The sequence below is a fragment of the Teredinibacter haidensis genome (genome assembly GCF_014211975.1).
GTDB classification, from domain to species: Bacteria; Pseudomonadota; Gammaproteobacteria; order Pseudomonadales; family Cellvibrionaceae; genus Teredinibacter; species Teredinibacter haidensis.
The window spans coordinates 3,710,754-3,826,096 of record NZ_CP060084.1; the positions used below are offsets into that span (position 1 = coordinate 3,710,754).

Annotated in this window: 101 protein-coding genes (2 of these 101 cut by a window edge); 43 read left to right on the forward strand and 58 right to left on the reverse strand. The window is 48.9% G+C overall.

Annotated elements, in window-relative coordinates:
- Positions 1 to 144, forward strand: partial view of an argininosuccinate lyase gene (gene argH, locus H5715_RS14920; RefSeq protein ID WP_075187180.1) — the end only. It extends 1,257 nt beyond the left edge of the window; 144 of the gene's 1,401 nt are visible here — the last part of the coding sequence; its start codon lies off the left edge, out of view; the stop codon is at positions 142 to 144.
- Positions 145 to 175: 31 nt separating this feature from the next.
- On the opposite strand, the gene H5715_RS14925 is transcribed toward argH, so the two are convergent.
- Positions 176 to 949 carry an exodeoxyribonuclease III gene (locus tag H5715_RS14925; protein WP_075187179.1) on the reverse strand — a complete coding sequence of 258 codons (774 nt, stop codon included), beginning with the start codon at positions 947 to 949 and terminating at the stop codon, positions 176 to 178.
- A gap of 277 nt (positions 950 to 1,226) precedes the next feature.
- Between H5715_RS14925 and pyrE the strand changes: the two genes are divergently transcribed.
- Complete coding sequence (gene pyrE, locus H5715_RS14930) at positions 1,227 to 1,865, forward strand: orotate phosphoribosyltransferase (protein WP_075187178.1); 639 nt, start codon at positions 1,227 to 1,229, stop codon at positions 1,863 to 1,865.
- Between the two features lie 5 nt (positions 1,866 to 1,870).
- On the forward strand, positions 1,871 to 2,515 hold the full coding sequence (locus H5715_RS14935) for a hypothetical protein (protein ID WP_075187177.1): 645 nt from the start codon (positions 1,871 to 1,873) through the stop codon (positions 2,513 to 2,515).
- Between the two features lie 13 nt (positions 2,516 to 2,528).
- On the opposite strand, the gene slmA is transcribed toward H5715_RS14935, so the two are convergent.
- From slmA to coaBC, 4 genes are all read right to left on the reverse strand, one after another.
- The gene (gene slmA, locus H5715_RS14940) at positions 2,529 to 3,137 is read right to left on the reverse strand and encodes a nucleoid occlusion factor SlmA (protein WP_075187176.1); all 609 of its coding nucleotides are present in this window, start codon (positions 3,135 to 3,137) and stop codon (positions 2,529 to 2,531) included.
- Between the two features lie 311 nt (positions 3,138 to 3,448).
- Complete coding sequence (gene argB / locus H5715_RS14945; protein ID WP_075187175.1) at positions 3,449 to 4,390, reverse strand: acetylglutamate kinase; 942 nt, start codon at positions 4,388 to 4,390, stop codon at positions 3,449 to 3,451.
- Complete coding sequence (locus H5715_RS14950; protein ID WP_075187174.1) at positions 4,390 to 6,927, reverse strand: phosphomannomutase/phosphoglucomutase; 2,538 nt, start codon at positions 6,925 to 6,927, stop codon at positions 4,390 to 4,392. Before H5715_RS14950 ends, argB begins: the two co-directional genes overlap by 1 nt.
- A gap of 35 nt (positions 6,928 to 6,962) precedes the next feature.
- Positions 6,963 to 8,198, reverse strand: coding sequence for a bifunctional phosphopantothenoylcysteine decarboxylase/phosphopantothenate--cysteine ligase CoaBC (gene coaBC / locus H5715_RS14955; protein ID WP_075187173.1), 1,236 nt, complete (start codon positions 8,196 to 8,198; stop codon positions 6,963 to 6,965).
- A 113-nt stretch (positions 8,199 to 8,311) separates the two neighbouring features.
- On the opposite strand from coaBC, the gene radC reads away from it, so the two are divergent.
- The 5 genes from radC to mutM all read left to right on the forward strand — a co-directional run bounded on the left by radC (position 8,312) and on the right by mutM (position 11,817).
- Positions 8,312 to 8,986: a RadC family protein gene (gene radC, locus H5715_RS14960; RefSeq protein WP_075187172.1), complete on the forward strand. Its 675-nt coding sequence runs from the start codon at positions 8,312 to 8,314 to the stop codon at positions 8,984 to 8,986.
- 132 nt (positions 8,987 to 9,118) lie between these two features.
- On the forward strand, positions 9,119 to 10,222 hold the full coding sequence (locus H5715_RS14965; RefSeq protein WP_075187171.1) for a glycoside hydrolase family 5 protein: 1,104 nt from the start codon (positions 9,119 to 9,121) through the stop codon (positions 10,220 to 10,222).
- A gap of 265 nt (positions 10,223 to 10,487) precedes the next feature.
- Positions 10,488 to 10,724, forward strand: coding sequence for a 50S ribosomal protein L28 (rpmB, locus tag H5715_RS14970; RefSeq protein ID WP_075187170.1), 237 nt, complete (start codon positions 10,488 to 10,490; stop codon positions 10,722 to 10,724).
- 27 nt (positions 10,725 to 10,751) lie between these two features.
- A complete protein-coding gene (gene rpmG / locus H5715_RS14975) occupies positions 10,752 to 10,907 on the forward strand; it encodes a 50S ribosomal protein L33 (RefSeq protein ID WP_075187169.1) in 156 nt (51 codons plus the stop codon).
- A 91-nt stretch (positions 10,908 to 10,998) separates the two neighbouring features.
- Positions 10,999 to 11,817 carry a bifunctional DNA-formamidopyrimidine glycosylase/DNA-(apurinic or apyrimidinic site) lyase gene (gene mutM, locus H5715_RS14980; RefSeq protein WP_075187168.1) on the forward strand — a complete coding sequence of 273 codons (819 nt, stop codon included), beginning with the start codon at positions 10,999 to 11,001 and terminating at the stop codon, positions 11,815 to 11,817.
- Between the two features lie 3 nt (positions 11,818 to 11,820).
- Here the strand turns inward: mutM and H5715_RS14985 are convergent, their stop codons facing one another.
- Together H5715_RS14985 and rph are read right to left on the reverse strand one after the other, a co-directional pair.
- Positions 11,821 to 12,255: a hypothetical protein gene (locus H5715_RS14985; RefSeq protein WP_185906549.1), complete on the reverse strand. Its 435-nt coding sequence runs from the start codon at positions 12,253 to 12,255 to the stop codon at positions 11,821 to 11,823.
- 372 nt (positions 12,256 to 12,627) lie between these two features.
- Positions 12,628 to 13,347 carry a ribonuclease PH gene (gene rph, locus H5715_RS14990; protein ID WP_075187166.1) on the reverse strand — a complete coding sequence of 240 codons (720 nt, stop codon included), beginning with the start codon at positions 13,345 to 13,347 and terminating at the stop codon, positions 12,628 to 12,630.
- A gap of 138 nt (positions 13,348 to 13,485) precedes the next feature.
- Between rph and H5715_RS14995 the strand changes: the two genes are divergently transcribed.
- The 5 genes from H5715_RS14995 (at position 13,486) to H5715_RS15015 (ending at position 17,961) form a co-directional block, all read left to right on the forward strand.
- Positions 13,486 to 14,352, forward strand: a complete 867-nt coding sequence (locus H5715_RS14995) for a YicC/YloC family endoribonuclease (protein WP_075187165.1) — start codon at positions 13,486 to 13,488, stop codon at positions 14,350 to 14,352.
- 68 nt (positions 14,353 to 14,420) lie between these two features.
- Positions 14,421 to 15,038 carry a guanylate kinase gene (gmk, locus tag H5715_RS15000; RefSeq protein WP_075187164.1) on the forward strand — a complete coding sequence of 206 codons (618 nt, stop codon included), beginning with the start codon at positions 14,421 to 14,423 and terminating at the stop codon, positions 15,036 to 15,038.
- Between the two features lie 58 nt (positions 15,039 to 15,096).
- Entirely contained in the window at positions 15,097 to 15,378 is a 282-nt protein-coding gene (gene rpoZ / locus H5715_RS15005; protein WP_075187163.1) for a DNA-directed RNA polymerase subunit omega, read from the forward strand.
- Positions 15,379 to 15,412: 34 nt separating this feature from the next.
- On the forward strand, positions 15,413 to 17,524 hold the full coding sequence (locus tag H5715_RS15010) for a RelA/SpoT family protein (RefSeq protein ID WP_075187162.1): 2,112 nt from the start codon (positions 15,413 to 15,415) through the stop codon (positions 17,522 to 17,524).
- Between the two features lie 53 nt (positions 17,525 to 17,577).
- Positions 17,578 to 17,961 carry a RidA family protein gene (locus tag H5715_RS15015; protein WP_075187161.1) on the forward strand — a complete coding sequence of 128 codons (384 nt, stop codon included), beginning with the start codon at positions 17,578 to 17,580 and terminating at the stop codon, positions 17,959 to 17,961.
- Positions 17,962 to 18,239: 278 nt separating this feature from the next.
- Here the strand turns inward: H5715_RS15015 and H5715_RS15020 are convergent, their stop codons facing one another.
- Positions 18,240 to 18,926, reverse strand: a complete 687-nt coding sequence (locus tag H5715_RS15020; RefSeq protein ID WP_075187160.1) for a 2-phosphosulfolactate phosphatase — start codon at positions 18,924 to 18,926, stop codon at positions 18,240 to 18,242.
- 154 nt (positions 18,927 to 19,080) lie between these two features.
- Between H5715_RS15020 and H5715_RS15025 the strand changes: the two genes are divergently transcribed.
- The 3 genes from H5715_RS15025 to H5715_RS15035 all read left to right on the forward strand — a co-directional run bounded on the left by H5715_RS15025 (position 19,081) and on the right by H5715_RS15035 (position 21,854).
- Positions 19,081 to 20,019: a hydrogen peroxide-inducible genes activator gene (locus H5715_RS15025; protein WP_075187159.1), complete on the forward strand. Its 939-nt coding sequence runs from the start codon at positions 19,081 to 19,083 to the stop codon at positions 20,017 to 20,019.
- A 2-nt stretch (positions 20,020 to 20,021) separates the two neighbouring features.
- A complete protein-coding gene (locus H5715_RS15030; RefSeq protein ID WP_075187158.1) occupies positions 20,022 to 20,684 on the forward strand; it encodes a nitroreductase in 663 nt (220 codons plus the stop codon).
- Between the two features lie 63 nt (positions 20,685 to 20,747).
- Positions 20,748 to 21,854 (forward strand): serine hydrolase domain-containing protein, encoded by a 1,107-nt coding sequence (locus tag H5715_RS15035; protein WP_075187157.1) that lies wholly within the window; start codon positions 20,748 to 20,750, stop codon positions 21,852 to 21,854.
- Between the two features lie 167 nt (positions 21,855 to 22,021).
- Here the strand turns inward: H5715_RS15035 and H5715_RS15040 are convergent, their stop codons facing one another.
- Together H5715_RS15040 and H5715_RS15045 are read right to left on the reverse strand one after the other, a co-directional pair.
- Entirely contained in the window at positions 22,022 to 22,879 is an 858-nt protein-coding gene (locus H5715_RS15040; protein ID WP_075187156.1) for a pirin family protein, read from the reverse strand.
- Positions 22,876 to 23,478, reverse strand: a complete 603-nt coding sequence (locus H5715_RS15045) for an FMN-dependent NADH-azoreductase (protein WP_075187155.1) — start codon at positions 23,476 to 23,478, stop codon at positions 22,876 to 22,878. The genes H5715_RS15040 and H5715_RS15045 overlap by 4 nt, the downstream gene beginning before the upstream one ends.
- Before the next feature lie 99 nt (positions 23,479 to 23,577).
- Here H5715_RS15045 and H5715_RS15050 point away from each other — a divergent pair, with 99 nt between their 5' ends.
- From H5715_RS15050 to H5715_RS15070, 5 genes are all read left to right on the forward strand, one after another.
- On the forward strand, positions 23,578 to 24,462 hold the full coding sequence (locus H5715_RS15050) for a LysR family transcriptional regulator (protein ID WP_075187154.1): 885 nt from the start codon (positions 23,578 to 23,580) through the stop codon (positions 24,460 to 24,462).
- Position 24,463: 1 nt separating this feature from the next.
- Complete coding sequence (locus H5715_RS15055; protein ID WP_075187153.1) at positions 24,464 to 25,075, forward strand: DUF1287 domain-containing protein; 612 nt, start codon at positions 24,464 to 24,466, stop codon at positions 25,073 to 25,075.
- A 45-nt stretch (positions 25,076 to 25,120) separates the two neighbouring features.
- Positions 25,121 to 26,431, forward strand: coding sequence for a DUF2157 domain-containing protein (locus tag H5715_RS15060; RefSeq protein ID WP_075187152.1), 1,311 nt, complete (start codon positions 25,121 to 25,123; stop codon positions 26,429 to 26,431).
- Positions 26,421 to 27,419 (forward strand): GDYXXLXY domain-containing protein, encoded by a 999-nt coding sequence (locus H5715_RS15065; RefSeq protein ID WP_075187151.1) that lies wholly within the window; start codon positions 26,421 to 26,423, stop codon positions 27,417 to 27,419. Before H5715_RS15060 ends, H5715_RS15065 begins: the two co-directional genes overlap by 11 nt.
- 314 nt (positions 27,420 to 27,733) lie before the next feature.
- Positions 27,734 to 28,024 carry a hypothetical protein gene (locus tag H5715_RS15070; protein WP_139309873.1) on the forward strand — a complete coding sequence of 97 codons (291 nt, stop codon included), beginning with the start codon at positions 27,734 to 27,736 and terminating at the stop codon, positions 28,022 to 28,024.
- A gap of 32 nt (positions 28,025 to 28,056) precedes the next feature.
- On the opposite strand, the gene H5715_RS15075 is transcribed toward H5715_RS15070, so the two are convergent.
- The 5 genes from H5715_RS15075 to ubiA all read right to left on the reverse strand — a co-directional run bounded on the left by H5715_RS15075 (position 28,057) and on the right by ubiA (position 33,622).
- Positions 28,057 to 28,959 carry a DMT family transporter gene (locus tag H5715_RS15075; protein ID WP_083608168.1) on the reverse strand — a complete coding sequence of 301 codons (903 nt, stop codon included), beginning with the start codon at positions 28,957 to 28,959 and terminating at the stop codon, positions 28,057 to 28,059.
- Between the two features lie 305 nt (positions 28,960 to 29,264).
- Positions 29,265 to 30,455, reverse strand: a complete 1,191-nt coding sequence (locus tag H5715_RS15080) for a GNAT family N-acetyltransferase (RefSeq protein WP_075187149.1) — start codon at positions 30,453 to 30,455, stop codon at positions 29,265 to 29,267.
- A 22-nt stretch (positions 30,456 to 30,477) separates the two neighbouring features.
- Complete coding sequence (gene phoR, locus H5715_RS15085) at positions 30,478 to 31,788, reverse strand: phosphate regulon sensor histidine kinase PhoR (RefSeq protein ID WP_075187148.1); 1,311 nt, start codon at positions 31,786 to 31,788, stop codon at positions 30,478 to 30,480.
- An 18-nt stretch (positions 31,789 to 31,806) separates the two neighbouring features.
- Positions 31,807 to 32,514, reverse strand: coding sequence for a phosphate regulon transcriptional regulator PhoB (phoB, locus tag H5715_RS15090; protein ID WP_075187198.1), 708 nt, complete (start codon positions 32,512 to 32,514; stop codon positions 31,807 to 31,809).
- Between the two features lie 229 nt (positions 32,515 to 32,743).
- Positions 32,744 to 33,622, reverse strand: coding sequence for a 4-hydroxybenzoate octaprenyltransferase (gene ubiA, locus H5715_RS15095; RefSeq protein ID WP_221892400.1), 879 nt, complete (start codon positions 33,620 to 33,622; stop codon positions 32,744 to 32,746).
- Positions 33,623 to 33,684: 62 nt separating this feature from the next.
- On the opposite strand from ubiA, the gene H5715_RS15100 reads away from it, so the two are divergent.
- The 3 genes from H5715_RS15100 to H5715_RS15110 all read left to right on the forward strand — a co-directional run bounded on the left by H5715_RS15100 (position 33,685) and on the right by H5715_RS15110 (position 36,130).
- Positions 33,685 to 33,987 carry an HU family DNA-binding protein gene (locus tag H5715_RS15100; protein WP_281388163.1) on the forward strand — a complete coding sequence of 101 codons (303 nt, stop codon included), beginning with the start codon at positions 33,685 to 33,687 and terminating at the stop codon, positions 33,985 to 33,987.
- Between the two features lie 23 nt (positions 33,988 to 34,010).
- Positions 34,011 to 35,294 carry a dicarboxylate/amino acid:cation symporter gene (locus tag H5715_RS15105; RefSeq protein ID WP_075187145.1) on the forward strand — a complete coding sequence of 428 codons (1,284 nt, stop codon included), beginning with the start codon at positions 34,011 to 34,013 and terminating at the stop codon, positions 35,292 to 35,294.
- A gap of 170 nt (positions 35,295 to 35,464) precedes the next feature.
- Positions 35,465 to 36,130 (forward strand): DUF502 domain-containing protein, encoded by a 666-nt coding sequence (locus tag H5715_RS15110; RefSeq protein ID WP_075187144.1) that lies wholly within the window; start codon positions 35,465 to 35,467, stop codon positions 36,128 to 36,130.
- A gap of 8 nt (positions 36,131 to 36,138) precedes the next feature.
- On the opposite strand, the gene H5715_RS15115 is transcribed toward H5715_RS15110, so the two are convergent.
- The 8 genes from H5715_RS15115 to H5715_RS15150 all read right to left on the reverse strand — a co-directional run bounded on the left by H5715_RS15115 (position 36,139) and on the right by H5715_RS15150 (position 46,516).
- The gene (locus H5715_RS15115) at positions 36,139 to 37,311 is read right to left on the reverse strand and encodes a sugar efflux transporter (RefSeq protein ID WP_083608167.1); all 1,173 of its coding nucleotides are present in this window, start codon (positions 37,309 to 37,311) and stop codon (positions 36,139 to 36,141) included.
- Between the two features lie 122 nt (positions 37,312 to 37,433).
- Positions 37,434 to 38,819 carry an aminoacyl-tRNA deacylase and HDOD domain-containing protein gene (locus H5715_RS15120; RefSeq protein WP_075187143.1) on the reverse strand — a complete coding sequence of 462 codons (1,386 nt, stop codon included), beginning with the start codon at positions 38,817 to 38,819 and terminating at the stop codon, positions 37,434 to 37,436.
- A 188-nt stretch (positions 38,820 to 39,007) separates the two neighbouring features.
- Positions 39,008 to 41,113 carry an ATP-dependent DNA helicase RecG gene (gene recG / locus H5715_RS15125; RefSeq protein ID WP_083608166.1) on the reverse strand — a complete coding sequence of 702 codons (2,106 nt, stop codon included), beginning with the start codon at positions 41,111 to 41,113 and terminating at the stop codon, positions 39,008 to 39,010.
- Positions 41,114 to 41,205: 92 nt separating this feature from the next.
- Positions 41,206 to 42,306: a Gfo/Idh/MocA family protein gene (locus H5715_RS15130; protein ID WP_075187142.1), complete on the reverse strand. Its 1,101-nt coding sequence runs from the start codon at positions 42,304 to 42,306 to the stop codon at positions 41,206 to 41,208.
- Positions 42,307 to 42,463: 157 nt separating this feature from the next.
- The gene (locus H5715_RS15135; RefSeq protein ID WP_075187141.1) at positions 42,464 to 44,002 is read right to left on the reverse strand and encodes a sensor domain-containing diguanylate cyclase; all 1,539 of its coding nucleotides are present in this window, start codon (positions 44,000 to 44,002) and stop codon (positions 42,464 to 42,466) included.
- A gap of 190 nt (positions 44,003 to 44,192) precedes the next feature.
- On the reverse strand, positions 44,193 to 45,038 hold the full coding sequence (locus tag H5715_RS15140) for a response regulator (protein ID WP_075187140.1): 846 nt from the start codon (positions 45,036 to 45,038) through the stop codon (positions 44,193 to 44,195).
- A gap of 110 nt (positions 45,039 to 45,148) precedes the next feature.
- Positions 45,149 to 45,922, reverse strand: coding sequence for a peroxide stress protein YaaA (yaaA, locus tag H5715_RS15145; protein WP_075187139.1), 774 nt, complete (start codon positions 45,920 to 45,922; stop codon positions 45,149 to 45,151).
- A gap of 102 nt (positions 45,923 to 46,024) precedes the next feature.
- Complete coding sequence (locus H5715_RS15150) at positions 46,025 to 46,516, reverse strand: DUF4265 domain-containing protein (protein ID WP_075187138.1); 492 nt, start codon at positions 46,514 to 46,516, stop codon at positions 46,025 to 46,027.
- Between the two features lie 94 nt (positions 46,517 to 46,610).
- On the opposite strand from H5715_RS15150, the gene H5715_RS15155 reads away from it, so the two are divergent.
- Positions 46,611 to 47,894, forward strand: a complete 1,284-nt coding sequence (locus tag H5715_RS15155) for a M48 family metalloprotease (protein ID WP_075187137.1) — start codon at positions 46,611 to 46,613, stop codon at positions 47,892 to 47,894.
- Between the two features lie 50 nt (positions 47,895 to 47,944).
- On the opposite strand, the gene H5715_RS15160 is transcribed toward H5715_RS15155, so the two are convergent.
- Positions 47,945 to 48,148 (reverse strand): hypothetical protein, encoded by a 204-nt coding sequence (locus tag H5715_RS15160; protein WP_075187136.1) that lies wholly within the window; start codon positions 48,146 to 48,148, stop codon positions 47,945 to 47,947.
- A 177-nt stretch (positions 48,149 to 48,325) separates the two neighbouring features.
- Here H5715_RS15160 and H5715_RS15165 point away from each other — a divergent pair, with 177 nt between their 5' ends.
- The gene (locus H5715_RS15165; protein ID WP_185906550.1) at positions 48,326 to 48,559 is read left to right on the forward strand and encodes a hypothetical protein; all 234 of its coding nucleotides are present in this window, start codon (positions 48,326 to 48,328) and stop codon (positions 48,557 to 48,559) included.
- 54 nt (positions 48,560 to 48,613) lie between these two features.
- Here H5715_RS15165 and H5715_RS15170 read toward each other — a convergent pair whose 3' ends face one another.
- The 6 genes from H5715_RS15170 to H5715_RS15195 all read right to left on the reverse strand — a co-directional run bounded on the left by H5715_RS15170 (position 48,614) and on the right by H5715_RS15195 (position 55,408).
- Positions 48,614 to 49,534: a porin gene (locus H5715_RS15170; protein ID WP_075187135.1), complete on the reverse strand. Its 921-nt coding sequence runs from the start codon at positions 49,532 to 49,534 to the stop codon at positions 48,614 to 48,616.
- Positions 49,535 to 49,853: 319 nt separating this feature from the next.
- Positions 49,854 to 50,573, reverse strand: a complete 720-nt coding sequence (gene phoU, locus H5715_RS15175) for a phosphate signaling complex protein PhoU (protein ID WP_075187134.1) — start codon at positions 50,571 to 50,573, stop codon at positions 49,854 to 49,856.
- A gap of 17 nt (positions 50,574 to 50,590) precedes the next feature.
- Positions 50,591 to 51,424: a phosphate ABC transporter ATP-binding protein PstB gene (pstB, locus tag H5715_RS15180; RefSeq protein WP_246434577.1), complete on the reverse strand. Its 834-nt coding sequence runs from the start codon at positions 51,422 to 51,424 to the stop codon at positions 50,591 to 50,593.
- A 102-nt stretch (positions 51,425 to 51,526) separates the two neighbouring features.
- Complete coding sequence (pstA, locus tag H5715_RS15185; protein WP_075187132.1) at positions 51,527 to 52,816, reverse strand: phosphate ABC transporter permease PstA; 1,290 nt, start codon at positions 52,814 to 52,816, stop codon at positions 51,527 to 51,529.
- The gene (gene pstC / locus H5715_RS15190) at positions 52,800 to 54,200 is read right to left on the reverse strand and encodes a phosphate ABC transporter permease subunit PstC (RefSeq protein ID WP_075187131.1); all 1,401 of its coding nucleotides are present in this window, start codon (positions 54,198 to 54,200) and stop codon (positions 52,800 to 52,802) included. Before pstC ends, pstA begins: the two co-directional genes overlap by 17 nt.
- Before the next feature lie 164 nt (positions 54,201 to 54,364).
- Positions 54,365 to 55,408 carry a PstS family phosphate ABC transporter substrate-binding protein gene (locus H5715_RS15195; RefSeq protein WP_075187130.1) on the reverse strand — a complete coding sequence of 348 codons (1,044 nt, stop codon included), beginning with the start codon at positions 55,406 to 55,408 and terminating at the stop codon, positions 54,365 to 54,367.
- A gap of 276 nt (positions 55,409 to 55,684) precedes the next feature.
- Here H5715_RS15195 and H5715_RS15200 point away from each other — a divergent pair, with 276 nt between their 5' ends.
- The 4 genes from H5715_RS15200 (at position 55,685) to H5715_RS15215 (ending at position 58,584) form a co-directional block, all read left to right on the forward strand.
- Positions 55,685 to 56,257 carry a TRAP transporter small permease subunit gene (locus tag H5715_RS15200; RefSeq protein ID WP_246434578.1) on the forward strand — a complete coding sequence of 191 codons (573 nt, stop codon included), beginning with the start codon at positions 55,685 to 55,687 and terminating at the stop codon, positions 56,255 to 56,257.
- 60 nt (positions 56,258 to 56,317) lie between these two features.
- Positions 56,318 to 57,646, forward strand: coding sequence for a TRAP transporter large permease (locus H5715_RS15205; protein WP_246434789.1), 1,329 nt, complete (start codon positions 56,318 to 56,320; stop codon positions 57,644 to 57,646).
- Positions 57,647 to 57,675: 29 nt separating this feature from the next.
- Positions 57,676 to 58,071, forward strand: coding sequence for an acyl-CoA thioesterase (locus H5715_RS15210; protein WP_075187128.1), 396 nt, complete (start codon positions 57,676 to 57,678; stop codon positions 58,069 to 58,071).
- Positions 58,072 to 58,236: 165 nt separating this feature from the next.
- The gene (locus H5715_RS15215; protein ID WP_075187127.1) at positions 58,237 to 58,584 is read left to right on the forward strand and encodes a nucleotide pyrophosphohydrolase; all 348 of its coding nucleotides are present in this window, start codon (positions 58,237 to 58,239) and stop codon (positions 58,582 to 58,584) included.
- An 85-nt stretch (positions 58,585 to 58,669) separates the two neighbouring features.
- Here H5715_RS15215 and H5715_RS15220 read toward each other — a convergent pair whose 3' ends face one another.
- Both H5715_RS15220 and H5715_RS15225 read right to left on the reverse strand, forming a co-directional pair.
- Positions 58,670 to 59,524 (reverse strand): 23S rRNA (adenine(2030)-N(6))-methyltransferase RlmJ, encoded by an 855-nt coding sequence (locus tag H5715_RS15220; protein ID WP_075187126.1) that lies wholly within the window; start codon positions 59,522 to 59,524, stop codon positions 58,670 to 58,672.
- A gap of 229 nt (positions 59,525 to 59,753) precedes the next feature.
- A complete protein-coding gene (locus H5715_RS15225; RefSeq protein ID WP_139309871.1) occupies positions 59,754 to 60,887 on the reverse strand; it encodes a TRAP transporter substrate-binding protein in 1,134 nt (377 codons plus the stop codon).
- 792 nt (positions 60,888 to 61,679) lie between these two features.
- Here H5715_RS15225 and H5715_RS15230 point away from each other — a divergent pair.
- Positions 61,680 to 62,990, forward strand: a complete 1,311-nt coding sequence (locus H5715_RS15230) for an SGNH/GDSL hydrolase family protein (RefSeq protein WP_075187125.1) — start codon at positions 61,680 to 61,682, stop codon at positions 62,988 to 62,990.
- 264 nt (positions 62,991 to 63,254) lie between these two features.
- On the opposite strand, the gene H5715_RS15235 is transcribed toward H5715_RS15230, so the two are convergent.
- From H5715_RS15235 to H5715_RS15245, 3 genes are read right to left on the reverse strand one after another with little or no spacing between them, the layout of a single operon-like run.
- Positions 63,255 to 63,407 carry a DUF5989 family protein gene (locus H5715_RS15235; protein WP_175574313.1) on the reverse strand — a complete coding sequence of 51 codons (153 nt, stop codon included), beginning with the start codon at positions 63,405 to 63,407 and terminating at the stop codon, positions 63,255 to 63,257.
- Positions 63,407 to 63,820 (reverse strand): SxtJ family membrane protein, encoded by a 414-nt coding sequence (locus tag H5715_RS15240; protein ID WP_075187124.1) that lies wholly within the window; start codon positions 63,818 to 63,820, stop codon positions 63,407 to 63,409. Before H5715_RS15240 ends, H5715_RS15235 begins: the two co-directional genes overlap by 1 nt.
- 13 nt (positions 63,821 to 63,833) lie before the next feature.
- Positions 63,834 to 65,687 carry a carbamoyltransferase family protein gene (locus H5715_RS15245; RefSeq protein WP_075187123.1) on the reverse strand — a complete coding sequence of 618 codons (1,854 nt, stop codon included), beginning with the start codon at positions 65,685 to 65,687 and terminating at the stop codon, positions 63,834 to 63,836.
- 988 nt (positions 65,688 to 66,675) lie between these two features.
- On the opposite strand from H5715_RS15245, the gene H5715_RS15250 reads away from it, so the two are divergent.
- Positions 66,676 to 67,341, forward strand: coding sequence for a YceH family protein (locus H5715_RS15250; protein WP_075187121.1), 666 nt, complete (start codon positions 66,676 to 66,678; stop codon positions 67,339 to 67,341).
- 138 nt (positions 67,342 to 67,479) lie between these two features.
- Here the strand turns inward: H5715_RS15250 and uvrD are convergent, their stop codons facing one another.
- From uvrD to H5715_RS15285, 7 genes are all read right to left on the reverse strand, one after another.
- Positions 67,480 to 69,678, reverse strand: coding sequence for a DNA helicase II (gene uvrD / locus H5715_RS15255; protein ID WP_075187120.1), 2,199 nt, complete (start codon positions 69,676 to 69,678; stop codon positions 67,480 to 67,482).
- A 31-nt stretch (positions 69,679 to 69,709) separates the two neighbouring features.
- Positions 69,710 to 70,243, reverse strand: a complete 534-nt coding sequence (locus H5715_RS15260) for a hypothetical protein (RefSeq protein ID WP_139309870.1) — start codon at positions 70,241 to 70,243, stop codon at positions 69,710 to 69,712.
- 14 nt (positions 70,244 to 70,257) lie between these two features.
- Positions 70,258 to 71,973, reverse strand: a complete 1,716-nt coding sequence (locus H5715_RS15265; protein ID WP_139309869.1) for a hypothetical protein — start codon at positions 71,971 to 71,973, stop codon at positions 70,258 to 70,260.
- 64 nt (positions 71,974 to 72,037) lie between these two features.
- The gene (locus tag H5715_RS15270) at positions 72,038 to 72,832 is read right to left on the reverse strand and encodes a TlyA family RNA methyltransferase (RefSeq protein ID WP_075187118.1); all 795 of its coding nucleotides are present in this window, start codon (positions 72,830 to 72,832) and stop codon (positions 72,038 to 72,040) included.
- Positions 72,833 to 72,969: 137 nt separating this feature from the next.
- Positions 72,970 to 74,304 (reverse strand): xylose isomerase, encoded by a 1,335-nt coding sequence (gene xylA / locus H5715_RS15275; protein ID WP_075187117.1) that lies wholly within the window; start codon positions 74,302 to 74,304, stop codon positions 72,970 to 72,972.
- Positions 74,305 to 74,344: 40 nt separating this feature from the next.
- Positions 74,345 to 75,304: an aldose epimerase family protein gene (locus H5715_RS15280; RefSeq protein WP_075187116.1), complete on the reverse strand. Its 960-nt coding sequence runs from the start codon at positions 75,302 to 75,304 to the stop codon at positions 74,345 to 74,347.
- A gap of 19 nt (positions 75,305 to 75,323) precedes the next feature.
- The gene (locus H5715_RS15285) at positions 75,324 to 76,814 is read right to left on the reverse strand and encodes a xylulokinase (protein ID WP_075187115.1); all 1,491 of its coding nucleotides are present in this window, start codon (positions 76,812 to 76,814) and stop codon (positions 75,324 to 75,326) included.
- Positions 76,815 to 77,299: 485 nt separating this feature from the next.
- Between H5715_RS15285 and H5715_RS15290 the strand changes: the two genes are divergently transcribed.
- From H5715_RS15290 to H5715_RS15300, 3 genes are all read left to right on the forward strand, one after another.
- Entirely contained in the window at positions 77,300 to 77,965 is a 666-nt protein-coding gene (locus H5715_RS15290) for an NUDIX hydrolase (protein ID WP_246434790.1), read from the forward strand.
- Between the two features lie 76 nt (positions 77,966 to 78,041).
- Positions 78,042 to 79,457, forward strand: coding sequence for a sugar porter family MFS transporter (locus tag H5715_RS15295; RefSeq protein ID WP_075187113.1), 1,416 nt, complete (start codon positions 78,042 to 78,044; stop codon positions 79,455 to 79,457).
- A gap of 501 nt (positions 79,458 to 79,958) precedes the next feature.
- Entirely contained in the window at positions 79,959 to 80,636 is a 678-nt protein-coding gene (locus H5715_RS15300) for a PEP-CTERM sorting domain-containing protein (RefSeq protein WP_075187111.1), read from the forward strand.
- A 157-nt stretch (positions 80,637 to 80,793) separates the two neighbouring features.
- Here the strand turns inward: H5715_RS15300 and H5715_RS15305 are convergent, their stop codons facing one another.
- The 7 genes from H5715_RS15305 to H5715_RS15335 form a co-directional block, all read right to left on the reverse strand.
- On the reverse strand, positions 80,794 to 81,867 hold the full coding sequence (locus tag H5715_RS15305) for an efflux RND transporter periplasmic adaptor subunit (protein ID WP_075187110.1): 1,074 nt from the start codon (positions 81,865 to 81,867) through the stop codon (positions 80,794 to 80,796).
- 27 nt (positions 81,868 to 81,894) lie between these two features.
- On the reverse strand, positions 81,895 to 83,139 hold the full coding sequence (locus tag H5715_RS15310; protein ID WP_075187109.1) for an ABC transporter permease: 1,245 nt from the start codon (positions 83,137 to 83,139) through the stop codon (positions 81,895 to 81,897).
- Complete coding sequence (locus H5715_RS15315; RefSeq protein WP_075187192.1) at positions 83,139 to 84,395, reverse strand: ABC transporter permease; 1,257 nt, start codon at positions 84,393 to 84,395, stop codon at positions 83,139 to 83,141. Before H5715_RS15315 ends, H5715_RS15310 begins: the two co-directional genes overlap by 1 nt.
- Positions 84,396 to 84,406: 11 nt before the next feature.
- On the reverse strand, positions 84,407 to 85,084 hold the full coding sequence (locus H5715_RS15320; protein WP_075187108.1) for an ABC transporter ATP-binding protein: 678 nt from the start codon (positions 85,082 to 85,084) through the stop codon (positions 84,407 to 84,409).
- Between the two features lie 9 nt (positions 85,085 to 85,093).
- Positions 85,094 to 86,791: a glycoside hydrolase family 43 protein gene (locus H5715_RS15325; RefSeq protein ID WP_075187107.1), complete on the reverse strand. Its 1,698-nt coding sequence runs from the start codon at positions 86,789 to 86,791 to the stop codon at positions 85,094 to 85,096.
- Positions 86,792 to 86,869: 78 nt separating this feature from the next.
- Complete coding sequence (locus tag H5715_RS15330) at positions 86,870 to 88,633, reverse strand: carbohydrate binding domain-containing protein (protein ID WP_185906551.1); 1,764 nt, start codon at positions 88,631 to 88,633, stop codon at positions 86,870 to 86,872.
- A gap of 951 nt (positions 88,634 to 89,584) precedes the next feature.
- Positions 89,585 to 91,336, reverse strand: coding sequence for a hypothetical protein (locus H5715_RS15335; protein WP_139309866.1), 1,752 nt, complete (start codon positions 91,334 to 91,336; stop codon positions 89,585 to 89,587).
- A 396-nt stretch (positions 91,337 to 91,732) separates the two neighbouring features.
- Here H5715_RS15335 and H5715_RS15340 point away from each other — a divergent pair, with 396 nt between their 5' ends.
- Entirely contained in the window at positions 91,733 to 95,089 is a 3,357-nt protein-coding gene (locus tag H5715_RS15340) for a TonB-dependent receptor (RefSeq protein WP_075187103.1), read from the forward strand.
- Between the two features lie 311 nt (positions 95,090 to 95,400).
- A complete protein-coding gene (locus H5715_RS15345; protein WP_075187102.1) occupies positions 95,401 to 98,280 on the forward strand; it encodes a glycosyl hydrolase 115 family protein in 2,880 nt (959 codons plus the stop codon).
- Between the two features lie 135 nt (positions 98,281 to 98,415).
- On the opposite strand, the gene H5715_RS15350 is transcribed toward H5715_RS15345, so the two are convergent.
- A complete protein-coding gene (locus H5715_RS15350; RefSeq protein ID WP_075187101.1) occupies positions 98,416 to 98,913 on the reverse strand; it encodes a CBS domain-containing protein in 498 nt (165 codons plus the stop codon).
- A gap of 232 nt (positions 98,914 to 99,145) precedes the next feature.
- Between H5715_RS15350 and manD the strand changes: the two genes are divergently transcribed.
- From manD to H5715_RS15365, 3 genes are all read left to right on the forward strand, one after another.
- Entirely contained in the window at positions 99,146 to 100,354 is a 1,209-nt protein-coding gene (gene manD / locus H5715_RS15355) for a D-mannonate dehydratase ManD (RefSeq protein WP_075187100.1), read from the forward strand.
- A 436-nt stretch (positions 100,355 to 100,790) separates the two neighbouring features.
- Positions 100,791 to 102,200 (forward strand): glucuronate isomerase, encoded by a 1,410-nt coding sequence (gene uxaC, locus H5715_RS15360; protein WP_075187097.1) that lies wholly within the window; start codon positions 100,791 to 100,793, stop codon positions 102,198 to 102,200.
- A gap of 110 nt (positions 102,201 to 102,310) precedes the next feature.
- A complete protein-coding gene (locus H5715_RS15365) occupies positions 102,311 to 102,955 on the forward strand; it encodes a putative glycoside hydrolase (RefSeq protein WP_075187096.1) in 645 nt (214 codons plus the stop codon).
- 47 nt (positions 102,956 to 103,002) lie between these two features.
- Here H5715_RS15365 and H5715_RS15370 read toward each other — a convergent pair whose 3' ends face one another.
- Positions 103,003 to 103,686, reverse strand: a complete 684-nt coding sequence (locus H5715_RS15370) for an SDR family oxidoreductase (RefSeq protein ID WP_075187095.1) — start codon at positions 103,684 to 103,686, stop codon at positions 103,003 to 103,005.
- Positions 103,687 to 103,690: 4 nt separating this feature from the next.
- Positions 103,691 to 103,828 carry a hypothetical protein gene (locus H5715_RS15375; RefSeq protein ID WP_175574312.1) on the reverse strand — a complete coding sequence of 46 codons (138 nt, stop codon included), beginning with the start codon at positions 103,826 to 103,828 and terminating at the stop codon, positions 103,691 to 103,693.
- Here H5715_RS15375 and H5715_RS15380 point away from each other — a divergent pair.
- Both H5715_RS15380 and H5715_RS15385 read left to right on the forward strand, forming a co-directional pair.
- Positions 103,827 to 104,426, forward strand: a complete 600-nt coding sequence (locus tag H5715_RS15380) for a flavodoxin family protein (RefSeq protein ID WP_075187094.1) — start codon at positions 103,827 to 103,829, stop codon at positions 104,424 to 104,426. The two genes, H5715_RS15375 and H5715_RS15380, sit on opposite strands and share 2 nt — an antisense overlap.
- A 585-nt stretch (positions 104,427 to 105,011) precedes the next feature.
- A complete protein-coding gene (locus tag H5715_RS15385) occupies positions 105,012 to 105,731 on the forward strand; it encodes a YebC/PmpR family DNA-binding transcriptional regulator (RefSeq protein ID WP_075187093.1) in 720 nt (239 codons plus the stop codon).
- Positions 105,732 to 105,908: 177 nt separating this feature from the next.
- On the opposite strand, the gene H5715_RS15390 is transcribed toward H5715_RS15385, so the two are convergent.
- The 5 genes from H5715_RS15390 to H5715_RS15410 all read right to left on the reverse strand — a co-directional run bounded on the left by H5715_RS15390 (position 105,909) and on the right by H5715_RS15410 (position 111,125).
- Positions 105,909 to 106,523: a 3'-5' exonuclease gene (locus H5715_RS15390; RefSeq protein ID WP_075187092.1), complete on the reverse strand. Its 615-nt coding sequence runs from the start codon at positions 106,521 to 106,523 to the stop codon at positions 105,909 to 105,911.
- 55 nt (positions 106,524 to 106,578) lie between these two features.
- The gene (locus H5715_RS15395) at positions 106,579 to 108,453 is read right to left on the reverse strand and encodes a DUF294 nucleotidyltransferase-like domain-containing protein (protein WP_075187091.1); all 1,875 of its coding nucleotides are present in this window, start codon (positions 108,451 to 108,453) and stop codon (positions 106,579 to 106,581) included.
- Between the two features lie 20 nt (positions 108,454 to 108,473).
- Positions 108,474 to 108,986 carry a hypothetical protein gene (locus H5715_RS15400; RefSeq protein ID WP_075187090.1) on the reverse strand — a complete coding sequence of 171 codons (513 nt, stop codon included), beginning with the start codon at positions 108,984 to 108,986 and terminating at the stop codon, positions 108,474 to 108,476.
- A 134-nt stretch (positions 108,987 to 109,120) separates the two neighbouring features.
- Complete coding sequence (locus tag H5715_RS15405) at positions 109,121 to 110,851, reverse strand: sodium:solute symporter family protein (RefSeq protein WP_075187089.1); 1,731 nt, start codon at positions 110,849 to 110,851, stop codon at positions 109,121 to 109,123.
- A 10-nt stretch (positions 110,852 to 110,861) separates the two neighbouring features.
- A complete protein-coding gene (locus H5715_RS15410) occupies positions 110,862 to 111,125 on the reverse strand; it encodes a DUF4212 domain-containing protein (protein WP_075187088.1) in 264 nt (87 codons plus the stop codon).
- 138 nt (positions 111,126 to 111,263) lie between these two features.
- Here H5715_RS15410 and H5715_RS15415 point away from each other — a divergent pair, with 138 nt between their 5' ends.
- Positions 111,264 to 114,749, forward strand: coding sequence for a hybrid sensor histidine kinase/response regulator (locus H5715_RS15415; RefSeq protein WP_075187087.1), 3,486 nt, complete (start codon positions 111,264 to 111,266; stop codon positions 114,747 to 114,749).
- Between the two features lie 21 nt (positions 114,750 to 114,770).
- Here the strand turns inward: H5715_RS15415 and H5715_RS15420 are convergent, their stop codons facing one another.
- Positions 114,771 to 115,343: the 3' portion of a response regulator gene (locus H5715_RS15420; RefSeq protein ID WP_075187086.1), read on the reverse strand. 54 nt of this gene lie beyond the right edge of the window; 573 of the gene's 627 nt are visible here — the last part of the coding sequence; the start codon falls outside the window, past its right edge; the stop codon is at positions 114,771 to 114,773.

Consider the following 115,343-nt stretch of genomic DNA (forward strand, 5'->3'; position numbering starts at 1 on the left):
TCCAGCGAAATTGAGCAGGATGTATTCGATGTACTGACACTGGAAGGATCTGTCGCCGCGCGTAACCATATAGGAGGCACGGCACCGGAGCAGGTACTAAAGGCCGTTGCCGTAGCGAAGGACGAGCTGCAGAACCGGGCTTAACCCCGGAGGAATGGAGCGGCGCAAAGCCGCTCTATAAATCGTCGATATCGTAATCGACAATTAAGGGTAGATGGCTGGAAAAGTGGCGGGTTTTGTACAGCGCCGCATACTCCACCTTCTTCGACAGCGAGTTGGAAATCGCCTGATAATCGGTTCGCCAACCGTCTCCAAGACCAATTTCTCCGGTAGGCCACCAGGAGTACTCCCCCCCTTCGGGCACTGCCAAACGGAAAGCATCAGCATAACCCAACTGCTTGAACAGCTGATTCATCCACTGCTGCTCGTGAGCAAGAAAGCCAGATTGATTAATATTGTCCTGCCAATTCTCAACATCTTTCTTAGTGTGGGCCATACCCCAGTTACCGCAAAAGATAAAATGGCGACGCTTGCGCGTGATTTTATGCAGCAAGGCCTGAAAATCGTCGAAGAACTTAATTTTGACTTCCTGCGACTCCGCTTCGTAAAAAGCAGAAGGCGCGAGAAGAGAGCCAATGGAATAGCGCTCAAAGTCGACCTGCAGGTAGCGACCTTCCATATCTACGCCACTGGAAAACCCCAAACCGTAGATCAGCGCCTTTGGCTGGTGGCGGCTGTATATGGCCACGCCGTTGTAGTGTTTGATACCGGAGTCAAAGAAGTAGGCAAAATAACCCTCAGGATGAAAAATAGGATCATCCAACTCATATTCGAGTGCACGAATATCCTGCAAACAGATAATGTCTGCATCCTGCCCATCTATCCAGTCAAACAAACCTCGTTGCGCCGCCTGGTGAATACCATCAACGCATAGACTGATTACTCTCATACCGACCCCTTAATAACGCGCCGATATAATACAGATAGTTGTAATTCTTTGTCATTAATTATCACAAAATTCATTTGGGATTAAGCTTTCCCTATTTATCGTTAGGTTTCCTTTACTGTCTTTTCTTATAATAGACGGATATCAGTGTCTTGGAGGACATTTGCGACGCCTCGGTGGCTCAAACAGCCATATTTCGACATTGACCCTCTGCTCATCCGCATATAAACCGCCAACAAAAAGGCTTACGAAAAGCTATTCAAGCCAGGCCGGAGAAAGAATGAAGCCCTACCAACAAGATTTTATTGAAATGGCCATTGCCAGTAATGCCCTGAAATTTGGTGAATTTACGCTCAAATCAGGTAGAAAGAGCCCTTATTTTTTCAACGCAGGCTGTTTCCATGGAGGCGCCCATATCGCCCGCCTAGGAAGAGCCTATGCGCAAGCGATAGTGGATGCCGGTCTCGAGTTCGATATGCTTTTTGGGCCAGCCTACAAAGGTATTCCGCTTGCCGCCGCTACAGCTATAGCCCTCGCAGATAATCACCATCGCGACCTGCCCTGGTGCTACAACCGCAAAGAAGTGAAAGATCATGGTGAGGGCGGCACGATGGTCGGCGCGCCCTTACAGGGACGCGTTGCCGTAATTGATGATGTGATCACAGCAGGCACCGCCGTTAGGGAGGTATTGTCCATTATCGAACAGGCCAAGGCTCAGCCTGCAGCTATCGTTATTGGGCTTAACCGCGAAGAGCGGGGACAGGGCGAACTATCCGCCATTCAGGAACTCCAACAATCAACAGGCGTTCCGGTGATCAGTATCATCAGTCTAAGCGATATTATGAGTTACCTCGAAACCAGAGGTGACGCCACAACACTTGAGCACATCATCCACTATCGCAACCAATACGGTGTTTAACCACAATGTGCAAGCCTAGCAGTAAACGATCAACATCGCGTCAACTTCTCCCTGCTTTCCTCCTGGGTGTGGTCTTTTTTTGTCTTCCCCTCAGCAGCTACGCGCAGCACGTTTACTATCGCTACATTAACAAGGACGGGGTGAAAGTGCTCGATCACTACATACCTCCAGAGTACGCGCAAGACGGATACGAAGTGATTAACGCCTCCGGGCAGGTCGTCAAGGTGGTGCCGCCTGCGCCCTCGGAAGAGGATCTTGCACGCAATGCCGCAGAGCGCGAAATTCAAGAAGTCTACGCCCGCCTGAAGCGACGCTACTCCTCCGCTAAAGAAATAGAATCAGCGAAGCAGCGTCGGCTGAAGAATATCAACACCAATATTTCTATTCTTAACGGCAATATCAGCGGCCTGAATAATCAGATTGAAAAAATCATGAGTAAAGCTGCCAGCTTCGAACGCAAAGGAAGCACGGTACCGGAAAACCTTTTACAACAGCTGATAGACGTACGAGCGGAGTTAGCAATTGCAGACGAATTGATGCAGATTCGACAAGCCGAATACGAAGACGTAATAACAAAATACGACGAAGATATTTCAGCCTTTTCTAAAGGGGTCGCGCTGGATAAATTATCCAAAGCCAAAATTCAGTGATACCAGATTTTGCTTAGCTGTACTGCGGCTCTGCTGCCAAAATCCCATGCACCATATGGTGCCATTGCTGGGGCCAGTTAGCTGTCGGCAAACGTTTAAATTCACTGCGTACGTAAAGTGACATTTTGCCGTCCAGCAAGGCCATTAACAGCCCCACCGTTTCGATAACCGACATCCCGAAATGCAAACCTTCTTTTAATTCAGCCTCGCGGAATATTTGGCGTAATTGAGTTTCAAGCCGCTCGAATAACTGTATAACCCTAAGCCGCAAACGATCCGTTTCGCCAGCCAGGGCATCGCCTGTTAGTATGCGTGTAATACCGGGATTTCGTTCCGAAAACGCCAGCACAAGGTGCAGCATTTTTTCGCAACGAAGCAACGCATTTTCATTTTCAGAGTTGATAATAGAGATTCGAGAAAAAAGCGTTTCCTCGATAAACTCAATAAGCCCCTCGTACATTTTCGATTTGCTGGGAAAGTGGCGATAAAGGGCAGCCTCGGAAACACCGACCTCTTTCGCTAGCGCAGCAGTAGTGATACGCGCACCTGGGCTAACCTCTAACATATGGGCAAGAGCTTCGAGAATCTGCTGCCGACGCGGCTTTTTATTATTTGTATTCATTCAAACAGTTTCGTGGATAATGCTGGGACAACATCACCCAAAATGCAACTATTGTTGGGCGCATTCACTTTCACTACTACCATCGCCATTAAGCACGCTCTGACGATGACATAACTATACCACCTCGCAAAAAACAATCCTGATCAATCAAAACGAATGAAAACTGTCTTATAAATGTCACTATGACGCTTTATTATAGACAGGCAGACGTTTGCGCTCTCTTGCGATATTCTACTTAAAACAGTTAGGGACTTATCCTAGCGGCTAGCGTTAGCCGCTTCAACCGGATATTGATGCTATTAGTGAAATACCTATCGTGATTGGTCGGTTATTAGGGTACCCACACCCGCATCTGTAAAAATTTCCAACAGAACTGCGTGAGGAACACGCCCATCAACAATATGGGCGCTGGCAACACCGGATTTAACCGCATCCAGCGCACAGCGAATTTTCGGCAACATTCCGCCGTGGATAGTGCCATCATCGATCAATTCATCAACGCGCTCCGTACTGAGGCCGGTAAGTGTTTGCCCCTCTTTATCCTGCAATCCGCCGACGTTAGTCAACAACATTAATTTTTCGGCCTGTAAAACTTCGGCAACCTTACCGGCAACCAGATCAGCATTGATATTGTATGACGCTCCGTCGTCCCCAACACCAATGGGGGCGATTACAGGAATAAAATCGCTGCCTACCAACAAATCAATTACAGCGCGATTAATCGATTTAACTTCACCGACGTGGCCAATATCAATAATTTCCGGCGCATCAATATTTGCCTGCTCTTCTTCACTCAAACAGCGGTTAAGCACTAATTTTTTCGCTTGAATCAAATGACCGTCTTTGCCGGTAACACCGATGGCCTGGCCACCAGCACTATTAATTAAACTGACAATCTGTTTGTTAACAGTAGCGCCCAAAACCATTTCCACAACGTCCATGGTTTGGCTATCGGTAACGCGCATACCCTGAACAAACTCAGATTTAATCCCCAGTTTTTTTAACAACTCACCAATTTGAGGCCCACCGCCATGAACCACAATAGGGTTCATGCCTACCAGCTTCATTAGCACTACATCACGAGCGAAGCTGTGCTGAAGTGCTTCATCGGTCATTGCATTGCCACCGTATTTAACAACGATAGTTTTACCGGTGAACTTTTGAATGTAAGGAAGGGCTTCGGTTAAAACTTCAGCAACCTGAGTAGGATTATATTGAGAGGCTTGAGTAGTAATTGATTCTGTACCTTGCATTACGAATTTTTGTTCCAGTCTACGTTAATTGTATTGTCTATCGCTCTAAGTTCTTTGACAAAAAGCGATTTTAATTGATGCAGCGCATTTTCATCATCAGCCTCAAAACGAAGCGTTAGATGCGCAGAGGTGTTGGATGCTCGAATCAATCCCCAGCCATTGGAATAATCAACACGCATTCCGTCCAGAGTGGTGATTTTTCCGTTGCCAAACTGGCCCTTCTCAATAATGGATTTAATAATGTCGAATTTTTTATCTTCGGCCACATCAACACGAATTTCCGGGCTACTTGGTGATTCGGGAAATGCCGCGAATATCTCGTCCAGCGTTTCGCCCTGTAAACTCAAAATTTCTATTAATCTTGCTGCAGCATACAGACCATCATCAAAACCGAACCAGCGATCTTTTATAAAGATATGCCCGGAATATTCACCACCAACCAACGCACCCGTCTCAACCATCTTCGCTTTCATGGGAGAGTGTCCGGTCTTCCACATAATAGGTCGACCGCCAACCTCGGTAATGCAGTTATTTAAATGGCGTGTACTCTTTACGTCGAAGACAACATCCGCTCCGGGGTTGCGGGATACAATATCGCGCGCAAACAACATAAGTAAACGATCTGGCCAAATGATTTTACCTGAACCTGTCACTACAACGATACGATCGCCATCGCCATCGAGCGCCACTCCGAGATCCGCCTTCACCTCTTTCACTTTAGCGATGAGTGCGCTGAGGTTCGACTCTATGGTGGGGTCTGGGTCATGGTTAGGGAAGTTGCCATCCAACTCACAGAACAACGGTGTGACCTGGCAACCCAGCTCTTCAAACAAACGCGGCGCCACCATGCCTGCAACGGCGTTGGCAGCATCGATTACAATCGACACATCGCCTGCCAGCGCAACATCGGAAAAGATAGTATCGATATAGTTGGGCACAATATCCAGGCGCATTTCTTCGCCCTTACCCTGATAAACATTGTTCGCCATCATGCGTGAGCGTATCGCTTTAATGTCGTGCTCGGAACGGCATTTCCCCTTCATAACCACCTTAAATCCATTTTGATGGCCTGGGTTATGGCTGGCGGTCACCATTACACCGCTGGAGCTCGCATCAAGCGTTTCGGTCGCAAAGTAGAGTAACGGAGTAGGAACCGTTCCGATATTTAAGACCTGGCAACCGCTACTGAGGATACCGCGAATAAGGTACTCCGTTAACTTAGGGCTGTGCAGACGCGCGTCGCGAGCAACGATTAACGTATTCTCGCCCAAATCCAGCGCTTCACTACCCAATGCCCGACCGAGAGCTTCAGCAAAGCCCTCATCTATATCCGTACCGTAATCACCACGAATATCATAGGCACGAAATATATGGTCGGGAATGTCCAACCCACTCTCCTGATCAGCACTCTGCTGCTCTGAAGCCAGTAAAGCGGCAGAATCCGTGCCTTTTTCTTCGTCTTCCAATCCTAACAGCTCTTGATCTTCCTCTGCGATATCAACATCCAGAATATCGGTTTTCCGATACAGGTTTCCGCTAACGTCTTCTACTGTCTCTGTACCTGCTGCAACAGCTGAAATGGTTTCCCATGCACCCTTAGCCTTACCCTGAGCAAGCACTACCTGAATACGCTCGCCTAAACGACTACCCAGCCAGAGTGCCGCTCCGATAAGTACGATGGAAAAGACCCCGAGACCCGTCAACAAAAAAGGAATATTAACCCGGGCCTGTTCCGACATACGATAGCCTGGAGAAAACCTAACCTCCCAGGGCGTATCGGCAACCGCCACCTGCTGAGCGGCGGCCACTGAATCACCCGCATAACGTGTAATAATCTGTGGTTTGCCGGTATTAAACATCTGCAACAACGTTATGTCGCCCATACCAATATTGTTTTGCTCAAGTACTTTAGTGAGGCCATCCACCTTCAGGCTGACCAACATGCTGCCTATCGCAGGTTGCTCCCCCGTCGCCGGAACTGGGCTCACAAAACTCAGTAGGCGGTCCTTACCCAACACTACAGCCTCCGGCTGCAATGGCATACGGTTCTCGGCGAAACGAATGAGTTCCAGCTCAGAAAAACGAATTGGAGGATAGATTTCGGCATCGTGTTTAGCGCTACCACGCGCAAAAAACCGCACACTGACCACATCTTCCAATTGCTCGCTCAACATCTTTGAGTAACGCTCTAGCGTTTCGGTATCGTTGACGATCAAGCCAGTACTTAACAGGGGCTTACCAGCAAATTGCGCAACCGTTTTTTGCACGGAGTGTACGTAAATCTCGACATTTCGCGCACTCAACTCGGCGCGCTGCCTGGCGAGCTGCTGGAGTTTATCTTCTTGCTTTACGACAACTTCTGAACGATGAACCGCGCTCACAAGATACGCGCTGATTAGACCAGCAAGCAACATCCCCGCTATTCGACAAATAGCAACAGGAGAAATTTTTACTTTCTTTTCAGTTGTATCTTCAACGTCTGCTGTTGTAATTTGCTGCCGATCAGGGTCTGAAAATTTTTCAAAGTTATCAGTCACCAGTTATTCCTTGTTTCTATATATTTTATGTTTTTTTATGTCAGCTCATACGACTGCTGCGCAATCCATTGAACAAGATCGCGAGCTAGCTGTGCTTTACTGCGTTTTTTATAATGCTCAACCATTCCTGCTGAAGTGAATACTTTAACCGTATTGTCATCGCTGTCGAAGCCAATATCTTCCTGAGAAACATCATTGGCGACAATCGCATGCAAACCTTTACGCTCCAGTTTTTCCATTGCGTACTCATCTATTTGCTCGGTCTCTGCAGCAAAGCCAACAACAAAGCGCTCTCCGGGTAAGGCCGCAACAGCGGCAACGATATCGGGGTTTTTGACCAACTCAATAACCATCTCATCGGCGCTGCTTTTTTTCATTTTTTGCGTGGCAACAGACTTGGGCCGATAATCGGCAACGGCAGCAGCGGCAATAACAATATCTGCGGTATCCACTTCTGCTATGACCGCTTCATACATTTCCTGCGCCGATTCAACAGGCCTATATTCTACACGGGTCGGCACAGCCAACTTCGTTGGGCCGCTCACCAATACTACCTGCGCACCAGCTTCCACCGCTGCATCAGCCAGAGCATAACCCATTTTACCCGAGCTTCGATTACTGATATAGCGCACAGGATCGAGCGCCTCAAGGGTTGGGCCGGCGGTTATCAGCACACGCCTGCCAGCCAGATGTCCGCAAACAAATTGACTTGCTGCAGCTTGTGCGAGCTCTTCAATATCCAGCATACGGCCGGGGCCATAATCGCCACAAGCCTGCTCACCAACGCCAGGGCCAGCAATGATCATACCCATCTTTTTTAAGGTAGCAATATTGCGCTGGGTTGCACTTTGCAGCCACATGGTTTGATTCATCGCCGGAGCGATAACGGTTTTAGCGTGAGTCGCTAGACTCAGGGTTGTCAGCAAATCGGAAGCTTCACCACAGGCTAACTTTGCAAGCACGTTGGCTGTCGCTGGAGCTATTAACAGCAGATCTGCCCAGCGAGCCAATTCGATATGCCCCATACCCGCTTCGGCGTCGGCATCCAATGTTGAGGTATGAACCGTGTTACCGGACAGCGCCTGCAGCGTCAGGGGCGTTACAAACTCCTGGGCAGCTCGACTCATCACCACACGCACGTTTGCACCCACGCCTTTAAAGCAGCGCACCAATTCGGCACATTTGTAGGCGGCAATACCTCCGGTGATTCCCAGCAAAATATTCTTATTGGTCAACGAGTGGAGATTAATCGGCTCGGCGCTATCACTCATGTGCAAACTCTTTGATCTGAAATGGAGTTATCTGCCTTTTTATTGGCAAGTAACTAGCAGGTCGCTAAGATACCATTTTCAGGAAGACGAATGAACTTAACAAGGATGAGGACATGGCAATTACCGACTGGCCGGCAAACGAAAGGCCTCGCGAAAAACTTCTCTCTAAAGGCGCCTACGCGCTATCCGATGCCGAACTGCTCGCCATATTTTTACGCACCGGCTGCACGGGAAAGTCTGCGGTGGATCTCGCTCGTGAACTACTTACCCACTTCGGCGGCCTACGACCACTGCTAAGCTCAAGCCAGACGGAATTTTGCCGCGGCCTTGGCCTCGGCAGTGCAAAATACGCTCAACTACAAGCGGTGCTGGAAATGTCGCGCCGACACTTTGGTGAACAACTGAAACGGGAACAACACTTCACCAGTAGCCGCGCTGTAAAAAATTACCTTCAGCTACAGTTGCGCGATCGCAGCTCGGAAGTATTCGCCGCTCTTTTTCTCGACAGCCAGCACCACCTAATCGCCTTCGACGAACTCTTTCAAGGCACCATCGATGGTGCCGCAGTCTACCCGAGAGAAGTTGTAAAACGTGCGCTGAGCCACAACGCCGCCGCTGTCATTTTTGCCCACAATCACCCCTCCGGTATCGCAGAGCCCAGCAATGCAGACCACAGCATTACCCAGCGCTTGAAGGACGCCTTACAACTGGTGGACATTCGCACTCTGGACCACCTAATTGTGGGCGAAAGCCATACCACCTCATTCGCTGAAAATGGCTGGCTCTAGAGCAACCCCGCCAATTTTTACCTAGCGACAGCCCCGTGGCCGCTATAATATGGAAATACCTATAGGGCCCAGCGCCCGCCCTGGGATCGTTTACGATTCCAAAAAATACAATCAAAAAAACAGAGACCACCTATGATTACCCTACGTACGTTCATTAACCCTATCGCATTCGCGTTGCTGGCACTGTTCACTGCCAATATCGCCAGCGCGAGCAATACGGCCACCCCCGCCAAAGGCGAATGGTGGAACGCACCCTACCCCACCCCCTTTGACGCGAGCACACTAAAAAACGATATGAGCTTCGTTCGTGTTGAAGGCAATAAGCTAGTAAACGAAAGCGGCGATACCGTTGTGTTTCGCGGCGTTAATATTTCCGACCCCGATAAACTCAGCCTCAATGGCAAGTGGAGCAAGGCCCACTTCGTGGCAGTAAAATCCTACGGTGCAAATGTTGTGCGGCTTCCGGTGCACCCCGTAGCGTGGCAAAAACGAGGCAAGCACGAATACTTTAAGCTGCTCGACCAGGCTGTACAGTGGGCCAACGAGCTCAACCTCTACCTGATTATCGACTGGCACTCCATTGGCAACCTGAAAAGTGGCCTCTACCAGCACCCCATGTACAACACTACCGAGCAGGAAACCCAGGAGTTCTGGCGCCAAGTCGCTTTCCGCTACAAGGGAGTTTCAACCATTGCCGTTTACGAACTGTTTAACGAACCCACTCTCTACAACGGCCAGCTCGGGCAGATTACCTGGGACGAATGGCGTGAAATTAACGAAAACCTGATCTCCATTATTTACGCTCACGATACAGATGTTATTCCGATGGTTGCCGGCTTTAACTGGGCCTACGATCTGACCAACGTAAAGAAAAAGCCATTTCGCGCCAAGGGTATCGCTTACGCCGCACACCCCTATCCGATGAAGAGCAACAAACCTGCAGCAGAAAAGCCTAAGGACTGGGAAAAAACCTGGGGCTATGTCGCCAAGTCCTACCCTATAATCGCTACCGAAATAGGATGGATGGACGAGAACCTGCCCGGCGCACACGTCCCAGTAATGGATGACGGTAGCTACGGCCCAGCTATCGTGAAGTATATGGCTGACCGCGGCATTTCCTGGACCGTATGGTGCTTTGATCCCGACTGGCCACCACAAATGATTTCCGACTGGGAGTACACTCCAACCGAACAGGGCGAGTTCTTCCGCAAGGTCATGCTGGAAGCAAATAAGTAGCGCTAAAACCCGATAAGGCCTGTTAGCGCCAAGCCGCTGACAGGCTGTACGCACTATTCGCGGAATCGCTGCAAAGAAATAAGATTCTCGGTTGCTATTGCCCCCTCATTTTGGTATAAAACGCGCCTCTTTTCGGCCAGGCCCCGCTATCAGCGTAATTTTTAGCCGATTGGGCCGAATTTAATCCGATTTGAAACATTTATTTTGACTACTGGCGCACTTGCCGTGGTCCTACACCTACTGACTAATATGAAGAGGTAAGACAATGGCTAAGGTATGTCAGGTTACTGGTAAACGTCCGGTAACAGGCCACAACGTATCTCACGCAAAAAACCACACTAAGCGTCGTTTTTTGCCAAACTTGCATACTCACCGTTTTTGGATTGAGTCTGAGAAGCGCTTTGTAAAATTGCGTATTTCCAGCAAGGGTATGCGTATCATTGATAAAAACGGTATCGAGTCTGTGCTGGCCGACATCCGTTCCCGCGGCGAAAAAGTTTAAGCCTCGGCATAACTCTGGAGAATCAACATGCGCGATAAAATCCGTTTGAATTCAAGTGCCGGCACCGGTCACTTTTACACTACCGACAAAAACAAACGTACTATGCCGGGCAAAATGGAGATCAAAAAATACGATCCCGTTGTTCGCAAGCACGTTATGTATAAAGAAGGCAAAATTAAGTAGATTGCTTTTTGAATATTGAAAACCCGGCAACCGCCGGGTTTTTTTCGTTTAGCGACAACACAATCATCTACCCTACTGTAAAACCTACGCAATGCCTGAGCTGCCCGAAGTTGAAACCACTCGCCGCGGAATCACGCCCCACATCAAGGGCAAGAAAATTCGTCGCCTTAGCGTGCGGAACGCCAATTTGCGCTGGCCTATTCCCGCCGAACTAATTGAACTAGTAAAACGAAAAACCATTACCGATATTCAGCGCCGCGGGAAATACCTGCTCTTCCAGCTGTCATCAGGAGTAACACTTCTGTGGCATTTAGGCATGTCGGGCAGCATGCGAATTCTTACTCAGGCACAAGCCCCCAACATACATGATCATGTCGATTTAGAGCTGACAGACGGTACCACACTTCGCTTCCACGACCCTCGCCGTTTTGGCGCCCTGCTGTACACGGAGGGCGACGCTGCAGAGCACCCCCTAATATCCCATCTGGGCCCGGAACCGTTAAGTGAAGACTTCAACTGCGATTATCTCTACCAACGCACGCGCAAGCGCAGTCAAGCGATTAAAGCAGCCATTATGGACAGTAAACTGGTAGTCGGTGTGGGAAATATTTACGCTAACGAAGCGCTTTTTAACGCGGGGATCCACCCCTTAAAGGCGGCAGGAAAACTTACGCATCCAGCATGCGAACACTTAACCATCGAAATAAAGCAGGTTTTACAAGAGGCGATAAAGCAGGGTGGCACAACTCTGCGGGATTTTACCGGAAGTGACGGCAAGCCTGGCTACTTTGCACAACAGCTTTCCGTGTACGGGCGCTCAGGCGAGCCCTGCAACAAGTGCGGTAAACTTCTCACAGAAAAGCGGCTGGGTCAGCGCTCAACGGTATACTGTACAAAGTGCCAACGCTAACGATTAATTGATGGGTGAGCGAACCAAGCCCATAGTACCGACCAAACGATCTGATCGCGGCTTAACCATACGCGGTACCGGGGTGCTAACATCGATAAACACCGGCTCGCTAAATTCGTCTAATACGGTTTCTTGCTTATCCATAACAGCCCAGCGAGCCTTATAACCATAGCGACCATTCTCGCGCACCAATTCAGACAACGCGCTAAAACGCGGCCCTGTCATAATACGCTTAAATTCTCCACCATCCTTGTTGCGATAAACCTCCAGCTGCATGCCCTGCTTTTCCGATTGAAACGCGCTGGTGCTAGACTGAATTCGCAACACGTAGCTACCATCATCCGAAGATGTTGGTGCACTTAAGTGAACTGGCTCCGCAGCAACAACCTCACCCCCGTAAGTACAACAGATAACCGCAACAACTGCTGACAACTTCATAATTATTCTCACTCTCTGATCCATCTTTCCCGGCGCAATCAAAAGTTGATTGCGCCCAAAAATACTTCCCTGGCCGATTGCATGCGAATTCTTTACGTAAAAACTCACTGCAAATTATTGTTATTACCCCAATATCAGGCTAGTCCAAGCCCGAACTGCCATTATTTCAAAAATCCTTAACCGATATTGTTACCAATTCGTAACCTGCTGAAAATTCAGCCAAAACTACGACCAGTTTTTCAGTCCATCTACTACCACAGCAGCAGAAAATCACAACCCAGAGCCCTAGAAGCGAGCCAAGCACTCTGGATTTTCGCCGTAGCAGGATAACGCATTTGTTTTACAGCGATGAGATGAGCGTCAAATTTGCGTCTATTCGCTCAACGCCTTTTTCTGTAGTACATTGAGCTCCGCAATTCCTTTCTTCGCCAATGTAAACATGGAGGCAAACTGGGACTCGGAAAAAGGTTCTTTTTCAGCTGTACCCTGAATCTCAATCAAACCACCGTCTTCGGCCATAACCATATTCATATCCGTGTCTGCACTAGAATCTTCAGGATAATCCAAATCCAAAACGGCCTGACCACCAACCACCCCCACCGAAACAGACGCGATCATACGCAGCAGCGGATCGGTTTCTATCATTTTGTTTCTCTGCATAGAACGCAGAGCATCCACTAGCGCAACGCAGGCACCCGTAATCGAAGCCGTTCGCGTCCCACCGTCAGCCTGTATCACATCACAGTCGATGGTTATGGTGAATTCCCCCAGTTTTTCCAAGTCAACTGCGGCTCGTAGGGAACGTCCGATTAAACGCTGAATTTCTACTGTGCGCCCACCCTGCTTACCACGAAACGCCTCGCGCCCCATGCGTGAGCCGGTTGAACGTGGCAACATGCCGTATTCCGCTGTAATCCAGCCTCGGCCTTCGCCCTTCATAAAGCGGGGTACACCCTCTTCCACCGAAGCGTTGCAGATAACTTGCGTGTCGCCGAAAGCAACTAATACAGAACCCTCCGCATGACGCGTGAAATGTCGCTGAATGGAAATATCTCGAAGCTGGTCTGCCTCACGGCCGCTGGGTCTGGTCATAATTTCTTACCTAATTTGGGGGCTGTTATTGAAGGGTCGCTATTATGCTATTGTCGACGGTTATTTAGTATCGCTGTGTTACCATTAACGACGCACACAATAAAAACGAAAGACAGAAACAAGATCAAGGAATTACCTATGCCACGCAGCATGACTGGCTTTGCACGCCAACAAGCCGAACACAGTTGGGGACAACTCAGCTGTGAAATTCGCAGCGTTAACCACCGCTATCTCGAGCCAAGCATTCGTTTGTCGGATGCGCTACGCGCCCAGGAAACAGCTCTAAGGGAAATGTTGCGCAAGGGGGTCAGCCGGGGCAAAGTGGAAGTAAGCGTCCATTTAAAAACGGAGGCGTCTAACGAAAATGACCTAGCCCTCAACCAAGCCCTGACCAATCAGATTGCAGCACTCGCAAAACAAGTCAGTATGCAAATCGACAATCCTGCCCAGATCAATCCACTCGAGATCCTACGATGGCCCGGCGTTATCCAGGCTGCCGAGATTAACCCCGACGAGTTAGCAAAAGCCGCTGTCGACCTTTTCTCAACAACCTTAAGCATGCTTATCGAAAACCGCGAACGCGAGGGTGAAGAGCTGAAAAATTTTATTCTTCAGCGCCTGGAAACCATTGGTAAACACGTTAAGGTCGTGCGCGAACAGCTCCCCGAACTACAAGCTGCCTACAAGGAAAAGTTGCGAGGTAAAGTAGAAGCCCTCAAGATTGATGTAGACGAAGACCGATTCAATCAGGAAGTCGTTTACGTTTGCCAGAAATCCGATGTAGCCGAAGAGCTGGATCGCCTGGACGCTCATATTCAAGAGGTCACCCACACCCTGAAACAGGAAGGCCCCATTGGTCGCCGCATGGATTTCCTAATGCAGGAATTGAATCGCGAAGCCAATACGCTTTCTTCCAAATCCATGTCCAGCGAAACATCGCAGATTGCGGTAGATTTAAAAGTCCTGATCGAGCAGATGCGCGAACAAGTTCAGAATATTGAGTAATACCTGCAAATTAGAGCAGACTATAATCCGTTTTTTAACCCACCGATTGCGGAGTTGTAACAGTTCAAATGAGTTATCTCGGTACGCTATACACCGTTTCCGCCCCCTCCGGGGCGGGCAAAACCAGCCTAGTAAAGGCGCTGGTGGAATCCACCCGCGGAATTAAGGTTTCGGTTTCCCACACGACCCGCTCCATTCGCCCAGGCGAACAGGACGGTATCAACTACCACTTTGTTAACCACGAGAGCTTTGCTTTCATGGTTGGCGAAGCTGAATTTCTGGAGCACGCCCAGGTCTTCACCAATTTCTATGGCACGTCCAAAACCTGGGTTGAAGAAACTCTGACCACCGGCGTTGACGTCATTTTGGAGATAGACTGGCAGGGCGCAGAGCAGGTCCGCAAGCAAATCCCCTCTGCCGTAGGCGTATTTATCCTGCCTCCGTCAAGAGAGACACTGCTGGAACGCTTGACCGGACGCGGGCAGGATGGCGAAGACGTGATCCAGAAACGAATGGCTGAGGCTAAGAATGAAATATCCCACTATGTTGAGGCCGACTATCTCGTTATTAACGACGATTTCGACGAGGCCTTAACCGAATTTCGCTCAATTGTACTCGCTCGGCGACAAACGCTTGAAAAACAGCAGCAAAAGCACCAAGACTTACTCTCGGGGCTCTTGTCGTAGCTGTCCATTTTGCGTACACTTCTCGCCCTTTTTTATTAACAATCGCGGAACAAGATTAATGGCAAGAATTACGGTAGAAGATTGTTTGGATCACGTTGATAACCGCTTTGAGCTGGTTATCGTTGGTAGCAAGCGCGCGCGTCAGCTCGCGGTTCAGGGCAAAGACGCTTTAGTACCGGAAGAAAATGACAAGCCCACCGTTATCGCCCTGCGCGAAATCGAACTAGGCCTTGTCGATGCCAGCATTCTGGATCAGGACGACGAAGATGCTCGCGAAGAACTGCTACTAATTGATAACATCGAAGGTGACCAGGGGCTCAATACTGCTCCGGAAATGTAATTAGGGCCCGTTATCAAGCCCTTGGAGGAACCCGTTGCTCACTATAGATTCGCTCAGCCACCGGCTTTCCTCATATCTCGAACCCGTGCAGATCAACCGGGTTAAGCGCGCCTACTACTACGCCGAACAGGCCCACTCCGGGCAATATCGGCGTAGCGGTGAGCCCTATATCACCCACCCCCTCGCTGTTGCCAATATTCTCGCATCAATCCATATGGATCATCAAAGCCTGATGGCCGCCATGTTGCACGATGTGATTGAAGACACAGGCATAGGCAAAAAAGCTATCAGCCACCAGTTTGGGGGCCAAGTTGCCGATATTGTCGATGGCGTCAGTAAACTCGCCAAAATCGAATTTGAAACCCAGGCAGAAAAGCAGGCCAAGAACTTTCAGAAGATGGCTCTTGCGATGGCACGCGATCTGCGAGTAATCGTAGTAAAGCTTTCAGACAGATTACACAATATGCGCACACTGGGCGCCCTGCCCGCAGAAAAAAAACGTCGTATAGCCAAAGAAACTCTGGAGATCTATGCTCCCATCGCCCACCGACTGGGGATGAACGACTGGCGCATTGAGTTTGAAGATCGCGGCTTTGCTGCCATGCACCCCTTGCGTGCTACTCGCCTCCACGCCTCCCTGCAGCAGGTTCGCGGCAATCGCAGAACACTGGTGGAAAAAATACAATCTGCCATCGAGATGCGTCTGCAGCGCGAGGAGATCGAAGGCCTGGTTATTGGTCGCGAAAAACACCTGTACAGCATTTACAACAAGATGCGCAGTAAGCATAAATCCTTTAAGGAAATTATGGATGTCTATGCCTTCCGCATCATTGTTGAGAACATCGACACCTGCTACCGCGCCCTCGGCGCCATCCATAACCTGTACAAGCCTAAGCCCGGCGAATTTAAAGACTATATAGCCATCCCCAAAGAAAACGGCTACCAATCACTGCATTCGATTGTGATCGGCACACAGGGCGTACCCATTGAGGTCCAGATCCGCACCAAAGAAATGGACGAGCTGGCCAGCAGAGGTATAGCCGCCCACTGGCTGTATAAATCTTCCGGCGATGACGAAACCTCATCCGGCAGTTACGACCGAGCCAACCGCTGGATAAAGCGATTACTAGAGATACAGCAACACACCAACAGCTCTGTAGAATTTGTCGAGAACGTTAAAATCGATCTCTTCCGCGATGAAGTGTATGTATTTACCCCCAAAGGGGAAATTATCGAATTACCTGCTGGCTCCACACCCGTGGATTTTGCCTATGCGGTACATACACAGGTCGGCAATACCTGCGTTGCCTGCCGCATTAATGATCGCCCTGCGCCCCTGTCACAAACACTGGACAGTGGGCAAAAAGTTAAGATTATTTGCTCGGAAAAATCCCAGCCGAACCCCAACTGGCTAAACTTTGTTATTACTGCGAAAGCCCGCTCAGCTATTCGTCACTACCTGAAAAACCAGCGTCATACCGAGTCGGTAGGGCTGGGCAAACGCATGTTTGAACGCGCGCTGACAAACAACAATCTCAATATAGATAAACTCAGTACGGAACAGATTCAAATATTACTGGAGAAAACCAGCAGCTCATCGCTGGATGTCATGTACGAAAGCATCGGTCTGGGCGAAATTACCGCTCTAACCATCACCAGCATTCTATTACCGGAAGCCGAAGCCAATCTCAATAACTCAACCAGCCCCATTGCTATCGACTCTTCCGACAGCTTGCTAATCAGCTTTGCCCGCTGCTGCCGCCCCATACCCGGCGATCCCATTGTTGCCCACCTGAGCACGGGTAAAGGCGTTGTCGTTCACCGCGAACTGTGCAAAAACGTCAGCGACCTAAGAAGCAAAAAAGAAAATCTGTCTGATATAAGCTGGTCTTCTGATGTGCAAGGAGAATTTTTTACACGGGTACGCGTAGAAGTGAAATCAGAACGCGGCATAATCGCTTCCCTAGCAACGCGTATTGCCAACACAGGAACCAGCCTAGAAGGTATTCAGGTTGACGAACGCGATGCCGAGCACAGCGTGATCAATTTAACTGTCGCCGTCAGCAGTCGTGTGCATCTTGCCACGGTTATGCGTTCAATTCGTAATATGCGCTCCGTAACGGGCGTAAGTCGACCAAAGAATTAATTAGAAAATTCTCTCACATTTTTTACAACAAAAAGGCCCTGGAGAAAACATTCATGCCTAATAAAGCCATTATTCATTCCGACAACGCTCCCAAAGCGATTGGCACCTATTCTCAAGCCGTAAAAGTAAGCAATACCGTCTACCTCTCCGGTCAAATTCCATTAATTCCTGAAACTATGGAAATGATCGAGGGCGATTTCAAAGCGCAAGCTGAGCAGGTCTTTAAAAACCTGAACGCTGTATGTAAAGCCGCCAATGGCAGTCTGCAGAATATTGTGAAATTGAATATTTACTTAACTGACCTCAGCTACTTCCCCGTTGTGAACGAAGTCATGGGGCAATATATTCAGGAGCCTTACCCTGCTCGCGCGGCTATTGGCGTTAAGGAATTACCGAAAGGCGCTCTGGTTGAGGCCGACGGCATTATGGTGGTGTAAGCATAGCGCCATTAAGCATTAACAACTTACCAAAAAAACCAGCTTCCCTTTTAAGAGAAGCTGAAAACAATTCATAACCCTCGACAACAAAAGAAGATACAACTAACAGTTAAAGGTACCTTTTCCGCTTTCCGCTCTCTATCAAGATCATTTCACCCTCCATTATCACCAACTTATAAATCGATTCTTCATAGAGTGTTTTCAATTCAGAACAACGTCCACGACAAGCCGGGAACCTATTGCCTGCAATGGGATATGCCATTAGCTGATAGCCGCCTTTAGACCCTTAACAGCTCACAGGCCTGATCGTCCAGCCTGCGGGCTTTTAAAACAAAATCAAATGTATTAAACGCCAAGCAGCATTCAAAATCTGCGGCAGGGCTCCAGGGTTGAGTCTCGTCAAAAAAGCGGGCGGAAAAGGGAGAGGCTTTTAATTTTTGATATACCGTCGCATCGTCTACTGCATCTCCATTTAAAATGGCTGCAAGGTAATCCGCATAGAACCAATCTTCGTCACTGCGAGTATCGGCATTTAATCCCATTCTTACCAGCGTCACCCGCTCAGGCTCCCTAGCCAGGATATAATTGGCTGTTGCGCGCGCGTTGACAAAGGCACCTGTCAGCACTTCATCGGCTCCCACCGCATTAACCAACCCTTGGGTTCCCGCGTGGGTGGTGTGTATAACGGTTTTCCCCTGCAGTGACTGACCAGCGATTTCACTTGGCGAATTACCGAAATCAAAACCGGGCAGCTTGCGGCCAAAACGTTCGCCAAGCAGTACGCACTGGTTTAATTGATATCGATAATTTAATGCCTGTTCACTATCACCTACAGCAATAATCTTTTCGGCGCCAGCATCCAGGCAATAGCAGGCCGTGGTAAATGCCCTAAAAACATCGATCACCACCACCAGACCCTGTGCGTTGCGGGCTCCCGCTACGAAATCAACAAATTCAATCTGCATACAGTTTTGCTCTTTAGTCGTTTAATTCACACCAATGAGAGGTGATAAACATACTCATAATTATCGCCAGCAGGAAAACTATACCAAAGGATTATTTACCCCACCTATTAGGTAGTGTACGCTTATTAAAATTTGGCAATCAATAGATTTCACCATGACACTTACAGAATTGCGGTACATCGTTACCCTCGCTCAGGAACAACACTTCGGTCGCGCTGCAGATCGCTGCCATGTCTCTCAGCCTACGCTCAGTATTGCGGTTAAAAAGCTGGAAGAAGAACTGAATGTTTCCATCTTTGAGCGCTCAAAAACCCGCGTTTCGCCCACTCCCTTAGGCGAGAGTATTATTCAGCAGGCACAGAAGGTTTTGGAGCAGGCCGCGGCAATTAAAGATATTGCCAACTCCGGTAAAAACCAGCTGACTAACCCTTTCCATATCGGTGCGATTTTCACTATTGGGCCTTATCTGTTTCCACGACTGATTCCATCACTACAGAAGCTGGCTCCCGATATGCCGCTCTATGTGGAGGAAAGCTATACGGCCACCTTACGCCGTCGTATTCGCCACGGCGACCTGGACGCGATTGTAGTCGCGTTGCCGTTTACCGAGGCCGATGTTGTTACCCAACCACTCTATGATGAGCCTTTTGTTGTGTTGATGAACAAGGGACACGCACTGGAAAAAGAAACCGTGATCGACCCGACGGTACTTAACCAGTACAACGTACTGCTACTGGGCGAAGGCCACTGCTTTCGCGACCAGGTATTAGAAGCCTGCCCCAACCTCAAACCCTCTATTGATGATCCTCGCGGAAATATCCGTACGGCCGCCGAGGGCAGCTCACTGGAAACGCTGAAATATATGGTGGCTTCTGGCCTCGGTATTACAATTTTGCCGCAGTCTGCTGCCATGATCGGTCACTACTCCGCCGACCAGCTGGTGATAAAATCCTTTGCCGATCCTGTACCTTCTCGCACCGTAGCTCTGGCTTGGCGCGCCAGCTTCCCCCGACTACAGGCCATTGATGCGATTCGCGATTCCATCAGCGACTGTAAGGTGGGAGAAAATTTCTCTAACGAAAAGACCGTGTAGTAATGGATGTAAAAGTAGCTTTAAAACAACGTAAATCGACTCGAGCCTTTCTCGAGAAGCCAGTACCCAAAGCACTGATTCAGCGAATACTCGACAGTGCCCGCCATGCCCCTTCCGGCACCAACACGCAACCCTGGCAAGTCGCTGTAGTCACTGGAGCGACAAAGAAATGTTTGGAGCAACAGTTTCTCGCCGAAGTTGAAAAGGGTGCAGAAGAGAAGATGGATTACCTCTATTACCCACAGGATTGGATAGAACCCTTTAAAAGTCGCCGACGCGCCTGCGGTCTGCAGATGTATTCTACCCTGCAAATCGGCCGTGAAGACAAAGCCCGACAACAGACCCAGTGGCGCGCCAACTATCTTGCATTCGACGCTCCCGTCGCACTCTACTTTTTTATCGATCCTGTCATGAAAACCGGCTCCTTTATGGATTACGGTATGTTTTTGCAGTCGATTATGCTGGCTGCAGTAGAAGAAGGACTTGCAACCTGTGCCCAGGCAGCACTCGGACAATTCCCGGAAATCGTCAAAAAGGAATTGGGCTATCAAGGCACCACACTAGTATGCGGCATGGCTCTGGGCTATGAAGACACCCAAGCATTGGTGAACAGCTACCGCACACCCAGGGAAGAAGTGGAATCCTTTACACATTTTTATAATTGAGTAATGGCACTGATGACCGTACTTATGGTCAAATATTGCCCTCTTTGGATAACGGAATACGGAATGACTCGGTGGTTTAGCCCAATTTCAACCCTGCTTTGCACGGTGGCTCTCGTCAGCTGTGGGGGAGAATCCGTATCCGATATCCATCTCAATACCGACCAGACTCCAGCGCAATGCTCGCGAGAATCCATTGAGGGCGAACTCCGCAGCGCGCTCTCAAGCGTTAGCACCGACACCGATTTTTCGTTTTACCTCGAAGATAAAAACGGCGACTCCTTTAGCTTCAACCGCGGCAATTCAACATTGGAAACCCAATACGAATCGGCATCCACGTCCAAGTGGGTTTCGGCGGCCATTATCCTACAAGTTGTGGATCGGGGCCTGCTCGCACTGGACGACAAACCACAGAATTACCTGTCCGAATCTGATTGGGGTATTCCCAACGATCACCCGCTCAGCACTATTACTCTTCACCATTTGCTGAACTTTACCTCGGGTTTAACCGAATCTGCTCTGTGCGAAAACCTGCCGAATATTGAGTACTTTCAGTGTGTAAGCAATATCGCAGACAACAACCTCAGCAGTAATGTCCCTCCGGGAAGCGAATTTTTCTACAACAGTAACCATCTGCAAGTCGCAGGCGCTATGGCTATTCAGGCGGGCGGTTACGAAAACTGGCTGGAATTGTTTGACGAGTTTAAGAGCGTAACCGGTCTGTTTCCACACTCCAACTACAATTTGCCCTCTAGCGACAACCCACGCCTTGCCGGCGGCATGACCTGGAGCGGTGTGGATTATATCGATTTTATTCGCGCCTATCGGGATGCAGATCTGTACAGTTCCCGCAGTCCGGTGGAAACCGCCATCAGCGATCAAATTGCAAACGTTACCATCGCTAAATCGCCCGCTTATAGCGGACTTGAAGAGGATTGGCACTACGGCTACGGAGTCTGGGTGGAATGTCATAAAACTGAATTTACTAGCGACTGCGCAGACAACCCTACTGTCTCCAGCCCCGGTGCGTACGGCGCCTACCCGTTTCTAAACTGGCAGACCCAATCCTTCGGCCTTATTGCCCGCCAGGGTGAGCTGGGCAGCTTCCGCGAGGGCTATGCCGTCTTCAACAGCGCCCGCCAGTGGGTAGACGAATGGGTAGCGTGCGAATAGGCACAGGTTCTATCGCGGATTACTTATTGGCATAATCACCCGCTCTCACCTTCTCCGTATAACCGCAGTACATTTCACTTGTCGACGGAATTCAATCACAAAGGGTAAATCCAGGTATTTTGTTTTCCCTCTTACTTCCCCCGATATTTTTACCTTTGTGGACTCATTCAGCCGGTTAATTCTCCGGCCTGGTAATCACGAATCGCCTGTTGAATTTCACTGGCGGTATTCATCACGAAGGGTCCGTGCTGCACAACCGGCTCACCGATAGGCTTACCCGCGAGCACCAGAACGCGCGATTCGTCTTCCGAAGCGTTGGCTATCGTCAATACCCCTTCAGCCGAAAGCCGCGACAGTATGCGATTTGACACTCTCACTTTTTCCCCACCCAATAGCACTTCGCCATCGTAGGTATACACTAGGCAGGTATCACCAGCCTCCACCGGTATTGTAATTTCAGCTCCCGCCTTCAGGTGAATATCCAAATACAGGGCTTCAGTATCCGCCACCGAAAAGTAGCCATTAATGGGCGTTTCCTCCAATACGGTTTGACCGGCAATAGCTTTAACGAAGCAGCCATCCAGGGAGTACACCGGGATTTTGTCCGCGCTGATATCCTCGTAATGGGCCGGCTTCAACTTTTGCGCTCCAGGGAGATTGACCCACAACTGGAAACCGCGCATTTTGCCTTCCGTCTGCCGTGGCATCTCAGAATGGATTACACCGCGGCCGGCGGTCATCCACTGCACATCTCCATCGTTAATCAGCCCGACATTACCCATATGGTCGCGGTGCTCCATCTTACCCTGCAGCATATACGTCACCGTCTCGAAGCCTCGGTGCGGGTGCGGCGGAAAGCCGCCAACATAATCACTGGCGTCCTCAGAACCGAACTCGTCCAGCATTAAAAACGGATCAAACCTTTCCGGCCCAGAGCCACCAAATACGCGCAGCAGCTTTACACCGTCGCCATCTGATGCGCACTGCGCGCGGATCTGCTCCACTACCTGGCGCGCATTATTCACAACACCGACGCCCGTTGAGCAATCGATTGCACTTGGGATTGGATTTCTAACTCGGCCTTAGCAATCGCTTCGGCTCGGCTATCGCCGGACATATTTAATCCCTCGGCATAGATAATTGTCACATCTGTCATGCCCAGAAAACCCAAAACGTTTTTCAGGAAACCTGTCTGGGTATCCACAGGAGTGTCGCGATGAACCCCTCCCCGCGTTGCCAATACGAATACTTTTTTACCGGTAATCAGACCCTCTGGGCCATTTGCCGTGTATTGAAAGGATTTTCCCGCCTGCGCAATATGATCAAACCAGGCCTTAAGAACCGAGGGCACCCCAAAATTATACATAGGCACACCCAGCACCAGAATATCGGCCTCCTGCAGCTCTGTAAGCAGTTCATTCGCCAATTTAGCCTTGCCTTCGCCCATTTCGCCAATGGTATCGGCATCCAAATGTGGAATGGGTTCCAGCCCCAGATCGCGATGGGTAACAGCAATATCGCCTGACTGAGCCTTCAATTCTGCCAGAAATTTTTGTGTAAGCTGGTGGGAAACACCTGCATCGGTGAAAACACTGGAATCAATCTGTAATACGTTTGTGGACATAACTTACTCCTTAATTCATTTCAGAACCTAGTCTACCCCTAACTATCCGATCAAATGCACGCTATAGTTGCACTTATCAATCTAATTTTTAGATATATTATGAGAATCACCCTTGAACAGTGGCAAACCTTTAAAACGGTAATCGATGAAGGCTCCTTTGCCAAAGCGGCAGAGGCACTCAACAAAAGTCAGTCCAGTGTCAGCTATATCATTGCCCGGCTACAGCAACAATTGCCGGTCCCAGCGCTGGAACAAAGCGGAAGAAAAGCCGAGATGACCGAAGCAGGAAGGGTGCTTTACCGCCACGCCTGTAACCTGCTGAGCCAGGCCGAACAGCTGGAACAGACCGCCAGCTATCTGGCCAGTGGGTGGGAAACCGAAGTCTCTATCGCCGTTGATGCCGTCACCCCCATTTCCCTGGTATTTTGTGGTCTACAGGCCTTTTCAACCGTCAGTCCGAATACCCGTATACGCCTATATGAAACCAGTCTTTCCGGAACCGATGAAGCTCTGCTGACCCGCCAAGCTGATATATCCATCTCACCGCGTGTTCCCCCCGGATTTTTAGGGCAGAGCCTTGGTAATATCACCATGGTGCCAGTTGCCTCCGCCGACCACCCGCTGGCACAGCTAAGCTCGATCACGGAAAATGAATTGAAACAACACCGGCAGATTGTCGTCAGAGATTCAGGCACCAAACGGGAACAGAATGCCGGCTGGCTAGGCGCCGATCAACGCTGGACCGTTTCCTATTTTGCGAGCAGTATCGAAGCGATAAAATCCGCGCTGGGTTTTGCCTTTGTTCCCATACACCGGATCGAAAAAGATTTGGAACAGGGTACCTTGGTCCGCCTGCCACTCACGGCTGGAGCCGAACGAAAAATCGCTTTAAATCTTATTGTTGGCGCTCAAAGCTACGCTGGACCAGCAGTACAGGCCGTCGCCGACCACCTGCTAGAACGTTTTTCACATTTAAGGGAATAATATGCCAAAGATTATAGCCACTCTTATCTTAAGCGGTATCAGCCTCATATCCGTAGCCGATCCCTTTGCCGAAAAATTGGTGCAAGCGGCCATCGAGCGCACACGCCACCAGATTATCTACAACGGCAGCTACCAGAAAATCGCCTATCCAAATGGGGATGTCGCTGCGGATAGGGGAGTTTGTACCGATGTAATCATTCGTAGTTATCGCAAACTGGGAATCGATTTACAGAAAGATCTTCACGAAGATATCAGAAACCACTTTGACCTCTATCCCTCCAAACGTATTTGGGGCCACAACAAACCGGATACGAATATCGACCATAGACGCGTTCCCAATTTACAGGTATTTTTTTCACGTAAAGGGCAGACACTGACCATCAGCCAAAACCCAGAAGATTATAGGCCAGGAGATTTGGTCACCTGGAAACTACCCGGTAATTTACCGCATATCGGTATCGTTACAGATCAAATAGATCCACATTCGGGCAACCTCATGGTTGTGCATAATATCGGCGCCGGACCACAATTGGATGACAGCCTGTTTGCTTTTACCCTAACAGGGCACTATCGCTACCAAAAAAATGACAGCGATCTAAAAACAACGCTTTAAAAAAATTCCCGGTACCCACAATTCTAAAAAAGGATAGAGATGCCCATGAATAAATACGAAAAATGGCTCTTCACCGAAATAGCACTTTGGCGAGACCAGGGAATTATCGATCAAAACCAGGCACAACAGATTCGTGCGCTCTACCAAAACCAACCCGAGCCAGCTTGGGGGAAAGTCATTTTTTCGGCAATTGGTGCGGTCATTTTCGGCCTGGGTATTATTTTGCTCTTTGCCTATAACTGGGAGGCGATGCATCGCTTTGTTAAATTAAGCATTGTACTTTTATCCGTCGGCATCACACACAGCCTGGGTTATTACTTTACCGCTGCACACTCAACACATAAAAAAATTGGCGAAAGCTTGCACCTGCTGGGCACTATGCTATTTGGGGCGGGTATTTGGTTGGTAGCGCAAATCTATCATATCGACGAGCACTTCCCCAACGCGCTCCTAGTATGGGCGATAGCCGCGCTGACGCTGGCGTGGCTGCTACCCTCGCTGGCGCATACACTGCTTGCACTGGTACTAATTGCAGCCTGGCACTGGTTTGAAGTATTCGATTTTGACATTAGCAACCACTTTGCGGTTTGGCTGATTCTACTGGGAATATTCCCGCTAGCTTGGCGACAGCGGTCGCCAGTAACCCTGTTCTTCACACTGGTACTCTTCCTATTTACCTACTGCGCATCCTATATTCAGCTGGACGAGAATCACGAGGCCAGTATAGCCAGCCTTATATTTTCCCTTACCTGTTGCTATATCCTCTGCTCTCAACTCGCGCTAGCGTCACAATTCCCACAAGCCAGTAACCCCATTCGCATAGTCGGTGTCAGCGTATTTTCCGTTGTTCTTTATATCTGTTCCTTTTCCGATGTGGATGATCTGTACTTTAAAGACAATATATCCCTGCTCACCTTAAGCTATTTTTTACTACCGATACTATTTGCGGCCGCCTCACTCTGGCTGCTCGTTACCCGCTTTAAACACGCACTAAATGATCGCACCGATTTAATCGAAATATCGATCGTCATCTTGGTAACCATTATTGCTCTGTTAACCTCCATACAAACACTGGCACTTAACAGCGTCAGTATTCTGCTCTACAACCTGCTTTTCCTTGCCTACAGCATGCTGTTGATTTATCGAGGCATACGCATTTTACGCTGGCAATCCACAGCGTTGGGCACACTGTTATTATCGGCCTTCGTCTTTGCCCGATTTATGGATTTATTCGACAGCCTGCTAATGCGCGGCATGGCCTTTATTGTAATAGGTACATTGCTATTTGGTGTTGGACTTTACTACTCCAGACAAAAACAAAAAGTCGCCAGCGAGGGTTACCACCATGCTGAATAAAACTGTTGTTCGAAAGTTGGTAGTGGCTGCCATAGTGGCGCAAATCGCGGTACTACTGTTTATGGCGAGCAAGCGGGAAACCATTATTGCCACGGGTGAAGAAATCTATCTACGTTCAGCTCCGATCGATCCGCGCGACCCATTTCGCGGAGACTTTGTTCGCCTAAGCTACGAATTAAACCGTATACCCAACCAATATTATCAAGGCGAAAAAGAGCTCGCATCTCTTCACAGGGACACCGTACTTTACACTGTGCTTCAACATGAAGAGAACAATGTGTACCGGCTGAATTACTTTACCGAGACCAAACCGCACAACGCTATCTATATAAAAGGCAGACTAAATAATAGACGGCAATTTCAAAGCGTTAGCAAACAATTCACCAATATTAAATATGGAATAGAGCAGTACTATGTTCAGCAGGGTAAAGGCCTCGAAATGGAAAAGCGAATGGGCAATCGCGGCACCCTGCAAATACCGCTTGAAATGCAAGTAGCTATTGGCTCCGATGGTACGCCGGTAATCAAAGGCCATCGCTGGAGCCAGCTGGGTATGCAGCTGGAGTTTGTCCGGAGCACCAACCCGCGCCGCTCTGAAGGCCAAGCCCCGATCAGTCCGATCATTAACATGACGCTTGCCAATGTATCTAACCAGCCTCTCAACATAGCCAACAACGCGGAAAACTGCGCCTTTAGCCTGATACTGGTTGACAACGATCACTATGAAGAAAATGTCGATAGTGGCTGCAGCCGTAGTAACGCTGAAAATTTTGAAGCCATCCATCTACAACCCGGAGAAGAGTACAGCGTAGAACTGGATTTTAGTTTACCCCGCTGGCATGTAGATTTCGAAGGCATGCGTGTTGAAGTGGGTGCGATAGAAGACTGGCGTCGTTATCGTCTCCGCTATCGACCGGCAATCACTGAGGGCTTATGGCTGGGCACGTTAGATTCACCGCTGTTTAACACGAATGGACGAACAGATTGAAGGCCTTGAGACTATCGAAAGAGAAGATCTTCTCAGCCTAGAGAGTTCTGATGCGATCTATTCCAGCTGTATATTTTAGCCGATATAGAAATTTGATATAACGCCTCCACCGGTCACGGCTAACGCTACTCAATGGACATTAATTAGGTTAGACTCACCGCTGCTTCATTGGCCGTTTTGCCAAACTAACTTCACCTATTTTCTCTTCGCCGACTAAAATTACGCTGTCTGCTAATAGTCATAACGATAAACGTTTAACGATGAATAAGACCGGGAAACCTGTTGTCAAAACTCGCAATACGGAGGGTAGTATTTTGAACTATGTGTTTTATATTGTTTATGGCGTTACCTCCATGTTTGCGGGCTATTGGCTGGCAAACAATGTCTTCAATCATATTGTTATTGATAACAAATTTTATAACGCTTGCGACAAACCTGAAGCCAGTGACACACCCTCCATCGAGTCAATCATTCCTACCCGTCCGGCCGAAGGCAGCAAAGCCATCACGAAGCCGAAACAACAAAATACGGACATACAATCTGTTGACGAGAGCACGGCTGTCGAACACGAAAATATTGCATCCCAGAAAGATGAGAAATCCTGACCTATCCCGTGAAAGCGCCTAAAATAAAAGCACTACCGATACTGCAATACCAACAACACACTCGCAACAATCAGCACCATCCCCCACCACTCGAAACGGGCAATTTTTTCGCGGAAGTAAAAGTGCGTAATAGCCAGCGTGATAAAAAATTCAACCTGCCCCAGTATTTTAACCAGCGCAGCATTTTGCAAGCTCATAGCGGTAAACCAACCCACACTTCCCAGTGCGCTGGTGGCGCCAACAAACCAACAACTTTTTTTGACGCTTTTCATTCGCTGCCATTGTGGTTTCTCCCATATATTCAGATAAAGCGCGCAGACCACGCTCTGTAAGCACACCATAAATGCCAGAGTAAGCACCGCACTCAACACCAGTGGCAGGCCGAGACTTAGACTAGCCTCGCGTAAAAACAAGCTGGTAACAGCAAACAAAGCGCCGGAAGCCAGGCCGTAAAGGCTGGTATTACGCGAGCCACGCTTAAATACATCTTTGCCCGATATAACAACAGTACCGACAACGCCCGAAATAACAGCCAACCAACCCAACCAATTCAGATAGTCAGCAAAGAGTAGAGACCCAAGCAGAGCCACCTGTATCGCTTCCGTTTTGGCAAAACTGGTTCCCACCGCAAAATTACGCTGGGTAAAAACCTTAATCAATGCGTAGGTCGCTGCGATCTGCGCAACACTGGCACTTGTGGCAAAAAACAAAAAACGAGCATTACCGGTAAAGGTCGTAATGGAAATTTGTTTCGCCCAGTCCGGATTCAACACCAGCAGAAGACTTAAATAGCAAAAAACAAATGGCAATCCATACCAGTAGCGAACGAAGGTAGTCGCCATTGCGCTAACACTCCCCGACAGGGATTTTTGTCCGGCGGTGCGCACCGCCTGCATGATCGCGGCCAGCAGGGTAAAACTTATCCAAAGAGGCACGGGCTCTCTCCTCGTTTAAAATTATTGTCCTCGACCATCTTCGTCGCGTAGATTCTGAAAAATGAAGCCGGCGTTTACAACTGGAATCGATACAAGTATCACTGGGCGATGCAGGGAGGAAGGGACGACTTTTTACAGCCGCTGTCGAAATACTACGTTAAGCGCTTTTGACGTTTTATACTAATCAATATCGGCTTCAGGGCTTAGGCCTAACCTCCTAAATGTCTTCTCGGCTTACCAACCAAATAGGCGTTCAATAACGATTGTTCACCAATAGCCAACACACTTAGTATCATCAATAACTTTTAGTTGTTGAGTAATACACTGTCGTCTATCGTCTTTTCGCCCTCTTTAAATGGCAATAGGGTTCTCGCCTCTTGGCAGTATTGCTGATTGTGCTGTTTTTCCTCGGCAACAAAACCTTTAACCGCTTCGAAAAACTGGGGGTGCTTTATAAAGTGAAAGGAACAGGTTTTGATGGGGGTAAAACCCCGTTGGATTTTGTGCTCTCCCTGAGCACCGGGATCAAACCTCTTTAAGCCCTGGTCAATTGCATACTCAATACCTTGGTAGTAGCAGGTTTCGAAATGCACTCCATCCATTTCTGTTTTTGCCCCCCAGTAACGGCCGTATAGCGTGGTGCTGTCCTTAAAATACAACGCCGCCGCTACCATGGGATTTTCAAGTGAACTTTCGTGGGCGCTGCATAGCAAAACCTGATCGGGCAATTGGGCAGCCATTTCCTGAAAAAACTGTTCACTTAAATATCCACTGTGACCACTGCGTTTTAAATAGGTATTCTGATATAGCTGGTAGAATAACTGCCAGTCCTGCTCAGGGAGCATTTTCGCCAAGCGCATTTGGTGAACAATATTCTGCTCGCCGACCTTTTGCCGTTCCCGCTTGATATTTTTCCGTTTACGGGAGCTGAAGCTCGCCAGAAACTCATCGAAATTTTTATAGCCATCATTAAACCAGTGAAACTGACAACCCTGTCGCTCGACAGTATTACCTGCGTCGAATAGAGCACGGTTTTCTGATGACGGAAACAAACAGTGAAAGCCAGAACCACCGATCTCACCTAAGCGTTTTTGTATCGCCGCTTCCATTATTTCCATACAGGAATTTTTGTCCTGTGACGTTAAGCCCGCGGAAAAACCCACGCGCGGCCCCGTCGCCGGAGTGAACGGAATCGCACACAGTAATTTGGGATAATAATTCAAGCCCGCTCGATGGTACGCGTCGGCCCAACCCCAATCGAAAACATATTCGCCATAGGAATGCTCTTTTTGATACAGAGGCATCGCTGCAAGCAGGGTGTTATGTTCTTCCAGTATAAGATGGCAAGGCAGCCAACCGGTTTTTACCGTGGTGCAGCCAGAGTCTTCCAATACCGAGAGGAAGGCGTGGGAAATAAAGGGGTAGTCGGTAGACCATAGGGCCGACCACTGTTCTTCGCTTAATTCAGAAATAGATGTTAGAAATCTGGCCTGCATAACCTTCCTCCTGCAGCCAGTATCAGGCCTCTACAACGCTATCGATAAAGCGTTTTAACGGGAAATGACAGGCAAAGGTACTGCCCTTCTTCAGCTTGCTTTTAATTCGCAGATCGGCATCATGACGCAGTAGAATATGCTTAACAATGGACAAGCCCAGCCCAGTACCGCCCGCTTCCCGCGAGCGACCGCTATCAACACGATAAAAGCGCTCGGTTAAGCGCGGCAGATGCCGTGCATCGATGCCATCGCCGCAGTCTTTCACTTTCACCACCAGTTCAAGCGGATTGAGATCCACTAGTATAGAAATTTTACGTCCGCCCGGAGTGTAATTTACAGCGTTATATACCAGGTTGGCAAAGGCGCTGCGCAGCTCTCCTTCAATACCCATTAACTGAACATTGGGAGCACAATCGATGCGAAATATATGTGCTCGCTCGCCGCTGATGACTTTGGCATCAGCGACAATTTGTTCTAGTAGCGGCAGAATCTTGACGGGTTCCTGACCCTGCTCACGATCATCTGTTTCCAGACGCGAAAGCATAAGGAGGTCGGTAATAAGGAGCGTCATTCGCTTGGTTTGATCCTGCATTTGGTCGAAAGCACGCAACCAGCTGGATGGCATCTCACGCGAATCGGAGAGCGTTTCCAGATAGCCACTGAGCACCGTTAATGGCGTTCGCAACTCGTGAGATACGTTGGCGACAAAATCTTTACGCATGCACTCCAAGTTAGTGACACGGGTGACATCACGGACAATGATCAAACGATCGCCATCGCCAAAGCGGTGAATATGAAATTGCAGAAATTGGCCTTCATGACGGCTGGAAGTCAGCTCCAGCGGTTCGTCATAAACATTGCTTTCGTAGTAGGCTATAAAACGGGGGTGACGCACATAGTTGGTAAGTTTACGGCCAATATCCTGGGGTTCGAAATCCAACTGGCGCTCGGCCGCTTTGTTCCACCATTCAATATTGTCGCGTTTGTCGACAATAATCACACTGTCGGTGAGCGCTGCCGTCATCTCCTGAATACGGAAAACAACCTCCTTCAAGCGCTGTTTTTCCTTTTCGTTGCGCTTGAGAATTAGCTCGATATCTTCGGCAACTTCGCCCCATATTCCAGGGAGGGTGTTCTCCCGCTGGCCTTGCAAACGGGTATCGCTTACCCAGGTTTCCAGCCGGCGTATCTGGCACATCATCCAACCCAGATAGCACAGCGTTCCCAGCAGCAAACAGGGCCACACGGCGTCCATAAGGATACCCACGGCAAACGCAACGCACAAATACACCAAAAGCCACCGAAGTTCGGTGGCTATACCTTTACGAAACATGAAAAGTCAGGTTTCCCGTTATTCTGTGGTAGCCAGGAATTTGTTGGAAAAACGATAGCCTGCGCCGCGAACAGTTTGTACTAGGCGGTCGTGATCTTCGGTCTTCAACGCTTTCCGCAAGCGGCGGATATGGACATCCACGGTACGTTCTTCCACGTACACATTGCCGCCCCATACGTAGTCTAGCAATTGATTGCGCGAGTATACCCTTTCCTGGTGCGTAAGAAAAAACTCCAGTAGGCGATATTCGGTTGGCCCCAGTTGCACGGGGCTGTTGCTAATGGTGACGCGGTGGCTAGTGGGGTCGAGGCAAAGGCCTTCGACACTGATAGGATCACCACTCGAAAGAGAATCGCTGCGGCGCATGACCGCACGCAAACGCGCAACCAGTTCACGTGGAGAAAACGGCTTGGTGATGTAGTCATCCGCGCCAAGCTCCAGGCCTTGAATCTTATTATCCTCTTCACCTTTGGCGGTAAGCATAATGATGGGGATTTCGCGGGTGGTCTCTTCGCTTTTCAAACGGCGAGCCAGCTCGATACCACTAATGCCGGGCATCATCCAATCCAGCAGAATCAAATCGGGGCGGGTATCTACAATGATTCGGTGCGCTTCCTGGGCATCGCCAGCTTCCTGCACCGAGTACTCGGCCATTTCCAGTGCCACACGCAACATATCGCGAATAGCACGCTCGTCGTCAACAACCAGTATTTTCTTCTCAACCATGAAGGTTTCACCTTGCTTAAAAAGCATCTCAATCAATACAAGCTTGCCGAGCCCTGGCAGATAACCTGTTTAGCCCCGGATAGGTGGCGAAACTAAGGAGAATCGCCAGTGCGAATTAAATAAAGGTTTTATTACGCTTTTATGACATCCACTGTAATCATGGCAAATGAGTGTGATTAATTTACTCGATCTCGAATAACTGGACAAAAAACGCCAAAAACAGCCTGAGCTAGAGCAGCGCATAGTCCAGAACAATACCGATAAAAACGACTATTCCAACCCAATTGTTGTTGAGAAAGGCCTGAAAACAGGCTTCCCGCTCGCGCTTGCGAATCAAATACTGCTGATACACCATAAAACCACCGGCCACCAGTACTGAAAGATCGTAGATCCAGCCCAATTGGAACTTCTGCCCGGTCATCCCCAGGGAGATCACCACCATAAACTGTAGGCAGGCGGTAATGACACGATCCTGATCGCCAAAGAGAATGGCCGTGGACTTTACGCCAATTTTTAAATCATCTTCCCGATCAACCATGGCATAAAAGGTATCGTAGGCCACGGTCCAAAGTACCACCGCCGTGTAGAGCACCCAAATATCAGTGCTTAGCTCCCCAGTCTGCGCCGCAAAGGCCATGGGCACCGCCCAGGCAAACGCTGCTCCCAGCACTACTTGTGGTAGGTGGGTGTAGCGCTTCATGTATGGGTAGCAAAACGCCAATATAAGCCCGGCAAAGGAAAGGTAGATCGTAAGCCGGTTGGTAAACAACACCAGTACAAAAGCGCAGAAACTTAGGCCAACAAAGAGGCCCGCAGCCTCGGCTGGCGTAACCTCTCCGAGTACCAGCGGCCGCTTTCTAGTACGCTCCACGTGGCCGTCAACACGGCGATCAGCATAGTCGTTAATGACGCAGCCCGCCGAGCGCATCAACACAACACCCACTATAAATATCAGTAATACCTCTACTCGCGGAACACCCTCTGCCGCCAGCCACAGCGCCCAAAGCGTTGGCCACAACACAAGATAAATGCCAATGGGCCGGTTGAGGCGCATCAGACGCGTATAACTTTTGAATTTATTAACAGCTTGCGGCACAGTGTCGGTCATCATTACAAGGGAATCCCGTCCCCAGGCTCCAGAGTGTTTTTCAGAAAGCCGATATTCTACCCGTGTTTACAGGAGAAACCACCATGCGCAAATCCGAACTGGTTGCGGCGGTAGTCGAATCTACCGGACTTAGCCCGCTTCAGGCAGACGATGTCGTCGCTTCGATGCTCGAGCAGATCACCAATACTTTAGCGCGAGGGGAGGGTATTCAGCTAATAGGGTTTGGCTCCTTCCTGGTAAAAGAACGTGCGGCGCGCAACGGGAAAAATCCAAAAACAGGCCAACCCATACACATCCCGGCAAAAAAACAGGTACAGTTTAAAGCGGGCAGCAAACTGCGTTCGCAGCTTTTCACTGGCGAATAACTAAAACAACACGCGGAGACACCATGCTTAAACTACCCCTGCACTGGCAAATTCTAATCGCTATTGTCGCCGCGATAATATGCGGCTTGATTGTTAATTCTTTAAACCAAAATGAGATTGCCGCAGGCGCCCATGTCCAGAACGGCATGCAGTTTGTGGGCAAACTGTTTTTAAACGGCTTAAAGATGATTATTGTTCCACTGATTCTGTCATCCATTATCAGCGGCGTCGCAACGCTGGGGCAAGGGAGTGATTTAGGTCGCCTGGGGGGCAAAACACTGGGTTTTTATATGGCCTCCAGCCTGATGGCCATCCTGACCGGCTTACTAGTTGTCAACCTGCTAACGCCGGGAATTATCAACGGTGAGCCCGCCAAAGATCTTTTGAATTTAGGCAATAGCGAAGAACTTAGTTCCACGCTGGAAAAAATTGAAGGTCGTGGCACCGGTGATATTGCTGCGGTATTTCACCGTATGCTGCCAGCCAATATCGTGAAGGCCGCCGCCGAAGGCCAAATGCTGGGCTTAATTTGTTTCGGCCTCCTGTTCGGCTTTTTTATGACCCGTATCGAAAGCCAGTACAAGGAAACCCTGCTGAACGTATGGCAGGGGATATTCGATACCATGATGGGGATCACCCTGTTTATTATGAAGTTCACCCCCATTGGCGTTTTTGGCCTGGTGGGCAATACCGTTGCCTCTACCGGGCTCGCCTCATTTAAACCGCTGATGATATTTTTTATTACCGTCCTTCTGGCCCTGGCGGCTCACACATTCATTACCATGCCGCTTATGCTGAAGTACATTGCCCGGGTGAACCCTTGGGGGCAACTCCGCGGTATGGCTCCAGCACTGCTAACCGCTTTTTCAACGGCTTCCTCGTCCGGCACCCTGCCCGTCAGTATGGAATGTATGGAAAAAAATATAGGAGCTTCAAATCGCACAACCTCATTTGTGCTGCCGCTGGGCGCCACTATTAATATGGATGGCACCGCCCTCTATGAGTGCGTCGCGGCCATGTTTATTGCACAAGCTTACGGGCTGGATCTCACCTTCGCCACGCAATTCACCATTGTGATCATTGCTCTGCTCACCTCCATTGGAGTCGCCGGCATCCCCGCAGCCAGCCTCGTGGCAATCGCCGTTATTCTGGCCGCAGTCGGTCTCCCCGCAGAAGGTATTGGCCTACTGCTGGTAACAGACCGGATACTCGATATGTTGCGTACAGCGGTTAATATTTTTAGCGATAGCTGCTGCGCCACCTTTGTGGCACGAACAGAGGGAGAGGAGACTCATATAGCCCGCTAGCTTATTTATCGCTTGCTGCGAAAAACAACGGTTGAGTAGCGTGCGTTTGGGTTGATAACCGAACGCACAGCTCTACCTTGTATAGATTCAGGTAATAGCCGAGAGCGTAGCATTTCTATCTTCTTTCCCTGTATGCTTTCAACACCCCAACGCGATAATAGAAGGACACGATGGAGCAGCCCCCAACAGATGTCAGACCCGGCCTATTAAGCAATTTAGGAAAAACATTTTTTGCAGGGCTTCTCGCGGCCCTGCCGCTGGCCCTTACTCTTGTCGTGATTGTATGGTTTGGCGAAATGGTACACCGTTATCTTGGCCCCGACAGTTTTGTCGGCGGAGTACTCGGATCCATTGGGCTTAACTTCGTTACCACGGAAATAACCGCCTACGCCATTGGTTTGGGCAGCGTGGTTCTAGTTGTATACCTATTGGGCGTGGCCGTCGAAGCTGGCTTAAAAAATCATTTTCGCGCGCTTACCTCAGGACTGATCAACCGCGTTCCACTTGTGCGCTCTATTTACCAAACACTATCCAAATTAATGGCCATTTTCGACAAGCAAGACAACGCCGAATTTAAAAGTATGTCTGCCGTAATGTGTTTTTTTGGTGGCGACCGTAAGGGTACGGCTGTACTCGCTCTGTTAACCAACCCTCATCCAATATGTTTTCAAAACCAATTTTACTATTCTATTATTATCCCCACGGCTCCGGTACCTTTTGGCGGGGCAATATTGTATGTGCCAGTAGACTGGGTCGAAAAAGTCGGTTTTGGTTTTGACGGGCTAGTCAATATTTATATGTCGATGGGTGTTACTTCGCCGGACTATTTTAAATAGTCGCATTTTTATTTTCGGTGATTAACAAAAATAAACAGGATTAAAGCAAGCGCACAAATAGAAACATTAACGGCAAATATTTCGCGATACCCGTATAACTCGGCAAACAACGCGAAGAAGATACTGCCAATAACATTGCCCAAGTTCATGCAATTTAAATACAGTGTAGATGCCGTCCCCGTTCGCCCTGGCAGTTCATCCTGAAACCAGCTCATACCCAAACCGGCGACAAATCCTATAAAAACTGCATTAAATATTTGCAGAGAAAACAGTTGCCACAAATCCGTTGCGTGCCACACACCCAAATTCAACACGATGGCGGAAACCGCGCCAACACGAATTAATGGCATTAACGGATAGCGCCCACCTAACCAACCGGCAAAAATCATAAAAGGGATTTCCAGCCCCGCAGCGGTTCCAAAAATCCATCCCGCTTTGCTGCTGCTTACGGCTAAACCTTCCTCTAAAAAAAGAGGCAGCGTTACCAGATAGCATTGATTAGCCGCGTACAAAAACGAAAAGCCCATCGCTGCAACAAAAATAATCCAACGACGGTTATTGGGTACCTCATCGTTGTCCTGAAGCTCGACTTTTTTAACCTTCGGCAATAAAAAAAATGCAACAATGGCCACAATAAAATAGCCGATTCCTATTGCGGTATAGTGCAGACTAAAACCCACCCAGCTCATTAAACCAAAGCCTAGTGGCGGCCCGAGCATCCACGCAAACGCAATGCAGGCGCGAACAGCGGAGTTAAAAATTCGGTTCTGATTCGCTGGCAGATATTGATCTGCATATTCACGAGACAGGGCCACCATTTGCGCGGCGGCAATAAACGACAAACTAAACAGGGTTACCGCTGTTAGCAACACCGTGGCAAATGAACGCGAATAAGCAAAACCGAAGCAGGCAAAACCACCGGCAACCATTCCCAGCGCGATCAGTAAACGACGGTCAGCAAATTTATCGGACCAAAGCGCAATGGATTGGCCATAAACAATGGCGGTGAGCGCCATGGAGACAAAAAACAGACCAATGAGCACAGGCCTGACTTGCAGCTCATTGGCAAGAAAAACACTCAGCGTTGGAACAATCAGCGCGTAAAGACAACCCACCAGAAGAGACACCAGATAGGTGAGCACGGAAGGTGCCGATAATAATGAAAATTTTTGCAATGCCACTAACCCGCGCGCTAATAATATCTGCGAATTCTACGCAGTTACTTGTGAACACAAACTCAAGAGGGGGAGGTTAGTGCCCACCAAAAAATAAAACGGAGTGGACACGCGAGCAAAAGGATCAGCTAGCCATGCATTTTGTCGGCAATTGCATCCAGCTCTATGCCGGATTCAAGAATATTTTCAATCGTGATACGAGCCGTCTCTGCATCCAAATGCAGCTCTTCGAATATCTGCGGGGCGATAGGTCGTGATATGCAAGCGCCAAAACCCGCATTGCAAAGCATATTATGTGCGACGTGAACAAGCTTGGCATAGACAGCATTTTCACCGGCATATTGGGGGTTATGCTGCTGGCGCAGGGCAACGACCACTTCATCAGGCATATTCCAGTTATCCATTAACCATGAGGAGGCCTGGTTTCCTGTTACGCCAAGCAGATGCTGTTCTATGGCGGCCATGGGTACATGGGGGTTCGCTTTGCTCAAGCGCTCGATATTTGTCCAGTAGGGAGGGAAAATTTCTGCCAGTAGCAGATAGCCAAAGTTATTGAGCAGGCCCGACAAATAGGCCATGCCGAAACCCGGCCTGTGTACACGATCGATGCTGGTTACCAAACCTTCAACTGCGGCTGCGGTATAGACCGCACTGCGCCAGTAGCGGGTAATATGAGCCGGGGACAGGGTGCGCATAGATAGCGTTTTGCCCAGCGCCAGACCCAGCGCGAGATTAAGCACCATATCAAAACCCAGCACCCGCACAATAGCATCGTGTACCGACTTAATTTTTCCCGGCGCAGAATAATAGGGTGATGCAGCCCAACTCACCACCTGGGCCGCCAAACTCGGGTCTATTTCGACAATATTGGCCAAGTCACTGATATCGGCATTAGGGTCGGCGCGCAGTTTAATAATACGCTGGGCCGTTTCTGGCAGTGGTGGCAATTCCAGGGTTTCGTCCAAGCGCTGACGTATACGCTTCTGAGTAAAACGTTTTACAGAATCGAAAATCTGGATCTCATCGTTTTCTGTATCCATGGAAAAGCTGGGTACGGGGATCGCCAGCTTGGCCATCTCCGTTGAATGCACAATACTGCGAAAATCCTCCTGGGATATTTCCAGCATATCGCGGTTACCTCCAGCGTTCAGCCACAGGTATTTATTACTCAGCAGCGACTCATCCACCAGCGTCGGCATATTCTGCCAGCGTGGAACTGCGGGTATTGAGGTAATTTCGTGCTGGATCATAAGGGGTTTCAAGTCATCGACATTAACGCCTTCGAAATGCCGCCCGGTCTGTTGCTCCAGGGCATCCAGATCGATCATGGTCCCCATCGGCAGCAGAACCTGTACTCGCCCCTGAGCATCCTGCAATAACATCGACTGGACAATGCAGGCGCGTTGTTGAGACTGAAGCGGGGAGAGTCCTGACACGCGATCATCCAGATGCGCAATGCTGTAGCTCACTTTCTGCGTATCGAGCAATTCTTGAATACTTACGGGTACGGGCACGTACAATCTCCTGTCGGCATTTATTATCTGGAAAAGTCGATTTCCAGCGCAGCGGGGTCCATGTTGGTTAGCCCACTACAATCATTTGTATTCTTTCAATATAGCCTGCCAACACCCTTTTTCTAGTCTTAGAAGGGGTGTTTTGATACGGAACCTCTAGAAGAGGAAAACAAGCGCCATATCACCGCTTACACCTGTGCATAAATCTGCCTGTCACCGATCCAGCGCTGAATGAGTTTGTCGGCAATGCCCGGCTGATGCTCCAACAATTGCTCGCCGAGCCTATTAACTGATTCCAGCAGGTGCTCGTCACGCAGCATATCCGCAACCCGATACTGTGCGTCCCCGGTCTGACGCGTACCCAGCAGCTCTCCAGGCCCGCGCAGCTGCAGATCGCGCTCTGCCACAACAAAGCCATCATTGGTTTCACGCAACACCTGTAGCCGCGAGCGGGCCTGCTCAGACAGTTTAGCGCCGTAGAGCAGCACACAGTGACTGGCCACCTCACCGCGCCCCACACGGCCGCGCAGCTGGTGCAACTGGGCCAACCCGAGGCGTTCGGGGTTTTCAATAATCATCAGGCTGGCGTTGGGCACGTCCACACCGACCTCAATCACGGTGGTTGCCACCAATAATTGCAGTTCAGCCTGTTTAAATGCTGCCATCACCGCTTCTTTCTCACTGGATTTAAGGCGCCCGTGAATCAGGCCAATGGCAATATCCGGCAGGCTCTCGCGCAACAGCGTTGCCGTTTCTTCGGCATTGGCCGCTGCCAGACTTTCTGAATCCTCTACCAACGTGCACACCCAGTAGGCCTGACGGCCTTCTGCGCAGGCTAAACGAATGCGCTCGATCACCTGATCACGTCGCGACTGGCTAACCAATACTGTATTGACCGGCAGGCGCCCCGGCGGCAACTCATCGATAATACTGTAATCCAACTCGGCGTAGGCCGTCATAGCCAGCGTGCGCGGAATGGGTGTTGCCGTCATCACCAACTGATGGGGCATCTCGCCCTCGCGGGATTTCTGCCGCAAGCTAAGGCGCTGATGAACGCCAAAACGATGCTGCTCGTCAATAACGGCCAGCCCCAAACGATGGAAAATCACATCGTCCTGAAACAGGGCGTGGGTGCCGACAACAATCTGCGCGTCGCCACTGGCTATTCTCACCAGCGCCTCCCGCCGTTTAGCTGCGCTGAGCTTGCCCACCAACCACACCACTTCAAAACCCAGCTTTTGCATCCAGCCAGAGAAATTGTGGAAATGCTGTTCCGCCAAAATTTCAGTAGGAGCCACTACCGCAACCTGACAGCCGCTGCATGCGCCACCCAAGGCAGCCAACGCCGCCACCAGTGTTTTCCCCGAGCCAACATCGCCCTGAACCATGCGCAGCATCGGCTGGCCTGAGCACAGATCCTGCTCAATATCTACGCTTACCCGCTGCTGTGCGCCGGTAAGTGAGAAGGGCAGCTGTGCCAAGAAGGTTTCACGCAACGCAGGATCTATACGCAATACCGGCGCCTGCTCCCCAGCAACAAGTTCGCGAAGTTTACGTCGCGCCAGAAAGTGCGCCAGCAGCTCTTCAAACGCTAGGCGCTGTTGGCTGGGGTGCAAGCCTTCCATCAGACTTGCAACCGGTGCATTGCACGGGGGCTGATGCATATAGACGAGCGCCTCACTTAGACTCTCGCACTGAAACTCCCGGTTGATCTCTGCGGGAAGGAATTCATCGGGAGGATACTTGTGGATCATTCCCACCGCCTGCTCCACTATCGCGCGCATACGTTGCTGGGATACACCTTCGGTCAGGCCGTAGATGGGCGTTAGAGTTTCCTCAACAGGCTCGGGCTGGCGTTCATCGATAAAGTCGTATTCCGGGTGGTAAAACTCCATACCCGAAATACCCAACCTCGGCTCGCCATAACAGCGAACCAGTGCCCCCTCTTGAAATTTGTCTTTCTGGTAGCCGCTAAAGTGATAGAAACGCAGGCACACAGCACCCGTATCATCTTCCAGCTGCACGACCATACTACGCTTTCGGCCAAACACCACCTGCACGCGTAAAATGCGCCCCTGAATCATAACGCTAGTGTTTAACTGCAACTGTGCAAGGGGGGTAACGCGGGTGCGATCCAGATAACGAATAGGCAGGTGAAACAAAAGATCTTGCAGGGTTTTCAAACCAAGCTTTTCAAGGGTGGCGGCCAAGCGCTCGCCCACCCCTTTCAAGACGGATACCGGCAGGTTTTCCAGCGGAATACCTGGCTTATTAGCTGTTTCTATTTCAGGCATCGCGAATCTGCTCAATAAGAAAAACGCTATTGAAACAACCTCAACCGAGGATTACAAATTCAACGCCACTCAAAATAACAATTAGCGGCAACCTAAAGCACTATTCGCTTGCCACCCTGCGCACTTGACCGCAATGCAGCCTCCACTACGCGAATGTCCGCCATTCCCATTTCCCCCGGCGCCAAAACCGGTTTTTCGTGGAAAATGGCCAGGGCGTCGTCATCCATTTGGCCTGCCTGCTGATTCACGATCGTTTTGTTCAAAAAGCGCCCATCGCTAGTTTTACCTTGAACACCGGTATAGGACTGCATGGGTGATAGCTCGTACCAGCCGTTTTCGCAGGTCGCGCGCAAGACGTTCATTTCTTTGCCGACACTGGCAGCACATTTGGCCACAATACCGCTGGGAAATTCCAAGGTAAGATAAGCCGACTCATCCACCTCGGTAAAAATTGCTTTGCGCTCCACTTCCAACTTAGCCGTAACCGCTATTGGCTCTTCACCCGTGGTATAGCGGGCTGCATTTATCGGATACACGCCCATATCGTAGAGAGCACCACCGCCCATATCGCGCTTTAATCGCCAATGGTCCGGTGATGGTGCACCGCCAGCATAACCCGCTTTGGCAATCACAGATTCAATCGCCCCAAAAGGCTTGGAACGGGCAAATTCGGCAACGGTTTGGGTGTTGGGCTCGTGCTGCAGACGGTAGCCCACCGCAAGCCGGACTTTATTTTTGTTGCAAGCATCGATAATCACCTGACAATCCTGCGCGGTCATGGCCATGGGTTTTTCACACCACACATGCTTCCCCGCGTTCGCAGCAATAAGCGCGTACTTCTTATGCAGGGAGGTTGGAACAACAATATAAATCACATCAATTTCTGGGTTGTTGGCAACTTCGTGCATGGTTTCATAGGAGTAGACATTGGCATCGGGGATACCGTATTTTTTTTGCCAACCGGGGATTTTTTCGGGGCTACCGGTAACAATGCCTTTTATTTCGCAGTATTTTGTTAACTGTAATGCCGGGGCCAAAAGGTCACGGCTGTAATAGCCTAGCCCTACCAATGCCACGCCGATTTTTCGTTTAACCGGCAATGAAAATACATCGCTGCCATACGTAGCAGACGCCGCTAGAATACTGCCTGAAGTCTGCAAGAATTTTCGTCGGGAAAAATTTTGTCTATTCATAGATAGCCTCTTTTATTGTTTGTACCACCATTTTCAGCAACAGGTAGCGCTTATTATCAGGAAGAACATCTTTTCAGAAAAATTACACTACCGACAGTATAAGTAGACCTGGGAGAGCCCAGGGTAAAACTGATTCATCGCTCGAAAGCCCCTACCTTTAACTTTTTGATACAACAACTCTATTGCGACCCGAGTTTTTTGCTTGGTAAAGTGCATCATCCGCCCGTTTGAGCACATCACTGTACTCTTCGCTTTCGTGCAACTCCGCACAGCCGATACTAATTGTTAAGTGCAAATCATCTTGGGTTAGTTTGTGTTTTTGTACAGCCATACGTACGCGCTCTGCCAATTGCTCACTCTCATTGATATCGGCATTAGGTAGCGCAATTAAAAATTCCTCACCTCCATGCCGACTTGTTTGATCACTGACGCGTACAGTTTTACTGACAACACCAGCGATTTCAGTCAGCACTTTGTCGCCAACCGCATGGCCATAGGTATCGTTCACCCGCTTAAAATGATCGATATCCATTAATAAAAAACCAATAGGCTGCCGATAACGCCGACTGAATTCAATCATACTTTGCACAATTCGCGTCATTGCGCGACGGTTCATAAGTTTGGTTAAGGGGTCGGTATCCGCTAAACGTTCAATACGCCGCATCAGCTGACTCTGGTGATAGATCATATAGATAAGCACTATCGCAAAAAAAATCACCACCAGTCGTGTCATTGAGTCTGTAATCGCGCTGATCACAATTTGACGGCGAGGAACTTTATGCAGCAGCATAATCTGTCGATCCAATACCGGCTTAAGAAACAACAACTCTCCCGGCGACAGCGCCATTTTGGATGAACGCATATTGGTATCTTTAATAATGACCGTTTGGTTTTCGTCTATAAGCGCCGAATAACCTCGAACATCTTTGCGATTAAGCACGTGGACCAAGGAGTCCATACCAATATCCAACGATACCAACCCCCTAAATTTATTGTTATATAAGACCGGTAGGGATGCACTAATCACCAAACCCATACCGGCAGGATCTTCATAGACTTCCGTTGCGATCAATTCGTGCTTGGGATTATTCTTAGGAATCGCCTCCACCCAAAATGCCTTGAGTAGATGTTCGTCTTTAAAATAAAAATCTTCGAAACTGTAGGCAGGAGCCAAATAAAAAAATCTTTTTGCCGAACTGTAGTACACCCATTTCACATCCGGCATTGCATCAATCACACTGCCGAGCATGGCATTTAACGACAGGGCTGCATGCAGTTCCGATTTATGCTCACTGTCGATATCCTCCAGCAAACCACCTCCGGTTAAGGATCCCACCATGGTTGGCCAAGCGTATGTATTATCGTAAGAAGACTTTGAAATCAAACGTGATTCTATACCGTAGGCCCCTAGCTCAGGATATTCCTGCAGGGAATCAACTGCCGGGAATTGCAGGTTACCCGTTTCCGCCAGTTCCAGGTTTTCTTGCATACTGTTACGCAAACTGAACAGTAAATGTTTTGCAATTAAAAAATATTTACGCAACTCATTCGTACGAAACTCCACTTCCTGCGAAATCATATCTTGCTGATGCACAATTTCTCGACTGACAACGGTGTAAACACCCACGACCAGCAACAAAAACAGCACCGAGGCAACAACCAGGTTTTTGAACACCCTGCTTTTCGTTATCGCCATAAAGCTCGCCGTAGTTAGGATTGCAAAAAATTTAGAGAACTTCAAATCAAGTCCAAGCTAGCTCTACGCGACCCCAAAACATTCATTTGCAAGGCGCACATTTTACTAGTGGCCGCGGCCACTAAGACGTGCAACGCTGAAAGTGCACGTCTTAGTCACGCCCTCATATTTGGATTTGGTCTAAGTTTTCCTAAGTAATGACTTTAGAAAGAATTTCGAACTTTTCCGGATCATTGTCCACAAAACGAACAACTATTTTTAGCTTATTCGTATTTGGGTTGTTTTCCATCGCCTGGATGCTGTGAACATAGCCATTGAGTCGCGCCAGAGCTTCGCCCTTTTTGTTTTCCAGATCCACAACAGCTTGGTCGAACACCGTTGGCACCTCGTCCGGACGCACCATAAAACCACTCATAGCCTGTAACGACAGTTCGCGGATAATGCACTGGCCACTGGCGTTCGGAAATCGCAACTGCGCACGACCATCAAACTTACCGCCGCTTTTGGCCTCGACCACTTTAGCCGGTTTTGCGAACAGGGACGCACCCGGAGTAGCAGCACCAGCCTTTACTGTGCGCGCGTTTCTGTTACCCCCGGTCAATACGTCGAGGGAGCCTAAGCCCGTATCCTGCTGAGCTGCTCGACCCGTGTCTTTGTAGCCTATTTTTTTCAGCTGCTTAGAAACTTTGCGGCGCAGCTCATCTGCCGTGAAGGGCTTGCTCAGATAATCACTGACCCCCGTTTCGATCGCTTTCACAATGTGATTACGATCGCCCCGACTGCTGATCATAATAAAGGGGACTTTGGGGGTATTGGATTCCGTGCGAACCCAGTGCAGAAACTCCGCACCGGACATTTCTGGCATCTCCCAGTCGGAAAGCACAATATCGATCTTGTTGATCTTCATTACAGAGACCGCACGACGGCCATCAACGGCGTCGTGAATCTCCAAATTGGGCAGAAATTGCCGCAGAGTGCGTTTGATAGTGTCGCGGACAAAACTCGCGTCATCCACAACCAGAACCTTGAGTACCATTGCCTTCCCCAGCCGGGTATGCCCCCGGCATGTGCTGCGCGACGAACAGCGAAAGCGCGCCCCTAACGGCACATCAACACATTTATCATGCCCCAAAAGGCGCTAAAGCCTTAGGGTTCGTGGCGAGTAAACACTAACTCACTACCATCGGACATCGCGCTATTAAAGCTGTAACCGTCCCAATCAAAGCGCTTCAGCTGCTCTGGGTCGGCAATACCATGCTTTATAATATAGGCGCTCATACGACCTCTTGCCTTCTTCGCATAGAAGCTGATGATTTTGTACTTACCGTTTTTCCAGTCCTTAAACACCGGCGTCACAATATCGGCGTTCAGCTCTACCTTGTTAACCGACTTGAAGTACTCGTTAGACGCCAGATTGATCAGAGTTTGGCTGCCGATCTTCTTCAGCTGCTTGTTCAGCTCCCGGGTAATTTTAGTGCCCCAGAATTGGTACAAATCCTTGCCACGCGCATTGACAAAGCCGGTACCCATTTCCAGTCGATAGGCCTGCATTAAATCCAGCGGCCTAAGCACGCCGTAAAGGCCCGACAGAATACGTAAATGCTGCTGGGCAAACGCAAACTCATCGTCGTTAAAGCCATAGGCATCCAAACCTACGTAGACGTCGCCCTTAAAGGCCAGGAGCGCCTGGCGGGCATTACTGGTCGTAAACGGCTCGTTCCACTGTTGAAAGCGATCGTAGTTCAGTAGCCCTAACTTGTCGCTGATGCCCATAAGAGCTGACACATCTTGAGGCGATAATTCTTTCAGGCCTCCCATCAGCTCACTGGCGTCATCCAGCAACGCCGCTTTAGTATGCTTACGAGTAGCAAGGGGACTTTCGTAATCGAGATTTTTTGCAGGCGATATAACAATTAGCATGGGGTTTACTTTCTACAGGTGGGCGAATGGTTCATTATCCAGTTGTCGTGGCATGAAATGAAGCCTTGAAAAACTATGGGCGCGATAAACGCCAGCTCGCACTTATTCCGGTTTGAGGAATTCCTGCCACCAATTGATAGGCACCAGTTCACCGTCTTTGTGCTCGTAAACATTGCCGTAAAGCCACGCACTTTCTGTGTTAGCACCTACATGCCGATTGAGCAGTTCCTCAATCGCCGTAAAGCCACAGCTGACATGAATGCTGAAAATAAGCATGCGTTCGTTTTGGAAATCCAGCGTGCCACCGAGCTTTTCCAGCGCGGCGATCAGATCTCCGGCGATAGCACTGATATTGTTTTTGGCGATAACCCTAAGACACAGGTTGCCCGAACGCTTAACCAGGGTGAAAGCCTTATTCTCTGCATCCACCTTTATCACGTCGCCACTGGCAATCCCGCGCATAAATGCCGGGGATTTGAGCAACTGAAAAACGTTCGACTCGCGCTCGGCGGCCGTTATTGTTTCATAGACAGGTTTGCCGTCTGCTTGTGCACCGGCAAATAAACTGATTTCTTTTAAAGGGTACTCTTTCATAAAAATTTCACTTCTATCCCGCGAGAGGGAGACCACTGAACAAGTTGAAAGGTATTATAATGCTCTATTCAAACTAAAGGAAAAGGATGTAAACATGACCTGGAACCACTTCGTTACCCGTATAGGTATCGCTCTGCTGCTTGCTTTAACTCTCGCCACCGGCTGTACCGTTAATCAAGTAACCGGTAAGCGTCAGCTCAGTATGTCATTTTCTGAGCAGGTTCAAATCGGTAGTGAACAATACGGTCCTGCTCAGCAGCAACAGGGTGGGCGTTACAGTGTCGATCCGGACGTGAATGTTTACATCAACCAAGTGGGGCAGGCCGTCGCGGCCCCCAGCCCCGTGCGGCTGCCATTCGAGTTTGTTGTCCTCAATAACGATGAGCCCAACGCCTGGGCATTACCTGGCGGAAAAATCGCCATCAATCGTGGGCTGCTGGTGATGCTGGAAGATGAAGCCCAATTGGCAGCTGTCCTCGGTCACGAGGTCGTACATGCCGCCGCCGAACACTCCGCCAACCAGATGCGAACCGCTCAAATTATCGGCATTGGCGTATTGGTCGCCGGCGTGGCCGCAGAAAAAATGGAAAATGAAAACGCCGCGCTAATTGGCCTTGGCGCGGCCGTTGGGGCTCAAGCATTCCAAGCCCGCTACGGCAGAAACCAGGAGCTAGAGGCGGATAACTTTGGTATCGACTATATGGTAACCGCTGGCTACGATCCCATGGCCTCGGTAGAGTTGCAGCAAAAATTTGTTGAACTTTCGGCCAATCGCAATAACAATTTTTTGAACAACCTTTTCGCCAGCCACCCACCTTCGCAGGAAAGAGTCGATAAAAATAAGGCAAAAGCGGCTCAATTGCCGTCCGGCAAGCGTAATCGCTCAGCGTTTCAACGCGCCATCGCACAGCTGAAAAAAGATCAGCCTGCCTACAACCAACATGTAAAAGCCCTGGCCGCTGCCACGAATGAAGATTACGAGCAGGCTCTGTCCTTAACCAATAAAGCCATTAAATCTCAGCCGAACGAATCGCTGTTTTATATCACCAAGGGCAAGATTCTAATGGCCCAAAACCAAGCAAAAAGCGCGCGCGATGCTTTTTCCAAAGCCAATAGCCTCAACCCCGATTATTTTATGGGCCAACTGGGGCTGGGTTTAAGCGAGATGAAATTAAAACGCTATACAACAGCAAAACCGGCCCTGACTCGCAGTTACCAGCTATTACCGACATCAATTGCCGTTTTTAATCTCGGAGAGATCGAAGTGCAGCAGGGTAATCGCAGCCAGGCCATCGAGTATTTTCGCAAAGCCGCAAATGAAAACAGTGAAGTGGGCAAGGCCGCCCAGCAGCGTATACAGGAATTAACAGGAGAATAGAAAGGCTTAATCACTCCGGCAACAGTTGCCGGAGTGATTATATCGGCAGGTTAGCAGGCAAAATTTCCGTCTTTTCGACGTCGTTCACATTCTTTTCGAACATTCTCGCAAGCGGTGACTTTTCCGGGGGATGTTGGATTTCCCATCACACATTCATCATTTTTCGCCGCCAACTCCTGGTTGCTTAAACCTCGTAAGCCCCCTTCACACGCTGCGAGTACGGCAACCATTAACAATGCACTTAACAATTTCATGATACTAATAAGCCTCCGATAATTCATTACCATGACAACTAATGACGACAGGCTGTTTCCCCTGCCGCAACCCCTTCAGTGTAGTCCAAGACGACGCCTGTAGCTCACAACTCCCAATCTGGCAGCGGTTTTACCACTGTTTCCGACCATAATCAGCAAGAATTCGCAAATGCCGCGATGCTCCCGCCCTCGCGGCATACGACCGCCACGGATGGCGGAAATGCCGAAATTGCAGGAGCAAATTTCGGTCTACATCCTGTGGCCGCCGCTCTCGGCCATCCTTGGCCTACGCGGCATACGACCGCCACGGATGGCGGAAATGCCGAAATTGCAGGAGCAAATTTCGGTCTACATCCTGTGGCCGCCGCTCTCGGCCATCCTTGGCCTACGCGGCATACCTACATCCTGTAGGCATAAAAAAGGCGAGCACTGGGCTCGCCTTTGATTTGTAAGATTCTGAAACAATTAGAACTTCAGAATACCACCGGCACCTACGAAGGTGTCTTCAGTTCCAGCATCAGACTCATTGCTGGATATGTAACTGGTGATGGTGAAGTTTTTGGTCATACGGTAGTCAAGACCAACACTCGTGGTGGTTCCACCTTCTTCTTTAATATCCGAAGCGCCGTACTGGGCTTTCAGATCGAGCTTATTGATGGCAACCTTGGCAGACACCAACCATGCATCCACAGAATCAGTATCATCTGCAGGCTCTCGGGTTTCGTACAGGCCGCCCAGCTGAACACCATTGAAGGTATAGGCTCCGACTAAACGCGTTGCATTGGTATCTTCTTCTTTTACATTGGAGTCGTGTGCCAACGCCAAGTAAACGCCACCTTGACTAAAAGTCGCAGAAGCCGATACGCCGGAATCAGTTTCTGCATCTTCAGACGCAATATATTGAATATTACCTTTAAAGCCACTCAAAGAGGGCGTGCTGTAAGCAACGGAGTTACCTAAACGCTGGTCATTTTTGGTCAGCATTTCAGCAATATCACCGACGAGGTCACCGAACACATCAATTTTGCCCTGTGCGGACTTGAATGGTGTGTCGAAGGTACCAACTTTAACCAAACCGAAATCACCTTTCACACCCAGAAATGAATTACGCTGGGTGAAGGTGTCATTGTAGTTGCCTTTATCTTCTTTGGTGTCAGGAGAGACGCCAAGTTCATATTGATAGACAACCGTCAGGCCATTCTCAGTCGCTTCTTCACCTTTAAAACCGATACGGGAAGCATTGTTTTTAACTTCGAAAATGGATTCGTCTCCGTCATCGAAAGCGTGGAGAGTTAAATTCACCTTGCCGTAAATATCGACGTCTGCGGCATTTGCAGAAACAGCCATCGTACTGGCAATAACAGCGGCTAAGATTTTCTTGTTCATAGGATTCCCCAAATTATGGATTGATATTCCCAGATTGCCCGAATGACTTCGAACAACCCAATTATTTCAGTTGAATGAATTATTTGTGGCGACTATATGTATACGTTATGACTATTATATGACAGGGAGGGGTAAAAGGCTGAAGAACAACTAAAACAACCGCCCAAATATCGTTAAAAGTCTCCGTTTTATTTTGGTGCACTCCAACCGGCACTTTCGGGGAAGAATAGATCAATTGCCGCAGTTCGCCCGGATTTAAATCAATCGGCCAAAAAAAAAGGCACCCAAAGGTGCCTTTTTTAAAAAGACGGTGAATAACTCAGCGTGAATCGTTCAATTGTTCTTCAATATCTTTCAACGACACATGACGAACATCGGTGCCGCGTACCAAGTAGATAACATGCTCGGCAATATTGCGAGAGTGATCGCCTATACGCTCCAACGAGCGCAGTGCCCAAATAATATTCAATACGCGAGAAATGCTGCGTGGATCTTCCATCATCTGGGTGACCATTTCACGCATGGCTGATTTATACTCGCGATCGACGTAGCGGTCGTCACGCATCACTTTTATCGCCGCGCGAACGTCAAAGCGGGCAAATGCATCTAATGCCGCATTCAACATTTTTTGAACGTTGGTGGACATATGACGAATTTCGATAAAACCCTGTGGCGCAAAATCGGTATCACCCAATTCCAATGCCATACGGGCAATTTTTGAGGCCTCATCACCAACGCGTTCCAGATCGCGGATTGCTTTGGTCACGCTCAAAACCAAACGTAAATCCGAAGCGGCTGGCTGGCGGCGGGCCAGAATTTCAGTACATTCCGCATCAATTGAAACTTCGCGACTATTCACTTCGTTTTCGGACTGCATCACTTTTTCTGCCAAATCGGCATCAGCATCCTGCAACGCCTGCACCGAGTCCCGCAATTGATCTTCTACCAAGCCCCCCATTTCCAGCAGTGAACTGCGCAATTGCTCTAGGTCAGCATTAAACTGCTGGGAAATATGTTGGTCGAGATTCATGGTTTCCATGTTTCGGATCCTGTTGGTTAACCAAAGCGGCCGGTTATGTAAGCTTCTGTCAATTCGTGGTCGGGCGTTGTAAATACTTTTTTGGTGGCATTTACTTCTACCAGATTACCCAAGTGGAAGTAAGCCGTACGGTGAGAAACACGCGCGGCCTGCTGCATTGAGTGTGTCACAATAGCGATAGTAAAGTTTTGGCTCAATTCTGCAATTAATTCTTCAATTTTTGCCGTAGCAATGGGATCCAACGCTGAACACGGCTCATCCATCAAAATTACTTCTGGACTTACAGCAATAGTACGGGCGATACACAATCGCTGCTGCTGACCACCTGACAATCCTGTACCAGGCTGATGCAGGCGATCCTTAACTTCCTCCCACAGACTCGCACGACGCAAACTGGTTTCGACAATTTCATCCATTTCTGAACGTCGCCGCACCAAACCGTGAATTTTTGGGCCGTAGGCCACATTTTCATATATCGATTTAGGGAAGGGATTGGGCTTCTGAAATACCATTCCAACCCTTGCCCGCAGAGGAACAACATCTAACTTAGGGCTATAGATATTTAAGCCATCCAAGGATAGCTCTCCTTCCACACGACAGGTCTCAATGGTGTCGTTCATACGGTTCAAGCAGCGTAAAAATGTTGATTTACCACAGCCAGATGGACCGATCATCGCAATCACTTCGTTCTGTGCAATATCCAGGTTTACATCGAAAACCGCCTGCTTCTCCCCGTAAAACACATTTACGCCACGCATGGTGAATCTCGGGTTTTCCACAAAAGGAATACCGACGGTGTCTGCTTTCTGGTGTCCCTCAACAACGGAGGGAACCACGGTTCTTTCATTCATTTTTACTGTCTCTTGCGGCAAAACTTGGGTTTCTGCGCTAGCAGGCCTTTCTATGCTTTCAGTGATGATTTCCATGCTTGTGTTCCAGTTGCTTGCACCCGTTTACCAGCGTCGTTCCAGACGCTTGCGCAACCAGATTGCGAGGGTGTTCATAGTTATCAGAAACGCCAAGAGAACCATAATGGCGGCAGAAGTACGCTCCACAAACGCTCGCTCGGGGCTATCCGCCCAAAGAAAAATTTGAACGGGCAACACGGTAGAGGGGTCGGTAACGCTTCCCGGAACATCCACAATAAAGGCAACCATACCAATCATCAGCAGGGGCGCAGTTTCTCCCAACGCCTGCGCCATACCGATAATAGCACCTGTCAACATGCCCGGCATTGCCAGCGGCAGTACATGCTGCAGAATCATCTGCATCTTGGAAGCGCCCATACCCAGAGCAGCTTCTCGAATGGACGGCGGTACCGCTTTAATTGCTGCCCGGCTGGAGATAATCACAGTAGGCAAGGTCATTAAGGTTAAAACCAACCCCCCCACGAGCGGGATGGAGCGTGGCATACCGAAAAAGTTGAGAAAGATGGCCAAACCCAATAAACCGAAAATGACCGAGGGAACGGCAGCAAGGTTGTTAATATTGACCTCAATAAAATCCGTAAACCTGTTGCGGGAGGCATACTCTTCCAGATAAATAGCTGCCGCCACGCCAATGGGAAAAGACAGCATTCCAGTGACCAGTAGCGTTAGCAGGCTACCCAACAATGCACCAAGAATACCCGCCTGCTCCGGCTCTGCCGAATCGCCAGAGGTAAAGAAAGTGCGATTAAAGTTCATGTGAATACGGTCTTGCTGCACCAATGTTTCAATCCAGCCGACCTGCTCCTTGCTCAGGCGACCCATAAACGGATCGCCGTCTTCGATGCTTTTCACATAGGTGTCCACATCGTCGTCGGCCAATATCTCCACTGTCACCGACTGGCCCAACAGCTCCGGATTATCGGCAAGCTGGTCACGCAGGTGATAGGCTGCGCCGTAGCTAGTCAGTGCGTAGAGCTTTCGTTTGCTACTGCGCCCACTAACGTCACTAAACTGCTGCAACAAACCCTTGCGGATAATGCCGGCAAAATTGCCCTGCAACAGCTGATCTTCATTGACTTCAGTGATTTCTAACACAGAGGGATCGAAAACCACTTCAAGCTCGATATAGGTTTGCCGAAACGCGCCCATGCCATTACCGATAATATCGGTGAACAAAACGATCAATGCGACAATGCCCACGCCAACCGACATCATGCCAAACAGCTTAAAACGCCGTTCTGCCGCATAACGTTTTTTCAGACCTTTTTCTACCAACGCCGAGGCGCTGGGATTCGATTTATTCGTATTGTTCACGGTATTTTCTCACCACATAAAGGGCAACGTAGTTGAGGATCAGGGTGACGATAAAGAGCATCAACCCCAGAGCAAATGCGGCCAGTGTCTTCGGGCTGTCAAATTCTTGATCGCCCACCAGCAAAGTAACAATTTGTACGGTAACCGTCGTAACAGAATCCAGAGGGTTGGCGGTTAATTTGGCTGCAAGGCCAGCCGCCATCACCACAATCATGGTTTCGCCAATGGCCCGGGACGCCGCCAGCAGCACCCCCCCCACAATACCGGGTAGAGCTGCAGGAATAACCACCTGACGAATCATTTCGGATCGGGTTGCACCCAGGGCCAACGCTCCATCGCGCAGAGACTGCGGCACAGCATTAATTACGTCATCCGACAAGGATGAAATAAACGGAATAATCATCACCCCCATCACCAGACCCGCTGCCAACGCGCTTTCGGAGGTAACGGTAACCCAGTTATCCAAACCCACAGCCAAGGCAACATCACGAATAAAAGGAGCCACCGTAATAGCGGCAAAGAAGCCATATACCACAGTAGGAATACCCGCCAACACCTCCAGTAGAGGCTTAATTAGGGTGCGAACATTTCGCGGGGCATATTCCGATAAGTAGATGGCCGACATCAGCCCCGTAGGCACTGCCAACAGCAGGGCGATAAAGGCGATCAAAAGGGTGCCCGCAAACAGTGGAACGGCACCGAAACTACTGGAGCCTGCGACCTGATCTTTGCGAATGGCTGTTTGAGGGCTCCATTCAAGCCCAAACAGGAATTCGCTCAGGGGAACCGAATGGAAGAAACGCAAGGATTCCACCAGTACGGACATCACAATACCGACGGTGGTAAGAATCGCCAGAGAGGCACATCCCAGTAGCGCAAAGCGAAAAACGTTTTCCACATGGGAGCGCGCCCTTAAATGGGGATTAATCCGCCACCAGGTGATTGCACCAAAAACCACCATCAGTGATAACACCAACACACCCACCAACCAGCGGCTGTAGTTAGTCAGCGTTTGAACCCGCTCCACCGCCGTAGCCATATAGGCGGGGACGCCATCACTGCTCATTTGCCCCGAAGAAAGATTATAGATCTGATTAAGTAACAAACCTTTTGCCGACTCATCACTGAAATCAACATTGCTGGGCAGTTCGCTGAGCACAAAACTTTCGATAATGCTGGTATCGAACATTTCCCACAACGCCAGCACTACCAGGGCCGGGACCGTTGCCCACAACGCGGTAAGCACGCCATAATAATAGGGCAGCGAATTCAGGTAGCGGGTACCACCAACTGACGACGAAACCGCCAATGAGCGGTTGCGACCGAAGAAGAAGGTTGCCAGAAACACGGCGCCCATCAAAATTGTTAATACCCAAATATCCATACAGCGATATGCCTCTGTACGTTAAAGTCGACAAAGCCCGACATCCGGCCGGGCTTCATAAGAAAACTAACTGTAACCTGCAATTGTTAAGGAATCTTTTCTAAAAGCCCCCTCATTTGCCTGTTCGGCCGGCATTATAGTCATTACAGGTAAATAGCCCACACTTATAAGGATTTAAGTGCTTTCATTCCTTTCACTGCGCCACCAATACTGGCACGCTCGTCTTCAGACAGTGGAATCATACCCTTGTCAGCCAAGTAACCTTCTTCACCCCAGGCTCTTTCGCTGGTGAACTCAGCCAGGTACTCGGTAATGCCAGGGATCAAGCCAACGTGAGCTTTCTTCACGTAGAAGTAAAGTGGACGGGATACCGGGTAGCTACCATCGGCAATGGTTTCAAAAGTCGGCTGCTCTTCATCGATGTTAGAGGCTTGGACTTTATCGCTGTTCTGATCCAGAAAGCTAAAACCAAAAATTCCCAGGGCATTTTTATTAGCATTCAGTTTTTGAACGATAAGGTTGTCGTTTTCACCGGCTTCAATAAAGGAGCCATCTTCACGAATAATATGGCAAATTTCCTTGTACTTGGATTTATCAGTCTTTTTCAGCGCCTTGATCCAAGCAAACTTCTGACAACCACCTTCCATCGCCAACTCAACAAACGCATCGCGAGTACCGGACGTAGGGGGAGGACCAAGCACTTCGATCTTGGTAGCAGATAACGTTGGGTTAACGTCTTTCCAGGTTTTGTAAGGATTATCAATCAGCGTTTCAGAGCCGTTGGGGTTAGGCACCTTCTTGGCCAGCGCCATAAACAGATCTTTGCGAGATAAGTTAGCACGGTCAGCTTTAACGGAGTTGGCAATAACAATACCGTCGTAACCAATCAGCACTTCAACGATCTCGGTAACTCCAGCAGCCTGACAATTATCAAATTCAGCCTGTTTGATACGGCGGGAAGCATTGGAGATATCGGGGAAATTTACACCCACGCCGCCGCAAAATTGCTTGAATCCACCGCCAGTGCCGGTGGACTCAACCGTTGGCGACTTGAATTTGGTTGCTTTACCGAAACGCTCGGCAACAACTTTAGAAAACGGGAAGACGGTAGAAGAACCTACAATACTGATAGAATCACGCGCAGCAAACGCAGAAGATGCTGCAACAGTAGTAGCCGCGGCCAGAGTCCAAACCAGGAATTTATTCACGATAACCTCCTTAAGAGATTTGTTTTATTGGAAATAATCAGACCCGACGTTTCAACACCCAGCCGCCGAACCCATAGAATTATTAACGAAAGTTGGCGCGAAAATTACGCGGGCTCTTTCCGTGTCTGTATGGAAGGCATCCTAAGTCAGATTTGTGACAAATTTGTGACAAGCATAGACGCTATTCAAACAAAGTTGCCACAAAGCTTGTGAAACGCGCTTGACTTGGGGCTTTCAGAGTATAATTAGCTTTCGGTCCGAAAATATGAACCTCTTGTGACAATAATAAGCAACTCATCTGAACAGACAGTGAGCTCCGATAGCCATTCGTATGCTCTGTACAGCATCAGCAAAAAGCTAGACAGGCTGAGCCAAACCATCGGCCAAACCATCGCATGGCTTATCGCCGTTATGGTCCTGCTGGTAGCGACTATCGTTTTTATGCGCACACTGCTGGGCGTTGGCTCTATCGCCCTACAGGAATCGGTGACCTACTTGCACGCCACGGTACTGATGCTGTGCCTAGGCTTTAATTTGCAACAGGGAGGGCATGTGCGCGTGGATGTGTTTTATGGACGCTTCAACCGAGTACAGAAAGCTTGGGTCGATACACTGGGTAGTGTTCTGTTTCTACTGCCGTTTGCGCTTTTTCTCACCCTGGTAAGTCTCGATTTTGTGGTCAAGGCCTGGGCTATTGGCGAAACATCGGCCGACCCCGGTGGCCTACCCCTGGTGTTCGCATTGAAAACCCTTATTCCCATCAGCGGCTGCCTATTGGCATTACAGGCCGTGAGTGAAGCTCTGCGCGCACTTTGTACGCTTTGCTGGAAACAAGCCAACGAACAATAAGAATAAAACGTGACTGAATTTCTCCCTTTACTGATGTTTCTGGCTGTCTGTGCAGCCCTAATGCTGGGCTACCCGGTAGCATTTACGCTTGCGGGCACGGCCTTACTGTTCGCAGGGGTGGGCTCACTTCTCGGTAGTTTTGACCCTAACCTTTTAATGCTTTACCCCGATCGTATCTACGCCGGTACCATGACCAACACCACGCTTATTGCAGTTCCGCTGTTTGTGTTTATGGGAGTTATGCTGGAGCGTTCACGTATTGCCGAGGAATTGCTGGAGCGAATGGCCCACGCCTGCTCGCGCTTTCCGGCTGGCCTCGGGCTTTCAGTCGTTTTCGTCGGTATGCTGATGGCCGCCAGCACCGGTATTGTTGGCGCCACCGTGGTTACCATGGGGCTGATGTCACTTCCCACCATGCTTAAAAGGCAATATGACCCTGCACTCGCCGCCGGAACCATTTGCGCCACTGGCACACTTGGACAGATTATCCCCCCATCTATTGCTCTCGTATTGCTGGGTGATGTACTTTCCAGCGCCTACCAACAGGCGCAACTCAAGCTCGGCGTATTCAACGCCGCGCCGGTGTCGGTGGGCGACTTATTTATGGGAGCAATCATTCCCGGTCTGTTACTGGTAACCCTCTATATCGGATACTTATTGCTTGTAAGCGTTATGAGGCCTCACCACGCCCCTCCAATAACCGAGGACGAAAGCGTTTCTTTCTCCCAGCTACTGCTGAGTATTGCCCCTCCCATATTACTGATTCTACTGGTACTGGGCTCCATTGTCGGGGGCGTCGCAACGCCAACCGAAGCCGCTGGAGTCGGCGCATTCGCCGCCTGCGTACTGGCCGCCACCAAACGCCAACTCAACTTGAACGCCCTGCGCGATGTGGTGCGCTCCACCACCAAAGTTACCGCTATGGTGTTTGCCATTCTTCTGGGCGCCTCGTTATTTTCACTGGTTTTTCAAGGCCTGGGCGGCGACCAACTGGTAACCGATTTCTTCCAGGAACTGCCCGGAGGCGCTTTTATGGCGTTGCTAGTGGTTATGGCCGCCATATTTTTGCTCGGATTTATTCTCGATTTTATAGAAATCACGTTTGTGGTAATCCCCATCGTCGGCCCGGTATTGCTCGGCATGGGTATTGATCCCGTGTGGCTTGGCGTAATGATTGCAGTTAATTTACAAACCTCATTTTTAACACCGCCTTTCGGTTTCGCCCTATTTTACTTGCGTGGCGTTGCCCCCAAGTCGGTAACGACTACGGCAATCTATCGAGGTGTTATCCCCTTTATTGCCATACAATTATTGATGATGCTACTGCTTGCCTGCTGGCCAGAACTCGCCACCTGGCTGCCAGACAAACTGTCATCATCTGTACGATAAAATTCGACCTACCATTAAGGAAACCCAGCATGCCCAGTATTGATGAAGACCCCAAACCCACCGGTGAGCTTGTGCTACAAACGCTGGCACTCCCCCGGGACACCAACTCCAACGGGGATATTTTTGGCGGTTGGCTGATGTCGCAAATGGATCTGGGCGGCGCGATTGCGGCGCGCCAAGTTGCCCGTGGCCGGGTAACCACCGTAGCCGTGGGCAGTATGGCTTTTTTGCGCCCGGTTCCAGTCGGATCAATCGTCAGCTGCTATTGCGAAACCATCGACGTCGGACGAGCATCTGTTAAAACGCTCGTGGAAGTATGGGTAAAGCAATATGACAAAAGCGAACAACAAAAAGTGACAGAAGGAGAGTTTGTTTACGTCGCCATAGACGATACAGGGCGCACACGTCCCATTCCTAGAGATTAGGGTTGCGACGTCGGTCGGATTCCCGTTACTGACCGATCTATCTGCTGGCTTGTCTCTCTTAGAGGCAACACTGACTCGGTCGCTCAGACATAGCGAACCGACGAGTGCGAAAACCCCAACTTAAATATCAATAGCTGTTATTCCAAAGGGAGGCAATTCATTACCATGCGAGACCTAGAACAGATTCGCGTATATTTACAGGGCTTCGCCCGGGACAGGGATTGGGAGAAATTTCATTCCCCGAAAAATTTGAGCATGGCAATAAGCGTTGAAGTCGCCGAGTTAGTAGAACACTTTCAGTGGTTAACCGAAGCGGAATCGCAATCACTGAACACCGAAAAAAAGCAAGCTGTCGCCGATGAGATTGCCGATATTCAACTGTATTTGGTGAGACTGGCCGACCAACTGAATATTGATATCTTTGATTCGATAGCCCTGAAGACCCAAAAGAACGAACAGAAATACCCTGCAAATAAAGTACGCGGAAGTTCAAAAAAATATAATGAATACTAGGAGCCCGCTTTTAACGCCGCGCTGGCAACGCAGACAGTTTTTCAATAACCGGCTAGAGAGCCTCTGAATCAGGTTAAAAACCCGTTTATCGCTCGCCCACTAACCAGTCATTTATAGCAAGCCCCTTTCCCGTATCCTCATCAACCAGCGGCGCAAAAAGGCTAAAAAATTCAGCCACATCATTTGCCAATGTCCACGGCGGATTAACGACCAACATTCCCGTTGCACGCATTCCTTTCGCGTTTACATTTGCCGACCGGGCAAGCTCAAACCTGGCTATTTTTTTTATTCCGCTGAGCTCAAAAGCCTTAAGCAATGTTCGACTGTAATCTCCCACCACGGGATACCAAACAGCAAAGACACCAGTAGAAAACTTTTTGTGTAGCTCCGTCACCAGCTCCGGGATCTTCCGGTATTCTTGTTTCATTTCATAGGAAGGATCGATCAACACAAAAGCTCTTGTTTCTGTCCTCGGTGGCAATAGGGCTCTAACACCTTTAAATCCATCCTCCCGAAGTACGCTAACCCGACTGTCCGTTGAAAACAGCTGCTGAAGCGCGCTAAATTCAGTTGACTGCAGCTCAAAAATATTGAGCCTATCTTGAGAGCGCAAAATTTTATGTGCAAACCAAGGGGAGCCAGGGTACAGACTCAGCTCGTTAGCGGAATTTAGCTGATTAACCAACGCCATATATTGCCCAACCGATTCGGGCATGGCGCTTGGCGCTAGCTTTCGCAGTAAACTTATTCCCTGCCGATACTCACCGAGTTTCTCGGTTTCTGCAGCCGCCAGCGGGTAAACTCCCGCGCCTGCGTGCGTATCGATATAACGCACCGCCGAAGACTTTTGTGTAAGGTAAGTCAAAATACGGCAAACAATAAAGTGCTTTAGCACATCGGCATAGTTACCGACGTGAAAGGCGTGGCGATAGCTGAGCATAAAACGTAACTCGTAGAGGGCTGACAAAACACCAGAAGATTGGCAGGCAAGGAGACAATTTTATTCTTCGCGAATACATTTGCCTAGCTACTAGTTGAAAAGTGTAAGCCAAAAATGGACAAAAAAGCGTAGTTTATACCGAACAAATAGGCATGTTTAACTCCAGGCTGCCACCCAAGATGGTTTTTCAGCGGCTCCCTAGCCAATCCATATATTTGGGGACAATAGCCTATCTCGCCTCCAAATAAGCTTTTTCCGTCAACGCATGGTAAGCACTTACACCGCTTAAATACTCACGATACGAAGTAAAAACTTTAGCAAACAGCGGGTCTTCTTGTGATAGCTCTTCGTACAGATCCATAGAAATGGCTTCAAATTTTTTTAAGACATCTGCTGGAAATTTACGCAACTGTACCCCGTGATTTTCTACTAGCTCCACCAACGCGGCATTATTCCTCGCCGTATATTCATCAAGCATATCCTGATTCACTGCGCGCGCAGCGGCTTCGATAATCGCCTGCAAATCTTCAGGTAAAGTATTGTAAGCGTCCTTGTTAACGATTATCTCCAGCGTCGGGCCCGGCTCGTGCCAACCGGGGTAGTAGTAGTATTTAGCGATCTGATGAAATCCAAAAGCGAGATCGTTATAGGGTCCAACCCACTCCGTTGCATCAATAACACCAGACTGCAAAGAGGTATATAGTTCTCCACCGGGAATATTAATCGCCTCGCCGCCAGCACGTGTGAATACCTCGCCACCAATACCGGGGATACGCATTTTCAGGCCCCGAATATCATCCACAGAACGAATTTCGCGGTTAAACCACCCCCCCATCTGCACACCGGTATTGCCCGCAGCAAATGGGATCAAATTAAAAGGCTCGTAAAGTTCGCGCCACAACTCCAAGCCACCGCCGTAGTGCAACCAACCATTCAACTCCTGTGCATTCATGCCAAACGGTACCGAGGTAAAAAGTGCAGCAGCCGGAATTTTACCCTTCCAATAATAAGCCGCACTGTGGCCCATCTGCACACTGCCGGAAGACACTGCACCGAACACAGCCAGAGGCGGCACAATTTCGTTCGCACCATGAACGTGTATCTGCAGGCGCCCATCGCTCATATCATTAACCATGCGGGCAAAATTTTCGGGGGCAAGACCGAGGCCAGGGAAATTTTTGGGCCAGGCGGTCACCATTTTCCAGTGATAGCTCGGGACGGTATCCCCTATAGTGTTTGAAGCGCCAAACCCTCTCTTGAAATGGCCCGTTTTTACGACCAGAAGCGCGAAGAGCAGTGCCACTAGGCCCAACAAGCCAACAATGGCAAAGGGAAACCACCAGGGGTTGTATCTCGATTGCATAATTATCTCGATCAAGGAAAACGATAGTTGTCTTTATTATTGTATCCCCGGCTCACCATGAACCAGTTCATAACTGCGGCTATTGTATACACGCAGCCAGCGCCTTAACAGCAGAACACCTTCACAAATCGATTTGTCTCGTTGCCATCAACCTACGCTGACAACACAGACTAGGGGCCAGAAAACCTACCGCCTAGTGAATATGTATATTGAGCAGCCTGCATTTAGATACGCTTCCAACCCTTTACGACATAACTGCCAGCCCTAGATTAACCCACACCGAAGCAAGTGATTTACTGTTTGCGATAATAATTTAAAGCGCTCTTTTTTGCGGAACGAGGAATTCAATTATTTTCCGTTGGCGCGAAGTACTGAATTGACACGATACCACAGTGTTGCATCGAAGAACGTTAATCGAGAAAAGGAAATAACATGCGCTTACCAGCCGCGATGAGCCGGCCCGTCAAATATTATAATAATGTGCGAAATAAGCTTTTCTAAAGTTAAGATTTCTACTTTTTATTCGGATTTAAAATATCTTTATTAGCTAACCAAAGCACTACAGAAAAAAACGAGATTAGCGTGCCCATTTTTATATTTTGTTGTCCATTTTCGCTCTCAACCGTTGTTTCCCATGCAAGTCGGGTTTTATAATTTTCGAGTTATCTAACACCGCAGGGAAGCGTACTGGCGAGCATAGCTAAAGCCTGTATTTTCGTCCAACTCGGTGGCGTAATAAACAGGGCCGAATAGAAACCAACTTTCCAATAAATATAAAAAAGGATACTTGCCATGTCTGGCCAACATCAAAGCTCTGCAATCGAGCAGGTGCAAGAAGCACCGTTATTAAAACGTCTATTACAAAATACTCTGCTTTTCCTCTTTTCACTTTTATTCATTGCATTGCTCAGTGAAAGTTTATTCTACATACTCAACAAGCTCGTACCCGCTACGCAGCCAAAGGAACCAACCATAGAAACCACATCGGAAGGCGGGCCTGCGTTCGAGCGTCTAGATTTTTTCCAGTACCACACCATCTTCGGCTATTCCGGGATTCCAAATGTCCAAAAGGAATTTTTGGGACGCATAATCACCCATAATTCCAAAGGGCTACGCGGAAACGAAGTAGACTACCGCAAACCACGAGATACATTCCGCATGGCATTTTTTGGTGACTCGCAAATGTGGGGTTGGGGTGTCAGTGACAATGAAACGATACCCGCTTACGCCGAAACCATCGCATCGGCTCATATAGGTGATAAAAAATTCGATTCGGTTAATTTTGGAGCTTCCGGCTACGGCCTCGACCAAAGTTACCTACGTTTAATTTCGGAAGGCCTACAATACAAGCCCGATGTAATTGTACTGTCGTTTTTCGCGGACAATGATATTTGGGAAACTGGCCAACACCAGGCCTGGGGATTGGAAAAACCATTTTTCGAGCGGCGAAACGGTGGGCTTTGCGTCACCAATGTACCTACCAAACGAGCGGTTGGTTGGCCTTCGGATAATATTGGCTATATTATGAAGAAAAACCTCAAAGTGTCTTCAACCAAATTTAGTCTGGCCGGGATGCATTTCGACTTGGCAAACACTAACACCGCCGGGTACTTTAAACACCGGAATTTTACGGGCTCAATACTCTCTCTTTTTGGCAACTCCGGCCCCGACCCTCTGGGCGCAATTGAAGAATACGTAGGTTGTATGGATCGGAAACACGGCCGTGAACTTTCCACCTGGGAACAAAAACGTGATCTAGCCATTGAAATGGTAATACAGTTTCGTGATGTTGCAAAAGCGAACGACATTCCATTTATGGTCGCTACCAAACCCTTGGAAGACGACTTCCGCCATTTAAAACTTAACGGTGACTATGTCTATATACTCTCTAAGCTAGGTGCGGCCAATATCGATGTGATCGAAGTTTTCACTGAAGCCAAGAATGAAAGTATCGCGGCAGACGAACTGTTTATTCAAGCGGGACATCTCTCCCGCACAGGCAACCGGTTAATTGCTACTGAAGTATTGCAGCGTCTGGGGATTATTGATGCTAATGCCTTTACTAACTACCAACAGGCTGAAGCGCGCGTTACAGGCCTATAGCCATAATCTTTAGACAAAGATAAAACCCAATACCTTTTTAACTTGGGAAACTCGGATTAAGTTCAGACATATTTTACGGTAGATAAAAACGCTCATTAACACAGAGCTCTTCGTTGCTGATAGTTTATCAGTGCGATGCTGAAAATGGACGTTATCGCCGCGCCTTTCGCGACCTTTTACCCACCCCAGGTACTACCACAAAACCTGCGCACTGACGAAGATATCTTCAGTGCGTAGCACAACGCTGATGTTTCAAGCCGCCACCTAAAACAATGTATAAATAAACGGCGCTACCGCCGAGCCCTGCGCAAAAACGATTAGGGCTCCCAACAATAGCAGTACCGCAATAATGGGCGCTAGCCAAAATTTCTTTCGGGCTTTCATAAAGCCCCATAGGTCGCCAATTAAATCTATCATTAGTAGGGGTTCTCCATGTGGCTAGCGTCCGGTATTTGACTTTCTATTCGGTAGCTAGTTTGTGTGCTTTCTAAGGGCTTTATAGCTGTTTTACCAAATAGCTTCAGTAAAAGCCCAATAGGGGTGACGATAATAAAAAAAATAATTCCCAATAAAATATGCGCGTTAACATAGCCCAGCACTAAGCCCACCCTCATCCATGGCCGGTACAAGTAAATTAGCGTAGCGGGAAAAACCAGAGCCCATACCACCAACACCCCAGCGACTATAAAAGGCCAATTCGGTGTGGCATGGCTAAATAGCCAGGGCAACAGTAGAGCAAATAAGCCCACAAAAATCGCAGCCGTAACTAAGCCGAACTCTTTAAGCTGCTTAACGGTCATGGGCGCCTGTATGACATTGATATCTAACATAATATGTTCTCTTTTAGTCCAACTCAAATTCATTACGCCAATCGGATTCTTCATGCCACTCGGGCTGTTCATTTTTATACATAATGAAATTTTCTACCGCTAGGCAATCCATCTCTGTTCGCATAAAACAACGGTAGGCATCTTCCGGCGTGCAAACAATCGGTTCACCCCGCACATTAAAAGAAGTATTCACCAACACAGGGCAACCGGATTTTTTTTCAAAAGCATCTGCCAACTGATAAAAGCGTGGGTTAGTTTCAGGGTGGATCGTTTGTACTCGCGCGGAGTAATCCACATGGGTAACTGCCGGAATTTCCGAGCGCGGAACATGCAGCCTTTCGATGCCGAAAAGTTTTTTCTGCTCCTCAGTCATTTCCTTGCATTTTTCCATTTTTACGGGCGCAACCAGTAGCATGTACGGGCTTTTTCGATCCAGCTCAAACCATTCGGATACGTTTTCCACCTTTACCGCCGGAGCAAAGGGACGAAACGATTCACGGTACTTAATCTTCAGATTCATGGTGGACTGAGTACGCGGGCTGCGCGAATCACCAATAATCGAACGCCCCCCCAACGAACGCGGCCCAAACTCCATTCGGCCCTGAAACCAACCAATAATCTGCTCCGAGGAAATTACATCAGCGAGCGTATCCATCAACTGTTCATCCTCCAGGCGGTGATACCTGGCCCCCAAACCTTTGAGGATACTTTCCACTTCGTCATTGCTGTACTGGCTGCCCAGGTAGGCACCTTTCATATCATCTAAGGGATTCGCCTTGCGCGACTTGCCCAGATATTCATGCCATACGCTAAGGGCTGCCCCCAGCGCGCCCCCGGCGTCCCCTGCGGCTGGCTGTATCCATATATCTTTAAACGGTCCTTCCCGCAGCAATCGGCCATTGGAAACACAGTTCAGGGCCACCCCTCCAGCCAGGCAAAGATACTCACAACCCGTTTCTCTGTGAATGGTATTAGCCATTTTCAAAACAATTAGCTCTGTCACTTCCTGGATGGAGCGGGCAATATCCATTTCTTTTTGGCCCAGTACAGATTCCGGTGCGCGCACGGGACCGCCGAAAAGCTGGCAGAACTTGTCGTTCACCATGGTCAGTCCGGTCGCATAATTGAAATAGCTCATGTCCAGGCGAAAGGTTCCGTCCTCCTTTACATCAATTAGCTTATCGAAAATGAGCGCTACATACTTGGGTTCTCCGTAGGGTGCCAACCCCATAAGTTTGTATTCACCAGCATTTACTTTAAATCCGGTGTAATAGGTAAACGCCGAATATAGAAGACCCAATGAGTGAGGAAAATCAATTTCCCACAACGGAGTAAGTAAATTGTCTTTACCGTGCCACACAGAACTAGTGGCCCACTCACCCACACCATCCAGGCAGAGTACTGCAGCTTCCTGATAAGGGGCGGGGAAAAAGGCCGAGGCCGCGTGTGATCGGTGATGATCATTAAATAACAAGCGAGGTAGCTCGCTCTGTTTCAGCCCACTCAGGGCCGAAAGGGCCTTTTTAAGCGTCGCTTTCAAAAACAGTTTCTCTTTCAGCCACACCGGCATAGCCGCCAAAAATGAACGGAATCCATTTGGTGCATAATGAAGGTACGTTTCCAAAAGACGCTCAAATTTGACCAAGGGCTTGTCGTAGAATACGACATGATCAATATCATTTAAGGTTACTCCAGCTTCTGAAAGACAATAGCAAATAGCCTTTTCCGGAAAACTTGGATCATGTTTTTTACGCGTAAAGCGTTCTTCCTGCGCGGCGGCAATGATTTCACCGTCCACCAGCAGCGCCGCGGCGCTGTCGTGATAAAAGGCCGATAAACCTAGTATCAGATTCTTTTTATTTGTCATGAGATTTTACGTTCGCTGTTACTGCCAGAAGGCTCTCAAGAGTGGCAGTGGGTTGTTATTATTATGCATTTAAAACCACTGGAATCTTTGAACGACAAAATTTCTCAAAAAGTCAGCATGACTAAAACTATCAAATTTATTCGGCATTTAACAGCGCATAAATTAAAAGTTTCAGCTTACCTCGCACTTAGTCACTCTGAATGCTTATTGAAAAAACACATAAATAATATTCGCGCCAACTGAAATTAAATATCTTCGAAAAAATAGATTTTGATTTAATTTTTTTAAATAAAAATAATATTTTTTATTTCGGTATTGAACTCCACACGTTTCGCTCTATATTACTTAAGGTTTTTCTACATTTTGAATGGCGTGCCAAACATATAGACGATATGTAATATAACCACGGAATAACTGCACGACAAATAGAGTTTTAAAGTATGGGATTTGTTACCAAAACCGCCGCATGATCCGGCATATGATTATTATCAACACCACTAATAACCATTTTTTATTTGGGGTATAAACTAGGTGTAATCCAAGCTTCCAATATACAATCTTGCCCCGCTTACATTCCGAGTCTCTCTTACACAAATTAGTTTACAGCGCACACCTATCAATACCCTTTCTGGATGAATTCATCCTCTGCACCAGCGCTTCTCTACTGCGTGCCATCAACTAGCAGAAATGAAATAGAGGATAGCTGCCGCTGCTTAGCCTCTCCCACTAAAACATAACCGCTTAACACACCCTTATTTTGATACTTCAGAAATGGCCCTAAACATTCCGGGGAAGGGTACCCCCCGTGAAATACAAAATATATCAGCAGCGTTAAATCTGACGTTATAAAATCGTAATACCGATCCTATTCAAGCTAAGATATTGATCAATGAAGGCTATATCCATAATCGTTATAATGATGGAAATTGGGGAAACTGATTGCCTCACTCTATTCGCAAGGTAGACCACCTAAAGAAGGGTACTTTTTATGCAGCTCGACACTCTCGAAACCCGTGTTATTGGCGTATTGATGGAAAAATCTATCACCACACCCGACCAATACCCACTTTCGTTAAATGCACTGACCACGGGCTGCAACCAGAAAACCAATCGCGAGCCTGTTCTTGAGCTAAGTGAGTCCGATGTTCAGGCAATCGTCGACAGCCTGCTGCAAAAGCGATTACTGAGCGAAGTCCGTTTTGGCGGGCGAGTTCCCAAATATCAGCACCGTTTCTGTGGTACTGAATTTAGTGAGTACAAATTCACCACGCAGGAGCAAGCCATTGTTTGTCTACTTTTTTTGCGAGGAGCACAAACTGCCGGAGAACTGAGGACCCGCAGCAATCGCTTGTGTGATTTTACAGGTGTACACCAAACGGAAAACGTATTGGAACAGCTTATCGAAAAGAACTATGTGCAAAAACTCGTGGTCGAACCTGGACGTCGAGAAGCGCGGTACGGACATTTATTTGGTGATGAAGAAGCAACCGAGAAATCCGTCGACGACGAAGCTGGCGCCCCAGCAAGCAATCTACCGCAACCTGAAGCCACATCCGCGCTAGAAGACCGAGTAGAGCTGCTGGAAGCGATGGTCGAAGAATTACAGGATGAGCTGGCAAGCATTAAAAACGCGATGGCGCAAAAGGGGGCCTGACCAGCAACTTGTAAAAAATGTTAGATGGGCCTTCAGTGCAATAACATCCGGAAAAAGGCGGAGCTTACTCGTGGGCAAATAATTATTTTGAGCCATTATTAACTCCGCGCTTTCAACTTAGACTTATTTAACGGCCTGCTAGTTTAGAGGCTCCAACTTCGCGTACTGCAATACCAGCCACTTGGCGCCTTCTGTCGCGAAATTAACATTGACCCTGGCGCTGGCACCTTGGCCTTCGAACTGCAAAATTGTCCCTTCACCAAAGATGGGATGGTTGACAATCTGCCCAAGTGAAAGTCCCGGGAAATCATTGACGTCTTGCTGGCTAATATTATTATTCCGCGGCCGCGCAGCACCATAAGACGAAGGCCGGGTGATGGTGGCTTTTATACGCACTTCCTGCATTAAGGCGCTGGGTATTTCTCTAACAAAGCGAGAGAGTGCATTAAAGTTTTCGCTGCCGTGCATGCGGCGGCTCTCGGCAAAAGTGATGACCAGTTTTTTCATCGCACGGGTGATTCCCACGTAACACAGGCGCCGCTCCTCTTCCAAGCGCCCCGGCTCTTCGATCGACATTTTATGGGGAAACAGATTCTCTTCCATACCAACCAAAAAGACTAAAGGAAACTCCAAGCCCTTGGCGCTGTGCAGCGTCATCATTTGGACGGCATCTTCAAATTCATCGGCCTGGGCATCGCCGGCATCCAATGCGGCTTTATCGACAAATTCCTGCAAGGGCGTCAGGCTTTCATCTTCCGGCTCGAATAAACGGCAGGCATTAACAAGCTCCTGCAGGTTTTCCACTCGCGCCTGACCTTTTTCACCTTTTTCTTTCTGATGAAAATCGAGCAGGCCGCTTTGTCGAATAACCTGTTCTGCGGCCTCGCCCAATGTTAATCCGCTAATGGCATCTTCGAGCTCATCGACAAGCGCTACAAACCCTTTAAGGGCATTGGTCGCTCTCGCAGTAAAAGCCTGATTGCGGACAGCTCCTTGCAGTGCATCGAACAACGAGCAGCCCTGCTCCCGCGCGAACACGCGGATGGTTTCAATCGTTTTGGCTCCAATGCCACGGGTAGGCGTATTAATGACACGCTCCCAGGCTGCATCGTCATTTCGGTTTACCAATATACGCATATAGGCCAGCGCATTTTTAATTTCCAGGCGCTCATAGAAACGTTGCCCACCGTATATACGATAGGGCATATTTTCGCGGATAAACGCTTCTTCCAACACGCGGGATTGAGCGTTAGAACGGTACAGAATAGCGCAATCGCTATTGTTACAGCCGTGCTCATCGATGTAGTCTTTCAATCGTTCAACAATATAGCGCGCTTCGTCTTGTTCATTAAACGCGGTGTATAAATCAATAAGCTCGCCATCTCCGTCATTGGTCCACAGTGATTTCCCTAAACGGTCGGCGTTGTTTTGGATTACAGCGTTGGCGGCATTCAAAATATTGGCCGATGAGCGATAATTCTGCTCCAAACGCGTTACTGCCACTGGCTCAAAGTCCTGTTCGAATTTTTGTATATTTTCGATTTTTGCACCGCGCCAACCATAAATTGACTGGTCATCATCGCCAACCGCCGTTATGCGTGAATCTTTACCCGCGAGCACCCGCAGCCAGGCATATTGAACGGCATTGGTATCTTGAAATTCGTCCACTAGTATCGCGCGAAAACGCATTTGATAGTGGCCGAGTAAGGTGGGGTTTTTTAACCAAAGCTCGTGGGAGCGCAATAGCAGCTCGGCGAAATCTACCAGACCACCACGCGCGCAGGCTTCTTCGTATGCGTGGTAAACCATTTTCATGGTCGCCAGAAACGGATCGTGCCCCTCATTGATATGTTGTGGCCGTCTGCCTTCATCTTTTTCGCCGTTAATAAACCACTGCGCCTGCTTCGGCGGCCAGCGACTGTCATCCAGATTCAAGCCCTGATAAACACGCTTTACCAAGCGCAACTGATCGTCGCTATCGAGTATCTGAAAATTCTGCGGTAAGCCTGCTTCTTGCCAATGCGCCTTTAACAAACGGTGGGCAATTCCGTGAAAGGTGCCGACCCACATACTGCGGGTACTAAAAGGGGCAACGCCATCTTCCAGTAAATTCCCCAGACGCTCTCGCATTTCCCGCGCAGCTTTATTGGTAAACGTTACCGCGAGAATCTGATGAGGCGAATAGTTGTGAGCTTGAATAAGCCAAGCAATGCGATGTACCAACACGCGGGTCTTACCACTGCCAGCACCGGCCAGTACCAGCTGATTAACGGGATCTGCGGCAACAGCCTGCTGCTGCGCCTGATTGAGCGAATCGAGAAGAGTATGAGTATGCATAGAGCGGATTGTAGCAGAATACAGCGACGCTCTACTTGGGATTCTGCGCTTCCATCCAGCGCACTTTTGTGCCGTTAGGTAAGGTTTTTACATTACGCTTGGGCTTGGATGCTTTGCGCGTGGCCGTAGATTGCGCGGTATCGGCTTGTACAATAACCCCCAGGCCAAGGATTCTACTGGCGGAGAGTGTTCGCCCCGCAGCCTCTCGAATCGTTGTAACATCAAACATTACCGCATAGTGGCCAGATTCAGAGCCTGCTGTAATATCTAGTTTAATAAAGGGTTTTTCACCCCGCTTAAATTGCCACGCTCTTGTTGTCGATAAAATATTAACCCCTTCCGCAGAACGAAGTTGAATCACCAACACATCTGTTGACAACGGCGTTTCGAATTGAATCGTGAGCAGACGGTTTTCATCAGCCATAACAGTAACGGGTGCTGGATTCACAAGGCGAACAGCCGCACCCGGCTTTTGACTGTGTGCTCGCTCGGCAGAAACTTGGCCAACCATAACAGAGCATACGAGCAGCAAGCCTAGTACTGAGATGAGATAGTATTTATTCATATTTAGCATGTCCATTAAATCACCTGCACATCAAAGCAGGATTTCTCCCTGACATCCGCATCTTCATCCGTAGTGAAAACAGCGAAATCCGTATTGAAAACATCGAACACTTCGAGAACATAGGTACCGGCACTTAAATTGAAGCTTTCCACTTCGCTACCCATCACTTCACTATTCAAATTACCCACATAGGCACCCCGGTAAAACAAGCGCGCATCGGGATTCGCTTGCTCTAGGCTGCCCGCTTTTTGCTTGATACTAATACGCGTCGTGCCAGGATCATCAATATCAATACGGATAAACTGGCTCACGCCCAGGCCATTGTAGGCGGCAATCTCATTGGTACTGCACACTTCGACCGCTCCACCGCGCACAAGGCTGTGATAGACCGGTAGAAAATCAGCGTTACCACCACTGTTCAGTTCATCCTCGCCAAAACGCTGCGCACTGTAGATTTCCTGATCTTCTAACAATGCCTTGTAGGCTCCGTCTACCTCACTTGAAGTTAAGCTGGTAAAAATTTCGCTAAATAGAAAGATGCTCGATAGTGCATCGTTCTTAATAAAACGCTGATCCACCATTACGTCGTAAATCGCCTCAAAACCCAAGCTCAGCTCATCGCCATATTCATTGGTGCTATCACCAATATCGTAAAGAATTTTGCCAATGGAGTTTTCGCTATACCAACCCTGATTGCCGTAATAATTGTCTTCAACACTAAAAGTGAAACTCGATAATCGCGATCGACCAATGGAATCCATATATTTGGGCTGGCCCGATACCAGGCCCGTAAAAGCATTGGCAAAACCTTCGCTGAACGCCACACGCATATCCAGCATATCGGCCAGGCTGTGCGAACCACCAATGCTATCGGACCGGGACAGTACATCCTCTATAAAGTGACCCAGCTCGTGCTGAATAACGCTGAAATCGTATTCGTCAGTATCGTTGTAGGCCTCACCCAATAGAAATATATTTCTATTGGCAAGATCGTAGTACGCCGTCGACACAAAGCCCTCGGCTATATCACCTTCCACAGCTTTATTTAAATAACTCCAGTTAAAATGGCAGGGCGGCATTTCAACCAAGGCATCGGCTTCCACTATTTTTTCGACTGTCTGATAAGCCGCATGCAGAATCGCAAAAGGGGCTGCCGGGCGAACAGCAATATCATCAAACGATTGGGTTGACGTATTCCAACCAGAAGGCGCATGAAGGTTTCGTTCACCGTCACTAAGCCCACTGTTTTGCAATTCTCCCGCTAACACATATAAGGCGCCCTCGGCAGTATTATCGATCACATCAAAAGACCAAATTGCGCCTTCGCTTTGCTCCATTTTTGATTGTGCGACAATGCGAACGTAAGTTTCCACGGGGCTACCCAGCCGGTAATAACCGTTTTGGTCGGTTTTAGTTTGACGAATGATTTCATTATCGGCATTCATTAAAACAACGTTCACGCTTCTGGCGGGTTCCGCCGTCGCATTACTATATTCCAGCGCGCCCAAGGAGCTGTGTGGCACTAGATCAAAGGTAATATAGCCACTGATAACAATATCACTGCCAACTGCGCTCGGCGCAGTCGTTGGCACCTGAGTGGGAACCGGTGTTGAAGTTGGGGTTAACGTGGGTGTGGGAGCCTGACTAGGAGCTAAAGAACTATCACTCGATTCTCCTCCACACGCAACAAGCCAAATGCACAGTACTATCTGTAAAACGAATAATTTCAAATGCTGCTCCGTAAACAACTTTTTGGGTAACGCAGTTCGGTAACTGTAGCAATGGACAAAAGCTTTAGCACTCACTGCTTGCGCTCATTAACGTTTCTCTACATTTTTTGGCAATGACTAAAAATTCCCGGTTGCCATCACCTCCCTTAATAGGGCTGTCGATATAGGCAAGCTGCTGCAGACCCAACGCTTGCAAGCGCCTAAGAATGGCCTCCTTTACGGTTTTGTAGCAAGCTTCATCGCGCACAATTCCGTTTTTCCCAATCGCCTCGCGCCCCACCTCGAATTGTGGTTTTACCAAGCTGACCAGTACCGCTCCCGGCTTCATCAGCACTGGTAAATTGGGCAAAATCAGATGCTGGGAAATAAACGACACGTCCATCACCACTAGGTCGAAACCGTTGGCAGCAATAGGCGGCATATCCTCCGAGCCCAGATATCGGGCGTTGCACTGCTCGATAGCCGTTACCCGTTTATCCGACCTTAAATGCGCAACCAACTGGCTGTGCCCCACTTCCACGCCAACCACATGGGCGGCGCCCCGCTGCAATAAGCAATCGGTAAAACCGCCAGTCGATTGACCCACATCCAAAGCTATTAGGCCTTCCACTGAGAGGGAATGCTGCTCCAGAGCCGCTTCCAGCTTTAGACCCGCCCGGGATGCAAACTGCTGCTCCGGGGAGTATTCCACATTCAGTTCAACACTGTCTGATAACTTCTCCGAAGGTTTGCGCACGAGTCGCCATTTACCCGCCTCATTGATGGAAACCAGACCACCAGCGATCAGCTTTTGGGCTTCTGTACGCGATTTAGCTTGCGCTTTCTCCACCAGTACCAGGTCAACACGCTTTATATTCATTTACCAACACTTTAATAGATCAAAAAACGATCAGCACTATAGAGTATTCCCACGCTATTTTCACGATCATTTTAGGAAATTCAGGCAAAAAAAAGCCCCGCTATTTAGCGGGGCCCTCTAGAAAACAACCGGATCGGTTATCGAATGTAACGGTTGATGATATTCTCGTACAACTCTTGCTGACCACTGCTTTGAGCGGGTTCGCCATTGGCGTTACCGATCTTAGCCAGCTGCTCCAGGCTCAGGCTGCCAGTTTCGAAATCGGCACCTTTACCAGAATCGTAAGTGCTGTAACGATCCTTACGCATAGTTTCCAAAGGAGACTTCTGCAGCAGATCATCAGCGATCATCAAAGCGCGGGCAAATACGTCCATACCACCGATGTGACCATGGAACATATCGTTCACGTCGGTAGAATTACGACGAGTCTTAGCATCAAAGTTAACACCACCACCCTGCAGGCCACCATTGCGCAGCAGTACCAGCATCAGCTCAACGGTTTCGTTGATGTTGTATGGGAACTGGTCGGTATCCCAAGCATTCTGATAGTCGCCGCGGTTGGCGTCGATGCTACCCAACATACCAGCGTCGGCAGCGGTTTGCAGTTCGTGGTCCATGGTGTGCTGGGCCAGAGTTGCGTGGTTAGTTTCGATATTCAGTTTAAAGTCATTTTCCAGACCGTGAGATTTGAGGAAGCCAATAACGGTTGCACTGTCAAAATCGTACTGGTGCTTGGACGGCTCCATTGGCTTAGGCTCAATAAAGAAAGTACCTTTAAAGCCTTGGGCGCGGGCATAGTCACGAGCCATGGTCAGGAAACGACCCATATGATCCTGTTCGCGCTTCATCTGGGTGTTTAACAGACTCATATAGCCTTCACGACCACCCCAAAATACGTAGTTTTCACCATCCAGGGCGATAGTCGCGTCCAGGGCATCTTTCAGCTGGGCACCGGCGTAGGCCAAAACGTTAAAATCAGGGTTAGTGGAAGCACCGTTCATATAACGTGGGTTGGAGAACAAGTTGGCTGTACCCCATAGCAGTTTCATACCGGAAGCGGCCTGCTTGCCTTTAGCGTATTCAACAATGCCTTTTACACGGTCGCCAGTTTCAGCGCGTGACGCACCTTCATCGATCAGATCGATATCGTGGAAACACCAGTAGGGGGTTCCCAGCTTAGTGAAAAATTCGAAAGCCGCATCCATTTTGGACTGGGCGCGAATCAGGGCATCGCCCTGAGTCTGATGCCATGGGCGAATCTGAGTACCTGGACCAAAGGGATCCCCGCCAGTGCCGCAGAAAGAATGCCAGTAGCAGGTAGCGAACTTGAAGAATTCTTTCATGGTTCGACCGGCTACCACGCGGTTCTCATCGTAATATTTGAACGCAAATGGATTGTCGGAATCCGGGCCTTCGTAGGCAATTTTGCCTACACCAGGGAAATACTCTTTATCTCCAATTAATACACTCATAGTTCGCTACCTTATTTGTAGAGCAATTTTAAAAAATGGTTCATTTTGAGAGTTGCACGCCACAATGGGCCTGAAACTCTTCACCCGGAGCCAGCTCTATTAAGCCGTCGCCGGTATTAAACGCATTGATGCCACAGGTCATGGGCTCAATGGCCACAGATTTACGATCTGGGGGTATGTACAGCTGAATAAAATTGTAGCCTTTAGGGCCACTGCGCTGCCAAACATCCAAACGCAAATTGTCAACAGGCGAAAAAAGACTCACCCTGACATTGCCTTGTGACGCTTGGTCCGCAAGGCGAAAACAGTCATCGAACGCTGTGCTGGCAATAGCACACGATGCCTGAAACTGGTTATAGCTCGTATATTCGCCGGTGGGCAACATACGTTCGTCAATTACTGCACGCTCAACCGCTGGTATGCTGAGTCGCAACTCGTCAGCACTGCAGCCGGGCAACTCAAAGTAGGGGTGCCAACCAACACCAACCGGGATTGCATGTGAGTGATTGTTCACTATCTTAAATATCTGAGTGAGGCCGTCTGTGCTACTCAGCAGATACTCAATACGCACGCTCACGCTAAAGGGATATCCGGCTTCGGTATCGCTTAGATCGTATTCCAGCTCAACTCGGCTAGTACTCTCTCCTTCTTCAACCGCAACCACTTTTGCCGGTTTTCGATATAGGTAACCGTGCAGAGTATTGTTGAAGGCCTCTTCGTTAATGCCAAACTGCTGCGTTTCACCCAGCCAGCAATACTGACCAGCATCAAGCCGGTTGGGAAAAGGGTAGAGTGCAACGCCGCGATACTGATTATTGTTCAGAAGTGCTTCTTTTGTGTGAATACCGGCAATAACACTGACTGGCTCGGCTCCCGCAGATGGCGACAGCCAGAGACCATTAATTAAACCGCCGAACGCCGGCATAAGGCTGAGCTTACAGCGGCCATCCCCCGTGCTCAGCACGAAAGGCTCTATATCTTGCTGTTGAACTTCATTCATTGATAAATCCAAAAATAATTTACTTAACGCTTGGCAACGCCGCTACCCACTCACCGTATGCCTGCTGGTACTGACCAACTTTATTCGTATCCGGCTCAATAACATTCACTCGAGCCAGGCTGCTAAACGCTTCCTTCGCGTTACTAAAATAGCCACAACCCAAGGCAGCAGCACGCGCAGCACCTTCTGCGCCGTCAGTTTCATAAACTTCAACCGCCGCTTGCGTGGTATTGGCAAATGCCGTGGCAAAAACATCGCTAAGGAACATATTGCCCTGGGCTACACGCACCACATCACAACTGCCTCCCAACGATTTCAGCACATCAAAACCCTGATTCAGGGCGAAGACAATGCCTTCCTGTACGGCGCGAACCATATGACCTAAGCCGTGTCGATTCAAGTCGATATTGCGCAACTGGGCGCCCATATTACGATTCTGGAAAATGCGCTCTGCACCGTTACCAAAAGGGTGGAAGATCAGACCATCACTGCCGATGGATGTGGCTTCAGCTTTGTCATTCAGTAAACGGTAGTCCACTGGCTCGCCATCCACACTTAACAATTGACGAAGCCAACTGTAGGAACGACCGGCGCCGTTTACGCAGACCAACACCCCGTTACGGGGCGCGTCAGGCTCACTGGTAACGTGCAGGAACGTATTAACACGCGATTCCAGATCGGCCGCAGGTTTATCAGTAACACCATAAATCACCCCGGAAGTACCCGCCGTAGCGGCCACTTCACCAGGCTCTAAAACGTTTAAGCTTAGCGCGTTATTGGGCTGATCGCCGCCTCTGTAGCTAATTTTTACTCCGGCGCGAAGACCCAGCTCTGCAGCGGCAGCAGCAGACACTTCAGATTGCTCTCCTATACTGGGCACAATCTCCGGAATTAGATCTGAACTGATACCCCAATGATCCAGCAACTCCTGCGCGACTTTCTGGCCTTTGAAATCCCATAGGGTTCCTTCCGACAAGCCTGACGCGGTCGTATTAATCTCGCCAGACAATTTCATAGCCACGTAGTCACCCGGCAACATAACCTTATGAATCTTGTCGAATGTTTCGGGCTCGTTTTTTTGTACCCAACGTAACTTAGACGCGGTGAAATTTCCGGGAGAGTTCAGCAAGTGGCCATAGCAATAATCGCTACCTAATGCTTCCAGCGCTGCATCACCGTAGGGAACCGCTCGGCTATCACACCAAATAATCGCAGGGCGCAGCACGTTTTGTGAAGCATCGACCATTACTAGACCGTGCATCTGGTAGGAAATACCAATCGCTTCAATTTTTTGAGCATCAACATTATCAGCGGCAAACAGTTTGGCGCAGCCATTCTTAATACCATCCCACCACAAATCCGGGTGCTGCTCGGCCCAGCCGGGCTGAGGTGCAGAAATTTCCTGCTCTGTTTCCGGGTAATGAGTAGATGCCAGACACTGGCCGGTTGATCCATCCAGAACTGAAAGTTTTACAGATGAACTACCTACGTCGATTCCAAGAAAAAGCATTGTTATACCCACCAAGAAAATATTTGTATTTTGAGATGTAAGAGGACTAGCGCCCCTAGTGAATTCACTACGTCACGGGGAGCGAAGTATAGTCTTATTGTCGTTTTGACCACAAGCGATAATGGTGCTAGGATCAAGGAACATTGATCCATCGAAAATTTCTTCACATATTCGGCGCCAAAAACACCTTTTCGTACGCGAATCGCTGCGAAGGCAAGACTAACTGCATCAATATCAGCAATTGGTAAACATTCAGATACACCGGTATCAACTGTCCATCAAATTCGTGATTTAGATGCCACAATAAGGCTGCAAAACTTGGCGTAATACCTTACTGTATAGCCAGCAGAAGTAAATACACTTTTAGCAGTAAATACGCTTTAAATAAGATGAATAACTTAACTGGAATACGGAAACCTATCAACGTGTCTAACGCAACCTCCGTGGGCTTAAATCGAGAACCCTTTCCGCTTCCAGAAGGTGTAATGCGCGGCCTATCCATCGACAACCTGATTTTCGGGCTAGATGGCAGCGAACTAAAAATTCTTTTGATTAAACACGGCGAAGGCATTCGCATGGGAGAATGGGCGCTACCCGGTGGCTGGATCAAACACGAAGAAGACCTCAAAGATGCCGCCAAGCGCCTGCTTAAAGTGTTAACCGGTGTAGAGCACCCCTACCTGGAACAGCTGAAAACCTTCGGCAAGGTCAATCGTTACCCCGCCGAGCGCGTCGTAACCGTTGCTTACTACGCATTGGTCAGTGCAGATGATTACGCCTTAATGGCCGGGTTCAGCGCTTCGGAAGCGGGCTGGTTTAATGTCCACGATACTCCCCACTTGGTTTTCGACCATCAAGAAATTCTCGATTGCGGTATTCAGCACCTGCAACATCAGGTACGCCACCACCCTGTTGGCTTTAACCTTCTTCCGGAAAAGTTCACCTTGCTACAGCTGCAGGAACTGTACGAAGCTATTCTGGATGTCTCCCTAGATAAACCCAACTTTCGCCGAAAAATCATGAAAATGAATTTGCTTACGTCCTGTAACGAAAAGCAAAAAGGTGTTGCCCACCGCGCGGCAAACCTTTATCGCTTCGACGAAGAAGCCTACAAAAAACTGACCCAACAGGGCTTTACCTTCGAAGTTTAGCGACACCTAACAATAACTCAGCCTATGGCATGATCCGTAGGCAATTTAATATTAAAAATAACCATTAGGTATCAATATGACTCACGCCACTCAGCAAAATAGCGAGAATTTCGCCTTTATTTTATTGATCAGCTGCGTAGCCACTATCGGGGGGTTTCTCTTTGGATTCGATAGCGGCGTTATCAATGGAACGGTAGATGGCTTGCAAGCGGCTTTCAACTCAGACTCTGTCGGCACCGGCTTTAACGTTGCCTCCATGCTCATGGGTTGCGCCTTCGGTGCAGCAGCTGCAGGGCGCCTGGCCGATCTCTATGGCCGCAGATTCATGCTAATATTAGCCGCCATATTCTTTATGATATCCGCCTGGGGTTCCGGTATTGCCACCTCTTCGGCAGAATTTATTGTGTACCGCATACTCGGTGGCCTAGCCGTTGGCGCTGCGAGTGTAATGGCTCCCGCTTACATCAGCGAAGTCGCTCCCGCCCGCTATCGCGGCCGACTCACCACCATACAACAAGTTGCCATTATCAGCGGCTTAACGGCCGCATTTCTAAGCAACTATCTGCTGGCCGATATTTCCGGCTCTGCACATAATAAATTGTGGTTGGATGCAGAAACTTGGCGCTGGATGTTCTGGGTGGAAATGATTCCAGCTGGCATATTCCTGTTCGCACTTTTATTAATCCCAGAAAGCCCCCGTTTTTTAGTCGTTAAGCGACGTACAGAAAAAGCCCTAGCGGTATTAACCCGACTTTACGGTGAAGAAGCAGGAAAAACCAAGCTAGAGGAAATCGAATCCTCGTTTGCCGCAGACCACCACAAACCCCGCTTTTCCGATTTAAAAGACAAAGCTACAGGAAAAGTTCGCTCACTGGTGTGGGTTGGTATTGGCCTAGCAACCTTCCAGCAACTGGTAGGCATTAACGTTGTATTTTATTACGGTGCCGTACTGTGGCAGTCCGTTGGATTTTCTGAAAACGATGCGCTCTTTATTAACGTTGTCTCCGGCAGCTTGAGTATTGCCGCTTGCATTGTCGCCATTCTGCTGGTCGACAAAATCGGCCGTAAACCTCTGCTGTGGATTGGTTCTGCTGGCATGGCGGCTACCCTGGGCCTCTGCGCTATTGCATTTTCTACCGCCAGCCTCGACGCGGAAGGTAGCGTTAGCCTGAGTGATAATATGGGTATACTCGCACTCGTTGCTGCCAACTTGTATGTCGTTTTCTTCAACGCCTCATGGGGCCCAATTATGTGGGTTATGCTGGGCGAAATGTTCCCCAATCAGATCCGCGGATCCGGCTTAGCCGTTGCTGGCTTCTTCCAGTGGGGCTCCAACTTCGGTATTACTATCACATTCCCCATTATGCTCGCATCCATTGGTCTTGCCGGCGCCTACGGTTTTTACACCATCTGCGCGGCAATCTCGATAGTCTTTGTACTTAAATATGTGCACGAAACCAAAGGAATTGAGCTTGAGGACATGAAGGGCTAACCCTCAAACAAAAACAACTGAAAGCTTCGCTTTCAGTTGTTTTCTTCGTGCTTACCCGTATCACCAATAGCGGTAAAAAAGCACTCCAAGCCTCTTAAGTAAGATAGACCTTCGCTCCAATGCCCTGTTTACCTGTCTAAGCCACAAAAACGACACGCCGAATCGTCGCTAGATTTGTGAGTACATACGCCAACAACACAATCACGCCTTTAAAGCTCATAACGAATAACACACCACTCCCTCTGATATCCAAACGCAGTGGTTTCAGCTCTGTAGTTTGCACCTTATAACCAAGCCACGAGCAATGGAAAAGCGCTCGACCTAAGCCCCCGCCGGTGGGCGCACCAAACAGACCCACAGCGTCGACATCCTTTACATTATTTAAATATAGAAATACTTGGCACCAAATAACACATAAAAATCAACAAGTTGGCACGTTGGTACTATTTTTGCTTTGATGCTAAAGCATTAACGCTATTGAATATTTTAGGAAATTACAGAATGAGAAAAGTTAGTTATCTATGCCTAATCCTTTGCTCGCTATTGGTAGGTAAAGCGAACGCCGCTGTCATAACAGTAGAAGACCAAAACGCAAACATAGGCAATTGTATTCCATTTGGCTGCGCAGGTAGCTACGGCCCATTTATGACCAGCGTGTACAAGGATATCGATTCTTTCAGCTTATCAAGCGGAGACACCATTTCTTTCGATTTGTCCGGCGTAAATGACGTGGACATTATTTTTGATCTTTTTTTAGCATCAACCATCACAAACGGGGGTAATGCAGCAGACGCAAACGGATTCACCCGCGTCGTCTCCAGTGGAAATGGTGGCCAAGGAACAGCCACTCAAGGCGATTATGAATTGGAGTTCACCATCGACTCAGCATGGGATTTTTTAGGCGGCGGCCTAATGATAGCGTTCTCTCCCGTAGGCGTCACCGCTAGCGATTCCTCCTGGAGTACCGGTTTTTACGGAAACAGTTCGGCCTCTAACACTCACGTTGGCCAATTCTATAGCGGCTCCACAGCTGGAACGGGAGCTTACCGAACAAGTATCATACCTAACTTTAAGATAACCACGGACGTCGTATCTGTTCCCGAGCCAGGCAGTCTCGCGCTCATCGGCCTGGGATTGGTCGGCATCAGCTTCGCTCGCAGAAGAAGGGCTATAAAGTAATTTTACTGCGTAGACAAAAAAGCCCCGAATTCTCCGGGGCTTTTTTAAAAGGGCACTTGGTAGAAAACGCAGCAAGCACATCACACCCGGTTTAAGCTTAGCGATAAAAATAGATAAGACCCGGCTCAGCCTCAAGCACCCTGCCACAAAAGACAACTCACTGTTTTTTCAACGCCATTTTACTATCCACTCCTTCTATAATCTCGATAAAAATTCCATTTGAAAGGCCGATCTTTACTTTTCGCTTTTCGAAGATCTGCGGCGCGGTCTCCACTTCAACAAACACTTCGTCGCCCTCAAACAACAATGCGCGCTCATTCACCGCCAGTACCTGCTCGCGCTTATCCAGCACGATATCGGCATTGGCGCTGTAACCTGCTCGAAGAAAGCGATCTTCTCGCAACTTTACCGCTGCGCGAATTTGAAATTTGATCGTGCCCTGGTCGTCATAGCCTTTTGGCGAAATATACTCCAACTCGGCAACAAAGGGCTCAGTCTCGATAGCACCAATATTTAGCAACAACTCCATACCTTCGTGAATTTTCCCAACTTCAGCCTCGTCTACCGTCCCTTCAAAAATCATGTCCTGCATATTGGCGATAGTGGCGATAGTCGTACCGGCATTAAAGGTATTGGTCTCTGTTACAAAGGTGCCTTCTTTTACCGGAATATCCAGGATCAACCCTTCCAATGTTGCGTGCACCAGATTGGAAATTTTTCCGGCTTTTTTAGAGGCTCCCTCGCGAATAATCGCTAAATTGCTCTCGGCGGCCTGCAAGGTTTCGGCTTGCAAATCATACTCATGCAAATATTTATTGTATTCAAATTCGGGTATTAATTTTTCGTTAAAAAGTTCTTGCTGCCTTGCCAGTTCGCGCTTAGCGTTATTGTACTTTAGACGCGCAGTTTCCATTTGGGATTCAGCTGTATTCAGACGTTCCATATTGGGAATAATGTGTATTTTCGAGATCAATTCCCCCTTAGCAATGGGCTGACCTGCCTCCACGTAGATGCGCTCCACCACGCCAGATACCTGTGATTTAATTTCCACTTCTTTGCGCGGAATGATTTTTCCCGTAGCAACTGTTTTCTTTACTATATCGGTCACGATGGGACTTTCTGTTTCATACACTACGGGTTTTTCCTGGGATTTTCCGTACAGAAAAACAGCGGTCCCAACGAACAAAATAACAACCAAAATTGCCATCAAAATGGCAAATATTTTTTTCATGTGTAGCGTACCTTTTTATTCATGTATTTATTCATCTTGAAGCGCAATAACCGGGTTTACCCTAGCAGCTTTTCGCGCGGGCAGAATCGACGCCAGAGCTCCGGCAACAAGCAAGACTCCAATGGCCAGAATAGCCGTAGAAAAGCTAATTTCCGGGTTCATAAAAGTGCTATTGGCGGACTGTGCAAATTTAGATGTAAGCTCTACCGTTAACACTCCCACTACCAAACCCAGATACCCCGCAAAAAAAGTAATGACCAATGCCTCCTGCACTATCGAACTGATAATGCTCACAGGCGTAGCGCCAATCGCTTTGCGCAGACCAATTTCTTTAGTGCGCTCTTTAACCGTGATCAACATAATATTGCCAACCCCAACAACACCAGCAATGATGGTGCCGATAGCGACAAACCAGCTAAATAGTTTAATACCAGAAAACAAACCCTCTACACGTTCGAAATTTTTCTGTGCATTCCAACTTCCTATCACACCATTATCGTCTGGGTGTATGCGATGGCGCTCTTTAAGCAAACGAATCACTCTCGCCTCCACTACTGCCGCGTGAACGCCTTTTTTAGGCGTCACCATAATGACATGCACATCATTGCGTTGATTAAAGGTTTTACGCAGTGTGTACTGGGACATATAAACCCGGTTTAAATCCCTTTGCGCCCAATCATTTAGCGCAGAGGGTGCAATAACACCAACCACCTGAAACGGCACACCCCACATTTTTATCAGGCCGCCAATAGCTTGCTCATCCTTATCAAACAGAATTTCCCTCACGCGCTCGCCAATCACTACCGTTTTTCGACGTTCAAGCAGATCCAATTGATTGAGAAATCGTCCTTCGATTAAACGATAACCCTTAACATCCAATTCAATTGGCCAAATACCGGAAATTGTAAAAGTATCCCCCTTGACGCCGCGCGAAACAAAGTGATCACCGATACCGTTGTTGGGAGCAACTACATCAATATCGTCCATTTGCTTGATGGCTTCGATATCTCCATCGTTCATACGAATATAGCGACCCTTGATTAAACCTTTGTACGGAATACTCGTTGGGCGTCCGGACCATATATGCACAGAGTTCGTCAGCTTACCCATACTGGCCTTCGAACCGTTGCGCAAGCCATTACCGGCAGCCAGTAGGTTGACCAACATAAAAATACCCCAGAACACGCCAAACGCTGTTAGAAAAGTGCGCAGCTTATGGCGGCGTACGCTATCAAAAATTTCTAACCAAAAGTCGCGATCAAAAAGTTGCATTATTCCTCCCGCATGGCTTCGATGGGATGAATTTTGGCTGCATGTATCGCGGGCGCCAACCCCGCCAGAGTACCCGCAGCCACGAGAATCACAACCGAGGTAAACGCAACACCAATATCAATTTCCGGCGCGCCAAAAAAGCCAATGCTGCCACCCGCACTCGCCACTAATACCGCAACACCCTCTAAAATCCCCACCCCCAGAACCAATCCAAAATAACCGGCTACCGCGGTAACCAAAATCGATTCGGTCAAAACCATAAAGACAATAGAACGAGGGGTTGCTCCCAGCGCCTTGCGCACACCAATTTCACGCGTACGATCTTTAACGGTAATAATCATAATATTGCTGATACCAACAATACCGGCCATTAAGGTACCTAAACCCACAAACCAGATAAATGCGGTAATTGCGCTAAAGACTTTTGTTGTATCTTCCGTTTGCCGCGCGAAATTAAATGCACGAATACCCCGCACATCATCGGGCGCTACGCGATGGCGCTGCTTTAAAAATTCAATTACGCGATCTTCCAGATCATAGGAATCAACACCCTCTTTAGGTGTTAAGGTTATTTGCCCAATTTTGTTGGCGCGGCCAAATGTTTTTTGAAAGGTGGACAAAGGAATATACACACGTTCCGACATGCGCCCCTCGCGACCGGAGTCGTAAAAAACGCCCACAACGGTGAGAACAATACCGTGAAATGTAACCGTCTCCCCAACAGGATCGACACCCTCGCCAAATAGGTAGTCTCTTACGGCTGTACCAATAATGGCGACTTTTCGAATTTCGCCTGTATCTAAAAGATTAAGCGTACGACCTGCGCGATAATCTAAAAAACGCTTAATATTGAAATATTCATCAGCCACACCCAACACACGATAAGCACCGGATTTTTCTTTGTGGGTTACATTGATCGTACTTCGCCAGCGCTCGCCCGCCGTATTTTCCGCCGAGAGAAATTGAAGCCCATCGAATTCCCGCCTAAGTGCGGCGATATCGTCTTCATCAAATTCGATTTGGCGACCGTGGGGGACACCTCTGTAAGGAATGGCGGTTTTTCCTGAGCGAATCCATATACTGGAGCGGTCATCGCTGCCGAAACCAGCACTGATACCTCTTTCCAATCCCTTGCCCGCACCGAGTAGTAAAATCAGCATTAGTATGCCCCAGAACACACCAAAGGCAGTAAGAAACGTGCGCAATTTATTTTTGCGTAGCGTAAATAGTATTTCCTGTAGGTTGTCCAATTCCATGGTACTACCCATTAAACCTCTGAGTGATGCGGAACGATATTGCCATCTCTAATATGAATAACCCGTTCGGTTTGTGCCGCAATATCATCTTCGTGTGTCACAATAACGACGGTTTTCCCACTCTGATGCACCTCACGAAACAGCGCCATAACCTCCTTCGAGGTAACGCTATCCAGGGCACCGGTCGGTTCGTCGGCAAGTATGACTTTTGGGTCGGTAATAAGGGCTCGAGCAACAGCAACTCGCTGTTTTTGGCCACCCGATAATTCACCCGGTAGATGCTTACTCCTATCACTTAAGCCCACTTTTTCGAGCAGTTCCGCCGCGCGTCGGTTGCGCTCTTTACGCGCTACCTTTTGGTAATACAAAGGCAAAGCAACATTTTCCAACGCTGTTTTAAAAGGCAATAGGTTAAAGGATTGAAAAACAAAGCCCAGATGCTGATTACGCAACGCCGCACTCTGACGCTCACTTAGATTACGAATGGGGATATCGGCCAAATAATATTCCCCACTATCGTAGCTATCCAATATGCCAAGAATATTCAGCAAGGTCGACTTCCCCGAACCAGACGAACCCATAATGGAAACTAGCTCGCCGGAGGCAATCGTTAAATCAACGCCCTTTAACACATGTAAACGCTGTGTATCGTTGCCGTAATATTTATGGAGTTTGGACAGTTTGATCATATTTTATGTTTACTCAATAATTCTTGCATGCATGCCAATATAACTGCCCACAAAACCGCCGGCTTTTTGCGTGCTCAGCACCGTGGCATCGAGCTTATTCGCCAGAGTAAGTACCTTACTCCAACCACTTCCACTCTCCAGCTGATAAGACAGCGAAAGCTCGCCTTTGTCACCCTCCACTATAAATTTAATCTGCTTGGTATCTACCAGTTTCCCAAGCTTTTGCGCTGTTACCGGCTTATCTGCCATGTCGACGCTTAGCCAATACTCACCGTTACGCAGGCTTAAATAGAAAAAATAATGGGCCTGCTCGCTTTGAAACACCGTTACCCCAGCGTGTACACTCTCACTTAAGGCAGCGACCATATCCGCTTCCGCTCTGTAGCTCAAATTTTGCTGTCGACGACCAACAAAAACCGGCTGCTCCAGTTGCGATAATTTTACGCTGTTGGGCGTCAAGCTTAAGCCACCATTTCCCTTCAACTTCATCCAAGATGAGTCGCCTCCGCGTAACATATTCCACTGCCACCCCAAACGACCACTGTCAAACTTGTCCCGATGAATGATATTCCCCGTCAGCGCTTGTGCATTAACGGTAACGTCCAGCCCTTTGGGCGCTGTTTGACGATAGGGAATGGCTTCACCTGCTGCAAGGATAACAGGCCAACCGTCCTTCCAGCTTACCGGCAGCAAGAAGGTTTCTCGACCCGTATTAAAATAGTGCTGCTCGTAGTTGCGGGTGGCAAGAAAAACCGCCCACCAGCTACCATCGTCGAGCTGTACCATGTCTGCATGGCCTGCCGTAGCTATCGGACTTTCCCGAGCGGTATCTAGATCCCGCTGCGTTAGGATTGGATTTTCCGTGTACGCTTCAAACGGCTGCTCCAAACTACGGCTGCGGAAAACAACTTCCGAGTGGCTCTCTGCCGTGCCACCCTCGGCACACATCAGATAATACCAACCGTTAATTTTGTACAAATGTGGCCCTTCAACCCAAACCGGCTTTTTACTGAGATCCACTCCGCCGTTGACAATCACTTTACCGGAGTTGGGTACCACCTGCATTTTGGAAAGATCGAACTCCCACTTCCAGATCGCGCGATGCCCGTTATACAGGGGCTCACCAATGGGAGGCCCATTATGGGTGATATAGGTGCGTCCGTCCTCATCAAAAAAAATCGATGGATCAATACCGTCGATTTCCGGTAAGTAGTAGGGATCCGACCACTCACCAGCGGGATCAGTTGCGGTTACAACAAAATTGCCCCCAGCCCCATCAACACCCGTGGTAATCACATAAAAAGTACCTTCGTGGTAGCGGATAGTTGGCGCGTATATTCCACGGGAAACACTGGCACCTGTTAGCTTCAACTGGCTTTCGCGGGTTAGCACGTAGCCCAAGGGCTCCCAGTCCACTAGATTAGTACTGCGATGAATGGGAATACCGGGGAAGTAACTGAAGGAAGAGTTCACCATATAGAACTCATCGCCTACACGCACAATACTGGGGTCTGGGTAGAAGCCCGCCGCTATGGGATTTTGGTATTCACCCTCGGCGAGTGGCTTTGAGAAGAGGGGGTCTTTGCCTTGGTATTGGAAATGGGTGAAGGTGGCATCGTCAAATGCTGGTTTGTTGTGAATCGAGACATTGTTGCAACCGACCAAAATAATTGCTGTCAACGTAAATCCGACTATTTTTTTAATCATTATGTTACCCCAAAAAAAACCCCTCATTTTAGGGAGGGGTTTTTATTTTAAAACGCTACGCTAAAAAAGCGTCCGCATTTACTGTGCTGCTGCAGCCGAAACTGAAATATTATCGACAGAAACAGTTCCTGTTGCCGCTTGTCCGTCCTGACCAATAACCTCAAAGCCAATTTGGTTAATTAAGGTTAAATCGAAGCCCTCGCTGGCATAACCAAAACCATCCAACTGAATATCACTTATCGTCACGGTCGACCATGCATCACCACCACTGGAAAGGTTAGTAGTATTGATATTGATCCAACCCAAGCCGCCATACCTGGAGCTTTCGTCGTTCAGAAATACTTGAACCACCAATTTACCATCGTCGAAATAGCTTTGCGGAATATTTAAATCTACAGAGATTTCACCACCTGTTAAATCAAGTGTTTGGGGAAGCGCTGAGCGCACAATGAACGCCTCATTAGCTCCGCCAACCCACGTTGGAGTGAGCTCCAGAGCACCATTGGCAACGATCATAGTGCCCGCTAAACTACTGGTATCTATTTCGAAAGAACCGCTATCGCCATCTTCACCTTCTTCTGTAAAACAGAAATCAGCTTCACACGCAACGGACGGAGAGCTAGAGCTAGAGCTAGAGCTTTCGCTGGCCGGTACCACCGTTAAAGCATCAACATAATAGGAGGCCACATCACTATCACTTTCGAAGTAAACATAGAGTTCTGTCTGATTGTCTACCTGGTCATTCGTGAAGGTACCCTTCAACTCCACCCAATCAGAGTCGGTAGCATCGACAGAAACCACATTCGGGTATGCTTCGCCTGAAGCATCGGCCACCTTAACACTCATGGTAATTTTGGCGGCTTCAGGTGAAGCAAGCTTCACAAATGCAGTAAATTCATACTCTGCATTATCTTCTATCTCACCCAATAAAGGGTATCCGCCGCCTTGCCAGGTCGCAGTTCTGCCTGATACTAGAAGGCTATAACTTCCTTCGTACACCTCAGTTTCTTCTATAGCCAGTGTAACGCCACCGTGCATAAGCCATGGGCCCGTTTCGCCGGTTTCCAAATTCGTGTTCAATAGATCGGGGATCGATGCACTGGATGAGCTAGAACTGGAATCAGAAGAACTGGAATCAGAAGAACTGGAATCAGAAGAACTGGAATCAGAAGAACTGGAATCAGAAGTAAGATATTCATGAACAGCGAAATCATCTAAATAAATGTCTGCGCCGATATTTTCTGCATAACCCATATGCACGGGTAAGTTAATGACAGTAACGTCTTCTGTGACCTCGAAATCAAAAGTAACTTCCTGCCATTCACCAGTAAGATCAAGTTCTAGGGATTCAAAGGTTGTATAGGGATCTTCTGTCATAACCGCATTAAACATGACTTTGGCTCCAGCGCTACCTATCACCCAACCAGAAAAGGCATAAGTCTTGTCTTTTTCTACCGGAACCAGAGTTGGGCCAATTTGAATATCCCATCTATTTGCTTCAGCGGGGAAGGTCGTGACTGTCGTTTTTACAGAATTCGCGCCCGACTTAAACTCAACACTGTCTACTGCAACAGTCGCGTACTCTTTAGTTTCAAGCATCCAGTCGGTCGCTTCTGTTGCGCTGGCTTCCGCGTCACCATTTATGACAATATTGACATCGGAAAGAGTGGGCCCAGACGAAGAGCTTGAACTGGACTCAGAGCTGGAACTCGCAGCCACAAATGGCGAATCATAGTTCGCGCCAAAACCTAGATCATCGAGCCCGCACGCAGTAAGGGATAAGATGGCGCCCCCTACAAACAGACTCCTATACATTTTTTTTGTCAGATTATTGTTAAGCATTTTCTACCCTCAGTTATTTTTTTATTCGCGTGCAAGTCTCGCTCACCCGGCCTCACCGAAACGAAGTCCAATGCTCGAGCACATATAGTCTGATAGACTTTATCCTAATTTTTTACTGGAAGAAAGCCATTTTCTTATAGATTCGAATCAAGCTTTCATCTACATCAATTGGTTTGATATCGTTCAATGATTGTACGCTTTTTATTCGTTTTGACCCACAAGCCAAAAAATGAGCCGCACAAAAAGCAACGACGTCCTCAGACAAAGCATTTCTGGCGCACTAGTATACATTGAATAGATTGCAGTTAAACTTTTCACTCCTCCAAAAACGCTCCCTCAGCCCGAGGAATATCGACAAAAATCAAATACGCCTCGTTGATTTTTGCTGCTCAGACAGCCAATGCCTAGCGGATAGATTACGCGCAGAGTAGCTTGTGAATGACATATTTCACGCCTCACCAGCTAGCTCAAAGTGTAACTTAACTGAATTTATAACCTGGTACTGCGAAGGTGGCTTGCCCCCAAATAAAACCAGGCATATACCCATACCCACCGATTAAACAAATTGGCCCAAAATATGGGGGCTAACAGAGGCCTCCGAGATACCGTCTCGATACTCATAAGCTAAACGTTCCAATGATCCCCACCCTCAAGGCAATGAATACACTTAAAGACCAACTCACGTTAACATCGAACCATAAAACTAAGCCCTTTATTCACTGCGTTCGCACCTAGGCTGCTCAACAGCTTATCCCATAGGGTTCACTTTCACTGCGGCACTAGCAAAGTGTAGACAAGCATAAAAAAGCCCGGCTAATTTCTTAGCCGGGCTTTTTTACAGGAAGTATCGGCGCCCCCGTAAGTGCGGTAGACATTCCAAACGTTCCGTGCCTGGAATACGCTACTTAACTCTTATTAAAAAGCGGAAACACGCAATACTGGAGCCCGCGATTAAAGGCTAAAACCCATATTATCAAGATAGACAACCTTCGCATCAGCGGTTGCGTTTTTAATATGTATTTCGTCAATCGCATCCATACCACTAAAGTCACTTAAAGGTAACGAGAAATCGGTCCACTCACCATCTACGGCGGTTACAGTGGAGCCATCGGCATCGCCACAAGCGCTACCACAGAGCTGGACAACAATATCTGCGTCGCCAGTGCCTTCGGGGACATAAATGGAGAAGTTAAAGGTCGTCAGGCCTTCCGCTACCGCATCCCAAGGGCGTACTGCAGCAGCAATTTGTAAGGCTCCCCATGAACTCGCGTCCCAATCCAGCTTCACAGCGGCTGCACCTTCTTTAACAGTCTCAACTGAATCAAACGTATAAGTTCCACCCCAACCGCCCCAGGCTTCGAATGCCGCATCTACCGCATCGAGGTATACAGGAACATCGAGTTCCGGTGCCGCTTTATCAAAGCCTATGTCGTCAACGTAAACAACTTTGGCCTGATCCGTTGGGTTTTTCACCAAAATCTCGTTCACGGTTGCAAATGCAGGAAAATCAGCTAAAGGTAGGTCAAAGTGTGTCCACTGACCTCCTATTGCCGTTACTACGGCGCCCGCATTATCATCACAAGAAGACACTCCGTCACAAAGCTTAACCTGAACATCGGCATCCGCCTCACCTTCTGGTACATAAGCAGAAAAATGGAAGCTTGTGTAGTCAGCCGGATCCTGGTCACTGCCAGCAATCTGCAGAGCACCCCAGCTACTCGCAGTCCACTCCAACTTAACAGCGGAGATGCCCGTGCTGACAAACTCGCTACTCTGCCAAGTGTACGAACCACCCCAGCCATCATAAGCCGTGAAGCCATCGGCAACATCTTCCTGATAAACCGGCAAACCAAATACAGGGGGTATACCCGGTGCAGCAGTGGGGATAGGGGTAGGGATGGGCGTAGGGGTAGGGGTAGGCTTGAGATCACCGACATAGGGCTCAAGCAAAACATTATCGATAAAAATATACTGTTCGTTATCGATAAGCTCAAGATCCGGACTCTGATCTTTCAAGGTCATGCTAATACCAATACCAGCAACAGAGGAGATATTAAAGTCCTCATCTGCATCGGCAAATCCGTTGGCATCGAGCACAATATCAAACCAGCGGCCGCGAGGCTCGCCTACAGAAGGGTCTTCTTTACGCTGCTTGAAGCCAAAACCTTCGTCGCTGTAATCACTGCCCAGCAAATCGAATACGTTAACCCATGAGGTTGCGTTAGCACGATTACCTTCGGAATCAACAAGAGGGATCTGGAAACCTAAATAGTATCGATCATCTTCAATATTTCCGGGATCTCCATCTGAATTCCATGGATTCTGGTCGGTGAAAAACGCGGGCAGGTATATGGATAGGTAAATCTTTCCATAATCTAGATCAACAGGCGCATCGAGGGTGCCGATAACCTGCAGGTTATCGTCATTTTCCAACCAGCCTGTAGGCAATATCTGCAGGGAATTTGACTGAGCGTGTATGTCAAACCCAACTGCGACGTTACCCGCACTTTCGTCGGCCCAATCATTCAGTTGAGATGCGTCGCTAAAATCCCAATTCCATTCTCTCTCTACCAGTTCCACGGGGGCTGGTGTCGGAGCGGTTTGCCCGTACAGTGGATTTTCTGGCCCCAGATCAAGATCAGAGCCGCCGCAAGCCGTAAGGGCAGCTACCGCACACCCCAGCAATAAATTTTTATTCAGCATTTTTAGCCTCATTAATTTTGCGTGCATATCTGAATTGTGGAATTCAGGCCAAAACGCAACCCTCCTAGTACATGCATCATTCGGGAAGAGGGCGGAATGAAGGCCTGCATGTTTTCAGAAAATATCGGCAAAAGCACACTAACGCATACGGCAGGTAGAACTTTACCCATTTTTTTGGCAGGAAGGAAGACATTTTCATCACCTTTCAGCATATATGATGCTCGCGATGTAGCCGTTTGGTTCCGCCGTTACATGATTCACATTGGCGGTTGAATCACCAGTACGAATAGAGTGTGTGAGTTTTTGCGTACGGCCTCACAGGAAGAGCTCTCTATTCCAAAATATCGACGGTTTTACATTTTTACCCTAAATAACTACAAGATAAGAGACTTATTTATGGCTAATCGAACGCATAATTTTAAAGCTACGATCGGAGTTAAAACTCTCGCATCTACGCTCGTTCTAACTAGCGCGCTAGCTTCCAATGGAGCCTTTGCCCAAACCGCAGAGGATGACAATGCATTAATCGAAGAAGTAATTGTTAGCGGTACGCGAACAAGTTTAAAAAACGCTCAAGATATTAAGCGGGATTCGGCAACCTTTGTTGACGCCATTTCAGCTTCAGACATTGGTGCACTTCCCGATCGTAGTGTACTTGAAGCATTGCAGCGTTTACCCGGTGTATCCGTTGAGCGCTTTGCAGCTTCCGACGACCCCGATCGATTCAGTGCCGAAGGTAGTGGCGCCGTCGTACGTGGTATGACCGCGACCCGAACTGAATTTAACGGCCGAGATTCTTTCACTGCGAACTCTGGCCGAGGTCTTAGCTTCCAGGATGTATCCCCTGAATTAATGGGCTCCGTAAAGCTTTACAAAAACCAGACTGCCGACATGATCGAAGGCGGAATCGGCGGCACAGTAAGCCTGCACACCCGCCTGCCTTTTGATTCCGATGGCCAAGTTGCTGCCTTTTCAGGCGACTACACCTATTTTGACTTGAGTCAGAAATCTGCGCCCAACATGTCTGGGCTGTATAGCAACCGTTGGGACACTGAAGCTGGTGAATTTGGCCTACTTGTTGGCTTGGCTCGCGGCCAGCAGAAAAGTCAGTCGGATGGTATTCAGTCAGAGTACTACAACTCCAACGACAACACTGATGGCACCTTCGATTCGCCGCTTGATGCGGTTCGCTACCCAAGTGGCTCAAACATTTCAAGTAAGTATGATGAACGTATTCGCAAGGGTACATCCGCAGCTCTGCAGTGGGAGAATCCAGACGATTCCGTTCTAGCCACCTTCGGTTTTATGCGCTCAGACTCCAGCCTTACCTGGACCGAGAGAAAAATTCATATCGGTAACTATGATGACCGAGGGGGCCGCACAACACGCCCAATGGAAGGCACGAACTTCACCTTTGATGACAGTGGCACCTTCGTCAGCGGCATCCTTGGCCACAGCAACGATTCATGGCGCTCTGAAACGCTTACCAATGGCTCCTACGATGGCCTGCGCGTTCCGACTGGACCGGATGGACGTCCATATAACGAAAGCGTATGTTTTGACTTGGATTCGCCAGACGAAGGCGATATGCCATCGCCATCCTGTGACGCACGCTCTCTTACCTGGGGCAAAAATGGCGGTACCGGTTCACGCTGGCAGACCCAAAACTCTAAGGTTGATGACTGGTCCTTCAATGTTCGCTATATCCCGAGTGAACAATGGGAATTCATCGCAGACGTTCAATATATCGATGCACAAACCTCAAACACTGACGTAACGATGAACCTGGGCTTCTGGGCACTGGATTATTTCAATACGGACAACAGCGGCACACCTCAAATGGGTTTAATCAACCCTTGGGAGGCGGTTCGACAAACAACTGTTGATTACCTGACAGCTGAAGAGTCTGTAGCAGCGACCCATGAGCCTGCTGCAGTACCAATTACCCGCTCCAGTGAAGACTACTTTGCCTCCAACTCCTCCTATTGGTGGAACGACGCAATGGATCATTACGAGCGCTCTGAAGGTGAAGAGATTTCCTCACGCCTCGATGGTACATACTTCTTTGAAGGTAGCTTTTTCGACTCCGTTAAAATGGGTGTTCGCTATGCCAAGCGCGAGCAGACCGTTCGCTCTGTAAGCTACGCTACCTGGGGTGCAATATCCGGCATGCGCGGTAAAGGCAGTGATGAAGACGAAGGCTACCACGCAGCTTGGGCCGACATGGTTATGCAAAACCGCACAGAGCAAGTTGACTGGAGCGATTTCAACCGTGGCAACGGTTCCTTTATGGGTAACTCTACCGTTCAGGACGGCACCGTAACGGGTCTGCGGAACGACAACCAGTATCTGTTTGTTCACCCGAAAGTGAGCCTACTGAAGGAATATCAACAGTGGGATAGCATTATCGGCGGTGCTGTGTACGAAGGTGGCAACGACCCTTGGGAACCCGTGTATGAGCGCGATATCGACGGCGACGGTATACCCGATACCCAGGGCTACTTTCTGCCAAACGATATAACCGACATTCAGGAAATCAATACTGCCGGTTACGTTATGCTGAATTTTGGTTCAGATGACTTCATGTTCCGTTTCGACGGTAATATTGGTGTACGTTACTACCAGATCGATCTCGAATCTGCCGGTTATGTTCGCTTCCCTGATTTGGTATCCCGAAATACCGACCCGACCAAACCGGAAGACTACCTCACTGATGTGAACAACTTCCTTTCTCCAGCAGAAACAGGTTTTGGTAACGCCGCAACGGCGCTCTTGGTTGCAGAAAACAGTTATAGCCATATTCTGCCAAGCTTTAACCTGAAGGTAGAATTTACCGATGATCTGATCGGTCGATTCGCCGTTTCAAAAGCTGTAGCCGCTCCCGATATTGGCGATCTGCGTAGCTATATGACGATTAATGCCGTTCTTGAGGAAACGGTATACGGCGAAGAGACAGATCCGAACGATACTCTGGTTATTCGCGAAATCGAATCCGCTGGTGTTCGCAACTGGAGGGGTAATGCAGGTAACCCTTACCTAGTTCCAATGGAATCCATCCAGTACGATGCATCCGTAGAATGGTACTTCGCAGATGTGGGCTCCCTGTCCGCGTCCGTCTTCTATAAAGATCTGAAAAACTTCTTTATTGATGGTGCTTTCCCTCGTGTCGTCACCAACACTACCACCGACGTTACTCAATCGGTCGACGTGAGCGGTAAGGTTAACGGTGGTGACGGTGAGCTACTTGGCTTCGAACTGGCTTATCAGCAGTACTTCGATATGCTGCCAGAACCTTTTGATGGCTTGGGTATGCAGTTTAACTATACCTATATCGACGCTGAGGGTGTTCCCAACCCAGCACTGGAAGACAATTCTGATCGCAGATCAGAAGACGTTACTGCATCTTTGCCGCTGCAGTCTCAGTCAAAAGATACGGCTAACCTAGCGTTTATGTACGATACCGACAACTGGGAATTCCGTACCGCCTATAACTGGCGTTCTCGCTACCTAGTTACAGCGCGCGATGGTGCCAACCTACCATATCCTCCAACTTGGGCAGCCGCTTCTGGCTATCTCGACGCTTCTCTGTTCTACAGCCTGAACGACAACGTAAAAATTGGCCTACAGGGATCCAACCTGTCTAACACTATTGGCAAGACAGAGTTCCAAAACGTTGAAGGCGAAGAGTTGAATGGCCGGTCTTGGTTCACTAACGATCGACGTTACGCACTGGTATTACGCGCAACTTACTAATCGTTAACATAGCTTGACCGTCAGCAATGCGTACCACCTAAGTGGTACGCATTTTTTTTGTCTCAATAATTAATAAGCTGTAGGAACACAACGGCGCCACTTCGCAGACTGTACTTTTTACCCCCCCCTTCCACGCAAGCATAGAACCACCTTCACCATATGCTAAACCACCCACATTATATACTTGTATACATCTATTAGTTTAGACTGCAAGCCAACCCCAAATATCTCACGGTTTTGCAACATCATCTAAGCTCAAAGCTACTATTATTCTTTCGTCAGATAACGTTCATTAACGCAGGAGCCCTCATATGCCGGCAGCCATCAGGTCCTTTCTTTCGACCATAATCCCTCTACTTCTCGTACTCTACACTCACAGCACAATGGCGAGCCTTGGAGATACCCGCTACGTAAGCGAAAAAGCCAAACGCGGTGCGGTTGCGCTCGTCGGTAAAAATACAACTGCAACACTTTATGTGGATGCGGCCGACCACAAGGGCGTTATTCGCGCACTGGGTGATCTGCAAACTGATATCCGTCGCGTCAGTGGTAAAGAGGCCACGGTTGTACACGCTGCCGATGGCTTAGGGCAGAACGCCGTTATTGCTGGCACCATTGGCAAGAGTGCGCTTATCGACCAGTTAATTGCACAGGGCAAAATCGACCCTTCTGTCATCACTGGTAAATGGGATGGTTTCCACCTGCAAACCGTAAAAAACCCGCTACCCGGTGTAGAGCAAGCGCTGGTGATTGCCGGTGCAGATAAACGCGGCACCATCTACGGTATTTACGATGTTTCCGAGCAGATAGGCGTATCGCCCTGGTATTACTGGGCCGACGTACCAGAGCAAAAGAAAAGCGAAATTTATATACTGAAGAATACCCTCAAACAGGAAGCGCCCAAGGTGAAATACCGGGGGATTTTCCTCAACGACGAAGCCCCAGCACTGTCCAGCTGGGTGGCCGAAAACCACGGTAATTACAACCACGAATTTTACGTCAAAGTCTTTGAGTTGCTACTGCGCTTAAAGGCCAACTTCCTCTGGCCAGCGATGTGGAATAACGCCTTCGCCGATGACGATCCACAGAATATGATTCTCGCCGACGAGTACGGTATTGTGATGAGCACCTCCCACCACGAGCCCATGATGCGCGCCGACAAAGAGTGGAATCGCTACGGAGAAGGGCACTGGGACTACGCCCGCAACCCGGAAAAGCTTGCCGACTTCTGGGCAGACGGAGCCACGCGCAATAAAAATTACGAGAGTATCTACACCCTGGGAATGCGCGGCCAGGAAGACACTCCCATGAGCGAAAACGAAAATATCGACCTGCTGGAGACCATTGTTAACGACCAGCGAAAAATTCTCAGCGGTGTTTTCGAGGACCGCGATATCAGCGAAGTGCCGCAGGTGTGGTGCCTGTACAAAGAAGTGCAGAGCTACTACGAAAACGGCATGCGCACACCCGACGACGTGATCCTACTGTGGAGTGACGACAACTGGGGCAATATCCGTCGTCTACCCACTCCTGAAGAGCGCAAGCGCAGTGGTGGAGCCGGTGTTTACTACCATTTCGATTACGTCGGCGGCCCGCGCTCCTACCGCTGGATTAACAGCACCCCCATCCCCAAAATCTGGGAGCAGATGAACCTGGCCTACGAATATGAGGCTAACCAGATCTGGATCACCAACGTGGGTGACCTCAAGCCCATGGAATACCCTATCGAATTTTTCCTGACCATGGCCTGGGATCCCGAACGCTGGAACCAGAACCGCCTACAGGAATTTGGGCAGCTCTGGGCCGCGCGCGAATTCGGCGCTGAATTTGCCGAAGAAATTGAAGCGTTGATGACCGGCTATACCCGCCACAGCGGTCGCCGCAAAGCCGAGCTGATGGACGCAAACACCTACAGTCTAGTGAATTACGACGAGGCCGATCGCATCGAAGCCGAGCTGAAAGATCTGGTGGCCCGCGCCGAAGCGCTGAACAAAAGAATCCCCGCCGAGAAAAAAGATGCCTTCTTTCAGCTGGTGCTACATCCGGTAAAAGCCACAGCAACCGTCACCCTGCTTCATATCGCGGTGGCAAAAAATCGCTTATACGCAAACCAAAGCCGCGCCGATGCTAACGCCTATGCCGAACTAGCCAAGCAATATTTTGCCGATGATGCCGCGCTTAAGCAGGAATACCACAGCCTTAACAACGGCAAGTGGAACCACTTTATGAACCAGCCGCACCTCGGTTACACCAACTGGAATAATCCAGAAGGCGACCAGCTGCCGGTAACCTACCAATACAGTCCCGGCACCTACGCGGAAATGGGTATCGCCATCGAGGGCGGGGAAAAGGTCTGGCCCGATGCCGGTGGTCACAACCTTAAGTTCGACCAGAACGGTAAAACCCAGCACTGGTTGGATGTATACAACCGCGGCACCAAAGCCTTCAACTACACGCTCACCCCCAGCGCCGACTGGATCAAGCTCAGCAGCGATAACGGTAATATCGAGACAGCCGAACGCATTCTGGTCTCCATCGATTGGAGCAAATTACCCGAAGGCGCCAGCGAAGGGCGCATTCAGGCGAAAGGGCCCAGCTGGAACCGCGCCCATATCAAAGTCACCGCCTTTAAACCGAACCAAAAGCTGCGCAAGAAAGCGAAAGGCTTTCTGGAAGCGGATGGCTATATCGCCATCGAAGCAGCCAGCGCAAGTCGCGGTAAAGCTAAAAACGGAATTAGCTGGCAGGAAGTACCACAGCATGGTCGCACACGCAGTTCCATGACGCCCCTGCCCATTGGCGACACCAGCTTCGAGAACGTTGGCGATGCGCCCTACCTGGAATACGACCTTACCTTCTTTCACACCGGCGAGTTCGAACTGCAAGCAATTCTCGCCCCGAGCTGGCCCTTCGTGCCCGGTCGCGGCCTGCGCTACGCTGTAGCCATTGGCGATGAAGAACCTCAAATAGTGGATTTTCTGGCTGGCATGAACGGCACTGACGGAGGCTGGAATACATCCGTTATGGATGGCGTGCGCATGGGAAAAAGTAAGCACAAAATCGAAAAAGCCGGGCGCACTACGCTCCGTTTTTATATGGTCGACCCTGGCGTGACTGTGCAAAAGCTGATTGTGAATACCGGCGGCTTACTACCAAGCTATCTGGGGCCGGAAGAAAGCCCGAGAAAGTAATGTGGCGCCTAACCCAACAGCATCGTTTGTCGGGTTAGGGGAACTGGAAACGCCATACAACCCCTCCACGCTTGAGGGAAAGAACCTAATAAAGCCGAACATTTACCCGTTCGGCTTTATTATTTCAAGAAATCACTACAGCAATTGCTGTAACACATCCCTGGCCGTGATAACCCCGACTAATTTGGAATCACGGGTAACAAACAGCCGGTGTATATGCTTTTCCACAATCAGCTGGCAAGCCACAATAACGGACGTTTGAAAATCGACCGAAACGACTTCGGGCGTCATAATCGAATTGACCGTGCAATTTTCATTGGCCCTCTCCTGAAGCTTCCGGATATCCTTTTCACTCAATTTACCGCCATAGGGCCCGCAGTAAAACTGCACCAGCTTTTCCATCTCGGCCTGCGTAAGCTCACGCGATTCGAAGCGCACCACATCGGACTGGGTAACGACACCGACCAATTCCTCATCGGCCGCAATCACTGGCGCGCCCGATATCCCGTGCTTAACGAAAAAACCCGCCAAGCGTTTTACCGACCAGCCCTCATAAACCGTCAACACCTTATCGGTCATTAGATCGGCAAGCGCGCAACCGTCCAAGGCCTCCTCTAATCGATGATCACTCATAATTGTGCTCCCGGCTGTTTCTCTTGAGTATAGCGAGAGGGGCAGACGACATTCGAAATGTTTTCTATAGAAACCTATGATTAAGTCCAAATAGGTTCTGACCTTAATCATAGGTTCTCTAAATTTGTAGAACTCGCTGATTTCGGGTTAGATACCGTCTTCACTACTTACTCGCCAACTTGTATACTAGTCTTTTGTGCACTGCCCATCAGTGCTTTACGGAGATCCCCCTTTGAAGATTACTGAAGCCAAAGTTATTGTCTGCAGCCCCGGCCGCAACTTTGTTACCCTGAAAATTGTTACCGATGAAGGCGTTTATGGGCTGGGCGACGCCACACTTAACGGTCGGGAAAAATCGGTGGTTTCCTACCTGGAAGACTACCTGTGCCCCTCGTTAATCGGTCGCGATCCACAGCGTATTGAAGATATTTGGCAGTTCTTCTACCGTGGAGCCTACTGGCGCCGTGGCCCGGTGGGCATGAGCGCCATTGCCGCCATCGACACCGCCCTGTGGGACATCAAAGCCAAGCTCGCCAATATGCCATTATACCAACTGCTCGGCGGCCGCAGCCGCGATGGAGTTATGGTATATACCCACGCCAACGGCAGCGATATTGATAGCACTTTGGAAGAAGTTGCCAAATACGTGGAAAAGGGCTACAAAGCCGTGCGCGTACAGTGTGGCATTCCCGGAATCGCCAGTACCTATGGTGTATCCAAAGGCAACAAAAACTACGAACCCGCCGATGCCGATCTACCTACAGAATCCGTTTGGTCCACCGAAAAATACCTGAATCACATCCCCCAGTTATTTGCTGAAGTGCGAAAAAACTTTGGCGACGACCTGCATATACTGCACGACGTGCATCACCGGCTCACCCCCATCGAAGCGGCCCGCCTGGGTAAAGAGGTCGAACCTTATCACCTGTTCTGGCTGGAAGACTGTGTGCCTGCCGAGAACCAGGAAGCCTGGAAACTAATTCGCCAACACACCACTACCCCGCTGGCGGTAGGCGAGGTGTTTAACAGTATTCACGACTGCCGTGAACTGATTCAAAACCAACTGATCGACTATATTCGCTCTACGGTTGTACACGCCGGCGGCATTACCCAGCTGCGCCGCATCGCCGATTTAGCAGCGCTCTACCATGTGCGCACCGGCTTCCACGGAGCCACCGATCTTTCCCCGGTGTGCATGGGCGCAGCCCTGCACTTTGACTATTGGGTGCCCAACTTCGGTATTCAAGAGCACATGGCCCACAGCGAACAAATGCTGGAAGTCTTCCCTCACTCTTATGCGTTTGACGATGGCTTCTTTACCCCGGGGGAAACACCAGGGCATGGGGTAGATATTGATGAGGCGTTAGCGGCCAAGTATCCCTATAAGCGCGCCTGTTTGCCGGTGAATCGTCTTGAAGATGGTACGCTTTGGAATTGGTAGTTGGGGCTTGTAGCGTTTTTAGTTAGCTACCTTTTTCGTGCAGCTGTGCGAGTGACGTCTTATGCTGAGAAGGCGCTCGCTGCACGGGCATTTATTTTCTTTGCTTGCCAAAAGAAAACGCACCCCGATTCGGGTCGCTACGCAGGCGGCATTCCTGCGGCCACATCCCTCACCGCTATGTCCTGTAACCGCGACCCCAAAAATAGCGCCGCCACTGGCAGATAGCTATAGTGACCAGATGTAAATTTAGCGATTTTTTGTTTCGTGATTCTGCGGGTTACACGCCAGGTAGAGGGCAGCCCAAAAAGCCAAGATGTGAGGGTGCCGTTTTTGGATTGCTTTTTTTTGACCCGTAAAGCGTAAAAGAAAGCTCACTACGAAAACCAGAACAACTAAACAATACGCAGTTAAACCGCACACACAAAAGGTAACCACCATGAAACCCTTTATGGGCGAAGATTTTTTACTCTCCACTGAAACCGCCCGCACGCTCTATCACCAGTACGCGGCTCCGCAACCGATTATCGATTACCACTGCCATTTGCCGTCAGTGGAAATCGCCGAGAACCGTCAGTTCACCAATATGGCGCAGGTGTGGCTGGAAGGGGATCACTACAAGTGGCGGGCCCTGCGCGCGGCGGGGGTGGAGGAATCGCTGATTACTGGCGGCGCCAGTGACTACGACAAATATATGGCCTGGGCCAATACCGTGCCCCAGTGCATTGGCAACCCGCTTTACACCTGGACCCACCTGGAGCTGCAGCGCCCCTTTGGCTTGTACGATCTGCAGTTCGGTCCGACCAGCGCCGAAAGCGTATGGCAGCAGTGCAACGAGCTACTCGCCAGCCCCGCATTTTCCGCGCGAGGTATTATGCAGCAGATGAATGTAAAAATGGTGGGCACCACCGACGACCCCATCGATAGTCTCGAACACCACGCCGCTCTGGCCGACACCCATTTCGATATAAAAGTACTGCCCAGCTTCCGCCCCGATCGCGCCTACAAGATCGAGCTGGAAGGCTTTGTCGATTACCTCCAGCGCCTGGGAGAAGTGTGCAACCTGGAGATCACCCGCTTCGAACACTTGATTGACGCTCTAGATCAGCGTCTGAACCACTTCGCCGCACACGGGTGTAACTTGGCCGACCATGGGATCGAAATCGTTCGTTTCGCAGACATTCCCGATGAGGTTACCCTCGACACTATCCTTGCACGTCGTCTGAATAAGCAAAGCCTGAGTGAACTTGAAATCGCACAGTTTTCCAGCGCAATACAGGTATGGCTGGGCCGCCAATATGCCCGGCGCAATTGGGTAATGCAGCTTCATATGGGTGCCCAGCGGGATAACAACACCCGTCTGTACAACAGACTCGGCCCCAACACCGGTTTTGACTCCATTGGCGATCACCCGCTGGCCCAACCCCTGGCCGGTCTACTGAACGCTATGGATCTACACAACGAGCTACCCAAAACCATCCTTTACTGTATCAACCCTTCCGATAACGAAGTGCTGGGTACCATGATCGGCAACTTCCAGGATGGCAGTATCGCCGGCAAGGTGCAGTTTGGTTCTGGCTGGTGGTTTAACGATCAAAAAGACGGCATGCTGCGCCAGCTAATGCAACTCTCGCAGCTAGGCCTACTCAGTAAATTTGTCGGCATGCTGACCGATTCCCGCAGCTTCCTCTCCTACACCCGACACGAATACTTCCGTCGAATTCTGTGCGAACTTCTGGGAAATTGGGTCGAAAATGGCGAATTGCCCAACGACATCAACCTAATGGGTGGCATTGTGGAAGATATTTGTTTTAATAACGCTAACCGATATTTTCAACTGAATCTGTAGGATTTAATGAAGCTCTAATCCGACCCAAACTTGCTCCGGATCAGAGCTTTCATCACTTAAGGCGCAAATTTAAACCTCTCCTCCATTCAAACAATAACGGAGCCTGCTTTATGACCAACCCTCACTCCCGAAAAAAGTCTGGATTGACTTTACTCATCGTAACAACGTGTCTTTTAGTTGCAGGGATTGCATACGCACAATCAAACCCGGCATTTTCTTATTTCGTGAACGGCCAACTAATAGGTGACTGGCAATTTCAGTTGGGCGACCCCGGTAATTGGTCATTCAACATCGAGGATAAGAGAGGGAAATCTCAAGACGGAAAAGTTGAAGCGTATCCAGACAACTTTCAGGCTGACGGCGATGCCATTCGTGGCGTTTGGTCGCGAAAGAAAATGAAAGGCGAATTAAAAGTTGTTAGCTCGCCAAAAAACATCAGCAGTGTACGCGATATTACGGCGCTTACATTTGATTTCAAAATAAACCAAAAAGCCAACAAAGATGTTGCCGTAACCATCGATTGCGGCTACCCCTGTCGTGCCAGTGTCAATATTGGTAGAAAATTGCGCAAAAAAAATAAAGGTGAATGGTTTACCTTTCCCATTCCCTTAAATTGTTTTGATAGCGACAATTTCGATCTCACCAAAGTTAATGGCATCTCAGTCAGTACCGAAGGTAAATTCGATTTAAGTATTGGCAACATACGCCTGCAGCGCCTGCCCGAAGGCGAAAGGGGCTGTGCCGGCGAAAAGTAACATTCACGCGCTCCTCTGTACAGAGGAGGAGTGCAACTTTTTATCGTTTACCAAGGCAAAATATCGCCCGACGAGTGCCAAAAAGTTCCACTGTTTTCCAGCGTTAAATTATCCATCCGTAACATCAAACGCTCTGCGGCCTGCCGTGCCGAAATATCTCCGGCAAACCCCACCATTTCCGTCTGCACAAACCCCGGATGCAAAATGGCAACCGCTACACCGTTTGATCGTAAATCTTTCGCCAGCGACATGCCTGCAGCGTTAAGCGCTGCCTTGGACATGCGGTAGCCATAGTAACCACCGGAACCATTATCGGCGATAGAGCCCATTCGGCTGGTAATTAATCCAACTTTGCAGCCATTCGCTAAATTCGGCAATAGCGCTGTAGTGACTCTCAGCGGCCCCATGGCATTGATTTCAAACTGCCTCAGAATGGTTTCGAAATTCATCGCTGAAAGCGTTTCGCTTTCCAGTAAACCGGCGTTATTAATCAAAATGTCAACGCTCACACCCTGTAAGCGCTGCTGTAACTTTTCCATAGATGCCGCAGATGTAACATCAATCCCCTCGATAACCGTTACGCCTTTTTCTTCCAGCGCTATGCTCGCCGTACGGCATAAAGCAACCACATTCGCGCCTCGTAATTTATATTGCTCCACGAAAGACAGGCCAATACCTCTGTTCGCGCCCGTGATCACTACCGTGGTATTACTTAAATCAGATTCATTCATGCCCTTATCCTCCTTTCAAACGCCAAACCATCGTGTCTTTGACCTTGGACAATTCAGCCTGAATATCCAACATCACGCAAGGCATATACTCAAATCGGCCATCGTCACCAAGCACCTCCCTTCTAAATAAGGATGACGCCATGAACGTTCTCACCATCAACGGCTCTTACCGGGCAAACGGTTTTACCGACCAACTACTGTGCAATCTAACCCGAACACTTCAAGAAAAGGGCGCAAGCGTTGAACAAATTGATCTGCGCGACTACCCCATCGAATTTTGCCTGAATTGTCGTGAGTGTACACAGTGCCTTGGCGCCAAACCCAGCGAGTGCGTGCAACAGGACGGTATGGCACTACTGATTGAAAAAATCGAATCCGCCGATGCTTATATTCTCGCATCACCAACGAATTTCGGTGCTGTTACTGCAGTATTTAAGCGTTTTATGGAACGCCTTGCGGTCTACACCTACTGGCCCTGGGGAAAACTTGCTCCTACGTTCCGGAAGGCCAAAGCGAAAAAAAGGCCAGCCATCTTAGTCACATCTAGTGCAGCGCCCGCATTGTTCGCACGCTGGAGCTATTCCAGTGTTCGCGAATTAAATGACACGGCAAAAGTGATTGGGGCCGATGTCCGTAGTATTCTGAATACCGGCCTGATCGCAACGAAACCTTACCCCACGCTGGATAATAAAATTAATACGCGTATTCGCGCTGCAGCAGGAAAACTATTGGCGGCTTAAAAAAAGAGCGGCCATAAAATGGCCGCTTAAATTGACTTGGCTGACGCCCGGCGGACTAGCCACGGGCGGAACGAGATAGACGTCCAGAAGAAACAAACAAGTTCGCTATTTATCAGTCAAGTTTCGGGCCAACTCGCCTTCCCCAGCGTTATTACCAATCAAACCACCTTGTTCGGCGTCCAACACTCCTTGGAAGGGCAGGTGTATCGATGTTTATCCCCTCTATTTGTCACTTCTGACTAGATTCTGTGCTGAATACGGAAAAAGTTCGGCAGGCGAATCAAGAGCAGGGCATTCCCCATCAGCAAAAAAGCACCAAAGCGGGCGACAACTCACTCAAAAGCACCACAAGGGAACCCTTATCAACAATTAAAAGCCTGTCGTACCGAAAGAGATTTGGCTCCCGCTGATTACCTTAACTCTCGACGATAACGCCCGTAACGCTATTAGCATCGCGCACCTGCGCGTCTCTGTAAGTCTCAGGCCGTTAAGCTCAAACTTCAGCCATAAAGCCAACTTAAGTCCTTAACTCAGGCCACATTTAGCGTCATAATCGCGGTATTTCAATACTAGACGAGCCAGACTATGGGTAGAACCTACGAAAATCGCAAGGCCTCCATGGCCAAAACCGGGGCCTTAAAAACCAAACTGTACTCTCGCTACGGCAAGGAAATTTACGTGTGCGCCAAAAATGGTGGTGCCGAAACCGACAGCAACCTCAGCCTTAGGCGCTTAATCGAAAAAGCCAAAAAGGAACAGGTGCCCGGCCATATTATTGACAAGGCGCTGGATAAGGCTCGAGGCGGTGGTGGAGAAGATTTCGTAACGGTTCGTTTTGAGGGCTTCGGTCCCGGTAACTGCATGGTGATTGTCGACTGCCTGACCGACAACAATAACCGTACCTTTGGCGAAGTTCGCACATGCTTTAACAAAGGCAAGGCCAAGTTAGGGGCTCAGGGCGCCGTAGCGCACATGTTTGACCATCGCGCCATTTTCGCTTTTAAACACGACGATGAAGAAGCTGTACTGGAAGCACTAATGGACGAAGACGTGGATGTCGCCGACATTGAAAACGATGGCGGCATTATTACCGTCATCGCCCCACAAACTGAATTCTTCAAGACCAAAACCGCACTGTCCAAAGCCTTTGAAGAGGTTAACTTTGAGGTGGAGGAAATTACGTTCGTACCACAGACCTATACAGAATTAGCAGGCGAAGACGCCGAGCAACTGGAGAAGTTTCTCGATTTGCTCAACGACTGTGATGATGTACAAGAGGTTTATCACAACGCGGAAATTTCATAGCCCGTCAAACAACACCCGCCATAACCCGGAAACATTTACCAGGCTATGGCTTTCCCCGGTAAGAAATCAGAAAAACAACGGCGCCCAGCTACCGCTTTATACTTCGCGATAGCTAGCGCCTTGCCAATGAACCTTTTGGGCTCGCGTAGAAAATTTCTAGCCTTGATCGGAGGCTCCCTAGATTGCCAGTAAAGGAAGGTGAGCCAACTTCAACGTTTCCATATTAGAAATATAGTTAACTTGGGCTAGTAATAATTCCGCCGTCGCCACGGCGTCCGCCAGGGCATTATGTTGTGTTACCGCGGGCAACCCATAGCGCTTCCGAGTCTCACCTAGGCGTAAACTGTCATTTTTCCCTTGAATCTGTAATCGCCGTTTCTCGATCTGCATGGTATCCAGGGCTGTAAAAACTAACGGACAACGAAACACCCCCTGCGTGGCCTTTTGTAAAAATTTTACATCAAGAGGAGCGTGATGAAAAACCAGGATAGAGGCCTTTGCTTGCTTCATTAACAGCATTAAAACAGCGGCAACACTTTTTGCTCCGGCTATATTCCTATCGTGCAAACCATGGATCTTGGTGCTTTCACCCGCACTTTTTTCGGTGTGGATAAGTAGATGTTTTGCACTGGAATTAACGATACGGCCGTTTTCTATGGCCACCCAACCAATACTGAGCAGGTGGCTCATCTTTACATCTAAACCGCTCATTTCGCAGTCCACAACTAAAAAACGTGTATCGCGAAACATTTGCGACCCGGAAAATGGAGGTTGTTGATAGAGATCTTCCATTACCGTTCCACGTGCCTTGCCCCTATTTTTGCGGCACCTGTAACGGTAACTCAACTTATAGAACACCACCGCCAAACCTCGCTTTCATCGCTGCCTGCGCTTTGCGAACAAGATGAAAAGCATCTTTTAGTTGATGGCGCATCAAGGGAGAAAGTGAGCGTGGATCAAGGTAATTGTCGACCGTATTGCCACTGCGATATTGATTACCCTGGGACTCCAACCGAATACCGGCAATAAATTCAAGCGCATCAATCAGACTACTGGCCAGCGCATTTGACATTAACCCCGATGCATCTATGGCTTTGAGTCGCTCTACCGTCGTAACCTCTTGCAGCCCTGCGCTCAAACTATAATTACGCGCAATATCTACAATAGGAATGGTGCCGCGTTTTTTTAGATCCAGCTCACTTTTATGATCACCATCTTTTTCCAGCACAAACGTTTTAAAAAATCCTAAGGGAGGCGAATTTTCCAGGGAATTGTTGCACATAAGTGCCAAGAAAATAGTATTTTTCCTGGCCTTTTCCAGCACACTTTCCCGCAACGCCTGTGCAAGCTCTGGCGCCCCCGTAATACTGCGCATATCAAAAAATATGCTCGCGTGCATCAGCGCTTTCGGTGAGGGCTGCTCGATCCAGTTGGCGAAACAGGTTTTCCAGTCATTCAGTTCCATTCGCCACTTACTATTGCTCGCCATAATATCGCCCGGACAGCGTTTTACTCCGCACTGATCCAAACCTTCGTTAACGAATTCGGCTAAATTTCTAAAAAAATCAGCGTGTTCCGATAACAATCCATTTTCTATAATTAAGGCATTATCCTGATCGGAACCCAATACCTGTTCTTGCCGCGCTTGGGAGCCAAAAGCCAACCAGGAAAAATTTCCCGGCGCCTGACCGAATTTAAGCTGTGCTAACTGAATTAGTCGTTTTGTGATTCCGTCTGTCAGTGATGTAATAATTTCGCCAACATCCACCGCTCGCGTATCGCGCTCCACCAACGTGGCTACAAGCTCTGGAAACTGTTTAGAAATTTCGCGCAGTACGGCAACGGAATTCGCGTGTTTTATCGAACCCGTTAATGAAACAGGCTCAATATTATTGGCCCGTACAATATCGCTTAAGCCAATCAGGCCGACCGGTATTGCGCCATCAACAACGGGTAAATGATGGATATTCGACGACATCATTTTTAACTGTGCCTGATGTAAGACAGCATCCTTCTGAATGCTAAAAGGCTCCGCTGTCATAACACTGGCTACGGCCCTACTATCGGCAACGCCTTCTGCCAGAACACGGGTACGCAGATCCCTGTCGGTGATAATGCCTTCAAGTTTTCCATTTTTGATCAACAGCAGAGAAGAAATATTGTTTTCTTTCATTAATTTCGCTGCTTCACGAATCGTTATACTCGGATCCGCCGTGATTGCAGGACTTGCCATAAAAGCTTCGACCCGCTGATCGAGAAAACTTTCCCGCACGGCTTGTGGACGCCTTAGCGGCAGGCTTTCTCCTTCCGCCTTAAACTGAACTGAATGGCTGTCGCAGAGGTAGGCAAAATAGATATCGACGTTATAAAGAGATTGAAATGCGTTGCCACTAAGTTCGTAATACAGACAGTCTTCCAGAACGGTTACGCAAAAATTATCTCCGCCCACTTCCCGCAAGCTGTATGGAATAAGGAAATCGCCTTCACTTAAGCGATCAATTAATTCGCCGTTATTGTCACGAATTTCCAGGCTACCGGAACGGACAATAACCATGCCTGGCAGATCGTCACCCGAAGACTGGGGAAACTCCAAGGTGTTACCGGATTTACTGAATGCTGTGTAACTGGCGTCGCACACAGACTCCAATGCCGTCGCACTTAAATGCTGAAATAACGCCTGACCGGCCAAAAAACTTTGTACATCGCTGGTTTCGCTGACCATCGAACTAATCCACCTAGCTGTTAGTTGGTGTCGTTGGAAAAATTGTCCCGCGAAAAGCCAGTCTCAAAATCGACAAAAACAGCCGAAGTTTCCGCGAAATAGGTCGCGCCATCAATGTTTACAACCAATCGCAGGCTACTGCTCTGTGGCTCTTCAATGCGAACTGTTTTGGTCCAACCCGTCCAATCTGCAGATAACGGCTGCATATCCGTCGGCGGCGCGTCTCCGCTCCCATCATAAACGGCAATGAGTATTTTTTGTACTGGCAGATTAGCCGCAATTGACAGCACTACCTCCGTGGCAGATTTGCGCTCGGCGCTGAGTGTCAGCTTGATATCCGCATTATGTAGCGTACAAACGCCGCTTTTATAACGACAGTTGGATTTAGCCGCCAATTTATAGCTGTCACCGGCTACTGCTGCCGTTGGTGTTTCAGAAAGGCGGTAATCTACAGCGACGTAAGCAATAATGGCCAGAATGGGGGCGATAAACATTGCCAGGATAAGGTGTTTGTTTTTTAGTTGTTTTAGCATTTTTTATTATTTCTTTGAAAAAGTTATGTGTTTTCGTAGCAAGCTTTGTAACAACCACAAATATTAAAAGTAAAAAGGCACAGGGAGCATATCACTCCCTGTGCCTTTGGGTACCACACTAATGATAACTCTCGTTAATGACCAGTCACTTCACCAGCTCCGGCAGGAATACGAATGTCCTCCACCAAATGCTGAATTTCTTCCGGCGGTTCTGCAGTCACACGCGAAACACCGAAAGCAATAACAAAGTTAACCAGTGCACCCACAGCACCAAAGGCATTCGGCTCAATGCCAAAGAACCAGTTGGGCGACATATCGCCCAAGTAGGCCGTGGAGGCGACAAACATAATGCCCTTGTGCTGGAACACGTACAGCAAAGTCACAGAGATACCTGCCACCATGCCGGTAATCGCACCCTCTTTGTTAATACGTTTACTGAATATCCCCATCATAAGTGCCGGGAATATAGAGGACGCGGCTAGACCGAAGGCCAGGGCAACGGTTCCGGCAGCGAAATCTGGCGGATTAAAACCGAGATACCCGGCAAGCAAAATCGCTCCCGCCATGGCAATTCGGCTGGCCATCAATTCCTGTTGCTCGGTAATATCCGGTCTTATTACTCCCTTCAACAGATCGTGCGAAATTGCAGAGGCAATCGCCAACAGCAACCCTGCGGCGGTAGACAATGCTGCTGCCAAACCACCTGCGGCCACCAGCGCAATAACCCAGTTGGGCAAACGCGCGATTTCGGGGTTAGCCAGTACCATAATATCGCGGTCGACTTTCACCATTTCATTGGTTTCTTTGTCGGCACTATAGGTAATACGACCATCGCCATTTTTATCTTCATAGGCTAGCAGACCTGTTTTCTCCCAGTTTTTAAACCAGTTGGGACGCTCCTCAATAAGAAGGTTTTGACCTTTGGCAGGTTCAATTGTCTGGTGTAAATTCAAACGCGCCATTGCCGCAACGGCCGGTGCCGTAGTGTACAAAATGGTAATAAACACCAAAGCCCAACCTGCCGATTTACGCGCATCGCTCACTTTAGAAACCGTGAAGAAACGAATAATCACATGGGGCAGACCCGCCGTACCAATCATTAACGAAAGGGTATAAACAAAAGTATTCAGCGAACTTAGCCGTTTAGACGTGGTGTATTCTGCAAAGCCCAATTCGGTGACGACCTGATCCAATCGATCCAACAAAAAGGTATCGGTGCCGACCAGCGTACTACCCAAACCCAACTGTGGCAGCGGGTTCCCGGTTAGCTGAAGGGAAATAAAGACCGCTGGAATGGTATAGGCGCAAATCAATACACAGTATTGCGCAATCTGGGTGTAGGTGATGCCCTTCATACCGCCCATAACCGCGTAGACAAACACGATGCCCATACCGATCAGCAGCCCCATATCGTAGCTCACCTCAAGAAAACGGGAGAAAGCTACACCGACACCTTTCATCTGACCGATAACATAGGTCACCGAGGCCACAATCAGGCAGACAACCGCAACGATGCGAGCGGCCTTGGAATAGTAGCGGTCGCCAATAAACTCGGGCACGGTAAATTTGCCATATTTGCGCAGGTAGGGTGCCAGCAGCATGGCCAGTAAAACATAACCACCAGTCCAGCCCATGAGGAATACCGAACCGCCGTAACCAAAGAAAGCGATTAACCCAGCCATGGAAATAAAAGATGCTGCCGACATCCAATCTGCTGCGGTTGCCATACCGTTGGCAACGGGATGAATACCGCCGCCGGCGACGTAGAATTCACTGGTGGTACCTGCACGCGCCCAAAATGCGATGCCGATATAAACAGCAAAAGTAAAACCAACAACAATAAAAGTAAGTGTTTGTAGATCCATGATTTTCTCCTTAGTCGTTTACGCCGAATTTACGGTCGAGAACCGCCATGCGGTGTGAATAGAAGAAAATAATGGCTACAAAGCCATACATGGAACCTTGCTGGGCAAACCAAAAACCAAGTTTATAGCCACCTAGGCGAATCACATTGAGTTGATCAACAAACACGATGCCAGCGAGGTAGGATATTGTGAACCAAATAACTAACAAGATAACCATTAACTTAAGGTTCGCTTGCCAATAGGCTTTTCTTATTTCTGCATTATTATCTGCCATGATGTCCTCCGGGTTGTAAAGGAAACTCAGCGAGATTAACAGGACTTCAATCACTAGGCTGTGCGACTTTAGTCTAACGGCTATGCTTAACGGTAGATTACACAGTAGACTTGGCCTCTACTCGAAAGGAAATCCACCGTGTCGCCCATAATTCTAATAACGGCTCTGGTGAGCTATCTGGCGCTGCTATTCTGGGTCGCGCGCCTTGCTGACCGCCATCGTTTTAGCCAAAGCGGCTGGTTTCGCCACCCGCTGGTATACACCCTTGCGCTCGGCGTTTACTGCACCTCCTGGACTTTTTTCGGATTAGTCGGAACGGCGGCCTCAAGCGGTTGGTATTATCTGCCAATTTTACTCGGGCCTATCCTGCTTTTTACCCTGGGTTTTCCGCTATTGCAGCGCATCGCGAGTATTTGTCGGCAGGAGCATATCCACTCCATAGCGGACTTTTTATGCTCACGCTACGGTAAACGGCAGGCCATTTCTATTGTGGTTACACTGCTGGTGCTGGTCGCAACAATTCCCTATATTGCACTGCAACTAAAAGCGGTAACGGATGCGGTTCTGATCAGCGCGAACTCCCTTCCTTTCGCCAGCGAAGATATTACCCTCGCCGCTGCGGCCTGCATGATTTTATTTACCCTGGTATTTGGCGCCAACCGTCTGGATGTTTCCAGCTACCACTCAGGTATTATGGTCGCCATCGCGTTTGAATCAGTTATTAAACTCATCGCATTGGCCGCTATAGCGATATTTGCGCTACTGCTGTCTCAGGGCTTCGAGCCCAGCGAACTCATCACTAACGGTAATAGCGTCTTTTCAGAAACCACGCTTACGCCTTCGTTTTGGATTCTAACGCTGGTCTCCGCTTGTTCTATCTTATGCTTGCCCCGCATGTTCCAAGTCACCTTTGTGGAATGCCTAAGCGACAAGCACCTGCGTTTTGCGCGCAAGGGCTTTACTCTTTATATGCTGGTAATCGCGCTCGCAATTTTCGTAATTGCCTGGGTCGGAAACCAGCTTCTCGCTGGAACAGAGGTCAACAGCGATACCTACGTACTCGCACTGCCCTTAAACCACAACAATAAAACACTGGGGCTTTTAGGCTTTCTCGGCGGCCTATCGGCGGCAACCGCGATGATTATTGTCGCCACTCTGACACTAAGCCAGATGCTCAGCAACGATGTGATTTTGCCCCTGCTGATTCGCACACAACAGAACCGCGGCGCAGTACCCGACTATTCTCGCTCATTAAAAATTACCCGGCGCATTACCGTTGCGGGGGTAATTGGCCTCGCCTGGCTTTACCAACATAGCCTGGCCGAAAATGTTGCACTAACTGAAATTGGCTTAATTGCCTTCGCCCTGGTGGTGCAATTGGCACCTGCCATAATTTTTGGCCTCTACTGGCAGCGCAGTAACGCCGTGGGTGTTTTTGCTGGTTTAATTGCGGGAACTCTTATCTGGTTTTATACGCTGATGTTACCGCTCTTGGTCAACGCGGAATTTGTCTCGCCCTATATTGTGAGCAACGGCCTATTTGGCCTGGATTTTTTACGACCACAAAATTTGTTTGGCATTCAATTCCAAGACGCCTACACCCAAGGCGTTGTTCTCAGTATTCTGGCTAATATTGCCGCGCTAATCTGGTTCTCGCGGCTCGACAACAACCGTCTAGCCGACCGTATTCAGGCCAATATTTTTATCAATCGCGAGCGAGTAAAACAGGATACAACGGTTCAGAATTTGCAGATTGTCCGGGAAGATTTGGCCTCACTGTTAAACCAGTTTTTGGGGGAATCTGCAACCCGGCGTCTACTCGATACCGAACAGGATAACGACAGTATTTTTGTTAGCAGCGAGCTGCTAAAGCATGCAGAACAGGCACTGGCCGGTGTTATCGGCGTGGCATCTACCCGCGCCATGTTAGTAAGCCTGAGTAGTGGCGACAGCCTAGGCGTAGCCGATGTGGTGAATATTTTCGAAGAAACCACCCGCACACTACAGTTTAACCAAGACATGCTGTTTGCTTCGTTTGAAAGTATTTCCTCGGCCATTAGCGTTGTTAATGCCGATTTAAAAATGGTGGCCTGGAACCGCCGCTATGAGCAAATGTTTAATTATCCGGAAGGTATGTTAAGAGTCGGGCGACCGGTGTCCGAGCTGGTACGCTTTAATGCCGAGCGAGGAATGCTCGGCTCTGGCACTGTAGAACAACATGTACAGACACGGCTACACCATCTTACAGCGGGAAAACCCTATCGCGTGGTGCGCAACCACAACCAGGGCGTTATTGAAATAAAAGGGCGGCCACTCCCCAAAGGAGGCTATGTCACCACCTACGACGATATCAGTGAATTTATCGACGCGCAAAATGAACTGGAGAAAGCCAATCTTAATTTGGAACAACGCGTTCACGAACGTACCGAACAAATCGAAAAAATTAATCAGTCGCTACGCAAAGAGATTGAAAAACGCGAGCAGACTGAAGCCGAGCTAATCAAAGCTAAATCTGCAGCAGAATCCTCCAGCGCCAATAAAACCCAATTTCTGGCGATTGCTAGTCACGATATTTTACAGCCGCTCAATGCAGCCAACCTCTATGCCAGTGCACTATTGGAAAAACCGGGGCTGGATATGGAATTGATGCAAAATTTAAATCACCTGCACAATGCCATCGATTCCGCAGAATTTATTATTTCCAACCTTCTTGAAATTTCCCGCCTGGATACCGGCACGCTTAAACCGCAACTACGCACCTTTGCGATCAGCGATATTCTCGAACCCCTAGCGAATGAATTTAGAGTTCAAACGCAAAAAAGTGTTCACTTTCGCTGGCAGCACACCAAGCTGTGGGCGGAATCCGATCCTAAATATTTGCGCCGTATACTGCAAAATTTTCTCTCCAATGCAGTGAAATACACGCAAAGCGGAAAAATTTTATTGGGCTGTAAACGCCGTGGAGATAACATCGAAATCTGCGTCCATGACAGCGGTAGCGGCATATCCGAAGCTCATCGCCTACGTATATTTGAAGATTTTTATCGCATCGACACCGCTATAGAGGGAGCGGGTCTTGGGCTGGGGATTGCACAGCGCTTTACCCAGCTACTGGGCCACAAACTTAACCTTACATCCACTCTGCACAAGGGCAGTCTGTTTTCTGTTACCGTGCCCATGCGCGAAGCCAAGGCTCAGTCTGCCGTTGTTCACTACAGCGAAGGCATAAGCTCCGGCCTGGAAGGACAGGTCATTTTTTATGTCGATGATGATGAAAATAATCTACGCGCCCTTGGCACACTGGTAGAAAACTGGGGCTGTAATATGATCACCGCGATAAACGCCACAAGCGCACTGAGTTTTATCCACAAAATTCCAACGCCCGACGTAATCTTAATGGATTACCAGTTGGGCGACGGACCAAACGGTATTGAGCTGGCAAACCAACTTCTCAAGCAATGGGGAAAGGTGCCCTTGTGTTTGGTCTCCGCAGCACCTGATGATGCATTGAATCAGGGTATTGAAGAATACGGATATGAATTTCTACGCAAACCCATTAAACCCAATAAATTGAGGGCGCTGCTGGAGAGATATCGGCATCGCAAACCAGATATGCCTTCTTAGGCCGCCAATCGATAGTGTTTTTCAGAAATCCTTCATCATAATTACTGCCTGGGTGCGATTGGTAATACCTAGCTTTCGGAAAATCGCCGTGATATGCGCTTTTACCGTAGCCTCTGTCACCCCCATTTCGAATCCTATTTGCTTGTTCAACCAGCCCTCACGCATATAGGACAACACGCGATACTGCTGGGGCGTAAGGGTTGCGATTTTCGAAGCCAAATCCTTTTCTTCGCTAGCAACGGGAGTAAGGCTACTTTTAAATTCTTGTGGCACCCAAAGGTCGCCACCCAAAATTACCTGGATGGCCTGCTGAATATCCTGTGGCGAACAGGATTTAGGGATATAACCGCAGGCCCCGTGCCCCATTGCGCGGCTAATGGTACCGACCTCTTCAACAGCCGAAATAATGGCAACCGGAATGCTGGGGAATTTTTCCCGCACCATTATGAGTCCAAAAAGATCGGTACTACCTGGCATATGCAAGTCCAGCAGTAGCAAGTCTATATCTTCGTTATTTTCCAATTCATGAATAGTACTGTCGAGGTTAACCGATTGGCTGATTTCCGCATCTGGATAGTGGCGCTGAATGACCTC

Excerpts from the sequence above, each read along its gene's own strand:
- H5715_RS14925 (WP_075187179.1), bottom strand. The coding sequence starts at position 949 with ATGAGAGTAATCAGTCTATGCGTTGATGGTATTCACCAGGCGGCGCAA.
- pyrE (WP_075187178.1), top strand. The coding sequence starts at position 1,227 with ATGAAGCCCTACCAACAAGATTTTATTGAAATGGCCATTGCCAGTAAT.
- H5715_RS14935 (WP_075187177.1), top strand. The coding sequence starts at position 1,871 with ATGTGCAAGCCTAGCAGTAAACGATCAACATCGCGTCAACTTCTCCCT.
- slmA (WP_075187176.1), bottom strand. The coding sequence starts at position 3,137 with ATGAATACAAATAATAAAAAGCCGCGTCGGCAGCAGATTCTCGAAGCT.
- argB (WP_075187175.1), bottom strand. The coding sequence starts at position 4,390 with ATGCAAGGTACAGAATCAATTACTACTCAAGCCTCTCAATATAATCCT.
- coaBC (WP_075187173.1), bottom strand. The coding sequence starts at position 8,198 with ATGAGTGATAGCGCCGAGCCGATTAATCTCCACTCGTTGACCAATAAG.
- radC (WP_075187172.1), top strand. The coding sequence starts at position 8,312 with ATGGCAATTACCGACTGGCCGGCAAACGAAAGGCCTCGCGAAAAACTT.
- H5715_RS14965 (WP_075187171.1), top strand. The coding sequence starts at position 9,119 with ATGATTACCCTACGTACGTTCATTAACCCTATCGCATTCGCGTTGCTG.
- rpmB (WP_075187170.1), top strand. The coding sequence starts at position 10,488 with ATGGCTAAGGTATGTCAGGTTACTGGTAAACGTCCGGTAACAGGCCAC.
- rpmG (WP_075187169.1), top strand. The coding sequence starts at position 10,752 with ATGCGCGATAAAATCCGTTTGAATTCAAGTGCCGGCACCGGTCACTTT.
- mutM (WP_075187168.1), top strand. The coding sequence starts at position 10,999 with ATGCCTGAGCTGCCCGAAGTTGAAACCACTCGCCGCGGAATCACGCCC.
- H5715_RS14985 (WP_185906549.1), bottom strand. The coding sequence starts at position 12,255 with ATGAAGTTGTCAGCAGTTGTTGCGGTTATCTGTTGTACTTACGGGGGT.
- rph (WP_075187166.1), bottom strand. The coding sequence starts at position 13,347 with ATGACCAGACCCAGCGGCCGTGAGGCAGACCAGCTTCGAGATATTTCC.
- H5715_RS14995 (WP_075187165.1), top strand. The coding sequence starts at position 13,486 with ATGCCACGCAGCATGACTGGCTTTGCACGCCAACAAGCCGAACACAGT.
- gmk (WP_075187164.1), top strand. The coding sequence starts at position 14,421 with ATGAGTTATCTCGGTACGCTATACACCGTTTCCGCCCCCTCCGGGGCG.
- rpoZ (WP_075187163.1), top strand. The coding sequence starts at position 15,097 with ATGGCAAGAATTACGGTAGAAGATTGTTTGGATCACGTTGATAACCGC.
- H5715_RS15015 (WP_075187161.1), top strand. The coding sequence starts at position 17,578 with ATGCCTAATAAAGCCATTATTCATTCCGACAACGCTCCCAAAGCGATT.
- H5715_RS15020 (WP_075187160.1), bottom strand. The coding sequence starts at position 18,926 with ATGCAGATTGAATTTGTTGATTTCGTAGCGGGAGCCCGCAACGCACAG.
- H5715_RS15025 (WP_075187159.1), top strand. The coding sequence starts at position 19,081 with ATGACACTTACAGAATTGCGGTACATCGTTACCCTCGCTCAGGAACAA.
- H5715_RS15030 (WP_075187158.1), top strand. The coding sequence starts at position 20,022 with ATGGATGTAAAAGTAGCTTTAAAACAACGTAAATCGACTCGAGCCTTT.
- H5715_RS15035 (WP_075187157.1), top strand. The coding sequence starts at position 20,748 with ATGACTCGGTGGTTTAGCCCAATTTCAACCCTGCTTTGCACGGTGGCT.
- H5715_RS15045 (WP_075187155.1), bottom strand. The coding sequence starts at position 23,478 with ATGTCCACAAACGTATTACAGATTGATTCCAGTGTTTTCACCGATGCA.
- H5715_RS15050 (WP_075187154.1), top strand. The coding sequence starts at position 23,578 with ATGAGAATCACCCTTGAACAGTGGCAAACCTTTAAAACGGTAATCGAT.
- H5715_RS15055 (WP_075187153.1), top strand. The coding sequence starts at position 24,464 with ATGCCAAAGATTATAGCCACTCTTATCTTAAGCGGTATCAGCCTCATA.
- H5715_RS15060 (WP_075187152.1), top strand. The coding sequence starts at position 25,121 with ATGAATAAATACGAAAAATGGCTCTTCACCGAAATAGCACTTTGGCGA.
- H5715_RS15065 (WP_075187151.1), top strand. The coding sequence starts at position 26,421 with ATGCTGAATAAAACTGTTGTTCGAAAGTTGGTAGTGGCTGCCATAGTG.
- H5715_RS15080 (WP_075187149.1), bottom strand. The coding sequence starts at position 30,455 with ATGCAGGCCAGATTTCTAACATCTATTTCTGAATTAAGCGAAGAACAG.
- phoR (WP_075187148.1), bottom strand. The coding sequence starts at position 31,788 with ATGTTTCGTAAAGGTATAGCCACCGAACTTCGGTGGCTTTTGGTGTAT.
- phoB (WP_075187198.1), bottom strand. The coding sequence starts at position 32,514 with ATGGTTGAGAAGAAAATACTGGTTGTTGACGACGAGCGTGCTATTCGC.
- ubiA (WP_221892400.1), bottom strand. The coding sequence starts at position 33,622 with ATGACCGACACTGTGCCGCAAGCTGTTAATAAATTCAAAAGTTATACG.
- H5715_RS15105 (WP_075187145.1), top strand. The coding sequence starts at position 34,011 with ATGCTTAAACTACCCCTGCACTGGCAAATTCTAATCGCTATTGTCGCC.
- H5715_RS15110 (WP_075187144.1), top strand. The coding sequence starts at position 35,465 with ATGGAGCAGCCCCCAACAGATGTCAGACCCGGCCTATTAAGCAATTTA.
- recG (WP_083608166.1), bottom strand. The coding sequence starts at position 41,113 with ATGCCTGAAATAGAAACAGCTAATAAGCCAGGTATTCCGCTGGAAAAC.
- H5715_RS15130 (WP_075187142.1), bottom strand. The coding sequence starts at position 42,306 with ATGAATAGACAAAATTTTTCCCGACGAAAATTCTTGCAGACTTCAGGC.
- H5715_RS15135 (WP_075187141.1), bottom strand. The coding sequence starts at position 44,002 with ATGGCGATAACGAAAAGCAGGGTGTTCAAAAACCTGGTTGTTGCCTCG.
- H5715_RS15140 (WP_075187140.1), bottom strand. The coding sequence starts at position 45,038 with ATGGTACTCAAGGTTCTGGTTGTGGATGACGCGAGTTTTGTCCGCGAC.
- yaaA (WP_075187139.1), bottom strand. The coding sequence starts at position 45,922 with ATGCTAATTGTTATATCGCCTGCAAAAAATCTCGATTACGAAAGTCCC.
- H5715_RS15150 (WP_075187138.1), bottom strand. The coding sequence starts at position 46,516 with ATGAAAGAGTACCCTTTAAAAGAAATCAGTTTATTTGCCGGTGCACAA.
- H5715_RS15155 (WP_075187137.1), top strand. The coding sequence starts at position 46,611 with ATGACCTGGAACCACTTCGTTACCCGTATAGGTATCGCTCTGCTGCTT.
- H5715_RS15160 (WP_075187136.1), bottom strand. The coding sequence starts at position 48,148 with ATGAAATTGTTAAGTGCATTGTTAATGGTTGCCGTACTCGCAGCGTGT.
- H5715_RS15165 (WP_185906550.1), top strand. The coding sequence starts at position 48,326 with ATGCTCCCGCCCTCGCGGCATACGACCGCCACGGATGGCGGAAATGCC.
- H5715_RS15170 (WP_075187135.1), bottom strand. The coding sequence starts at position 49,534 with ATGAACAAGAAAATCTTAGCCGCTGTTATTGCCAGTACGATGGCTGTT.
- phoU (WP_075187134.1), bottom strand. The coding sequence starts at position 50,573 with ATGGAAACCATGAATCTCGACCAACATATTTCCCAGCAGTTTAATGCT.
- pstB (WP_246434577.1), bottom strand. The coding sequence starts at position 51,424 with ATGAATGAAAGAACCGTGGTTCCCTCCGTTGTTGAGGGACACCAGAAA.
- pstC (WP_075187131.1), bottom strand. The coding sequence starts at position 54,200 with ATGGATATTTGGGTATTAACAATTTTGATGGGCGCCGTGTTTCTGGCA.
- H5715_RS15205 (WP_246434789.1), top strand. The coding sequence starts at position 56,318 with ATGCTGGGCTACCCGGTAGCATTTACGCTTGCGGGCACGGCCTTACTG.
- H5715_RS15210 (WP_075187128.1), top strand. The coding sequence starts at position 57,676 with ATGCCCAGTATTGATGAAGACCCCAAACCCACCGGTGAGCTTGTGCTA.
- H5715_RS15215 (WP_075187127.1), top strand. The coding sequence starts at position 58,237 with ATGCGAGACCTAGAACAGATTCGCGTATATTTACAGGGCTTCGCCCGG.
- H5715_RS15220 (WP_075187126.1), bottom strand. The coding sequence starts at position 59,524 with ATGCTCAGCTATCGCCACGCCTTTCACGTCGGTAACTATGCCGATGTG.
- H5715_RS15225 (WP_139309871.1), bottom strand. The coding sequence starts at position 60,887 with ATGCAATCGAGATACAACCCCTGGTGGTTTCCCTTTGCCATTGTTGGC.
- H5715_RS15230 (WP_075187125.1), top strand. The coding sequence starts at position 61,680 with ATGTCTGGCCAACATCAAAGCTCTGCAATCGAGCAGGTGCAAGAAGCA.
- H5715_RS15235 (WP_175574313.1), bottom strand. The coding sequence starts at position 63,407 with ATGATAGATTTAATTGGCGACCTATGGGGCTTTATGAAAGCCCGAAAG.
- H5715_RS15240 (WP_075187124.1), bottom strand. The coding sequence starts at position 63,820 with ATGTTAGATATCAATGTCATACAGGCGCCCATGACCGTTAAGCAGCTT.
- H5715_RS15245 (WP_075187123.1), bottom strand. The coding sequence starts at position 65,687 with ATGACAAATAAAAAGAATCTGATACTAGGTTTATCGGCCTTTTATCAC.
- H5715_RS15250 (WP_075187121.1), top strand. The coding sequence starts at position 66,676 with ATGCAGCTCGACACTCTCGAAACCCGTGTTATTGGCGTATTGATGGAA.
- uvrD (WP_075187120.1), bottom strand. The coding sequence starts at position 69,678 with ATGCATACTCATACTCTTCTCGATTCGCTCAATCAGGCGCAGCAGCAG.
- H5715_RS15260 (WP_139309870.1), bottom strand. The coding sequence starts at position 70,243 with ATGAATAAATACTATCTCATCTCAGTACTAGGCTTGCTGCTCGTATGC.
- H5715_RS15270 (WP_075187118.1), bottom strand. The coding sequence starts at position 72,832 with ATGAATATAAAGCGTGTTGACCTGGTACTGGTGGAGAAAGCGCAAGCT.
- xylA (WP_075187117.1), bottom strand. The coding sequence starts at position 74,304 with ATGAGTGTATTAATTGGAGATAAAGAGTATTTCCCTGGTGTAGGCAAA.
- H5715_RS15280 (WP_075187116.1), bottom strand. The coding sequence starts at position 75,304 with ATGAATGAAGTTCAACAGCAAGATATAGAGCCTTTCGTGCTGAGCACG.
- H5715_RS15285 (WP_075187115.1), bottom strand. The coding sequence starts at position 76,814 with ATGCTTTTTCTTGGAATCGACGTAGGTAGTTCATCTGTAAAACTTTCA.
- H5715_RS15290 (WP_246434790.1), top strand. The coding sequence starts at position 77,300 with ATGCGCGGCCTATCCATCGACAACCTGATTTTCGGGCTAGATGGCAGC.
- H5715_RS15295 (WP_075187113.1), top strand. The coding sequence starts at position 78,042 with ATGACTCACGCCACTCAGCAAAATAGCGAGAATTTCGCCTTTATTTTA.
- H5715_RS15300 (WP_075187111.1), top strand. The coding sequence starts at position 79,959 with ATGAGAAAAGTTAGTTATCTATGCCTAATCCTTTGCTCGCTATTGGTA.
- H5715_RS15305 (WP_075187110.1), bottom strand. The coding sequence starts at position 81,867 with ATGAAAAAAATATTTGCCATTTTGATGGCAATTTTGGTTGTTATTTTG.
- H5715_RS15310 (WP_075187109.1), bottom strand. The coding sequence starts at position 83,139 with ATGCAACTTTTTGATCGCGACTTTTGGTTAGAAATTTTTGATAGCGTA.
- H5715_RS15315 (WP_075187192.1), bottom strand. The coding sequence starts at position 84,395 with ATGGAATTGGACAACCTACAGGAAATACTATTTACGCTACGCAAAAAT.
- H5715_RS15320 (WP_075187108.1), bottom strand. The coding sequence starts at position 85,084 with ATGATCAAACTGTCCAAACTCCATAAATATTACGGCAACGATACACAG.
- H5715_RS15325 (WP_075187107.1), bottom strand. The coding sequence starts at position 86,791 with ATGATTAAAAAAATAGTCGGATTTACGTTGACAGCAATTATTTTGGTC.
- H5715_RS15330 (WP_185906551.1), bottom strand. The coding sequence starts at position 88,633 with ATGCTTAACAATAATCTGACAAAAAAAATGTATAGGAGTCTGTTTGTA.
- H5715_RS15335 (WP_139309866.1), bottom strand. The coding sequence starts at position 91,336 with ATGCTGAATAAAAATTTATTGCTGGGGTGTGCGGTAGCTGCCCTTACG.
- H5715_RS15340 (WP_075187103.1), top strand. The coding sequence starts at position 91,733 with ATGGCTAATCGAACGCATAATTTTAAAGCTACGATCGGAGTTAAAACT.
- H5715_RS15345 (WP_075187102.1), top strand. The coding sequence starts at position 95,401 with ATGCCGGCAGCCATCAGGTCCTTTCTTTCGACCATAATCCCTCTACTT.
- H5715_RS15350 (WP_075187101.1), bottom strand. The coding sequence starts at position 98,913 with ATGAGTGATCATCGATTAGAGGAGGCCTTGGACGGTTGCGCGCTTGCC.
- uxaC (WP_075187097.1), top strand. The coding sequence starts at position 100,791 with ATGAAACCCTTTATGGGCGAAGATTTTTTACTCTCCACTGAAACCGCC.
- H5715_RS15365 (WP_075187096.1), top strand. The coding sequence starts at position 102,311 with ATGACCAACCCTCACTCCCGAAAAAAGTCTGGATTGACTTTACTCATC.
- H5715_RS15370 (WP_075187095.1), bottom strand. The coding sequence starts at position 103,686 with ATGAATGAATCTGATTTAAGTAATACCACGGTAGTGATCACGGGCGCG.
- H5715_RS15380 (WP_075187094.1), top strand. The coding sequence starts at position 103,827 with ATGAACGTTCTCACCATCAACGGCTCTTACCGGGCAAACGGTTTTACC.
- H5715_RS15375 (WP_175574312.1), bottom strand. The coding sequence starts at position 103,828 with ATGGCGTCATCCTTATTTAGAAGGGAGGTGCTTGGTGACGATGGCCGA.
- H5715_RS15385 (WP_075187093.1), top strand. The coding sequence starts at position 105,012 with ATGGGTAGAACCTACGAAAATCGCAAGGCCTCCATGGCCAAAACCGGG.
- H5715_RS15390 (WP_075187092.1), bottom strand. The coding sequence starts at position 106,523 with ATGGAAGATCTCTATCAACAACCTCCATTTTCCGGGTCGCAAATGTTT.
- H5715_RS15395 (WP_075187091.1), bottom strand. The coding sequence starts at position 108,453 with ATGGTCAGCGAAACCAGCGATGTACAAAGTTTTTTGGCCGGTCAGGCG.
- H5715_RS15400 (WP_075187090.1), bottom strand. The coding sequence starts at position 108,986 with ATGCTAAAACAACTAAAAAACAAACACCTTATCCTGGCAATGTTTATC.
- H5715_RS15405 (WP_075187089.1), bottom strand. The coding sequence starts at position 110,851 with ATGGATCTACAAACACTTACTTTTATTGTTGTTGGTTTTACTTTTGCT.
- H5715_RS15410 (WP_075187088.1), bottom strand. The coding sequence starts at position 111,125 with ATGGCAGATAATAATGCAGAAATAAGAAAAGCCTATTGGCAAGCGAAC.